The sequence below is a fragment of the Chryseobacterium sp. PvR013 genome, from assembly GCF_017833095.1.
GTDB classification, from domain to species: Bacteria; Bacteroidota; Bacteroidia; order Flavobacteriales; family Weeksellaceae; genus Chryseobacterium; species Chryseobacterium culicis_A.
The window spans coordinates 5,123,078-5,238,420 of sequence record NZ_JAFIBT010000001.1 but is presented as its reverse complement, the minus strand read 5'-3'; the positions used below and the strand labels follow the sequence as shown (position 1 = coordinate 5,238,420).

100 protein-coding genes, 2 tRNA genes and 1 riboswitch (2 of these 103 running past the window's edge) are annotated in these 115,343 nt (G+C 36.0%); of the genes, 44 read left to right on the top strand and 58 right to left on the bottom strand.

Annotated elements, in window-relative coordinates:
- The 6 genes from JOE44_RS23825 to JOE44_RS23800 form a co-directional block, all read right to left on the bottom strand.
- On the bottom strand, positions 1–153 hold the start of the coding sequence (locus JOE44_RS23825) for an MvdC family ATP-grasp ribosomal peptide maturase (RefSeq protein ID WP_209788402.1). Its footprint begins 804 nt before the window's first position; the window shows 153 of its 957 coding nt (coding positions 1–153); the start codon lies at positions 151–153; its stop codon lies off the left edge, out of view.
- Between the two features lie 74 nt (positions 154–227).
- The gene (locus JOE44_RS23820; protein WP_105681010.1) at positions 228–452 is read right to left on the bottom strand and encodes a microviridin/marinostatin family tricyclic proteinase inhibitor; all 225 of its coding nucleotides are present in this window, start codon (positions 450–452) and stop codon (positions 228–230) included.
- A gap of 53 nt (positions 453–505) precedes the next feature.
- Positions 506–742, bottom strand: coding sequence for a microviridin/marinostatin family tricyclic proteinase inhibitor (locus JOE44_RS23815; protein WP_209788400.1), 237 nt, complete (start codon positions 740–742; stop codon positions 506–508).
- Between the two features lie 114 nt (positions 743–856).
- Entirely contained in the window at positions 857–1,636 is a 780-nt protein-coding gene (locus JOE44_RS23810; protein WP_209788397.1) for an alpha/beta fold hydrolase, read from the bottom strand.
- A 140-nt stretch (positions 1,637–1,776) separates the two neighbouring features.
- On the bottom strand, positions 1,777–2,496 hold the full coding sequence (locus JOE44_RS23805) for a pyridoxine 5'-phosphate synthase (RefSeq protein ID WP_105681013.1): 720 nt from the start codon (positions 2,494–2,496) through the stop codon (positions 1,777–1,779).
- 176 nt (positions 2,497–2,672) lie between these two features.
- Positions 2,673–3,941 (bottom strand): mechanosensitive ion channel domain-containing protein, encoded by a 1,269-nt coding sequence (locus JOE44_RS23800; protein WP_209788395.1) that lies wholly within the window; start codon positions 3,939–3,941, stop codon positions 2,673–2,675.
- A 257-nt stretch (positions 3,942–4,198) separates the two neighbouring features.
- Between JOE44_RS23800 and JOE44_RS23795 the strand changes: the two genes are divergently transcribed.
- The 3 genes from JOE44_RS23795 to JOE44_RS23785 all read left to right on the top strand — a co-directional run bounded on the left by JOE44_RS23795 (position 4,199) and on the right by JOE44_RS23785 (position 6,481).
- The gene (locus JOE44_RS23795; protein WP_245169851.1) at positions 4,199–5,383 is read left to right on the top strand and encodes a carboxypeptidase-like regulatory domain-containing protein; all 1,185 of its coding nucleotides are present in this window, start codon (positions 4,199–4,201) and stop codon (positions 5,381–5,383) included.
- A gap of 80 nt (positions 5,384–5,463) precedes the next feature.
- Positions 5,464–5,955 (top strand): DUF456 domain-containing protein, encoded by a 492-nt coding sequence (locus JOE44_RS23790; RefSeq protein WP_105681015.1) that lies wholly within the window; start codon positions 5,464–5,466, stop codon positions 5,953–5,955.
- A 16-nt stretch (positions 5,956–5,971) separates the two neighbouring features.
- Complete coding sequence (locus tag JOE44_RS23785) at positions 5,972–6,481, top strand: hypothetical protein (protein ID WP_209788393.1); 510 nt, start codon at positions 5,972–5,974, stop codon at positions 6,479–6,481.
- Here JOE44_RS23785 and JOE44_RS23780 read toward each other — a convergent pair.
- From JOE44_RS23780 to JOE44_RS23770, 3 genes are read right to left on the bottom strand one after another with little or no spacing between them, the layout of a single operon-like run.
- Entirely contained in the window at positions 6,468–7,109 is a 642-nt protein-coding gene (locus JOE44_RS23780; RefSeq protein WP_209788390.1) for a uracil-DNA glycosylase, read from the bottom strand. The genes JOE44_RS23785 and JOE44_RS23780 overlap by 14 nt on opposite strands.
- A gap of 36 nt (positions 7,110–7,145) precedes the next feature.
- The gene (locus JOE44_RS23775; protein WP_209788388.1) at positions 7,146–8,150 is read right to left on the bottom strand and encodes an acyltransferase; all 1,005 of its coding nucleotides are present in this window, start codon (positions 8,148–8,150) and stop codon (positions 7,146–7,148) included.
- 39 nt (positions 8,151–8,189) lie between these two features.
- Positions 8,190–8,717, bottom strand: a complete 528-nt coding sequence (locus tag JOE44_RS23770; protein WP_209788385.1) for a GNAT family N-acetyltransferase — start codon at positions 8,715–8,717, stop codon at positions 8,190–8,192.
- 152 nt (positions 8,718–8,869) lie between these two features.
- Here JOE44_RS23770 and JOE44_RS23765 point away from each other — a divergent pair, with 152 nt between their 5' ends.
- Positions 8,870–11,017, top strand: coding sequence for a DNA mismatch repair protein MutS (locus JOE44_RS23765; protein WP_105681020.1), 2,148 nt, complete (start codon positions 8,870–8,872; stop codon positions 11,015–11,017).
- Between the two features lie 67 nt (positions 11,018–11,084).
- Here JOE44_RS23765 and JOE44_RS23760 read toward each other — a convergent pair whose 3' ends face one another.
- On the bottom strand, positions 11,085–12,173 hold the full coding sequence (locus tag JOE44_RS23760; RefSeq protein WP_209788382.1) for a GEVED domain-containing protein: 1,089 nt from the start codon (positions 12,171–12,173) through the stop codon (positions 11,085–11,087).
- A gap of 423 nt (positions 12,174–12,596) precedes the next feature.
- On the opposite strand from JOE44_RS23760, the gene JOE44_RS23755 reads away from it, so the two are divergent.
- From JOE44_RS23755 to JOE44_RS23745, 3 genes are all read left to right on the top strand, one after another.
- The gene (locus JOE44_RS23755) at positions 12,597–13,259 is read left to right on the top strand and encodes an ATP-binding cassette domain-containing protein (protein WP_209788378.1); all 663 of its coding nucleotides are present in this window, start codon (positions 12,597–12,599) and stop codon (positions 13,257–13,259) included.
- 30 nt (positions 13,260–13,289) lie between these two features.
- Complete coding sequence (locus tag JOE44_RS23750; protein WP_209788375.1) at positions 13,290–14,090, top strand: hypothetical protein; 801 nt, start codon at positions 13,290–13,292, stop codon at positions 14,088–14,090.
- A 34-nt stretch (positions 14,091–14,124) separates the two neighbouring features.
- A riboswitch (cobalamin riboswitch) is annotated at positions 14,125–14,305 on the top strand.
- 114 nt (positions 14,306–14,419) lie between these two features.
- A complete protein-coding gene (locus tag JOE44_RS23745) occupies positions 14,420–14,803 on the top strand; it encodes an acyl-CoA thioesterase (RefSeq protein ID WP_002977578.1) in 384 nt (127 codons plus the stop codon).
- A gap of 52 nt (positions 14,804–14,855) precedes the next feature.
- Here JOE44_RS23745 and JOE44_RS23740 read toward each other — a convergent pair whose 3' ends face one another.
- Positions 14,856–15,446 carry an HD domain-containing protein gene (locus JOE44_RS23740; protein ID WP_209788373.1) on the bottom strand — a complete coding sequence of 197 codons (591 nt, stop codon included), beginning with the start codon at positions 15,444–15,446 and terminating at the stop codon, positions 14,856–14,858.
- 100 nt (positions 15,447–15,546) lie between these two features.
- Complete coding sequence (locus tag JOE44_RS23735; RefSeq protein ID WP_209788372.1) at positions 15,547–16,149, bottom strand: hypothetical protein; 603 nt, start codon at positions 16,147–16,149, stop codon at positions 15,547–15,549.
- A 561-nt stretch (positions 16,150–16,710) separates the two neighbouring features.
- On the opposite strand from JOE44_RS23735, the gene JOE44_RS23730 reads away from it, so the two are divergent.
- From JOE44_RS23730 to JOE44_RS23710, 5 genes are all read left to right on the top strand, one after another.
- Entirely contained in the window at positions 16,711–17,040 is a 330-nt protein-coding gene (locus JOE44_RS23730) for a PadR family transcriptional regulator (protein WP_103234940.1), read from the top strand.
- Between the two features lie 11 nt (positions 17,041–17,051).
- The gene (locus JOE44_RS23725) at positions 17,052–18,773 is read left to right on the top strand and encodes a PspC domain-containing protein (RefSeq protein ID WP_209788369.1); all 1,722 of its coding nucleotides are present in this window, start codon (positions 17,052–17,054) and stop codon (positions 18,771–18,773) included.
- Positions 18,774–19,088: 315 nt separating this feature from the next.
- Positions 19,089–19,676, top strand: a complete 588-nt coding sequence (locus JOE44_RS23720) for a 1-acyl-sn-glycerol-3-phosphate acyltransferase (RefSeq protein WP_209788367.1) — start codon at positions 19,089–19,091, stop codon at positions 19,674–19,676.
- Positions 19,677–19,710: 34 nt separating this feature from the next.
- A complete protein-coding gene (locus tag JOE44_RS23715) occupies positions 19,711–20,139 on the top strand; it encodes a hotdog fold thioesterase (protein ID WP_209788365.1) in 429 nt (142 codons plus the stop codon).
- A 158-nt stretch (positions 20,140–20,297) separates the two neighbouring features.
- Complete coding sequence (locus JOE44_RS23710; RefSeq protein WP_209788362.1) at positions 20,298–21,266, top strand: chorismate-binding protein; 969 nt, start codon at positions 20,298–20,300, stop codon at positions 21,264–21,266.
- 602 nt (positions 21,267–21,868) lie between these two features.
- Here the strand turns inward: JOE44_RS23710 and JOE44_RS23705 are convergent.
- The 11 genes from JOE44_RS23705 to JOE44_RS23655 form a co-directional block, all read right to left on the bottom strand.
- Complete coding sequence (locus JOE44_RS23705; protein ID WP_047434073.1) at positions 21,869–22,069, bottom strand: hypothetical protein; 201 nt, start codon at positions 22,067–22,069, stop codon at positions 21,869–21,871.
- 5 nt (positions 22,070–22,074) lie between these two features.
- Entirely contained in the window at positions 22,075–22,677 is a 603-nt protein-coding gene (locus tag JOE44_RS23700; protein WP_209788359.1) for a MarC family protein, read from the bottom strand.
- A 44-nt stretch (positions 22,678–22,721) separates the two neighbouring features.
- The gene (locus tag JOE44_RS23695; RefSeq protein ID WP_245169850.1) at positions 22,722–24,437 is read right to left on the bottom strand and encodes a BatD family protein; all 1,716 of its coding nucleotides are present in this window, start codon (positions 24,435–24,437) and stop codon (positions 22,722–22,724) included.
- Positions 24,438–24,460: 23 nt separating this feature from the next.
- Entirely contained in the window at positions 24,461–25,204 is a 744-nt protein-coding gene (locus JOE44_RS23690) for a tetratricopeptide repeat protein (protein ID WP_209788353.1), read from the bottom strand.
- A gap of 99 nt (positions 25,205–25,303) precedes the next feature.
- Positions 25,304–26,311 carry a VWA domain-containing protein gene (locus JOE44_RS23685; RefSeq protein ID WP_209788350.1) on the bottom strand — a complete coding sequence of 336 codons (1,008 nt, stop codon included), beginning with the start codon at positions 26,309–26,311 and terminating at the stop codon, positions 25,304–25,306.
- Positions 26,311–27,303, bottom strand: coding sequence for a VWA domain-containing protein (locus JOE44_RS23680; protein WP_209788345.1), 993 nt, complete (start codon positions 27,301–27,303; stop codon positions 26,311–26,313). Before JOE44_RS23680 ends, JOE44_RS23685 begins: the two co-directional genes overlap by 1 nt.
- Positions 27,296–28,192 carry a BatD family protein gene (locus JOE44_RS23675; protein WP_105681794.1) on the bottom strand — a complete coding sequence of 299 codons (897 nt, stop codon included), beginning with the start codon at positions 28,190–28,192 and terminating at the stop codon, positions 27,296–27,298. Before JOE44_RS23675 ends, JOE44_RS23680 begins: the two co-directional genes overlap by 8 nt.
- Positions 28,193–28,249: 57 nt before the next feature.
- Positions 28,250–29,113 (bottom strand): DUF58 domain-containing protein, encoded by an 864-nt coding sequence (locus JOE44_RS23670; protein ID WP_209788343.1) that lies wholly within the window; start codon positions 29,111–29,113, stop codon positions 28,250–28,252.
- A gap of 60 nt (positions 29,114–29,173) precedes the next feature.
- Entirely contained in the window at positions 29,174–29,632 is a 459-nt protein-coding gene (locus JOE44_RS23665; protein WP_209788339.1) for a GNAT family N-acetyltransferase, read from the bottom strand.
- Positions 29,632–30,636 (bottom strand): MoxR family ATPase, encoded by a 1,005-nt coding sequence (locus tag JOE44_RS23660; protein WP_209788338.1) that lies wholly within the window; start codon positions 30,634–30,636, stop codon positions 29,632–29,634. Before JOE44_RS23660 ends, JOE44_RS23665 begins: the two co-directional genes overlap by 1 nt.
- A gap of 276 nt (positions 30,637–30,912) precedes the next feature.
- On the bottom strand, positions 30,913–32,220 hold the full coding sequence (locus JOE44_RS23655) for a hypothetical protein (protein ID WP_209788336.1): 1,308 nt from the start codon (positions 32,218–32,220) through the stop codon (positions 30,913–30,915).
- Between the two features lie 236 nt (positions 32,221–32,456).
- Here JOE44_RS23655 and JOE44_RS23650 point away from each other — a divergent pair, with 236 nt between their 5' ends.
- From JOE44_RS23650 to JOE44_RS23605, 10 genes are all read left to right on the top strand, one after another.
- Entirely contained in the window at positions 32,457–33,791 is a 1,335-nt protein-coding gene (locus JOE44_RS23650; RefSeq protein ID WP_209788334.1) for a peptide-N-glycosidase F-related protein, read from the top strand.
- Between the two features lie 247 nt (positions 33,792–34,038).
- Positions 34,039–34,509 carry a DinB family protein gene (locus JOE44_RS23645; protein ID WP_002977558.1) on the top strand — a complete coding sequence of 157 codons (471 nt, stop codon included), beginning with the start codon at positions 34,039–34,041 and terminating at the stop codon, positions 34,507–34,509.
- Between the two features lie 30 nt (positions 34,510–34,539).
- On the top strand, positions 34,540–34,932 hold the full coding sequence (locus JOE44_RS23640) for a four helix bundle protein (protein WP_209788331.1): 393 nt from the start codon (positions 34,540–34,542) through the stop codon (positions 34,930–34,932).
- 78 nt (positions 34,933–35,010) lie between these two features.
- Positions 35,011–35,760 (top strand): 23S rRNA (guanosine(2251)-2'-O)-methyltransferase RlmB, encoded by a 750-nt coding sequence (rlmB, locus tag JOE44_RS23635; RefSeq protein WP_105681037.1) that lies wholly within the window; start codon positions 35,011–35,013, stop codon positions 35,758–35,760.
- Positions 35,761–35,763: 3 nt separating this feature from the next.
- On the top strand, positions 35,764–36,885 hold the full coding sequence (locus JOE44_RS23630) for a serine hydrolase domain-containing protein (protein WP_209788329.1): 1,122 nt from the start codon (positions 35,764–35,766) through the stop codon (positions 36,883–36,885).
- A gap of 14 nt (positions 36,886–36,899) precedes the next feature.
- Positions 36,900–37,949: a DUF6263 family protein gene (locus JOE44_RS23625; protein WP_209788327.1), complete on the top strand. Its 1,050-nt coding sequence runs from the start codon at positions 36,900–36,902 to the stop codon at positions 37,947–37,949.
- Positions 37,950–38,010: 61 nt separating this feature from the next.
- Positions 38,011–38,241 carry a hypothetical protein gene (locus tag JOE44_RS23620; RefSeq protein ID WP_105681040.1) on the top strand — a complete coding sequence of 77 codons (231 nt, stop codon included), beginning with the start codon at positions 38,011–38,013 and terminating at the stop codon, positions 38,239–38,241.
- A 31-nt stretch (positions 38,242–38,272) separates the two neighbouring features.
- Complete coding sequence (locus JOE44_RS23615; protein ID WP_209788324.1) at positions 38,273–40,813, top strand: YfhO family protein; 2,541 nt, start codon at positions 38,273–38,275, stop codon at positions 40,811–40,813.
- Positions 40,814–40,888: 75 nt separating this feature from the next.
- Positions 40,889–41,197 (top strand): GIY-YIG nuclease family protein, encoded by a 309-nt coding sequence (locus tag JOE44_RS23610; protein ID WP_209788321.1) that lies wholly within the window; start codon positions 40,889–40,891, stop codon positions 41,195–41,197.
- Between the two features lie 52 nt (positions 41,198–41,249).
- On the top strand, positions 41,250–42,539 hold the full coding sequence (locus tag JOE44_RS23605; RefSeq protein WP_209788318.1) for a glycosyl transferase family 1: 1,290 nt from the start codon (positions 41,250–41,252) through the stop codon (positions 42,537–42,539).
- Between the two features lie 91 nt (positions 42,540–42,630).
- Here the strand turns inward: JOE44_RS23605 and JOE44_RS23600 are convergent, their stop codons facing one another.
- On the bottom strand, positions 42,631–43,272 hold the full coding sequence (locus JOE44_RS23600) for a hypothetical protein (RefSeq protein ID WP_209788315.1): 642 nt from the start codon (positions 43,270–43,272) through the stop codon (positions 42,631–42,633).
- A gap of 121 nt (positions 43,273–43,393) precedes the next feature.
- On the opposite strand from JOE44_RS23600, the gene JOE44_RS23595 reads away from it, so the two are divergent.
- The gene (locus JOE44_RS23595; protein ID WP_209788313.1) at positions 43,394–44,359 is read left to right on the top strand and encodes a YpdA family putative bacillithiol disulfide reductase; all 966 of its coding nucleotides are present in this window, start codon (positions 43,394–43,396) and stop codon (positions 44,357–44,359) included.
- A 95-nt stretch (positions 44,360–44,454) separates the two neighbouring features.
- On the opposite strand, the gene JOE44_RS23590 is transcribed toward JOE44_RS23595, so the two are convergent.
- Positions 44,455–45,636: an MFS transporter gene (locus JOE44_RS23590; protein ID WP_209789304.1), complete on the bottom strand. Its 1,182-nt coding sequence runs from the start codon at positions 45,634–45,636 to the stop codon at positions 44,455–44,457.
- Between the two features lie 305 nt (positions 45,637–45,941).
- On the opposite strand from JOE44_RS23590, the gene JOE44_RS23585 reads away from it, so the two are divergent.
- The 3 genes from JOE44_RS23585 to JOE44_RS23575 all read left to right on the top strand — a co-directional run bounded on the left by JOE44_RS23585 (position 45,942) and on the right by JOE44_RS23575 (position 49,880).
- Positions 45,942–46,820: an AraC family transcriptional regulator gene (locus tag JOE44_RS23585; protein ID WP_209788310.1), complete on the top strand. Its 879-nt coding sequence runs from the start codon at positions 45,942–45,944 to the stop codon at positions 46,818–46,820.
- Positions 46,821–46,909: 89 nt separating this feature from the next.
- A complete protein-coding gene (locus JOE44_RS23580; protein ID WP_209788308.1) occupies positions 46,910–48,838 on the top strand; it encodes an oleate hydratase in 1,929 nt (642 codons plus the stop codon).
- A 145-nt stretch (positions 48,839–48,983) separates the two neighbouring features.
- Positions 48,984–49,880 carry a 3-hydroxyacyl-CoA dehydrogenase gene (locus tag JOE44_RS23575; protein WP_209788307.1) on the top strand — a complete coding sequence of 299 codons (897 nt, stop codon included), beginning with the start codon at positions 48,984–48,986 and terminating at the stop codon, positions 49,878–49,880.
- 337 nt (positions 49,881–50,217) lie between these two features.
- Here JOE44_RS23575 and JOE44_RS23570 read toward each other — a convergent pair whose 3' ends face one another.
- Positions 50,218–51,891 carry a glutamine--tRNA ligase/YqeY domain fusion protein gene (locus tag JOE44_RS23570; RefSeq protein ID WP_209788305.1) on the bottom strand — a complete coding sequence of 558 codons (1,674 nt, stop codon included), beginning with the start codon at positions 51,889–51,891 and terminating at the stop codon, positions 50,218–50,220.
- 153 nt (positions 51,892–52,044) lie between these two features.
- On the opposite strand from JOE44_RS23570, the gene JOE44_RS23565 reads away from it, so the two are divergent.
- Entirely contained in the window at positions 52,045–53,175 is a 1,131-nt protein-coding gene (locus tag JOE44_RS23565) for an alpha/beta hydrolase (protein WP_209788302.1), read from the top strand.
- 449 nt (positions 53,176–53,624) lie between these two features.
- Positions 53,625–53,792, top strand: coding sequence for a hypothetical protein (locus JOE44_RS23560; protein WP_156121559.1), 168 nt, complete (start codon positions 53,625–53,627; stop codon positions 53,790–53,792).
- A gap of 14 nt (positions 53,793–53,806) precedes the next feature.
- Here JOE44_RS23560 and JOE44_RS23555 read toward each other — a convergent pair whose 3' ends face one another.
- Positions 53,807–54,811: an o-succinylbenzoate synthase gene (locus JOE44_RS23555; protein ID WP_209788301.1), complete on the bottom strand. Its 1,005-nt coding sequence runs from the start codon at positions 54,809–54,811 to the stop codon at positions 53,807–53,809.
- Positions 54,812–55,828 carry a class 1 fructose-bisphosphatase gene (gene fbp / locus JOE44_RS23550; protein WP_034695188.1) on the bottom strand — a complete coding sequence of 339 codons (1,017 nt, stop codon included), beginning with the start codon at positions 55,826–55,828 and terminating at the stop codon, positions 54,812–54,814. It abuts the gene before it with no gap.
- Positions 55,829–56,152: 324 nt separating this feature from the next.
- Here fbp and JOE44_RS23545 point away from each other — a divergent pair, with 324 nt between their 5' ends.
- The 4 genes from JOE44_RS23545 to JOE44_RS23530 all read left to right on the top strand — a co-directional run bounded on the left by JOE44_RS23545 (position 56,153) and on the right by JOE44_RS23530 (position 60,982).
- Positions 56,153–57,391, top strand: a complete 1,239-nt coding sequence (locus JOE44_RS23545) for an aspartate kinase (protein WP_209788299.1) — start codon at positions 56,153–56,155, stop codon at positions 57,389–57,391.
- 22 nt (positions 57,392–57,413) lie between these two features.
- A complete protein-coding gene (locus JOE44_RS23540) occupies positions 57,414–59,255 on the top strand; it encodes a lysophospholipid acyltransferase family protein (protein ID WP_209788296.1) in 1,842 nt (613 codons plus the stop codon).
- Between the two features lie 109 nt (positions 59,256–59,364).
- Positions 59,365–59,437: transfer RNA gene (locus JOE44_RS23535), tRNA-Phe, on the top strand.
- Positions 59,438–59,650: 213 nt separating this feature from the next.
- Positions 59,651–60,982 (top strand): DUF3472 domain-containing protein, encoded by a 1,332-nt coding sequence (locus tag JOE44_RS23530; RefSeq protein ID WP_209788293.1) that lies wholly within the window; start codon positions 59,651–59,653, stop codon positions 60,980–60,982.
- Between the two features lie 130 nt (positions 60,983–61,112).
- On the opposite strand, the gene JOE44_RS25210 is transcribed toward JOE44_RS23530, so the two are convergent.
- From JOE44_RS25210 to JOE44_RS23500, 6 genes are all read right to left on the bottom strand, one after another.
- Positions 61,113–62,408: a hypothetical protein gene (locus JOE44_RS25210; protein ID WP_245169849.1), complete on the bottom strand. Its 1,296-nt coding sequence runs from the start codon at positions 62,406–62,408 to the stop codon at positions 61,113–61,115.
- A 64-nt stretch (positions 62,409–62,472) separates the two neighbouring features.
- A complete protein-coding gene (locus JOE44_RS23520; protein ID WP_209788290.1) occupies positions 62,473–63,690 on the bottom strand; it encodes a hypothetical protein in 1,218 nt (405 codons plus the stop codon).
- 13 nt (positions 63,691–63,703) lie between these two features.
- Positions 63,704–67,930 (bottom strand): hypothetical protein, encoded by a 4,227-nt coding sequence (locus JOE44_RS23515; RefSeq protein WP_209788287.1) that lies wholly within the window; start codon positions 67,928–67,930, stop codon positions 63,704–63,706.
- An 18-nt stretch (positions 67,931–67,948) separates the two neighbouring features.
- Complete coding sequence (locus tag JOE44_RS23510; RefSeq protein ID WP_209788284.1) at positions 67,949–68,743, bottom strand: hypothetical protein; 795 nt, start codon at positions 68,741–68,743, stop codon at positions 67,949–67,951.
- Between the two features lie 18 nt (positions 68,744–68,761).
- Complete coding sequence (locus JOE44_RS23505) at positions 68,762–69,004, bottom strand: hypothetical protein (RefSeq protein ID WP_209788281.1); 243 nt, start codon at positions 69,002–69,004, stop codon at positions 68,762–68,764.
- A 329-nt stretch (positions 69,005–69,333) separates the two neighbouring features.
- Positions 69,334–69,654 (bottom strand): hypothetical protein, encoded by a 321-nt coding sequence (locus JOE44_RS23500; RefSeq protein WP_209788278.1) that lies wholly within the window; start codon positions 69,652–69,654, stop codon positions 69,334–69,336.
- A gap of 127 nt (positions 69,655–69,781) precedes the next feature.
- On the opposite strand from JOE44_RS23500, the gene JOE44_RS23495 reads away from it, so the two are divergent.
- Entirely contained in the window at positions 69,782–69,985 is a 204-nt protein-coding gene (locus JOE44_RS23495) for a hypothetical protein (protein ID WP_209788276.1), read from the top strand.
- Between the two features lie 73 nt (positions 69,986–70,058).
- On the opposite strand, the gene JOE44_RS23490 is transcribed toward JOE44_RS23495, so the two are convergent.
- The 3 genes from JOE44_RS23490 to tssD all read right to left on the bottom strand — a co-directional run bounded on the left by JOE44_RS23490 (position 70,059) and on the right by tssD (position 73,751).
- Positions 70,059–71,336 (bottom strand): hypothetical protein, encoded by a 1,278-nt coding sequence (locus JOE44_RS23490; RefSeq protein WP_209788274.1) that lies wholly within the window; start codon positions 71,334–71,336, stop codon positions 70,059–70,061.
- 1 nt (position 71,337) lies between these two features.
- Positions 71,338–73,218 (bottom strand): phage baseplate assembly protein V, encoded by a 1,881-nt coding sequence (locus JOE44_RS23485; RefSeq protein WP_209788271.1) that lies wholly within the window; start codon positions 73,216–73,218, stop codon positions 71,338–71,340.
- Positions 73,219–73,346: 128 nt separating this feature from the next.
- On the bottom strand, positions 73,347–73,751 hold the full coding sequence (gene tssD, locus JOE44_RS23480) for a type VI secretion system tube protein TssD (protein WP_105681061.1): 405 nt from the start codon (positions 73,749–73,751) through the stop codon (positions 73,347–73,349).
- A 505-nt stretch (positions 73,752–74,256) separates the two neighbouring features.
- On the opposite strand from tssD, the gene JOE44_RS23475 reads away from it, so the two are divergent.
- Positions 74,257–74,329 (top strand) — tRNA-Phe (locus tag JOE44_RS23475).
- Between the two features lie 227 nt (positions 74,330–74,556).
- On the top strand, positions 74,557–77,610 hold the full coding sequence (locus JOE44_RS23470; RefSeq protein WP_209788268.1) for an amino acid adenylation domain-containing protein: 3,054 nt from the start codon (positions 74,557–74,559) through the stop codon (positions 77,608–77,610).
- A 54-nt stretch (positions 77,611–77,664) separates the two neighbouring features.
- Here JOE44_RS23470 and JOE44_RS23465 read toward each other — a convergent pair whose 3' ends face one another.
- The 7 genes from JOE44_RS23465 to JOE44_RS23435 all read right to left on the bottom strand — a co-directional run bounded on the left by JOE44_RS23465 (position 77,665) and on the right by JOE44_RS23435 (position 85,915).
- Entirely contained in the window at positions 77,665–79,866 is a 2,202-nt protein-coding gene (locus JOE44_RS23465; protein WP_209788265.1) for a peptidase domain-containing ABC transporter, read from the bottom strand.
- A 12-nt stretch (positions 79,867–79,878) separates the two neighbouring features.
- Positions 79,879–80,535, bottom strand: a complete 657-nt coding sequence (locus JOE44_RS23460) for a DUF2807 domain-containing protein (RefSeq protein ID WP_209788262.1) — start codon at positions 80,533–80,535, stop codon at positions 79,879–79,881.
- Positions 80,536–80,567: 32 nt separating this feature from the next.
- Entirely contained in the window at positions 80,568–81,440 is an 873-nt protein-coding gene (locus JOE44_RS23455; protein ID WP_209788259.1) for a hypothetical protein, read from the bottom strand.
- A gap of 22 nt (positions 81,441–81,462) precedes the next feature.
- Entirely contained in the window at positions 81,463–82,812 is a 1,350-nt protein-coding gene (locus JOE44_RS23450; protein WP_209788257.1) for a radical SAM protein, read from the bottom strand.
- A 73-nt stretch (positions 82,813–82,885) separates the two neighbouring features.
- A complete protein-coding gene (locus JOE44_RS23445; RefSeq protein ID WP_165791601.1) occupies positions 82,886–83,050 on the bottom strand; it encodes a hypothetical protein in 165 nt (54 codons plus the stop codon).
- A 143-nt stretch (positions 83,051–83,193) separates the two neighbouring features.
- On the bottom strand, positions 83,194–85,539 hold the full coding sequence (locus tag JOE44_RS23440; protein WP_245169848.1) for a TonB-dependent receptor: 2,346 nt from the start codon (positions 85,537–85,539) through the stop codon (positions 83,194–83,196).
- A gap of 145 nt (positions 85,540–85,684) precedes the next feature.
- Entirely contained in the window at positions 85,685–85,915 is a 231-nt protein-coding gene (locus JOE44_RS23435; RefSeq protein WP_209788254.1) for a hypothetical protein, read from the bottom strand.
- Positions 85,916–86,251: 336 nt separating this feature from the next.
- Here JOE44_RS23435 and JOE44_RS23430 point away from each other — a divergent pair, with 336 nt between their 5' ends.
- Positions 86,252–87,868, top strand: a complete 1,617-nt coding sequence (locus JOE44_RS23430) for a helix-turn-helix domain-containing protein (RefSeq protein WP_209788252.1) — start codon at positions 86,252–86,254, stop codon at positions 87,866–87,868.
- Positions 87,869–87,923: 55 nt separating this feature from the next.
- Here JOE44_RS23430 and JOE44_RS23425 read toward each other — a convergent pair whose 3' ends face one another.
- The 5 genes from JOE44_RS23425 to JOE44_RS23405 form a co-directional block, all read right to left on the bottom strand.
- Positions 87,924–88,685: a LytTR family DNA-binding domain-containing protein gene (locus JOE44_RS23425; protein ID WP_209788249.1), complete on the bottom strand. Its 762-nt coding sequence runs from the start codon at positions 88,683–88,685 to the stop codon at positions 87,924–87,926.
- A 79-nt stretch (positions 88,686–88,764) separates the two neighbouring features.
- Positions 88,765–90,084 (bottom strand): RagB/SusD family nutrient uptake outer membrane protein, encoded by a 1,320-nt coding sequence (locus JOE44_RS23420; RefSeq protein WP_209788246.1) that lies wholly within the window; start codon positions 90,082–90,084, stop codon positions 88,765–88,767.
- A gap of 11 nt (positions 90,085–90,095) precedes the next feature.
- Positions 90,096–93,428 carry a SusC/RagA family TonB-linked outer membrane protein gene (locus JOE44_RS23415; protein ID WP_209788244.1) on the bottom strand — a complete coding sequence of 1,111 codons (3,333 nt, stop codon included), beginning with the start codon at positions 93,426–93,428 and terminating at the stop codon, positions 90,096–90,098.
- A gap of 6 nt (positions 93,429–93,434) precedes the next feature.
- Positions 93,435–96,008 carry a zinc-dependent metalloprotease gene (locus JOE44_RS23410; protein ID WP_245169909.1) on the bottom strand — a complete coding sequence of 858 codons (2,574 nt, stop codon included), beginning with the start codon at positions 96,006–96,008 and terminating at the stop codon, positions 93,435–93,437.
- A 130-nt stretch (positions 96,009–96,138) separates the two neighbouring features.
- Positions 96,139–97,722: a histidine kinase gene (locus JOE44_RS23405; RefSeq protein WP_209788229.1), complete on the bottom strand. Its 1,584-nt coding sequence runs from the start codon at positions 97,720–97,722 to the stop codon at positions 96,139–96,141.
- A gap of 296 nt (positions 97,723–98,018) precedes the next feature.
- Here JOE44_RS23405 and JOE44_RS23400 point away from each other — a divergent pair, with 296 nt between their 5' ends.
- The 3 genes from JOE44_RS23400 to JOE44_RS23390 are packed head-to-tail and all read left to right on the top strand — an operon-like array spanning position 98,019 to position 100,051.
- The gene (locus JOE44_RS23400; RefSeq protein ID WP_209788225.1) at positions 98,019–99,194 is read left to right on the top strand and encodes a thioredoxin fold domain-containing protein; all 1,176 of its coding nucleotides are present in this window, start codon (positions 98,019–98,021) and stop codon (positions 99,192–99,194) included.
- A gap of 13 nt (positions 99,195–99,207) precedes the next feature.
- The gene (locus JOE44_RS23395; RefSeq protein WP_209788222.1) at positions 99,208–99,840 is read left to right on the top strand and encodes a DUF3575 domain-containing protein; all 633 of its coding nucleotides are present in this window, start codon (positions 99,208–99,210) and stop codon (positions 99,838–99,840) included.
- 4 nt (positions 99,841–99,844) lie between these two features.
- Complete coding sequence (locus JOE44_RS23390) at positions 99,845–100,051, top strand: hypothetical protein (RefSeq protein ID WP_209788219.1); 207 nt, start codon at positions 99,845–99,847, stop codon at positions 100,049–100,051.
- On the opposite strand, the gene JOE44_RS23385 is transcribed toward JOE44_RS23390, so the two are convergent.
- Positions 100,052–101,248: a DUF1343 domain-containing protein gene (locus JOE44_RS23385; protein WP_209788216.1), complete on the bottom strand. Its 1,197-nt coding sequence runs from the start codon at positions 101,246–101,248 to the stop codon at positions 100,052–100,054.
- A 4-nt stretch (positions 101,249–101,252) separates the two neighbouring features.
- On the opposite strand from JOE44_RS23385, the gene JOE44_RS23380 reads away from it, so the two are divergent.
- Both JOE44_RS23380 and JOE44_RS23375 read left to right on the top strand, forming a co-directional pair.
- Positions 101,253–102,482, top strand: a complete 1,230-nt coding sequence (locus JOE44_RS23380; RefSeq protein ID WP_209788213.1) for an FtsX-like permease family protein — start codon at positions 101,253–101,255, stop codon at positions 102,480–102,482.
- A gap of 167 nt (positions 102,483–102,649) precedes the next feature.
- Entirely contained in the window at positions 102,650–103,648 is a 999-nt protein-coding gene (locus JOE44_RS23375) for a pyridoxal-phosphate dependent enzyme (protein ID WP_209788211.1), read from the top strand.
- 56 nt (positions 103,649–103,704) lie between these two features.
- Here JOE44_RS23375 and JOE44_RS23370 read toward each other — a convergent pair whose 3' ends face one another.
- Genes JOE44_RS23370 through JOE44_RS23360 form a run of 3 tightly spaced genes read right to left on the bottom strand, consistent with a single transcriptional unit; the run spans position 103,705 to position 105,491 of the window.
- Positions 103,705–104,232: a hypothetical protein gene (locus JOE44_RS23370; RefSeq protein WP_209788209.1), complete on the bottom strand. Its 528-nt coding sequence runs from the start codon at positions 104,230–104,232 to the stop codon at positions 103,705–103,707.
- A gap of 38 nt (positions 104,233–104,270) precedes the next feature.
- A complete protein-coding gene (locus JOE44_RS23365; RefSeq protein WP_209788206.1) occupies positions 104,271–104,573 on the bottom strand; it encodes a chaperone modulator CbpM in 303 nt (100 codons plus the stop codon).
- 3 nt (positions 104,574–104,576) lie between these two features.
- Positions 104,577–105,491 (bottom strand): J domain-containing protein, encoded by a 915-nt coding sequence (locus tag JOE44_RS23360; RefSeq protein WP_209788204.1) that lies wholly within the window; start codon positions 105,489–105,491, stop codon positions 104,577–104,579.
- A gap of 93 nt (positions 105,492–105,584) precedes the next feature.
- Between JOE44_RS23360 and JOE44_RS23355 the strand changes: the two genes are divergently transcribed.
- Positions 105,585–106,784, top strand: a complete 1,200-nt coding sequence (locus JOE44_RS23355) for a dicarboxylate/amino acid:cation symporter (protein WP_209788202.1) — start codon at positions 105,585–105,587, stop codon at positions 106,782–106,784.
- Between the two features lie 28 nt (positions 106,785–106,812).
- Positions 106,813–107,325 (top strand): hypothetical protein, encoded by a 513-nt coding sequence (locus JOE44_RS23350; protein ID WP_209788199.1) that lies wholly within the window; start codon positions 106,813–106,815, stop codon positions 107,323–107,325.
- A gap of 9 nt (positions 107,326–107,334) precedes the next feature.
- Here JOE44_RS23350 and JOE44_RS23345 read toward each other — a convergent pair whose 3' ends face one another.
- The 3 genes from JOE44_RS23345 to JOE44_RS23335 all read right to left on the bottom strand — a co-directional run bounded on the left by JOE44_RS23345 (position 107,335) and on the right by JOE44_RS23335 (position 110,579).
- Entirely contained in the window at positions 107,335–107,718 is a 384-nt protein-coding gene (locus JOE44_RS23345; protein ID WP_105681083.1) for a DUF779 domain-containing protein, read from the bottom strand.
- A gap of 89 nt (positions 107,719–107,807) precedes the next feature.
- Positions 107,808–108,842: an alcohol dehydrogenase AdhP gene (gene adhP, locus JOE44_RS23340; protein ID WP_209788196.1), complete on the bottom strand. Its 1,035-nt coding sequence runs from the start codon at positions 108,840–108,842 to the stop codon at positions 107,808–107,810.
- Positions 108,843–109,049: 207 nt separating this feature from the next.
- Positions 109,050–110,579: an aldehyde dehydrogenase family protein gene (locus JOE44_RS23335; RefSeq protein ID WP_105681085.1), complete on the bottom strand. Its 1,530-nt coding sequence runs from the start codon at positions 110,577–110,579 to the stop codon at positions 109,050–109,052.
- Positions 110,580–110,761: 182 nt separating this feature from the next.
- Between JOE44_RS23335 and JOE44_RS23330 the strand changes: the two genes are divergently transcribed.
- Complete coding sequence (locus JOE44_RS23330; protein WP_209788182.1) at positions 110,762–111,685, top strand: AraC family transcriptional regulator; 924 nt, start codon at positions 110,762–110,764, stop codon at positions 111,683–111,685.
- Between the two features lie 77 nt (positions 111,686–111,762).
- Here the strand turns inward: JOE44_RS23330 and JOE44_RS23325 are convergent, their stop codons facing one another.
- Positions 111,763–113,229 (bottom strand): RagB/SusD family nutrient uptake outer membrane protein, encoded by a 1,467-nt coding sequence (locus JOE44_RS23325; RefSeq protein ID WP_209788179.1) that lies wholly within the window; start codon positions 113,227–113,229, stop codon positions 111,763–111,765.
- 14 nt (positions 113,230–113,243) lie between these two features.
- Positions 113,244–115,343: the 3' portion of a SusC/RagA family TonB-linked outer membrane protein gene (locus JOE44_RS23320; protein WP_209788176.1), read on the bottom strand. The gene runs 690 nt beyond the window's last position; only the last 2,100 of its 2,790 coding nucleotides appear in the window; the start codon falls outside the window, past its right edge; its stop codon occupies positions 113,244–113,246.

Here is a 115,343-nt window from a genome sequence, read left to right as displayed (position 1 = left end):
GAGCTCAAATGAATTTTCATGGATGCTGATTTTCTGAAGATGGTTCAGACGGTCAGAATTGAGTCTGAAATAGGGAATATTTTGAGACGTCAGGTATTCAAAAAAGATGTCGATATTATAAAAATCCTGTGAATGGGTGATGCAGAGAATCATTTGCCGGTTTTATTAAAAAGGGAAACTTACTATTTAAGTTTCCCCTACTATTTTATTTAATGTTCTGTCTGATCTTACAGTGGAATAAAGATGGTATCATCATCACCGTCCGATGGATATTTCAGCGTGTGCATCATATCATCTTTTGGAGAAGTTACTGTATCTATGGCAGGTTTTGTGATCAAATCCCTTTCAGCAAGGGTTACGTCAGTTCCTCCTTTTACCGTTTCAGGGTCTTTCACCTGCTTTTCTAAGAATGATGCGAAAAATGGCTTCTTCTTTGAGTTTTGGTTTTTCATAATGTTTTAGTTTTGGTTTGATATATAATTAGCTTAAGCTGTATGTATATTTTTTATACTTCTAAAACATCATCATCTCCGTCAGATGGATATTTCATTGTTACATTGTCATTATCAGGCTTGGTAACATTATCCTTAAGAGGAGTCGTGATCTGATCTTGTAGGGATGTAGTAATTTGGTCTACAAGTACGGAAGTAATACCTCCTCCTTTTACTGTTTCAGGATCTTTAACCTGTTTTTCTAAGAATGACGCAAAAAACGGCTTCTTTTTTGAATTTTTGTTTTCCATAAGTTAATATTTTTATTGTTTTGAAAATCCAAAGTACAAAAAATTCAAATCATGGAGAAACAATATTGCGTTTTAATAAAATTTTAACACAATATCAAAAATCAAAGTATAAAATTAATTTAAACCAAGAAACTCCTTAACAACATTTGCAAAATCAACGGGATTTTCGGCCTGCACCCAATGTCCTGCATTTTGTACGGTTACTATTTTAGCTTTAGGAAATTGCTGCTTGATACCAAATTCGTCCTGTGGCAGGATATAATTAGATTTTGCTCCTGCAATAAACAATGTATCTCCTTCAAAAACACCGAATTTAATGGCGTTGGATACAAATTCATTATATTTTTCAGATAATGTTTTAAGATTGAATCTCCAGCCCAGTTTTTTATTGTCATCCCAATACAGGTTTTTCGTTAAAAACTGCACGGTAGATCTTTCCGGAATATACTGGTTCAGAACGGCTTCCACTTCATTTCTTGAGGATACGGTATCAAAGTCAACCGTTTCCAGTGCTTTGATAATTCCCTGATGATGTGGCGGATATGCTTTAGGCGAAATATCGACAACGATAAGTTTTTCAACACGTTCAGGATATTTTATGGCAAACTGCATTACTGCTTTTCCCCCCAGTGAATGTCCCAGAACATGAGCTTTCTGAATTCCGTAATGATCCATATAGCGTGCAATATCGTCTGCCAGATCATCATGGGACATACTTTCTGAATGAAAGCTTCGTCCATGGTTTCTAAGATCGATCAGGTGCACAGGAAGATATTCTCCCAGATCCTTTCCGAAACTTCCCCAGTTGTCAAGCATTCCGAATAATCCGTGAAATACAAGAAGCGGCGTATTGGTTACATTTTCGCCGAATATTTTTGAGTTTAAAATTTCCATTTTTATAGAAGTTAGAAATTAGAAGTTAGAGGTTAGAGGTTAGAAGTTAGAAGTTAGAAGTTAGAAGTTAGATAATATAAGAGATCAGAAACAAAGTTGTACTAACTTCTAGTATCTAGCTTCTAACTTCTCTTAATTAATTACCATTTTGCCAGTCTCTTCAAATAAGCCTGTACTGTATTTTCCAATCCCATATAAAGTGCTTCAGAAACCAAAGCATGCCCGATAGATACTTCCAGCAGATTGGGAATAGTATCTGAAAAGTACTTCAGATTTTCTAAACTCAGATCATGTCCGGCATTGATTCCCAATCCTAATTTGCTGGCTTCAACAGCGGTATCGTAATAAGGTTTTATGGCCTGTTCTTTATTGATAAGATAATTTTTTGCGTAAGCTTCGGTATACAGTTCAATTCTGTCTGCTCCTGTTTTAGCTGCATATTCTACCAGTTCCGGTAAAGGGTCAAGGAAAACAGAAGTACGGATTCCTGCTTTTTTAAATTCAGCAATGATCTCTGTAAGGTAATCAAGATGTTTTTTGGTATCCCAACCTGCATTGGATGTAATAGCATCATCAGCATCCGGTACCAGAGTCACCTGTTCAGGCTTCACTTCCAATACCATGTCAATAAAATCCTGATGAGGGTTTCCTTCAATATTAAACTCAGTCGTAACCAATGGCTTCAGATCATAGACATCTTTTCTTGTGATATGTCTTTCATCAGGTCTTGGATGGATGGTAATCCCCTGTCCTCCGAATTCCTGAATTTTTACAGCAGCTTCTGTAACACTTGGGGTTTCACCTCCTCTTGCATTTCTTAACGTCGCAATTTTATTAATGTTTACGCTTAGTTTTGTCATTTTTTATTTTAGATGTTAGATATGAGAAGTTAGAAGTCAGAAGCCTGAAGCTGGAAGTAAACCAGACTTTGTACTTCTATTTGTCTTTCTAAATTCATTATCATTTAAAAGTTTAATTAAAATATGTTTTAAAGTGGATAAAACTTCCAGCTTCCTTCTTCTGTCTTCCAGCTTTTCTACACTTTCACGCTTACCTGCATCACCTGAAGTTCAAATTCTTTTGAAGCCACCAATAAATGGTCAAAAATATCGGCCTGAATCTGCTCAAAACGCTCCCATTTGGAATCATTGGCAAAACAATATATTTCAAGAGGCAGCCCTTGTGGCGTAATCTCCAGCTGGCGAACCATTCGGGTTCCGTTTTTATCAACATCCGGATCATTTTCAATATATTTCTGGGCGTAATATCTGAAAACACCGATATTGGTAAGCTGCCTTCCATTCACGATTTTATCTTTATGTTCAAGGCTTTCTTTTTCTTTTTTAATCTCTGAGGCTCTTTCTTCCAGATAATCTGAAATCAGGTTAATCTCCTTTAAACGCTCCACATCTTCGTCCGTTAGAAATTTAAAAGAATTGATGTTAAAGTAGATTGATTTTTTTATTCTTCGGGTATTGGATTCAGACATCACCTGCATATTCTTGATCTCTGTGGTCATCAGATCATAAGTAGGAATGGTAGAAACGGTTTTATCAAAATTGGTGATTTTGGTAGTCAAAAGATTAATTTCCGTAATATTTCCTTCAATACTGTATTTGGGAATACTTACCCAGTCTCCAACTTTCAGGTTTTTAGAAGTCGCTACGTGAAGCCCTGTTACAAATCCTAAGATTGTATCTCTGAAAACCAATACCAGCACCGCTGTAATGGCCCCAAGACTTCCTACAATAGTGGTTCCTTTGATGCCAAAAATCACACAGAGCCCGACTACTGTAAAGATGAAAAGTCCTAAAATTTTCACAGTTTCAGAAATAGCATTAAGTGCCATAATCTTATAGAAATCCTGTTTGATGCTGAAATAATTTCTGAAAGCAGTCAATGATCTGTACAGCATTCCTGCCAGCATTAGTACCAATCCCAGATTAATACATCGTATAATAAAAATGGTTGTTTTTGGCAATGCATTTTCAGGAAATATGGATCCCTGTATACCGGCAACAGCAATCAAAGCTGCAAAATGTGCTACGGAGTTGGTGATTTTAGCCTGATAAATAGATTTTAAGATGGGAAACTTCTGTTCATTATGAAATAACCTGAAGACAGAATTAATGATGAATTTAAAAATAAAATCAGTAATAAAAAACAGGACAAGAAGTAAGCTCAATTTTACAATAATATGGAAAACCCAGTCCAGCCCGGAAGGTGATATCTGGGTAATATAAATGTAAAGCTGTTCGCTCAGCTCTTGTATAAAGTTTTTAGTTTCTTGTAACTGGTCATTCATTACAGCAAATTTATGAAATTAAGAATCATCATTTTACTATTCATAATCAATTTTCATCCCAAAAAGTAGTAAACGAAAAATATTGCGGATCAATTTTCAAAACATCAAATCTTCCACAACCCTTAATTATAAATGAAAAATCAACTACAAATAATCAATTTTAGTAAAAAATATTAAAATAAATTACAATTTTAATGTTTTAATATTAAAAAATTATTAAATTTGGTTAAAACTAAACCCATCAAAATCAATTAAATATGAAACAAAATTACTTGTTCATCATGCTATGCAGCCTTGTGTTGTTAGTAAACTGTAAAGGCGGCGATGACCCAATCAATCCCGAAGATTCCAAAACAATACCTACCGGAACAATAGAAGGTAAAGTATTTGCTAAAAACGGAACAAAACCTATTGGCGGGGCTATTGTATTCACTATTGACAGTAAAAATCAGGTGTACCATACCTATTCCAATGCTGACGGAACATTCAGCCTAACGGCACCTGAAGGAAACTCTACCCTTCACATTCAGACAGGGAATGGTTTAAATTTCAGAACAGAAGTTCCTGTTACCGTTAAAAAAAATGAAACAACCAGTGTGGCCGACAAAGATTCAAAACTGAATCAGATTGCAAAAATAGCTTATGTAGAAGGCAGTTATGACGAGATAGAAAGTATAATTACAAGTCTTGGTTATACAGCAACAGAAATTAGCTATCAGGATTTAAAAAATTTCAACACCATTTCTCAGTACGATATTATTTTTCTGAACTGCGGTTCCCGTAACTTCAATTATTCAGGCACCAACACACCGAGTAACGACCTTTCTATTTACAGTAATCTCTCTACTTTTATCACGAATGGCGGAAGCATTTATACTTCAGACTGGGCTGCTGCCTATCTGGTAGGTGGAGATAAAAATGCTCCGTACTGTGGTGTTTATGGAGGTTTTCTGGATCTTACAAAGATATGCTTTAATACCAATGGTAATAGTGCAATGTATAACAACTGCAGCGTTTCCAATGCTGCTATGGCTTCAGCAATAGGATTTAGCACATTAGATATTCAGTATGATCAGCCTTTATGGCAAAAAATCCAGCATTATGATCCGTCGTTCTGGGAAGTATTGGTACAGAAAGATAATGAGCCATTGATGATAAGAACCAATAAGTACGTCGATACAACAGCTCCTAAAACACCTGTGGGGACATCGTTAAACAATAACCAGATGACCATCTGCCACCATACCGCAAATGGTAACAATATTACCATTACCATTAATCAGAATGCATGGAACGCTCACCAGGCGCATGGTGATTATGTAGGATCATGCTCAGCCACTACCAGCAGCGGAAATATCTACTATACCACATTCCATAACCACGCCAGTGGAAATATCGGTAAATCAGGACCGATTCTGGAATACGTAATCTTAAATTTGTAATAAAATTTTATAACTCAGTTCTCAAAGTGGTCTTTTATAAGGCCACTTTTTTTATATTGCATGTATATTTTTTAAAAAGAATGGATACAACGATTATTAATATTTTCTGCCTTATTCTGTTATTTATCGGGATACTGGGAACATTTCTTCCGGTATTACCCGGGCTTTTGCTGAGTATCTGCGGACTTCTGATCTATAAATTCGGGACAGATGCAGACCTTCCGATGATCTATATCTGGGCATTCGGAATTCTCACCGCAGCTTCAGTAGTATTAAGCTATGTGATTCCGGCAAAAACCAATAGAAAATATGGAGGTACACGTTGGGGAAGTATCGGTTCTGTAATAGGAACCATTGTGGGGATATTTCTTCCGATTCCCTTAGGTTTTCTGATAGGAATGTTTGCAGGGGTATTTATTGGTGAATTACTTCACGACAGCAAGGATATGAATAAAGCTTTACAGTCAACCAAAGGAGCACTGATTGGATTCATTTATGGAACCGGATTCAGTTTTGTGGTAGGAGTGGCAATGTTTTTGGTAGTATTACTTAATATGTTCAACGTCATTTAATTAAATATAAGAAACTATGTTCCATAAAATTGTCATACTCAGCCTGGGAATATTTGCATTAACAGGATGCGATGCCCAAAAGAAAGCCAAGACTAACCCAAAAGCTACTGAAATGCCTGCAGGTACAAAAACAACAAGCACTAACAATCAGAAAGATGGTGTTATATATCTGAGTGAAGGAGAAAATAAGTTTTTAAGGGAATACCAGATGAATGTTACATTCAAAGGGGTTTCTGAGGACAGCCGTTGCCCTGAAGGAGCTAATTGTATCTGGGCCGGAGTTGCTCTTGCTCAGGTAGAAGTAATGGGAACTTCTACCCGACCAATGATTCTGAACCTTGCCAGTGCGGATTATCCGGGAAGAAATTATTACCAATCAACAGAATTCAACGGATATACCATTACATTGCAAGATGTTGCTCCATCCCCAAAATCACAGGATGGTACAAAAGCATTAGCCGGAAAATATAAAATCGGAATTACGATAAAAAAAACAGACCCATCTGCTAATCCTACCAGGAAATAGGCTTCTTCCCCTTGGAAATAAGATACTCATTAATTTTTGAGAAAGGCTTACTTCCAAAAAAACCTCTGTACACAGAAAAAGGTGAAGGGTGTGCCGATTTAATAATAAAATGTTTAGCCGGATCTATGAGTTCGGCTTTTTTTTGTGCAAAAGCGCCCCATAAAACAAATACCACATTTTCTTTTTTCTCTGAAATTTCCTTAATAATGAAGTTGGTGAATTTTTCCCAACCAAGATCTTTATGAGAATTGGGTGTATGGGCACGAACCGTTAACGTAGCATTTAACAATAAAACGCCCTGTTTTCCCCAGTCATCAAGCTCTTTAGAGGTTCTTACCACTCCCAGATCATCTTTTAACTCAATAAAAATATTCTTAAGTGACGGTGGTGCTGCCACCTGCTCAGATACAGAAAAACATAATCCGTTCGCCTGATAATCATTATGGTAAGGATCCTGACCAATAATCACAACTTCCACATCATCAAAAGCCGTAAGCTCCAATGCTCTGAAAATCTGATTTTTTGGTGGAAAAACTTTGGTTGTTGCATATTCATTCTTCACTTTCTCCCAAAGGGTGGTAAAGTATTCCGTACTTTTTATCGGGGCTAAAATTTCTGTCCAGGTCATAGTGCAAAAATAATAATATTAAAATAAGAGCCTCAGTTATACCTTAAATATCTTCACTTTTCTTTCTATCAGCATATATGAAAAATAGGACAGCAACAATGAAAGGGATATTAATAACAGGTTATTAAGATGATAAGAATGTACAATAACGAAATCCTGTTTCTTCACCATATAATGGATAATATATAGTGAGTAAGAGATATTTCCTAAAAAATAAACAACTTTGGTTTCTAAAAAAGTCTTCAGGTAATTGGGCTTCCCTTCATACAGATATTTGATCATAAATGCTGATAATAAAGGAATAAATAACAGCCCTTTTTCCACAAACAACATGGATATGAACAATATGAGAATGATATAAATAATCAGGTTTTGTTTCTTCATTTTAAATGCTGGTAAAAGGGCAACTCCGATCCCAAGAAAATAGGAAGAAATTGTTCTCAGAAGAGAAACCAGCCCATAAGGAAGATCAAGATATCTTGGTGATTCTCCTATCTCCAGAGGAATTTCAGAACCAATATACAAATGGCCGGGAAGATAAGGAAGTACAAACCTCAACGCCAAACTGGCAATAATTAAAATTTCACTGCGCACTTTATAATGCAGAACAAACCATAACATAAAAGGGAATAGTAAGTAACAAACCCATTCTGTACTTAGCGACCAATAGACTACATTCAGCAGATAATCAGGATCAAAAAAACATTGTAATAATGCAGCATTAATCAGAAATCCTGCTATAGAAGTCTTCACCAAAAACAATGCAATAAAAATAACCGATACAATGTATACAGGATAAATTCTATTGATTCTTTTTTTATAAAAAACCTCTATTGTTTTATAATTCAGATTTTTAAGCTTCCCGGAATAAGAAACCGTAAGCAAAAAAGCACTTAATACAAAAAAAATATCAACTGCTACATACCCCTTTCCTACTACATCCTGAATGAATTCATTCCTGAAAAAACTAAAATGAAAAAACGCTACCCATAATGCAACAATCCCTCTAAGTCCCGTTAAAGATTTTATTTCATTTTTCATATGTAATTTCAATCGGCGATAAAGATAGAGAAAAACCTATTAGATTTCATAGGAACCGCCAGAGACTCTTTCTAGGCGAAAAATAATATGATCCGGAAAACCTTCATCCTGCTTCCCTTCATCCAAAATAAAATGATGTTTTAAAAGAAGCCCTTTCGAATTTTCATTGAACTTATGGGTAATTGCCAGAATTTCCTCTACCTTCAATTCATTAAATCCAAAATCTAAAACAGCTTTCAAAGCTTCAGACATAATGCCCTGCCTGTGATATTCGGGTAACAGTTCATAACCAACTTCTGCTGTTTTCCGGTCTTCAGAAAAATTCCAAAGGCAGATCGTTCCGATAAGATTCGGCTGATCTTTTAAAGAAATTCCCAAATAGACAGTTTGGTTGTTGCGAGTTCTTTCTTTAATGGTTAAAATAAACTGAAGGGCATCATAATTATTTTTGGGTGAGTTTCTTAGGACGAACTGATTGATCACTTCATTGCTTCGAATCCGTAAAATATCCTCAACGTGGCTTTCGTTGATATCTCTCAATAATAATCTTTGGGTTTCCAGTTTCACATTTCAAATGTAATAAAAGAATATCATCTTATTTTTAACATTCCCATCTTTTTCAGAAAAAAGTAACATCATAAATTTCAAATTCAAAGGTAATTTATTCTGTAAATCTCTCAGATATACGGAATAATCAAAATTCTCACTAAATTTGCATTGTGTATATAGATAAAGAAGATTTAGACGAATTAGAGTTTCCGCAATTGCTCGCGGAAATCTCCCCATTTGCGTATTCTCCGAAAACAAGAGAAAAAATTCTTCAACTTCGTCCAATGGAAATAGACGAGGCAGAACTTTCATTAAAAAAAACTTCGGAATATCTTTCGAGTTTTGAAAGTTCAAATGCGATTCCGTTTGATGAATATGAAGATATCGAAAGTGAGCTGAAATTGATGCTGATTGAGAATTACCGTCTTGAAAATGCTGCTTTCATCAAAATTAAAACCATCACGGAACAGATCGGAAAACTGCAGAAATTTTTCCCTACCATGCCGGAAACCTTCCCTACTTTATTAGAAGAAGTTTCTGTACTGGAATTCAGAAAAGAGATCATTGAGAAGGTAGATAAGGTTTTTAACCGTTTTGGTGAGGTAAAAAATGAAGCTTCTCCAGCTTTGAAAGGCATAAGAACTGAAATTCAGCTTGCTAAAAAAGCGATTCAGGAAAATTTCAACCGTGCTCTTACCACGTATGGACAGAGTGACTTTTTGGATGATATTCGGGAAACAATTATTGATGACCAAAGGGTTCTGGCAGTAAAATCAGGATTCAAAAAAAGGGTTGCCGGAAGAACGTTAGGAATTTCCAAGACAGGTTCCATTACTTACATTCAGCCGGATAGTGTTGTGAAGCACTATTTCAAACTCCGTGAAAATGAAGAGGAAGAGAAAAAAGAAATTGACAAAGTTCTCCGTAAACTGACTGCAGAACTGGCAGAATTTCAACCTCAGCTGTGGAGATATCAGATTTATATTTTTGACCTTGACCTTATTAGAGCCAAAGCAAAGTTTGGTGAATTGATCAACGGAGTTCTTCCGAAAATCAACCATCATAAAACGCTGAGATTAAGAGAGGCTTATCATCCTCTGTTATGGCTTAGAAATAAAGTAGAGAACAAAATAATTCATCCCCAGAGCCTTACCTTAACAGATCACAACAGGATTATCTGTATTTCCGGTCCGAATGCCGGAGGAAAATCAATTACTCTGAAAACGGTAGGACTATTGCAGCTGATGATTCAGAGTGGTATTCTGGTTCCGGTTCACCCGAAGTCTGAAATGTTTTTCTTTGAGAAAATCATGACGGATATTGGAGACAACCAGTCCATTGAAAACCATTTATCAACCTACTCATCAAGATTGAAGAAAATGTCCGGAATCATCCGTGAGGCTGATGCCAATACTCTTTTATTGATTGATGAATTCGGTACGGGTTCTGATCCTGAGCTTGGAGGTGCGCTGGCAGAAAGTTTCATGGAGTTTTTCTATGACAAAAAGAGTTTTGCCATTATTACAACTCACTATACCAATATTAAACTGGTAATAGAACAGCTTCCCAATGCCCAGAATGCAGCCATGCTCTTCAATGAAGAAACATTGGAACCGATGTATAAACTGGAAGTAGGACAGGCAGGAAGTTCATTTACGTTTGAAGTTGCAGAAAAGAATAAGATTCCAAGATTCATTATCCATTCTGCCAAGAAAAAGGTAGAGCATGATATTGTCAATCTCGATAAAACGATTGTAAAACTGCAGCAGGAAAAGTTTGAGGTTGAAAAACTGAAATCTGATCTTGCAGAAAGAAAAGAATCTGTAGAAGATAAACGTGACAACCTTCAGAAACTGAATGATCAGCTTCAGCAGAAGCTTTTCAATTTCCAGAAGCTGTATGAAGAGGAACATCGTAAGCTTCAGTTCGGGAATAAGATTGAAACATTCATTGACAGCTATACTAAGGGAAAATCCAGAAAAGATGTTGTAAAAGATTTTGTGAAGCTTCTTGAACAGGAGAAATTCAGAAAACTGGGGAATGACAAAGATGAATCAAAACGTCTGCAGGTGGTTAAGAGAAAAATTACCCAACAGCTGAAAAAAGAAGACGTTATTGAAAAAATTGCAGAAACCAATGAAAGACTGGAGGAACAGCGTAAAACCGACCGTGCAGTGTGGATGAAAATCGGGCAGCGTGTTCGTATTACGGGAAGCACCAGTGTAGGAACCATTGAAAAAATTTCACGCAATAAAGTGATTGTCAATTACGGAACTTTCAAAACAACAATTAATGCGGATGAACTTGAGAGAATTTAATTCATCTGAAATTAATGTAATGCAAATAGTAAGAGAGAGCACCTTCTGGTGCTCTCTTTTTTGATCTTTATTTCTTAATGAATTTTAATCGGATTGTATTGTCTTTATCTTTCAGCTGGATAAAATAAATTCCTTTGGGCAAATTACTAAGGTTTACTTTATGGTCAGAAACTTTTCCTTCTCCCGTTTTCTGTCCCACAGCATTATAAATTTCATAATCAGTTACGTCTGAAATTCCTGAGATATTTAAAACATCGGATGCAGGGTTAGGATAAATTTCAGGTTTTGCAGATTTCCTTGATTCTTCAACTCCAAGGGTGAGATTGAGTAAATCTACTCCATAATCTTCAACTTCTCCATAGGTAAATGTACTACAGCCATCTGCTGGCATTGTTTGACTGGAAACAATCCTCATGGTTACACCACACAATGTCACTGCTGCCAAACTTGGAATTGTAAAAACAGACACTGCCGGAGCAGCCTGAGTGATATTATTCGCCACCATAACTCTTTCGCTGGATTCAAAAATTCCGTTGGCATTAAGATCAATCCATGCCGTTACAGTGGTTGTCCCCGGAGTTCCCGTCCACGTATTGGTCACTGAAAGTGTATTTCCTGTACTTCCTATAAAAAACTTGACCTTACGGCTTACATCACTTCTGTAATCTGTATAATTGGAAGGCCCGGAATTGCTGACCATTGGAGTGGTAATTCCGGCAGAATTTACGGTCACATTGGAAATATGCATCAGGCTGGTATCTGTAGATGCACTTGCACAATAATTAAGCGTTGTTGTAAAAAATACAGGATTAGACCATGTTCCCTGTACAGTACACAATTTTACCACCTGCACTTCATAAGTTGTACAAGGCTGCAGATTAGTAATAGTATAGGAATTTTGCCCAGCTACAGGAGTAGCCACCATCCAGATAGTGGATCCAGGTATTCTATATCTGATAAAATTATTCGGAGTATTGGGATCAGCAGTCCAGGTAATAGTTCCTGAGGTAAGAGTTGTAGCAGACACCTGCACGCCAGTAGGAGCATTGGTATCACAGTAAAATAAGGGTTGGAATTCTTCTTCTACTTTGTTGTTTGCCTGAAAGCTGGAAACTCCCAAAATAAAAGAGAATACATACAGTAGTTTTTTTGTCATGTTTATTAGTTTTAAAATTCCCTTGAAAAATAAGAGATTTTTTGGAATATCTCCCAAACGACCCTATATTATTATGCTTTTTTTTATACTTTTGAAATTAATGCTGTAAAAAATACACTCTCATAGATATTCCATTTTTATTTTTACCATGAACAAAAGTTTTTCTATTCTCTGGATTTTTTATAAAAAAATAATGTTTCCAACTTTGGGATTTTCTTTATTGATTTCTTTTTTATCATCATTCAGTATTAAAAATTTTGGACTGAATTTCCTTTTAATCCTTCCCGTTCTTCACTATTTCATTTATGAATTAAGGTTTAAAAACGAATATTACTTTTATGCCAATGTAGGGTTTTCAAGAATTTCTCTTTGGGCAGGAACGATATTATCGGGGATTATTGTAAAAATTATAACATTGTTTTTATGAGCAAACTGCATGTTGATAGTCTGACAAAGTCCTTCAATGAAAGGAAAATTTTGCAGGATGTTTATATAGGATGCGAAACCGGACAGATTACAGGGCTGCTGGGCAGAAATGGAAGTGGAAAATCAACTTTATTAAAAATTATTTTCGGGGTTATCAGCGGTGATACCCAGTTTATAAAATGTGATAACAAGGTTTTAAAAAGTACTTCAGACAGAAAAAACAGAATCTCCTATTTACCCCAAGACCTTTTCTTGCCTAAATATGAAACCGTTAAAAACCTGATTCCTCTCTTTTGTAATAAAGAAAACACCAATTTGCTGTTTGCCCTGGAATTCATACAACCCCTTCTCCATGAAAAGATTAAAAATCTTTCTAAAGGCGAACAGAGAATTATTGAAACCCTGATGATCATTTACTCTGAAACAGATTTTGTTTTACTGGACGAACCATTCCACAGCCTTTCTCCAAAAGTTTGTGAAGAATTAAAGAAAATCATTCTTCAGCAGTCAAAGTATAAAGGTTTTATTATTTCTGATCACAATTACCAGGATGTTCTGGATATTTCAGACCATATATATCTGCTTTCTGACGGCCATCTAAAACAAATACAAGATTTTAAAGAACTGCAGCGGTATAATTATCTCCCGAAAAGTATTTAATTTATATATTTGGGGATCAAAAAAAATTTCATGATGACTTTTATAAATAAAGCATTCTATTTATCCGCATTCAGTATTTTATCTATAGTTTTTGTAAAAGGGCAGACAAAAGTTCCTTTTGGAGTGGTAAAAGCTGAAGAAGGATATGCCAACGTACGCGTACATAAAGATGACTACCGAAAAATTGTAGACAAGATCCGTATGCGTAAAGGAGATGTTTTTGTTTATGTAAAACCGGCTCCGGGAGAAACAGAGTGGATCTGGATCAAATATCCGGAGAAACAGGATGATGACAAGCCTTTTGTACGTTATGAAACTCTTGATAAAGAAGGAATGGTGAATAAAGGACGTATTGCCTATGTAGATCAGCTTCCCGCCTATACTCCTTCTAAATCTAAAAACGGAAGATCAATTATTTTCACAGACAATTCCGATCCTAAAATCCCTACCGCACAAAGAAGCAAAGTAGTGATTGATGTCTATCCTTCCAATGCAGGATACCGTAAAAAGGAAAAAGATGCTGAAGGAAAAATTCTTACCATTGATAAAGTAAAACCATGGGGAATAGGAAATGATCTTCCTGAAGGAATGACTGAAATCAAATCCATCAGAGTACAACAGCCCGGAAGAGGTTCTGTTTTTGTAAGAGAAGCCATCAAAAATATGTTCCAGCCTACCATGGATTTTGAGAACATTGGAGTAACTTCCCTTGACAACGATAATATTTTCCTTTATATGATCAATGGTTCAGGAGAAAACAGATATACAACTCTTTGGACAATCAAAAAAGGAAGAGTAATCAGCCAGATTATTTATCATAATCCGGAATAAATTCATTATTTTTGCACCCGAAAAAGTTTTACGCTTATTCATCATAGAAATTGGTTCTGCATCACTGCAGATTAAAAGGGAACCGTGTGAAAATCACGGACTGTCGCGCAACTGTAAGTAACTGAAATCTTTATCAAAGATCCACTGTGCGAGGCATGGGAAGGAGATAAAAGATGTTACAAGTCAGGAGACCTGCCTTTTTCTTAAACAAGTAACTTTCGCGATTTGAAGTTGTATTGATCTGATGAATTGTTTCAGGAATTTCCGAATTTCCTGTTATTATTCTGTTGTTTGATATTATTTCATTTCGCTTTAATTAATAATGAAATATGACTACAGAAGAAAGAATTGAAGCCTCCGAAACCAGAATTTTTAAAGCGGTTTTCCCAAACACAACCAATCATTATGATACCCTTTTTGGTGGTACGGCTATGCAGCTGATGGACGAAGTAGCTTTTATTACCGCTACCCGTTTTGCCAGAAAAAGAGTGGTAACGGTAAGCAGCGACAAAATAGATTTCAAAAAACCGATTCCTGCCGGAACGATTGTTGAACTGATCGGGAAAGTTTCATACGTGGGGAAAACCAGTATGAAAGTGAACGTTGAAATTTACACAGAGCAGATGTATTCGTATGAAAGAGAGAAAGCCATCGTAGGTGATTTTACTTTTGTAGCGATTGACGAATTCAAGAAACCAATCCAGATACTATAAATAAAGAATCGGGCGGCCAGAGGCCGCCCGATTCTTTTTATTTTCATTAAGGTTATTTCAACACTTTTTCTGTTTCCAGACTTCTGTTCAGTAAAAGTTCAAAAGCCTCTCCCATTTCATCCGATGCTCTACTGATGGCATTTTCAAGCATATTCCGGATTTGTTTTTCGGTAACTCCGGCTTCCGTCCAGCTTTTTCCTGTGGTATGGGAATTTAAAATAAACGGCATGATTCTGTCGATTCCACAGGCAAAAATAGCATCAGGTGTTTTCTCATCTTCAAATTCCAGCCATAGATTAAAGAATTCTGAACGCAAAGGTTCATCCAGAATTCCAAAGATCTTTTGAGCAGATGCTTTCTCTCTTTCAAACTTACCTACCATTGCTTTTTCATCAAAAATAAAAGTATCTCCGGCTTCTATCTCCACCAGATCATGAATGGAAAGCATTCTTATCACTCTCAATAGATCAATATCCGCACGGTTTTTAGCATACGGATAAAGGATCTGAGCCAGAATAATAATCTGCCAGGAATGTTCCGCCGTATTCTCTCTTCGGGAATCGTCTGCATTATAATTTCTTCGCTGTACATTTTTAAGCGCATCTACAGCCAGGATAAAATCTATCTCTTTCTGAATTTTCATCTTACTTCTTATTTCTGTTATATTGATCTGAAGGATATACCTTTATTTTGGTAATCCATTTATTATTAAGCTTTTCTTTAGTGGTTACTTTCACGCGCCCTTAAACGGTCATATCTTCCTCTTTTTCAAAGACCTTATCAAGTCCCTTATTCGGAATTACAGCATATTCTGTCGTAAAAAGATCACAGCATCCTGATTTCCCAAAAGTAATAAGGCGTTTACGTTTAGCATCAACCTCGAAAATATCAAAGGAATTGGAAGCAAGCTCCGTAAGCTCCTTACTCTTCACAAAAGCCATTCTTGTACTGTTGAATACGTATACATCATAAGAGGCAGAACTGTAATTTCCCATATTCCCATTCCTTACTGCTATATCCTCTGTTCCATCAAAATTAAAATCATCAATGATCACAGGGCTTTGTTCATTCTTTAACGGAAGCATTTTTCCCGGTATTAGCTTTTCGCCCTGATTCAGATTCAGCACAAGATGATCAGATATAAAAGTCTGTACCTTTGTATTTTTATGATTGTACAATTCTACAGTTCCTTTTCCGCTGCATTGTCCATCATAGCAATTCTCCACCTGGATGATTGCATCATAACTCTTCGATGCATTTTTAACTTCAAACTGATACTGTCCAAAACAGGCAGGTCCTAGTAAAACAAAAGTCGGTAAATGCTTATACTTATTGAATAAATTCATGGTAATAGTAAATGATTTAGGTGTTTTTTTCCTAACAAAAATACGAATCTTAAGGCCGATCTCAAAATTCAGAAGTCATTATCTCCCCGAGTTTGAAACAACTAAATCCTTTGAAATAGAAGTTTATTTATTTCTGAGAAGCTGTTTCCCGCTATCCGTTCATACTCCTCGCTTCTCTACGATGCCTTTGCTGCTGCGGGGTAACCACTGCTATCGGGGCTATGATATGAGTAATGAGTGATAAATGATAAGTGATAAGTGATAAGTGATAAGTGATAAGTGATAAAAGATCATTTTTTCTCTCCAATTTTCAAAATTCTATTTAAAAATTTAAATATTTTCAGACATTTTCTTGTAAAATTCGTTTTACTCAAAATTGACGACAAAAATTATTATATTGATTTTCAATACTTTAAATGATTTATTTTAAAAATTACACTACTTTGTATTGCATAATACCATTTTATTTACATATCTTTGTAATGTAAAATCGAAATAGGTACAACTAGCTAGGTTCCGAACTTCGAAAATTATATAACTAATTAACAAAACTTATCAAAGATGAATACCGAAAATACCAAAGCGCAAATGCGAAAAGGAATTCTGGAATTCTGTATTCTAAGTCTCATCAATAACCGCGAAATGTATGTTTCCGATCTTATTGACGAACTGAAAAAAGGAAAACTGGATGTAGTGGAAGGAACCCTCTACCCTCTTCTTACAAGACTTAAAAACGGAGAGTTTCTCTCTTACAGATGGGAAGAATCTACAGGAGGACCACCCAGAAAATATTATCAGATCACAGAAAAAGGAAAACTTTTCCTGGATGAACTTCAAAATACATGGAATGAGCTGACAGCCTCAGTAAACCAAATCACCCAACAAAATTAAAAAACAAAGCTATGAACAAGACACTCTCAATAGGACTCGCAGGTTTTTCTTTTACCATAGAAGAACACGCATATATAAAGCTCAGCGATTACCTGAATGCACTGAGAAGCTCACTTGAAGCTTCAGAAGCAGATGAGGTAATGCATGACATAGAAATAAGAATGGTGGAGATTTTCAAAGATTCTTTAGGAAAACGTGAAGTGATTAACGATACCGATGTAGAAAAGGTAATCGCACAAATCGGAAGCCCTGAAAAAATCGAAGAACAGGAAGAGGCTTATTTTTCTGAAAAAACATCTACCAGAAAAAATAATTCAGGAACCGGTTATACAGATAAAAAACAACTGTTCCGTGATCCGGAAAAACAAAAAGTAGCAGGGGTTTGTGCAGGTTTAGCTCAATATGTAGGAATGGATATTACTACCATGAGAGCAATCTGGCTGGGAATCTTCGTATTAGGAATTTTTACCGCAGCAATTTCCTCTTCATTAATAGGTCTTTTATATGTAATCCTTTGGATCGTACTTCCAAAAGCTGAAACCGCAGCAGATTTCCTGAAAATGCAGGGAAAGCCTATGAACTTCGACAATCTTAAGAATGAGTCTAATAAATTGGTACAATTTGCCAATGAATCTACTCAGAGGGTCGGAGAAATCTATACAGAAAACAAACCTTATATCAACAATGCAAGCAGCGGAATCTGGAATGTATTCAAGTATATCGTAGGAGGATTCTTTGTATTAATGGCTGTAGGAAGTATTATTGGAGTATTTGTATTATTCGGACTTTTCGGAATGGATACAGATTTCCCCGGAGCTAATGAAATCAGATTCTACATGGATGACCAGGGACTTGATAAAGTACTGGCTGCGATGATGGTGATCGGAAGCTTAATTCCGGCAATCCTTTTCAGCTTATTAAGCATCAAGATCTTCTCTCCGAAAACAAAACTGAGAAATATCGGATGGGTTGTAGGTGGTTTATTCCTTCTTTTGATCGGACTTGGAACTTATTTCGGAATCAGCATGGCTAAAAAAGACATGATTTACAAAGGAAACAAGGAAGATGTAGAAAACGTAGCCATCAACACTACTTCAGATACAGTGTATGTAGATGTAAAACAAATCAACATTCCTCAGAACTTTAAAGCCTATAACAATGATATTTATTCTGATAAAAGATCTGTTTACGAAGAAGACTATGTGTCTGTAGATGTAACAAGAAAACCAGATATCAAAACACCATATCTGATCATTAAAAAAGAAGGAAAAGGCTATAATTTCCCAATCCAGCTGACTGTTCCTGTAGAAGTGGTAAACAATAAAGTTCTTCTTCCAAACTATATAAAGTATCCTTATGAGCACAGATTCAGAGATTACAGACTGGATTATGAACTTGTAGTTCCGCAAAAAACAGTGGTTATATCCATGAAAAAAGACCATATTAACATGTATGGAGATTTAGACGGAGACGGTATCAATGATGAAGATCAGGACCAGGATGAAGACAACAACAATGTAAGAATTGAAAAAAATAAAATCACAGTAAACGGTTCCAGTATTGAGTACAACTCTGATGATAAGGACAGTATCATCGTAAATGGAAAAAAGGTTCCGAACAACCAGGCAAAGAAAGTTATTGATTCTGCAGTATCCAATATCAAAAAATCAAATAAAGATATGGACATCAAAATCAAAGACGGAAAAAACGAAATTTCCATACAAACTAAATAATTAACTTCAGAGAGTGGTAGAAGGTGTGAGTGGATGGCAACCGTTTGAAATTCACACCCTTCTTCTCTCAGAAAAGTGAAAATAAAACGCTATTTAGTTTCTTATGTGAAAAAAAAGGTTTAATTTCGTAAAGCTAAAATTTAATAACCAATCAACCAAAAACACAGCTTCATCATGATACAATTTGCAATGGAATTCGTAATGAAAATCGTAGATTTAATTAGCGGTTTGTTTTAAGAGCAATAATATTTCAATATATTTGTAAAGTATAACCAAAGTTTGGTTATACTTTTTTGTTTTTAATTCAAGAAATCTATGAAAAAGCTGTTAGGCAAAGCAATGTTAAAAGTATTAGGTTGGAAAGTCGTTCTACAGGGCGATGTCAACAATCTCAACAGGTGTATCCTTGTGGTAGCACCACATACTCATAATATGGAATACATTTTAGGAAATTTCGCCTATTGGTCTTTGGAAAAACCTCTGAAAATTATCATTAAAGATGGACACACCAAGGCCTGGTATGGAAGTATCGTAAAAGGACTTGGAGGTATTGGTATAGACAGAAGCCAGAAAAACGATCTTGTAAACTTCGTAGCCAACCAGTTTTCCAAAGAAGATTTCAGCCTTGTTATCACTCCGGAAGGAACCAGAAGCTGGGTTCCGAAATGGAGAAAAGGATTCTATCATATGGCCTTGGCTGCAAAAGTTCCTATTGTGCTGGCAGCAGGTGATTTTAAAAGAAACATTGTTTACCTGGGCTATACAATCCCTTACGAAAGGATAGCATCAGTACCTTTTTCAGAAATTATGCAGGAAATTCAGGACTATTACGTGAAAAACGATATCGTTCCTAAAGTTCCGGAAAACTGGAATCCCAATATTATGGGAACCGAACAGAGTTAGAGGCAAGAGGCAAAATTAATTATCAATTATAAAAATGAAAGGTCAGACAAAAGAAGAAATATTAGCATTCATCAATAACTGGGGAGATGTAACTCTTGCCAAGACACTTGAAATAAAATTCATCGATATTGATCTCGAAAATGAAACCCTTACCGCAACAATGCCTGTTCTTCCAAGAACCCACCAGCCGTTTGGAATCATGCATGGAGGGGCGAGCTGTGTTTTAGCTGAGACTTTGGGTTCAAGCCTGTCTAATATTTTTATCGATGGCGAAAAATATTACGGAGTGGGAACCAATATCAATTCTAACCATTTAAGAAGCAAAAAAGAGGGTATTGTAACGGCTACAGCACGTTTTATCAGAAAAGGCAAAACAATGCATGTTTCTGAAATTGAAATCCGTGATGAAAAGGGTGTTTTGATCAACCATACAACCATGACAAATAATATTATTCACAGATAAGTTGTAACAGCATATAAAAAATAAAGAGCTTAAAATAAATTTAAGTTCTTTTTATTTTGACATCTTTGAGACTAATAATACCTTTGCAGAAAGGAAAATCAACCTGGGAATTTCCTGTATTATTTCCCGCTGATGATTTTCAAAATCCTTCATAACTCATGATTTATTTCAAACTTCCTTTCGATGAAAGACTTCTGTCTGCTGATGAAAAAAACTCAAAGAATGCAGTCAGCTTTTTTTCCTATAATGGCTTAGATCAAATTAGCTTCAGCGGAGATATTTTTGAAATTAATTCTGTAGAATTTTCCCATACTTCAATTACAAATGAAGACCTAACCAATGATTCTACAAATTCTCCTGCCAAAACTAAAGAAGAATACTGCAAAACACTACAGGAAGTGATTGAGGTGATTAAAGATCATAATCTTCCAAAGCTTGTTTACTCCAGAAGAAAGATCTTTACAGACTTTACACTCATCAATTATAAAGAGAGCTTTAAAAATCTATGTGAATCCTATCCCAATGCTTTCAGGTACTTGTTTAATGACGGACAAAATGCCTGGATGGGTGCTTTCTCTGAAGTATTAGGAAAGTTTAATAAAAGGACTCACGAGTTTGAAACCATGGCTCTTGCCGGAACTCTTCCTGTATCTGAGGAATGGTCTGAAAAAGAAATTGAAGAACAGAAGCCGGTTACGACTTACATTCAGGATATCCTTAAAAACTATTCAGACACGGTACAACAATCGGAAACCTATGACCATATTTCCGGTAATATCAAACATTTACGAACCGATTTTAAAACCAGCATAAAACCTGAAGATCTGGACAGCATTATTCAGGATCTGCACCCTACTCCCGCTGTCTGTGGGATTCCAAAAGATTTTTGCAACGAAAATATCCGTAAATACGAAAAATTTCCCCGCGAATTCTATGCCGGTTATATAAAAGTTGAAACAGAAGATAGTATTTTATACTTTGTCAATCTGCGCTGTGCCAGACTTTATAAAGATGCTGTACATGTTTTTGTAGGAGGAGGAATAACAGCTCAAAGTGACCCGGAAAAGGAATGGAGAGAAACAGAACTGAAGTCTGAAGCCATATTGAAAAACCTGGTTATTTCTTAAAAGATTTTTTTTTATATGTGAGAATTTCCCAACACATTTCACAGATTTTCAGAAGTGTTTACGCTCATTTTTCTTTGCTCAGTGGCAACGCCTTTGCGAACCGGTTTTTAAAGCCATTTATCATCTTTCTGCAAGCTTTGCTCAATAATGTAGGTTTTGGCTAAAGCCTATTGAATTTTATACTCTATTTAAACGGGCTAAAGCCCGTTCCTACTGAATTAATCAGATCAATTATTTATGTAATATATGGATTGATGCTGTTAGACTTACACAAATAGTTGTATCTATTTTCTTTGCTCAGTGGCAAAGCTTTTGCGAACGATTTTAAAGCTATGAATAAAACCTTTGTGAGCTTTGCGTTGTATTCATAAGTTTTGGCTAAAACCAATTGATCTCTTATCTTTTTTTGAACGGGCTAAAGCCCGCTCGTATTGAATAGGAAAAGTAGATATGTATATTGATAGCAAATCTATTCCCTAATTCCTATTCCCTGCTACCTAACACCTCTTACCTAACACCTCTTACCTAACACCTCTTACCTAACAAAAAACAAAAACCTCCTTCAAAAAGAAAGAGGCTATATCTATAATGAAATATTCAATTTATTTCTTTACACCGATTCTGCTCCAAGTATCCATAACAAAAAGCAGGATAAGGCCTATTGCTGCAGCTCCGGCTGAGAATGCGAACCTAATGTTATCTTCATCTCCTAGAATATCAGTTGCCTGCCAGTTGATAGCATAAAGATTGATGGTGATGAATACAATAAACAGTACTAAAAATACTTTATAAAACTTCTTCATGACTCTTAAAAATTAATATAATTCTGCACCAGTTGAGCAAAATTTGCGGTGAATAATTTAATTGAAATTGCCAAAAGGATAATTCCGAAAACTTTCTGAAGGATCATCAAAGTAGCATCCCCAATTTTCTTCTCCAGCCATTTCGCTGATTTCAGCACCAAATATACGAAAATTGTATTAAGAATAATTCCGCAAATAATATTAATATCATGAAATTCAGCTCTAAGAGACAGGGCAGTTGTTAAGGTTCCAGCTCCGGCAACCAGTGGAAATGCGATGGGTACAATAGATGCAGCCTTTGCCTCGGTGGTTTTATTGATTTCAATTCCCAAAATCATTTCCAGGGCTATGACAAAAATCACAAAAGCTCCGGCAATGGCGAAGGAATTTACATCAACACCAATAAGTTTAAGGATCTTATTTCCTACGAACAGGAAAACAATCATAATAGCTCCCGCAGTAACGGCTGCCTTTCCAGCTTCAATCTGTCCAAACTTCTGCTGAAGGCTTACTATAATAGGAACTGAGCCGATGATATCGATAACGGCAAAAAGAACCATAAAGCTGGTAACGATCTCTTTAAAAGAGAAACCATCAAAAATTTCCATCTCTTTGTAATTAATAATTTCGCAAAAATATGAAAATAAACTGATTATTTGCTAATTTGTGAATATAAATTAACAATTGTTTTCAAAAGTTCTTCAAGAGCTTCAGCAGATTTCACAGGATGGTATTTTTCAATCTGAACTTTCTGCTGCAGTTTGCTGTATTCTTCTGCAACTGAAGAACCTTTGTGCTTTTCAAGAAAAGTCTTAAACTCGGAAGCAGAGCCTTGGAAATACTGACTTCTTACTTCTTCATCCAATTCTTCCAGCGTTACAAAGAACTTTTCATACTCACCATTATCTTTAAGGTTTTCCAGATATCCGAAATAATCATTCACATCCGTTTTCATCAATTCTCTGATCTCTTTTTCTGTTTCAGCCACTGAACCTAAAGGTTTTGACGGTACAGTTTCCCTAACTAATGTACGTTTTTTTTGCCAATTTTTAAATAGCATATACGCCACAAATAAGCTTATCAGAATAGCAATATTGATGAGAAGAATATTCCAGTGGAATTTACTTTTTTCTTTTACTTTAAATGAAGTTGTTTTTAACACCGGAGTATTTACGGTCTCCAGAAGGTTATTGGTGTATTCATTTACCTTTTCTACAGTAGAACGGGCCTCCATAATCTGATCGTGAGAGAAGGCATTCAGATCCAAGGTCTTCTGTCCAAGATCTACATATTCTTTACTGGCAGGATCAAAGAAAGCGAATTGTTCTGTTTTAATGGAAATGGCACCTGATTTTTTAGGGATAATCACATAATTAGCCAGAATCTCCCCTTTCATTCCTGCAGTTCCCGGAGCAACGTTAGAGATAATCTTCGGAGCAAAAATTTCATAATCCGGAGAAGCGGCAATTTTAGGAAGTTCCATATCCGACAAGTTACCTTCTCCTGAAACTTTTACTACCACATTCAGAGGCTTTTTAGCTTCCGGTTTTTCTTTGGAAGCGTTATATACGTTGACATTAAAGTTTCCAACAGCGTTTTTAAAGCATTCAGGAGCTCCCTCAGGAAGTTTTCTTACGTTAATTTTTACTTTATTGGAAACAATTTTAGTTTTATTGGAATAAGTACTTACAGAAGCCGATACTCCGGGAACTTCCACATAGCCTGCTTCATTCGGAAATACCATAAACATGGCCAGTACCTGTGAAGGCATGTTTGCATATCCGGACGGATCAATCTCAGACTTATCAAAATTGATAGGATGCACATTGATATTATCCTGCTGCGGAAGATGGATATTTTTCACCTTTCTCAGGTTATCCATATTTCTAGAATACACTCTCAGAACAGCTACTGTGGGCTGATCCTGATACACATCCCTGTCCTCAATCTCCATGTTCAGAAAAACATCATTGGAGGTATTGGCAGCCAGTGATCTTTTGTCAACAATATCGCGGATGCTGACATCAAAAGGTTCTGTTTTGTAAATTCTGTTGTTTACGGTAACCAGAACAGATCCGATTTTTATTTTCCCTTTTTTCTTAGGCTCAAGGGCAATTCTGGAAACTTTTTGGGTAATTAAAGTATTGGTAGCTGGATCAATAACAGTATTGGTAACGGATCCGCTTCCTATGATATTAAATTTTGAAAGATCCGGAAGCTGAAAACCTGTCTGCTGTACGAGATCACTTCCGTTAAGTTCAAGAACAATGGTCAGATTGATAATATCCTTACCGGCATATTCAGATTTATCTGCATCCATAGAAAGATTTACCTGTCCGTAAGTAATTACGGATGCTAGAGTAAGCAATATGTAAATCAATTTTTGCTGCATCACCAATCTTTCTCGTTGCTTTCAGGCATCGAATAAGAATTTTTGTTTAAAATTCTTCTGGCGGTTTCTTTTTCTTTTTCGTTGATTTTATCTAAGATCGCATTTTCAAGATTCTTTGGCATTCTGCCTTCATTATTTTGATTCTGCTTAGGATTGTCACCCTGGTCACTTTTACCTTCGTTTTGTGGGCCGTTACCCTGATCCTGTTTTTTGTCTTTATCGCCTTTCTGATCATCACCTTTGTTCTGATCATCTCCGCCGCCGCCTTTTCCTGAATTATTTTGTTCTTTTTTTTGCTGTTGTTTTTCTTTCTCTTTCAGTTTGGCAATCTCATAGTTCTTTCTGGTTACCTCACTGTAAGGATCCTGTTTCAGGGCTTTTTTATAATAATCAGCAGCTTTTTCCGGCTGGTTCATCTGCATATAAGCATTCCCTAAATTATGAAGGGCTGCAGCCTTATCAGGAAGTGTTTGTGAAAGTTTTTCCGCTTTTTCAAATTCGGCCTTTGCATCTTCGTATTTTTTACTTTTATACAATGCATTCCCCATATTATAGTGAGCGGTAAAATCTTTATCATTGGATTTCATCGCTTCCATGTATTTTGAGGAGGCTCCGTCATAATCTTTACCGTCAAATTTCTGATTGCCTTCATACACTAAATTCTTATAGCTTTCCTGCCCAAACAGGAAGCCTGAGAACGAGATAGCAACAATAAACGATAAAAATATGATTTTAGTATTCATCACTTGCAAAATTATTCCTTTATATGTTAAGAAACAGAGTTTTATTTGTTAAAATTCGGTTAAAGTACTTGTAGAATTTCTTCTATAAATAAGGGAAATCTACACATTAAAATCTTTTTTAGGATTAAAAATATAAATTAAAAAGAAAAACAGAATAGATACCGCAAGGAAATATTGATAATAATGATTGGCATTCTGTGATTTCACCAAGGTTTCAGCCCCTGCAGACTTTTTATTGACAGCATCTACAATTCTGTCCGGAGCTTCATTGATATTATTACCATCAATATAAGTTCCGTCCGTAGATCCGGCCATTTTCTTTAAAGCTTCCGTCTGTCTCTTTGAGATCACTGTTCCTCCGTTTACATCAGTCTTGTAGCCCATAAGCTGTCCAAAAACATACTCCGGAACCGGAGCGCCTTCATCCGTACCTACTCCTACAGAAGTAATGCTTATTCCTTCTTTATTAGCTAATCTGATGGCAGCATTATCATTTCCTTCATTATCTTCTCCATCACTCAGAAGAATTACTTTTCTGGATCCTTTGCTTACATTTTTAAATTTTTCAGCAGCAACCTGCATTGCTTTCAGAAAATCCGTTCCCTGAATCTGCATAGAGCTTGTTTCAATACCGCTGATATAGGTTTCTGCAGAATTATAATCCGTTGTCAGAGGCATGATAGACATTGCATTTCCGGCAAAAATAACAATCCCAACCTTGTCATTATTCATTTTCTTCATGGTAGCCAGCATCAGATTCTTGGCTTCTGTAAGACGGCTTGGATCTATATCTTCGGCATTCATAGAATTGGATACATCCAGCATAAAGATCACATTATTCAGTTTCTGGGTGCTCTTCACCTCTTCTGAACCGTTCAGCAGGTCGATGATAGAGAATATCAGAAATAAGGTTCCCAATAAATATAGTGCAGGGAAAAACTTTGTAAATCCTGATCTTTTTTCGAATAAGTTTTCGTGAAACTGGCTGGCAGCAAAAATTTCTCTTTTCTGGCTTCTCCATTTTAAAAAACGGATCAAAAAAGAAGCTAACAGCGGCAGAAGCAACAGTAAAAATAAATACCAATAATTTCCTAAAGACCAACTCATCAGCTTAAAATTTTATAAAACACCCATCTCAACAGTGCGTCCAACAACAACATTCCTAAAGCAATCCACAGAAATATCTTAAAATATTCTTCATAATTGTACAGCTTGGAAACTTTCACATCAGACTTTTCCAGTTGATTAATCTCATCATATACTTCTTCAAGACTGCTGTTTGAGGTAGCTCTGAAATACTTTCCTCCCGTAGTCTGTGCAATTTCTCTTAAGGTATTTTCATCGATAGCAACCTCTGTTTCAGTAAAGATAAGGTCTCCAAAGATGTCCTGTGATGTTGGCATCAGAGCATAACCATTGGTTCCTATTCCGATTGAATATACCTTTATATTATTATTTTTTGCCAATTCTGCGGCTAACTGTGGAGGAATTGCATTCTGAATATTGCTCACTCCATCCGTCATCAGGATCACTACTTTACTTTTGGCTTTACTTTTAATCAAATGATTCACTGCAACGGAAAGTCCTTCCCCGATTGCTGTTCCCGGTTCAAGACCTGCAGAATTAAGGTTTTTAATTTCATCTATAACAACCTGATGGTCTGAAGTAACCGGAACTTTAGTAAAGGCTTCTGCTGCATATGCTACTACACCTATCCTGTCATTAGGACGTTTCTGGACAAATTTTACAGCAATATCTTTCAACGCTGTAATTCTGTCCGGACTAAGATCCTTCGCGAGCATACTTAAAGAAACATCAATAGATAACATTATATCCACTCCCTTTGTATCATCTCTGTCCTGTGAAACCGTGAATGTTCTCGGTCTGGCCATAGCAATGATCAAAGCCGAAAGAATGATATACTTTGAAATTTTCAGTAAAAAAAGTACCCCCTGAATCCCTCCGCTGTGATCCATATTTTTTATGGTAGGAACTTTTATACCTTTTCTTTTGCCTCTCCCTGCATCTTTAATGAAAAGTGGGATAAACAATAGAAAAAGCAATAAGAACCACGGACTGTAAAACTCAAAATTAAACATCCTTTCTTAAATTTTCGAATTCTAAATCTTTGGATGATCTTTTCACAAAATCCCTGATATTGGCAAAATCTCTTTCCATTGTTTCCTGATCAGGGAATGTTTTGGCAAATTTTACCAGATCACCTCTAAGGAATACATCCTCTACTATTTTTTCGTTATCCTGCGAGATGGTATTATTTTTTTTCATAACATCAATAAGATCATCAGTAAGAAGTACATCTGCCGGAAGGTGGTATTGTTTCGTAATGAAGGTTCTGGAAATATCGATCAGTTCCACATAAAACGAGCGGAAATTTCCTCCTTCAATATATTTTTTCTTTTTAAGAGAGTCCAGTTCTTTCAACGTCTGATTGGTTGCTACTACTGGAGAATTCTTTGATTTTCTACCCCATTTTACGAACATAATAATAGCAATAACCAGTGCAATACCGGCCAATGCTGCAAGGATATAAAACTTATAAAGTTCCCAATAATCTTTCGCTTCAAGTTTCACCTGCTTATTATTCATGATATCATTAATCTGATCTGCTTTTTGAGCTGTATTAATGACATCTATTTCGTAAGGAATTGTTTTAAGGATTTTATCTCCCACTTTGAATTCCAGTTCCGGAATGGTAAATTTTCCTTCCTCAAAAACTGCAAATTCTATCTTTCTCTCATAGGTATTGGCATTCTGCCCTATACTGTCTTTAGTTTCTTCAAAATGAAACGGGAGAAGCTCATTTTTGGGTGCCGAAGTTACCTGCTGTTCATTAAGATTATCAATCTTTATGGTAATATGATTGGTTTCTCCCAGAGCAAGGGTTTTCTTTTCTACGTTAGAGGATAATATCTGTGAAAAAGCATTTGCACAGATCAGAAAAGATAATATTAAAAGTATTTTTCTCAATGTTAAAATAATAAAGGCAAAACGCCTCATGTTTTTTAGTACGAGCAAAGCCCGGTGTTATTTTTTCTGAAAGTAATTATACAATAATTTTGAATAATCTGAGCCGGTATTAATATTCATAAAACTGGCAGAGCTGTTGGTAAAGTCTTCTTCCAGCGTTCTCAACTTTTGTTTTTGCGCTTCCGCAAAGGTATACCGCCATCTTGTGCTGGAAGTATTGGCCCATATTTCTTTTCCGGTTTCCACATCAAGCAGACGGGCATATCCTACGTCAGGAATTTCATTATCCTTTTCATCATAAATCCTCATTCCCAGCAGTTGATGTTTCTTTGAAGCTACTCTCAACATTTTAGAATCATATTCATCTTCAAAATCTGAGAACAGAAAAACCAGCGATTTTCTTTTAAAAATACCCATCATATATTCCATAGCCTTATCTATTTTAGACTCTGCGGGAACATAATCTGCAGTCAGAATATTACTGATAATGGATAGAATGTGTTTTCTTCCTTTTTGAGGAGGGATTACCTTGTATACTTTATCTGCAAACAGGATCAATCCTACTTTATCATTATTTCCGGCTGCCGAAAATCCTAAACTTGCTGCAATTTCAGCTACATATTCTCTTTTCAACTGGACCTTCGTACCATAATCCATGGAAGCGGAAATATCAACGAGAATCATCATCGTCAATTCTCTTTCTTCTTCCATTACTTTTACAAACGGCTCACGGAAACGGGCGGTTTTATTCCAGTCTATTCTTCTGATCTCATCTCCAAACTGATAGGGGCGTACTTCCGAAAAAGTCATTCCCTGCCCTTTGAAGGCACTGTGATATTGCCCCATTAAAGCAGCTTCCGTCTTTTTTCTGGTACGGATTTCAATCTGCTTTACTTTTTTTACAATATCTTTTATCTGCATAAACGAGTTCAAGGTTTAAAATTCAAAGTTTAATGTTTAATGTGAAATATGGTTTTTGGGTTAATCTTTTAACTCAATAGAAACATTCGACCACTCATTATCAAACTTTGTATTGTATTTTTTATAAAAATTGATGGCTGGCTCATTCCAGTTCAATACCTGAAATACCATTCCACTATAGTTATTTGATTTTCCATGCTCCAATGTGGCATCAAATAATTTCTTTCCGATCTGCTTTCCTCTCAACCTTTCCGTTACTACAAGATCTTCAAGATACAGCCTTCTTCCTTTCCATGTCGAATATCTGTCGTAATACAACGATATTCCAACAATCTCAGCATTATATTCCGCAACAAAAGCTCCCCAAACAGGAGAAGAACCAAAACCATCCTGAATAAATTCATCCAGCGTCACTGTTACTTCATGCAACGCTTTTTCATATTCTGCCAGTTCTTTGATTAGGTTCAGCATGGAAGCACAATCCTCCACAACTGCTTTTCTTATGATCACATCACTCATTATGGCGCCTGTATTTTTGCTAAAATTCTATTGATAATTTCTTCTGTTGAAATCTCTTCTGCTTCTGCTTCAAATGTTAAGCCCATTCTGTGTCTTAATACATCTTTTGCCAGTGCTTTTACATCTTCCGGAATGACAAATGCTCTTCCTTTTAAGAACGCATATGCTCTTGAAGCAATAGCAAGGTTAATGGATGCTCTTGGGGAAGCTCCGAAACTAATATAATTTTTAAGTTCAGAGAGACCGTAGTTTTCCGGATAACGGGTTGCAAACACCATATCCAGGATATATTTTTCAATTTTTTCATCCAGATAAATCTGGTTGATCAATTCTTTAGCGTCTACAATGTCCTGAAGGGAAATCACTGGATTCACTGTTGGCTGATGTGACGTTGAAACCATTCTCATCACCTGTCTTTCGTCTTCAAAAGAAGGATAGTCTATGGTACACTTCAGCATAAAACGATCGCTCTGTGCTTCAGGCAACAGATAAGTTCCTTCCTGATCAATCGGGTTTTGTGTTGCCAATACAAGGAATGGTTTTGGAAGCTTCATGGTTTCATCACCAATCGTCACCTGTTTTTCCTGCATTACTTCCAGAAGGGCTGACTGCACTTTTGCCGGCGCACGGTTGATCTCATCCGCCAATACAAAGTTGGCAAATACAGGTCCTTTTTTTATAGAAAAGTCGTTGTCTTTGATATTATAGATCATAGTTCCCACTACGTCTGCAGGAAGTAAATCCGGTGTAAACTGAATCCTTGAAAACTCTCCATGCACAGCATCTGCAAGTGTTTTTATCGCTAAGGTTTTAGCCAGCCCGGGCACCCCTTCCAAAAGAACGTGACCGTTTCCCAAAAGTCCTATCAAAAGACGGTCTATCATGTATTCCTGTCCAATAATAACCTTGTTGATTTCCTGTCTCAGAAGAGAAAATAAGTAGTTTTTTTCCTTTACTTTTTCCGTCAATTGGCGGATATCTTCAGCTTGATATATCTCTGACATAGCTTCATTTAAAATAAGTGGTAAATTTCTGATAAATACTTGCATTAATCAACATAATAAATGCCATTTTTGAGTTAAAGTTTGTTAAAAATCCGGTGTTGACGAGATATTTAAAGCTATAACGCTGAATTTCTTAGGTATAAACAAATTCAGAATTCAAATTATATCAAGGTATATCTTTATTTTATTACAATTCATAAAAAATGTCACAAAATCACTTTTGCAACATTTTAATTTATCTTCTTAATATTTAATCTGAAACTATATTATCTAATTTTAAAGCTTGGTTATTGTAATGGTAAATATATTTTCGGGAGCATCAGTAGTATCTTCATACGCTCCGACATTTATAAAATATTCTGTTCCTGATACCGTGGTAATAGTAAGCGTTTCCGCAGTACCTCCACCACCATCATCTACAGTTCCGGTACATGACAGATTACTGCAGCTGCCACTATAAACGCCTATCTGCGGATCATAGCTGCTGCCAGAAGGCATGGTCACTTTAATGGTAAACTGACTGCCATCTCCTGTGAATCTGAACCAGGTACCATCATTCATTCCTGTATCTCCAGTACTTGTACATACGCTTATATTTCCTGTATTATTTGTTGTAGATACAGCATCATCCTGAGTATAGGTGTAAGGAAATACTGATGCCTGCAATGCTCCAGTACACGCATCATTTGCAGGTATTGGAGGAACAGTTTTAAAAACAATTTCTGAACACCCGGAAGATTCAGTACTTCCTGAAACGGATGTTACTTTTAAATAATAAGTGGTTCCGGCTGTAAGCACTGTGGAAGGGGTAAAGCTATTTCCTGAAACTGTTTGCTGATTAATAATATCAGCACTTCCTGAACTTGTTCCCAACGAAACTTTGTAGGATGTAGCCCCTGAAGCCGGAAGCCAGCTGAAATTGGGAGTTAAAGAAATATTCTGAGTATTATTTACCGGATAAACAACAAAAGGACATGCCGGCCCGGCGCTTGGTGTAAGACCTGAAATGGTAACTGCCGATTTATAATCCGCTCTGATTCCTCCTGGAGGAGATGCAATATCTACGACTCCACGGTCACCTTTATAATACAAGGTTGAGTAGGGAATATGAGGATAGACATGAAAAGCTTCATCAAAAGTATTGATATCCATATTCGGAGAATTCTCTTTTGCGGCAATAACCAGATTATCTACATTATTATAAGCAAATGGTGCTGTAAAAATAATTTCAACCTTATTATTGTTTTTGGTAACAGTTCCTGCGAATACCTGCGTAAGTTGTGCGGCAGGAATCCAGTCTGTACCGGAAGAGAAAGCCGTTTTTGAGGTATGACCGAGATATACTGTCCAGTTAGAAGATTCAGTAATCGTTGATGAAGAATCCACGTAAAATGTGAGTCCTGTGATACTTCCTGCTGCATTGGCATTTACTTCCTGTTTAGGATAGATTTGCTGTACATAGGAATAGGAAAAAAAACTGCTTATAGGAGCGACACCTACATTTGAACTTCCAATATTGATATTGATCTGGGCGCTCACCGCCGTCACTACAAAAAATAAAGCCAAAAGTAAAATTCTTTTCATTATTAATAACATTTATTTATAATACCATGCTAATTTAATAATAAATACTTTCATAATAGCAAAAAAAACATATTTCATTATATATTTAAACACCAAGAAATTATTTAAACAAAAAATACATTCAAAATTAAAAACAACAAACATTTAACAATAAACACACTCAATACCATAAAAATAAAATAAATTAAAGCCATTTTTAATACATATTTCATACATTTACACTAAACATCAATAATATGTATAAAAAGCTATTCTTTTTCAGTTTTTTCATTGCCCATCTCGTTTTCGCCCAAACGACCATGACCAATATAATTTCAGATGCAGTATACTATGATGGCTATGCTGCCACGGTATCCAACCCTGTACCTGCGGGTTTAACCAGACTGAATAATGCCAGATATACAAGAAAACTTACTGATGCAGAGTTAGACGCTTTCAAGGCTAAGATCGCTATGCGGGTAACCATCGCAGCATTGTGTGATAATTATGACCGTCTTGGGGAAGTCTTTTTAGCAATGGTTCCTAAAAACCAATCTACCTACACCATCAATGACCCTAATGTCAAAAGAATTGAAGTGGGCAGATATATTACTCCTTTCATGAATAAAAACAGAACTCCTTCAGAAGTTCCTTACACTTATGATGTCAGCAATTTATACAGTATATTTCATGATACAGCATTACGAAATGCTTATGATCTGTATATGGAACTTGATGTTTTTGGAGTTCCCTATGCAGCTCAAACCCAGGTTTCAGGCTGTTCAGGCAGAATTGATGTTTTTTCGGGAACTCTTACCTTTTTCTCAACGGATACAGGAGCCACTCCTACCGATAGCAACACTATCGTACCCATATTAAGTTATAGCACCCTTAATAACTATAACAATACTGATGTTACAGGAGAAACTGTTAGAATTGTTACTTTTAATCTACCTAATCCTGTTACCGATGCCCGTTTCTTTGTAATTTCTACTCCTCATGGCGCCAACAGTGGTGGTGAAGAATATATCAGAAGACAAAACTACACCTACATAGATGACGTACAGGTACTCACCTATACTCCCGGAGGTATTTCATGTGAACCATACCGTGTATACAATACTCAAGGAAACGGAATCTATGGAGCCACACCTAAAACTTTCGCAGACTGGACTTCATGGAATAACTGGTGTCCCGGAAATGCTGTTCCCATCAGAGAATTTACATTACCCAACTTAACTGCAGGCAATCATACTTTGAAACACACAATTCCAACGGCAGTTTTCAACCAACAGCAGGGATATGTCATGTTATCAGTTTATATGCAGGGAAAAAGCAATATAACGTTGAATGTAAAAGATATCAGAACGGTTGATGTGAATATTTACCCCAATCCTACTTCTGATTTTGTGAATATAAAATCAAAAGTAGAAGTTAATTCTATCAGTATTTTCAACGCAGAAGGAAGAAAACTTGCAGAAACATACAAAGAGAACAGGATAGATCTTTCCTCATACAGCACAGGAATTTATTTTTTAAGTATTGTTTTAAAAGACGGAACCTCCTTTAAACACAAAATCATCAAAAAATAATAAACTGTAGATCTTTTGAACACAATAATAAAACCCTCTTCAAATCTTTTTTGGGGAGGGTTTTTGTATAGGTTACCTTTTCAATATAAGCGTAAAAACATCCTTATATCAATAAAAACAGTTTAAAAAATAATCTTAATCCATCCGTTTTCCCAGTAGTTAAAAAACTTTAACTTTAATCCTCTACCCAAAAAAATTGTCATTTCCAGTTTATTAAACTATTTTTGGTGATTAAAAATTTTGCAAAATGAATTATCATTTTCAAGCACACAGACAGGTAAGAAAGAACCTTTTAGATATCCTTCAGAATACATCTCATGAAGATTTAATTCTGATTCCGGATGGTTTCAACAACAATATTTACTGGAATATTGCACATACCGTTGCCACACAGCAACTGCTGCACTATTACCTGAGCGGAAATCCTTTCCGTATTGACAAATATTGGATTGAAACCTATAAAAAAGGAACTTTACCCAACTTAAATGTTCAGAAATCAGAAGTAGAAGATTTAGAGTTTTTACTTACAGAAACTTCAAAGATTTTAATGAAGGATTATGACAGTGATTTCTTCTCAGATTATACACCCTACACAACAAGTTTCGGGATGGATCTGAAAAGCATCCAGGATGCCATCATCTTCAACAATATGCATGAAAGCCTTCACTATGGATACGTGATGGCTCAGAAAAGAGCAATTTTAGGAGAGAAATATTAGTTCAAAGTTTAAGATTTAAAGTTTAAGGTTATGGGAACAGTTAATAAATTTGAGGATTTAGAGATCTGGAAGCTATCCCGACAACTTTGTCATGAGATTTATGATATTATTGAATCTACCAACCTTAAAAATAATTTTAAACTTTGTAATCAAATCGATGGCTCTTCAGGATCAGTAATGGATAATATTGCTGAAGGATTTGAAAGAAACGGCAATAGAGAATTTATACAGTTTCTTTCTATTGCGAAAGCTTCCTGTGGAGAAACCAGATCACAATTGTATCGGGTTTTCGACAGAAGTTTTATTTCTCAGGAAAAATTTGAAACATTAATGGAGCAGACAGAAACGTTAAGTAAAAAGATCAGCTCTTTTATAAAATATTTAAATACAACAGATTTAAAGGGAACAAAGTACAAAAATTGAATTTCAAAACTTTAAACATTAAACTTTGAATTTTAAACATTGAACATTGAACCTTAAACATAAAATTTTAACAACTCAATGAAAGACGATTTTATTTTCGGGCTGCGTCCCGTGATTGAAGCAATTGAAGCGGGAAAAACGATTGACAAGGTCTTTGTGCAAAATGCACTTCAAGGTCCTATTTATGCTGAATTAAAAGCCATTTTAGCGAAAAATAAAATCCGTCCCAATTATGTGCCGGTTGAAAAACTGAACCGCTTTACAAGAAAAAACCACCAGGGTGTGGTTGCCTTTATTTCGGATGTACCGTTTCATAAAGTGGAGGATATTGTTCCACAATTATTTGAACAGGGAAAAACTCCTTTTCTTCTGATTCTGGACAGACTTACGGATGTAAGAAATTTTGGAGCGATCTGCAGAACAGCAGAATGTGTAGGTGTGGATGCTATAATCATTCCGGAAAAGGGTGCTGCTCCTATTAATTCTGATGCTATAAAAACCTCTGCAGGTGCTATTTACAATATTAAAATATGTAAAGAAAACAATCTTGCTCATGCTGTGGATTTCCTTCAGCAAAGCGGAATTTCTGTATATGCTGCCAGTGAAAAAGCTCAGAAATTGATCTATGATGTTAATATGACAGAGCCATGTGCTATTGTGATGGGAAATGAAGAAACCGGAATTTCTAAAGAAGTATTGCATCATGCTGATGAAAAAATAAAACTTCCTATTGAAGGAAAAACTCAATCTCTGAATGTTTCTGTAGCATGTGGAGCGATTTTGTATGAGGCGGTAAGACAGAAAATGACTGTGATACCCAACCCATAAAACATGAAAATACAATCACTTTTACCCTTATTTTTTGCCCCATTTATTTTTAATGCGCAGGCAAAAAAAATAGCAACAGACAATCACCTTACCACTGAGCTTGATAAGATGGTTCAGAAAGAAGCGCTCGCTTATATGCAGGATCCTGCACGGGTAGGACTTTCAATAGGTGTTTTTAAAGATGGTAAAAGTTATTTTTATAATTATGGAACTACAGAAATAGGAAAAGCAGAGCTTCCAACCTCTAAAAGTTTATACGAAATTGCGTCCATTACCAAGACTTTTACCGGAACACTTCTGGCTCATGCTTTAGCAGATGGTAAAATCAAAATGAATGATGATATCCGTAAGTATTTAGATGGGAATTATGCCAATCTTGAATTTGAAGGACACCCGATAACGATTGGGAATCTTACCAATCATTCATCAGGATTGCCACAGTTTCTGCCGGATCAGTCTCAGACCTTTAAAAAACCGATGGATTCTGTAGCGATGGCCCTGTCGGATTTTTATAAAAACTATTCAAAGAAGAAGTTTTATGAGGATCTTCATCAGGCTAAAGTGGATTTTGTACCGGGAACAGACTATAAATATTCCAATGTAGGAACACAGATTTCAGGAGATATCCTTGAAAAAATCTATCATAAAAGCTATGGAGACCTGCTTGCAAAGTATATTACAACGCCACTGAAAATGAATCAGACCATTATTGGTACGAATTCTGCACAGCTATTGACTTGTTATAGCGAAAAAGGAAAAGTAATGCCCAGAAATTTCAGTACCATCTTTGCTCCTGCAGGCGGAATTATATCCACCACGGAGGATCTGGTGAAATATATGCGTTATCATCTGGATGAAAACAATAAGTATGTGAAGATATCTCATACTCCTCTTGTGAAAAGTGAAGGAGATGCTATTGGGCTATACTGGAGATTGCACGCCTATGAAGACGGCACCCAAGCGGTGTATCATACCGGAGGTACATTTGGTTTTTCAAGCGTACTTCAGATTTATCCGTCAAAAAAAATGGGTATAGTAATATTGTCCAATGAATCGGATGCGGAATCTCAGGGGAAGCTGCATGACATTGCAGATCATTTATTAAGAAATAGTAGTAAAAAATAAAGTTAAAAAATCAAATGAAGAACATTGCAGCGCTTGCGCTTATATCATCAATAGCTCTTGTATCTTGTAAAAAAGAGACAGCAAAAATAACGAAAGTAGACCCTAAAACCGGAAAAACAGTAACTGTAGAAGTTCCTGCCGATTCAGTGGCAAAAGTTACAGAAAACCCGGCAATCAAAGATTCTGCCGGAGTTATTACACAGACTTTCAAGCTTGAAAAAGGGAAAACATATCCTCTTACCACGTATCAGAGAGATGTAAAAACAATGACAGATCCTCAGGGAAAATCAATTACTGCAACCAGTGAATCTACAGACGAAATGAATTTTGTAGTGGATGATATTAAAGGAAATGTATATGAAATGACCCTTAATCTTGTAGCTAAGAGAAGTTCTCAGTCTGCCCAGGGAAAAACGGTGGTGGTAGATACCAAACTTCCTCTTCCTAAAGAAGATGATCTTAAAATGATCTGGAATGTCAACAAAGCACTTACCGGAAACAAGCTTCAGATGAAAATGGATACAAAAGGGAATGTAATTTCTATTACAGGATTTGATGCTGTTTACACAAAAGTAGGAAATGCTGTAGGTACACTGATCAAAGATGCTAATGAAAAAGCTAGCGTAGTAGCAAGCCTTAAACAATCATTCAATGAAAAAGTACTGAAAGATCAGTTCCATAAAAACCTGATGATTATTCCTAAAAAAGGAGTGAAAATTGGAGAAAAGTGGTCAACTTCTGAAAATGCCGACCCAAGCGGAAGTGTAAAAGTAACTTCAAATTATGTAGTAAAAAGCTTAGGAAACGGAGCGGCTGAAATTGCAGTAACAGGAGGTATCCCTAAGAAAACGGAGAAGAAAGCTCAGGGACCTATTACCCATAGCCTGAGTAGTGAACTGGTTCAGAGCGGAACCATTAAGTTTGACGAAAACACAGGATGGATTACCAACCAGAATATCAACGTAAAGACTACTCAGATAGAAACCATTTCCGATGGAAAACAATCTCAGTCTATGAAGAGTGTTTCCAACTCTTCAGTAATGGTAAACCCCTCTGCTAAATAACTTGATAAATATTCAGGGTTTAAAGATTACTCTTTAAACCCTGAACTTTAAACAAAAAATTATGAAGTACATTCTTGAGTTAGTACTCACTGCTATTATTATTTTCTTTGTCTGGAACATTCTGAAAAGAATTTTCTTTAAGACCTTTTACAGCTATCGTTTCAACAATAACAATCAGAATAATAAACAGCAGGACATACACGACTCGAATAAGAATAACAAACAGAACCTTAACTGGGATGCAGAAACTGTAGACTATGAAGAGGTGAAAGAGAGTAATGACAAAAGGTAAACATTCCAAGAAATAAAAGATAATAACCAGTATGGCAAAAAATAAAAACTTAATTTATATTGCAATTTCAGTAGTAGTATTTATAGTTTTAGCATTTTTATATTCTACCCCTGTATTTTCAGGAAAACAACTTTTCCAGCATGATATTGTGCAATACAGAGGAGGAGCAAAAGAACTGCTTGACTATAGAGCCAATACCGGAAATGAAACCTATTGGAGTGACTCCATGTTTGGGGGAATGCCGACTTATCAGATGGGAAGCCAGTTTAAGGGTGATATCATCAAGAAAATCGACAGCAATCTGAATTTCCTGCCAAGGCCGGTCAATTATCTCTTCCTGCTATTTGCAGGTTTTTTCCTTTTGGGAATGGTAGTGGTCAGAAACTGGAAGTATGCTCTTCTGGGAGCCACTTTCTTCGGGCTTTCAACCTATTTTTATATTATTATTGCAGCCGGACACAATGGTAAGGTAAATACCATTGAATACTTTGCCCCGCTGTTAGCCGGAATTTTACTGGTTTATATCAGGAAACAATACATCTGGGGATTCATCGTCACCACCCTTTTTATGGGGCTTCAAATTGCGGCAAACCACCCACAGATGACCTATTATCTGTTCCTTGCTTTAGGATTTTTATTCCTTTCTGAGCTGATCAGAGCGATACAGAAAAAAACACCGATGAAGCATTTCCTTATTTCATCAGGAATTATTGCTGCATCATGCATGATCGGGGTTGGAATGAATTCACAAAGAATCATGGCTAATTCAGAATATGTAAAAGAAACTGTTCGTGGAAAACAGATTTTAACAAACGACAGCCATACTTCAGGAAAATCCGGAATGGATAAAGAGAGCATGCTGATGTGGAGCTACGGACAACTGGAAACTTTAAACCTTTTCATCCCAAGATTAATGGGTGGTGGAAGCCAGGAACCTGAAGGAAAAGAAATCATGAACAGGGTTCAGGAACTGGTGCAGGAAAATGTAGGCTCACAATCTGAAATGGATAGAATTTCCAAAGGTTTCAGCGGAGTAACCTATTGGGGTGATCAGCCGGGAACCTCCGGACCTGCATACCAGGGAGCTATTGTATGTTTCCTTGCATTGTTAGGCTTCTTCTTTGCCTCGAAGAAATACCGTTACTGGATTCTGGGAGCTTCCATCCTGACGATCTTACTAGCCTGGGGAAGTAACTTTATGCCGTTATCTGATTTCTTTATCGATTATGTACCGTTCTATAATAAATTCAGAGCACCTTCATCCATTTTAGTTGTTGTGGAATTATTATTCCCATTAATTGCCATCCTGGGATTATACAGATTCTTCACAGATGAAAAACTGACTGAAGAGTACAAACAAAAAATACTTATGTATGTAGGAGGTGGGACTCTGGGATTCTTATTGATTCTTTTAATATTTGGAAAATCATTACTAGGGTTTGCTACAGAAAATGAAAAAACATATTTTCCTCCTTTCCTACTGGATTATCTGGTAGATGAGCGATATAAATTGTTCAGAATAGATGCGATAAAAGCATTCATTTATGTGGCGATTACCGCTGCTGCGTTATTCTTAACTTTAAAGAAAAAGCTTAACCAGAATATTGCTCTGGTAGTCATTGGACTTGTAAGTTTATTTGATCTTTGGACGGTAAACAAACGTTATTTAAATGACGAAAACTACGTAGATAAAATCTTTGCTGAAAACCCTTTCCAGACAGAAAGCTCAGACCTGTTGGCTGAAAAAGTTCAGGGAAATCCGAATCTGGAATCTATTTTATCCAATGTCAACATCAACAAAACATTGGAAACAATTGCTGAAAAGGACAAAACACACTACAGAATTTACAACCAGACGCTGGGAGTAACCAGTGAAACCAATACGTCTTATTTCAAGGCTTCCATTGGAGGTTATCACGCTGTAAAATTAAGAAGATATGATGATGTACTGAATGAATATATCAATAGTATTGACAGTGTAAAAACACCTAACGTATTAAATTTACTGAATGCAAAATATATGGTTTTCGGAGGACCCGAGCAGCCACAGGTTGTTCCTAATCCAAAAGCCAACGGAAATGCATGGTTTGTAAGCGATTTAAAATTTGTAGAGACTCCTAACCAGGAAATTAAATCTATCGGAACGATTGACAATAAGAAAACAGCCGTTATTGCATCATCTGATAAAGCCTATTTTGACAACAAGCCCGTTCAGGCAGATTCTGCAGCATTTATCAATCTTACGAAATACCAGCCTAATGAACTTGAATTTAAATCTCAGTCGAAAACGCCTCAATTGGCAGTATTCTCTGAAGTTTATTATCCTCACGGATGGAAGATGTTTGTAGACGAAAAAGAAGTTCCTTATATCAAAGCAGATTACTTGCTTCGTGCAGTACATGTTCCGGCAGGAAATCACCATATCAGAATGGTATTTGAACCTGAAGTGATTGAAAAAGGAAAATGGCTTTCTCTACTGTCATTCGGTTTATTTATTCTTTTGTCTGCATTTGGAATTTTCTGGATGAATAAAAACAAGAAAAAAGAAATTGTAGCTGAACAGAAAGCTTAAATAATATAATAAGGTTTTTAAATAATATTACGAATGTCATTCTGAATGAAGCGTAGCGTAATGAAGAATCTCAAAATGAAAACACTAGGAACTCATAATTACTATGTCTATATATTAACTAATAAAATAAAGACAGTAATATACACAGGAGTTACTAATGATTTAAAGAATAGATTATATTGGCATAAAAACCCAGAAGCTATTGAAAAAAGTTTCACATCAAAATATAAATGTTTTTATTTAATATATTTTGAACATTTTGATGACATTGAAATAGCAATAACAAGGGAAAAGCAAATAAAAGGCTGGACCAGACAAAAGAAAGAAAACTTAATTAAAGAATTCAATCCAGATTGGAAATTTCTCAATGAAGAGATAGAGTGAGATTCTTCACTACGCTTCTGCTTCATTCAGAATGACATAGGAATCAATTAAAATGGAACAGAAGAAAATATTGATTATCACCTATTACTGGCCTCCTGCGGGAGGTCCTGGTGTTCAAAGATGGCTGAAGTTTGCAAAATATCTGCCGGATTTCGGATGGAAACCAGTCATCTATACTCCGGAAAATCCGAGCTATCCTTTATTGGATGAAACCCTGATGAAAGATGTTCCTGAAAATATTGAAATGGTAAGAACCAAAATCTGGGAACCTTATCAATTAGCAGAAAAGCTGAATAAAAGCAATAAAAAATTTAAGGCAGGACAATTTGATGTAGGTAAAAACCAAAGCTGGAAATCCAAACTTTCCATCTGGGTGAGAGGTAATTTTTTCATCCCTGATGCCAGAGTTTTTTGGGTGAAGCCTTCCATAACATTTTTGGAAAAATACCTGAGAGAACATCAAATAGATACGATTGTAACTTCCGGTCCGCCCCACTCTCTCCACCTGATTGGTTTAGGACTTAAAGATAAAATGCCGGATCTGAAATGGATTGCCGATTTCCGTGATCCATGGACAGAAATTTCCTATTACAAGCATTTGAAATTAACCAAAAGTTCGGATAAAAAACACCGTCAGCTGGAAAGTGCTGTATTTAAAAATGCAGACATTACACTGGCAACAAGCTATACCGATGCAGAAAACTTCAGGAAAGCGGGTGCGAATGCTGTGTGTATTACGAATGGATTTGATGAAAGTGATTCAGAGGGAAAAGTAAAAGGACAGAATCATCAGGATCAATTCACTTTAAGTTATATCGGGGTTTTGGAGCAGCTTAGAAATCCTGAAAACCTATGGAAGGCACTCGATGAACTGATCAAGGAAAACACTGATTTTGCAGCTGATTTTAAATTAAAATTTGCAGGAAGAATCGATGATAAAATCCTATACGCTATTGAAAATTCAAGTCTGAAAAACCATATTCTGAATCTTGGATATCTTTCTCATGGTAAAGCGGTAGAGGAAATGCAAAATTCAAGTCTACTTCTTATTACCAATTTCCCGAATGAAGCCTCAAAGGGAATCATCCCCGGAAAAATATTTGAATATCTGGCTTCAGGAAAACAGATCCTATCATTTGGACCCGATCAGGCGGATGTGGCAAAAATTCTGAACGAAACGCAGTCAGGAAAGCATTTCAATTATCAGGATACAGAAACAGTGAAGCAGTTTATCCTTGAAAAATTCAACCTTTGGAAAGAAGGAAGTCTTCATGAAAACACTCAGCATATTGAACAGTTTTCAAGAAAAAATCTAACCCGTCAGCTGACTGAAATCTTATAATAAAGAAAGGAAGTTAGAAGCTGGAAGCTGGAGGTCTTACTCTACAAATTCCATTTGTGGCTTCTAACTTCTAACTTCTAACTTCTAACTTCTAAATCGTCCACTGATCATTTACAACAGCGATCAGATAGTATTTACCCTGAAATTCTTCAAATACAAAACGAACTGTTTTCCAATCCATTTCGCCATATTTTTCAGTTCCTTTGATATAATTTTCTGTGAAATCATCTTTAGGATAAATCTCTTGTAAGTTATTCAGGGAATTTCCTCCTCCGATAAATTTATTCAATGAATATTGTGATGCCGTAAAATCTTTGGAAAACACCCATTTACCAAGATACTCATTGATCGTGGCTTTATAAGGATCCCCGGAACCATCATGTGCTCCCCAGGTAAACAAGGTTTTGGTAGGTTGATATTTTTCAAAATCTTCTTTAGAAAAATGTTTATCTCCTTTCGTATCAACAAAAGCATACATTGAAAAACGAATTCCTTTTTCGGGATGAATCAAGGAGGCAAAAGTGGTATAATCTTTAGCTTTCAGTGCTTTCAAAACCTCATCATTGGTCTGCTTTAAAACCACCTCTTTATTAGCATTATTCTTAATGATGTCTGCACTATCTGTTTTGGTTTGTGCTATGGAATCTATCTCATTGGGAACAGGTTTCCCAACTTCTTTCTTACAGGCTACTATCATACTCAGGACGAATACTGCCATTAATATTTTTTTCATATTTTACATTTTGAAATTGCTAAAAAACACCAAAACTGATGCCAAGCAGCAGATGAGGCAAAGAATCATGAATTCGTCATTCATCATTGATAATTTATAATTTCAGTCGTACCTTTGTTAGATGGAAATGTTGGATATTCTCATTATCGGGGCCGGACCAATTGGTTTAAACTGTGCTCTTGAAGCTCAAAAAAATAACCTTAGTCATGTCATCATAGAAAAAGGAACTATTGTCAACTCACTGTACAATTATCCTTTATATATGCGTTTTTTCTCTACTGCAGAAAAACTGGAAATTGATGAAGTTCCTTTTATTTCTACGGCTCCAAAACCGGGAAGACAGGAAGCTCTGGAATATTATCAGGGAATTGCAAGGCAGAAAAAGCTGAACATTAATCTGTATGAAAAAGTTCTGAATGTCTCAAAAAATGATGAAATATTTGAGATCGAAACTACAAAAGCAACCTATCATGCTAAAAATGTAGTGATTGCCACCGGATTCTATGATATTCCCAATCTCATGAATATTCCCGGCGAAAATCTTCCAAAGGTTAAACATTATTACACCGAGCCTTATCCTTATGCAAAACAGAAAATAGTGGTGGTAGGATCAAGCAATTCTGCTGTAGATGCAGCGCTTGAAACTTATAGAAAAGGAGCTGAAGTCACTATGATCGTTCGTCATTCTGAGATTTCCAAAAGTGTAAAATATTGGGTTAAACCGGATATTGAAAACAGAATTGCAGAAGGAAACATAAAAGCTCATTTTAATGCAGAAATGGTCGAAATTAAAAGTAATACCGTTATTTTTAAAGACGAGAAAGGAGCAATTCATGAAATTGATAATGATTTTGTACTGGCTATGACGGGTTATCTTCCCGATTTTGATTTCCTGAGAAATTCAGGTATTGAACTTAATGGAGACTGTCTGAATCCGTTTTATAATCTTGAAACCATGGAAACCAATGTTTCCAATCTTTATCTTGCAGGAGTAGTATGTGGTGGAAAAGATACCCATCTTTGGTTCATTGAGAACTCAAGGGTTCATGCGAACATGATCATCAACACGATTCTTTCCAGATCTTAATCGTAAACGATTAGTATAATACAACTTCGGGCAATTTCTACGAAATTGCCCGAAGTTGTATTTTTGAATCCATGAAGCAAAAATATTATATCATCTTACATTAAATCTTCTTCAATCTTTTTTCTATCCTTAAGCATCCAGGGAACAATAAAGTAAAAACCAACAGCAATAGCCACAGCCAGCACTCCTGTTCCGATCCATAGGATATTGAACCCTAATTTTTCTGCGATTAGTGTTCCTATATAGGGTGTAATAATGAATGTAATGGAAAATGATATCCCATTCAATCCCATATAAGCTCCTTTATTATTCTCTCCTGATCGTAATGCGGTAATGGTTGACATAAAAGGAAGTGTCCATATTTCTCCCACGCAAAGGAGTGTCATAGACAGAACAAGGGTAATCATACTGTAATCAAATGCCAGCATGGCATAGGAAACTCCACATAGGAAAGTTCCGATCAACATGGTAAAGGCTAAACTGAAATACTTCTCTGCTACCTGTACCAGTCCCATTTCCAACAAAACAATCAGAAAACCACTGTAACCAAGGATATATCCAATATTTTGCTGGCTCAGATGTGCGGTGTCCTTATAAAATATCGTCAGCGTACTGAAAAGCTGGAAGAAACATATCGAAAACAGCATACAGAATGCGCAATAAATCAAAAATTTACGATCGCGGTACGGAGAACTTTCTTTTTTAATAACAATGGCTTCCTTTACCTTTTTCGCTTTTTGTTTCGCTAATCTTGTACGATCTTTAAAGAACCAGATATACATCAATCCAGCCAGCAAAGCAGCCAGCGCATTACTGAAAAACAGAAATTCATAGGAAATAGCCGACAAAATACCACCCAACGCCGGACCGATAGAAAACCCAAGATTTACAGCCATACGGTTTAGTGAGAACGCACGGGTAATATTTTCAGGTTTTGCATATTTGGTAATTGCCACGGAGTTTGCCGGACGGAAAGTTTCGCTTACAATACTTTGGACTAAAATAATTCCTGCCAGACCAGCTTCCGTTGTAAAAAGCGGAATTAAACAAAATAAAGGAACACTGAGCAATAAACTCAGACTCTGTACCCTGTATTCCCCTATTTTATCCATAATCATTCCTCCCAGCCAGGATCCGATAACGGAACCTATCCCGAAAAAGCTCAGTACAATTCCTGAATTTTCAATACTGAAATGTAAATGATTAGTCATATAAACTCCCAAAAACGGAAGCACCATAGAACCGGCCCTGTTGATGAGCATTACCAACGCCAGCATCCAACTCTCTTGCGAGAGTCCTTTAAAAGAACTCGTATATACGTTAATTAGTTTCACAATAATATTTTGGAGGGGAAATTAGAAAGTGCAAAATTAGATAAAAATAACCCAAAAACCCTTGTTTAAACCCTGTTTTTATAAATAAAGTCTATAAAAACAGACCATCATCTGTATCCTTAAAAAAACATTTTTTTAACTATATAAAACCCTAAGACCTTTATAAAAATCGTAAATTGCAGTAACAACAGGCGTTTTGAGCTAAAAAAGACTCTAAAACATAATAAAAACTTAACCAATACGTAAGAATGATAACCTACGAAAATTTACATGATACCCTATCTTTTTACAGTATTGACTGCCGCCAATCCTATTATATTTCTTCCGGAAAACCCATTTTTGAATTTCCCAAAGCGCCTTTCAGAATGGATTATTATGCACTCTGTATTTGTACCGCAGGAGAAATCAATATTGAGATAGACCGTCAGAAATATAAAGTAGATGTTCACAGTTTTTTGATGGCAGCTCCTTCCACCATTGTAAAGTTTGGAAAGACCAGCGATGATTTTACGATGAAACTGTTGTTCTTTGACAAGAATTTTTTAATTAAAAACATTTCCAATCCTTTTATCATTGAGAAGATGAATCTTTTCTCTAAAGGTTCTTACAGCATTGTAAAAACTACAGTGAAAAATTCTTCATTACTGCAGAATCTTCTGGATGATCTTGAAAAAAAATCCAAGAAGGAAGGAAAGTTTACTGAGGAAATTATCCGTACTATTATTTTCCATCTGCTGCTTGAAACGGCTGAGATTATGGAACATCAAAACACAGCAAATCCGGCAAAAGAAGAAGGAAAAAAAGACCTTTATCTGAAATTCAGCCAACTCATCAGAGAAAATATTAACAGGGAACGAACGGTTCAGTTTTATGCAGATCAGCTGCACGTTTCCAATAAATACCTCATAGAGATTATTAAAAAGGCAAGTGGAAAAACACCTCATGAAGTGATTGATGAAGCCCTATTGAAAGAAGCCTTTGTCATGCTCGGAAATCCTGATATAACGATTTCGGAAGTTGCATTTGAACTGCAGTTCAATTCCGCTTCGGCATTCGGTCGTTTTTTCAAAAAACATACGGCTCTTTCCCCTTCAGAATACAGAATGAAGGAAAATATTCAGTCCTGAGAATTTGGGGATAATAATTCTGAACTTGAGGATATATATCGCTTTATGAATCAAAGTACCTTTATACTGTTAATTAAAAACAATAAAAGATGAGTACGATCAATTCAAAATTCGACAAAGTTTTAAATGCCTCTGAGCAGTTTGGAAAAGTGAACCACGAACCGGATTCAAGTAAAGAAGTTCAGATTAACACTCCTGAAAAAACGATGCCTTTCTCCGACCAGATCGGAAACTATCAGCGTAATAAAGGAATTCCTTTACAGTCTTACGAAAACAGTAAAATCTATATTGTAGGAAGCGGAATTGCAGGGATGTCTGCCGCTTATTATTTCATTCGTGACGGCCGTGTTCCCGGCAAAAACATTATTTTCCTCGATCAGCTGAATATTGAAGGCGGATCTCTGGATGGAGCCGGTAACGCAAAAGATGGCTACATCATCCGTGGAGGAAGAGAAATGGATATGACCTACGAAAATTTATGGGATATGTTCCAGGATATTCCCGCTTTGGAACTACCAGCACCGTACAGCGTATTGGATGAATACCGTCTTATCAATGACAATGACCCGAATTATTCTAAAGCAAGACTGATCCATAATCAGGGACAAATCAAAGATTTCAGTAAATTCGGTTTGGAGAAAAAAGATCAGCTGGCGATTGTAAAACTTTTATTAAAGAAAAAAGAAGAGCTGGACGATCTTACCATTGAAGATTATTTTTCTGAATCATTCCTCAACAGTAATTTCTGGTTCTTCTGGCGTTCTATGTTTGCCTTCGAAAACTGGCACAGCTTACTGGAGCTGAAATTATATATGCACAGATTCCTTCATGCTATTGACGGAATGAAAGACTTTTCATGTCTGGTTTTCCCAAAATACAACCAATATGATACCTATGTAACACCACTCAAAAACTTCCTGGTAGAAAAAGGGGTACAGATCCAGTTTAATACGTTGGTTAAAGATCTTGATATTCATATCAATACAGAAGGAAAAACAGTAGAAGGTATTATTACAGAACAGAACGGAGAGGAAGTAAGGATTCCAGTCGGTAAAGAAGATTACGTTATTGTAACTACCGGATCGATGACTGAAAGTACTTTCTACGGAGACAACAATACCGTTCCTGAAGTGACAATAGATAACAGCAATGCCGGACAAAGTGCAGGATGGAAGTTATGGAAAAACCTGGCTGCAAAATCTGAAGTATTCGGGAAACCTGAAAAATTCTGTAGCCATATTGAAAAATCTTCTTGGGAATCTGCAACTTTAACATGCCGACCTTCTGCATTCACAGAAAAATTAAAAGAATTGTGTGTGAATGATCCTTATTCAGGAAGAACTGCTACCGGAGGTATTATTACCATTACAGACTCTAACTGGGTGATGAGTTTTACCTGCAACAGACAGCCGCACTTCCCTACCCAGCCGGATGATATCCTTGTTGTTTGGGTATATGCTTTACTGATGGACAAAGAAGGTAATTATATTAAAAAAACAATGCCTCAATGTACCGGAAATGAGATTCTTGCCGAGTTATGCCATCACCTTGGAATGACAGATCAACTGGATAATGTTATAGAAAATACGATTGTTCGTACTTCATTTATGCCTTACATCACCTCTATGTTTATGCCGAGAGCACAGGGAGACCGTCCGAGAGTTGTTCCTGAAGGATGTACCAATTTAGGTCTTGTAGGACAATTCGTAGAAACCAATAATGATGTGGTATTCACCATGGAAAGTTCTGTGAGAACAGCAAGAATTGCCGTTTACAATCTTCTTAACCTCAACAAACAGGTTCCGGACATCAATCCGTTACAGTATGATATCCGACATTTATTAAAAGCTACCCAGGCTCTTAATGATTACAAACCTTTCTTAGGAGAAGGAATTTTAAGAAAAATATTAAAAGGAACTTATTTTGAACATATTTTAGTCAACCGTCCGGAAGAAAAAGAAGAGCATGAATCTTTCTTAACCAGATTCCAGGATTGGGTAAAAGGAGTAAAAGACTAAAAATATCGCTTACAAAAAGTAGTTTTAAAGTAGTATAGTAAAGGTTTATAAAAACATATCCTTATTTTAAGAGAGCAAAGACAGAACATTATTTTCAAACGGAGATTATCTACTTTAAAAACATGTTTAATTAAAAATAAATCTCATGGATTTTAAAAATATAACGATAGCAGGAAGTGGTGTATTAGGATATCAGATCGCCTTCCAGACTGCCTATCATGGTTTCAATGTTACCGTATATGATATCAATGATGAAGTATTGGAAAAAGCCAGGGGTAAATTCACCGTTTTAAGTGAAGCTTACCAACAAGATCTGAGAGCAACACAAAAACAATTGGATGCAACCTTTAAAAATATCAGCTACTCATCTGATCTTGCCGAAGCAGTAAAAGATGCCGATCTGCTGATAGAGGCAGTTCCTGAAGAACCCGCAATTAAAATAGAATTTTATCACAAACTCGCACAGGTAGCTCCTGAAAAAACAGTATTTGCAACGAATTCTTCCACTCTGCTTCCAAGCCAGTTTGCTGAAGATACAGGAAGACCGGAGAAATTTGTAGCGCTCCATTTTGCCAATGAAATCTGGAAACACAATACCGGAGAGGTTATGCGCCATCCGGGAACTTCTCAGGAGGTATTTGATTCTGTAATCAAATTTGCCAAAGATATTGGAATGGTCGCCTTACCGATCCAGAAGGAGCAACCTGGATATATTGTCAACTCATTATTGGTTCCGTTGCTTGGAGCCGCAGTTAATCTCTGGATTGATGAAGTATCAGATATTGAAACAATCGACAAAACATGGATGGTAGCCACCGGAGCTCCTGTAGGACCATTCGGTATTCTGGATGTTGTGGGAATTACAACGGCATATAATATCAATAAAATGGAAGCTGAAGAAACTCAGGATCCATTAAAGATCAAAGCCGTAGAAAAATTAAAAGAAGATTATATTGACAAAGGAAAGCTGGGAGTACTGACCGGGGAAGGATTTTATAAATATCCTAATCCTTCATATCGCGACAAAGATTTTCTGAAATAGAATCTTATACTTCAGATTTTAAACTATTAAGAAAGCAGGCCTTATTATAGGTTCTGCTTTTTGTTTTTGTTGGAAAACGCGAAGGCGCAAAATAATTTTTCCGAAACGTTTTAAGACGCAAGGATTTTATCTCCGATAAAATTGAACACTGTTGATTTCTAAAGTTAAAAATATTGATTGATTAGATTGTATTACACCTGCTGGAAATCTTAGGTTTCTTTGCTCCCTAAATATTCACCATGTATAAAATTCTTAGCGCCCTTTGTGTTTTCCAACAAAAACAAAAAAGCAGAACTTCCAATGAATTCCTGCTTTATGTATTATATATTTCCGAAAATTATTCCGGTTTAAAAGAATCTTTTAACGTTACTGTACGGTTAAATACCAATACATCGTCTGTAGAATCCTGATCTTTTGTAAAATACCCGATTCTTTGGAACTGTAATGGCTCTCCAACAGCAACATCTTTCAGGCTTGGCTCAGCAAACCCTTTTACCGTTGCTACAGAATCAGGATTGATGAAGTTTAAGAAGTCTACATCTTTTTCAGCATCAGGCTGCTCCACAGTAAACAAATGATTATATGTTCTCACTTCCACAGGAACAGCATGTTTTGCAGATACCCAGTGTAAAGTTCCTTTTACTTTTCTTAAACTTTCCTCAGTTCCGCTTCCTGATCTACTCTTCTCATCATACGTAGCGTAGATGGTAGTAATCTCACCATTTTCATCCTTCTCTACTCTTTCAGCTTTAATGATGTAAGCAGATTTCAAACGAACTTCACCCCCTAATTTAAGTCTGAAGAATTTATTGTTAGCTTCCTCTTTGAAGTCTTCACGTTCAATATATAATTCTCTCGAGAATGGTATTTCTCTTGTTCCTGCATTTTCCTGCTCAGGATTATTTTCAGTTTCTAACCATTCTTCTTTGTCTTCAGGGTAGTTTTCGATCACTAATTTCACAGGATCTACCACTGCCATTACACGCTTAGCAACCTTATTCAGATCTTCACGTACACAGAAGTCAAGCAACTGAATTTCGATAAGGTTTTCTCTTTTCGCTACCCCTACTTTCTCAATAAAGTTTCTGATAGAAGTTGGAGTATATCCTTTTCTTCTCATCCCTGAAATGGTAGGCATTCTAGGATCGTCCCATCCGGTTACGACTCCTTCAGCCACTAATCTTTGAAGCTTTCTTTTAGAAGTAATCATATAGGAAACATTCATCCTTGCAAATTCTCTCTGCTTGTTTTTAACCCTTCCTTCTTCGTAAACCTGATCCAAATACCAGTTGTACAAAGGTCTGTGATTTTCAAACTCCAGAGAACACAGTGAATGCGACACTTGTTCGATATAATCAGATTCACCATGAGCCCAGTCGTACATTGGATAAATTTTCCACGCTGTACCTGTTCTGTGGTGAGGTTTATTCAAAATTCTGTACATAACAGGGTCACGCATATTCATGTTAGGCGAAACCATATCAATTTTTGCACGAAGAGACATTGAACCACTTTCAAATTCCCCGTTTTTCATTCTTTCGAATAAATCTAAAGATTCTTCAACAGGACGGTTTCTGTATGGAGATTCAATTCCCGGTTCTGCAGGATTTTTTCTTTGCTCAGTAATCACTTCAGAAGGCTGCTCATCTACATAAGCTTTTCCTTCTTTGATTAATTGTACTGCCCAATCGTAAAGCTGCTGGAAGTAATCGGATGCATACAAAACTTTATCCCATTTGAAACCTAGCCATTCAACATCTTTCATGATAGAATCTACGAATTCCTGTTCTTCTTTTTCAGGATTCGTATCGTCAAAACGAAGGTTTACGGGAGCATTGTATTTTTCGCCCAGTCCAAAGTTGATGCAGATGGCTTTTGTATGCCCTACATGCAGATAACCATTGGGTTCAGGCGGAAAACGGAAACGGATCTGATCTCTTTTCAGTCCGTTTGCCAGATCATCTTCTATAATTTGCTCAATAAAATTGAGTGATTTTTTTTCTTCTTCCATTAAAGTAGCTTTTATTTTTTAGCAAAAAAAGTTTCACAAAGTTACGGAAAAATAAGCTTTGGTAAAAGTGATAATTTAAAAGCCTTATCTATTGTTATTCAATATTTTTCACTAATTTCGGGAAGCTAGTACCATTTTAACCAATTATCCGTCATGGCAATTTATATCTTAAGCAACCGGAAAATTATCAGACATAAAGGCGAAAGAGTAGACTCTTTTTCCAATGAAGAATATTCAATTCCTAATTTCAGGATTGCTAAATGCGATTTTGATAATTATAAGGAACCAACCGCTCAGGCGAAAAAGAAAAAAGATTACACCAACAGAAATATCTTAAATTACAAACTTCTTTCCGAACCAGAAAAACAAGGATATGAAGAAGTTTTAGATGTTTTATTGAGTGAAAAAGGAATTAAAAACTCCCCTCTTACAGCCAATAATCTCGGTGGAACCCAAAGAATGTTTTACGAACTGTACAAAAATATGTCTTCCACAAAAGACAGGAGTGATGTACTGATATTCATCCATGGTTATTTGTATGATTTTGATGATGAGTTAAAGGCTATCCTTGATCTTAAGAAAATATTCATTGATAATCCGGCATCACCTGTAGAACATATTTTATTTGTGAGCTGGCCCGCTTCCGGCAGTATAATCCCATTGAGTTATTTTGATGATAAGGCCTCCAGCATCAATTCCGGAACATCTCTGGTGAGATTGTTTTATTTCTACACTCAATTTTTAAAAGATATATTTTCCAACCGGGATCTTGCTCCCTGCAATCAAAGAATCCATCTTATGGCTCACTCTCTTGGAAACAGAGTGCTTCAAAGCATGTTATACAGCCTTAAAAGAGAAAATATACTGCGTGTTATTGACCAGGTTCTCCTGTTGAACGCTGATGTAAGCTATAAAGTATTCGAAGATTCAGAAGACTCATTTAATAAGCTGCCATTATTAGCCAACAGAATTTCCATTTACTTGAACCGACAGGATATTATTCTGGGAGCTTCTCAGTTTACGAAAAACATCCTGACTCCAAGGCTTGGTAAAAACGGACCAAGCGATATTGCTCACTATAAAGATATTGTATCTGTTATCGACTGTACATTCGTAAAAGATGATTTGCTTGACAGCTTTAAATATGAAGTGGGAAATCATTGGGGATACCTCTCAAGCTCGCAGGTACAGGAAGATATCTTTCAAAATTTATACGGAATTGACAGAAATCTTATCACCAACAGATCTAAAGATAATGAAAACATTTTCACAATTATTTCTTAACAAATAATTAAAATAATCCCTGAAAAATGAATTATAAGTTAAAAATTAACTAAAATTCATCAGTATGGCACAATGATTGCTAATTCAAAGATTAGGGAATTACAATTTTTAATTATGGGACAGATTAAAAAAAGGTTTTCTGATATATTAGATTATATAAAGAAAGCTATTTTCGTAAAAGATGTGATTTAATTGTGTAACAACCTCTAAATTCACAAAATATCCGATCAAAAACTGCCAGGTCTTTCCTACAGACCGGAATAAAAACATTCAAACGTTCTGTACAGGAAGGGATTGTCAGGTAAAAAAAACTGAGACCACTAAACTCATATTCGATACAATTTAAATATTACAGAGGAATTGTTAAATATTATTAAATAATTCCCCACTTGTTGTATAATTCAAAAAAGTTATCGACATTTACTTACCAATCAAATAAAATCAATAACATGAAAAATCTAAAAAAAATCAAAAGAGGAGAATTAAAAACAATCAAAGGAGGAAGACCACCTCTTGGATGTAACAGCTGGAATCCAGTGGCTATGTGCTGCAGATCATGGGCTCCTGACTATTGTGGGCAAACTACATGTCCGGATTCACCTCCACCATTGTGCTAATTAACTTTTGACAGTTATATTTTGAACCATAGCAACTCATTTCTGAGTTCAAGATCGGATTCAAAATTATTTACAAATAAAGCTCCAGTGCCTAAACCTTGAGGCATTGGATTTTTTTTGTTAAATGTATACTGGGCAATAGCATTCAAGCCTATATTACTCTCCAACGCTGAAGTAATCCACCAACTGATATTCTGTTTTTCGGCAAGGGAAATCCATTCATCTGAACCGGAAAAACCTCCTACCAAAGCAGGCTTTAGAATAATATACTGTGGTTGTATTTTTTCTAACAGCTTTTTCTTTTCTTCGGGATCAATAATTCCGATAAGCTCTTCATCCAATGCAATCGGCGTAGGTGTTTTGGCGCATAATTCTGCCATATCATCCCAGTTTCCTGCTTTTATAGGTTGCTCAATAGAGTGAATATGAAGATCGGCAAGCTGCTGCAACACAATAATCGCCTCTTCTTTACTAAATCCTCCATTCGCATCTACACGAAGTTCCAACTGGTCTTTGGAAAACTTTTCTCTTAATTTCTGGAGAATAACATGTTCAGATTTCCAGTCAACACCAATTTTTAACTTAATGCAATGAAATCCTTTTTCCAGTTTCTCCTGAATCTGTTCTTCCATATACCCTGCATCTCCCATCCATATCAGACCGTTGATGGTAATGGCAGATTTTCCTTCCGTAAACTCACTTGGAAAATAAAGACTGTCTCCATATTTCAAATTCTGAACTGCCTGTTCATAGCCAAACCAAATGGAAGGAAACTCTTTCAGTTCTTCTTTTAAAAAAGCCGTATCCTGATTGATATTTTCACAAAGCCACTTCAGCTTTTCTTCATAATCAGGTCGGTCATCAAAACTCAGTCCTCTGAAAATAGCACATTCCCCTACTCCCTTTTTTTCGTTTTCCGAAATTGTAAGAATATAGGTTTCTTTATCAAGCAAAACGCCGCGAGATGTTCCACTCGGGCGTTTAAATTGTAATAAATATTGTAAGTAAGTTGCTTCCATTTATTTTACGCTGTCGATACGCATAAATTCTTCTGCTTTCTCCACCATTTCAATACTTCCGCAGAAGAAAGGAATTCTCTGGTGAAGTTCTGTAGGTTCTATTTCCAGAATTCTTCTGAATCCGTCTGTTGCTTTTGCTCCGGCTTGTTCAGCAAGGAAAGCCATTGGATTACATTCGTATAATAATCTTAGTTTACCATTTGGAGCCTGCGAATAGGAAGGATAAATATAAATTCCTCCTTTCAGCATATTTCTATGGAAATCTGCAACTAATGAACCGATATATCTTGAAGTATAAGGACGGTCACCTTCTTCCATCTGGCAATATTTAAGGTAATTTTTTACTCCCTGAGGGAATTTAATATAGTTTCCTTCGTTGATGGAATAAATTTTACCCGTTTTTGGGAAAGTCATATTGGGATGAGAAAGATAATAGGTACCTAAAGATGGATCTAGTGTAAATCCGTTTACCCCATTTCCTGTTGTATAAACAATCATTGTAGAAGAACCGTAAATAACGTATCCTGCTGCAATCTGATTGATTCCTTTCTGTAAAAAGTCTTCCAGCTGTACTGGAGTTCCGGGTTCTGTAACTCTTCTGTAGATAGAGAAAATAGTTCCTACGGAAACATTTACATCAATATTGGAAGATCCGTCTAAGGGATCGATCAGTACAACATATTTACTTAAATGACCATTTTCACCGCATTTGATATCAATAAAATCATCATTTTCCTCAGAAGCAATACCACAAACAACCTCTCTTTGAGACAAAGCCGTAATAAAAATTTCATTAGCGATTACATCCAGTTTTTGCTGCTCTTCTCCCTGAACGTTTTGGTTTCCCGCAGCTCCTGTAATATCTACAATTCCGGCTTTATTTACTTCTCTGTTTACCACTTTCGAAGCCAATCTTATTGCACTTAGAAGACGAGAAAATTCACCTGTAGAATACTGAAAATCGTCCTGCTTATCTATAAGAAATTCTCCTAAAGTCTGTAATGGTTGATTTGACATATTTTTCTTTTTACGTTTTGCCCAAATTTCGGAAAATTTATCGCATTAAGAAAATTTAATTAAAAAAGAGATTACTCACTGTATATCAATTAAATACAAACAAAACATAACATAATACCTGGTCTTTATTAAAAATTGGGACTCCTAATTTGTTACATCAGACTCGTGAAAAATTAAAATTATTTCATTATTTGTTGATTTTAAGGAAATCTTAATTCCATCTCCGCGTCAGACTATTTCATATCTCGTTGTAAATTTATAATTTTGACGTCCGTAAAAAACTCATGTAATTTTTTATCTAACAATTTTATTTTTAACAATTTAATGAAAATTTTCAAGTTTGGTGGAGCATCGGTAAAAGATGCTGACAGTGTAAAAAACGTGTCCATGGTTCTAAAAAGCCAAGGATTTGCCAAATGTTTGCTGGTAATTTCAGCAATGGGCAAGACGACAAATGAGTTGGAAAAAGTTGTAGAACTTTATTTCAAAAAAGATAACTATCAAACTGAGATTGAAAAGATAAAACGAAAACACATGGAAATTGCGGAAGGATTATTTCCTGAAAATCATGCGGTTTTTGCTGAAATCAATCTCTTTTTTGATGATATTGATTCTTTTTTACGAAGAAATAAATCTCCTAATTACAACTTTGTGTATGATCAGGTGGTAAGCTGCGGAGAAATGATTTCTACTAAAATCGTGAGTGAATATCTGAATGAAATCCAGTTTACTAATCAATGGCTGGATGCCAGAGATTATGTAAAAACGGATAATTCATACAGAGAAGGTACGGTAGACTGGACAAGAACGGAAGAATTTATTTCCAATCTCAATCCTGAAATCTGCTATGTAACTCAGGGATTTATCGGTTCTGACGACAATAATTTTACGGTGACGTTAGGAAGAGAAGGTTCTGACTACTCTGCTGCTATTTTTGCTTACTGCTTAAATGCTGAAGCAATGACTATCTGGAAAGATGTACCGGGAGTAATGACCGGAGATCCGAGAAAGTTCAGTGATGTAAATCTTCTTTCCAACATTTCTTATGAGGAAGCTATTGAGATGGCTTATTATGGTGCAAGTGTTATTCACCCAAAAACATTACAGCCACTCCAGCAAAAGAACATTCCTTTTTATGTAAAATCTTTCGTAGATCCTACCAAAGAAGGAACAAAAGTAGGTGCTTCCGAAAAAAACCAACAAGAAGAATCTTATATTCTAAAAGAAAACCAGGATCTTTTGAAAATCTCTACAAGAGACTTCTCTTTTATTGCAGAAGATCATATGAGCCTGATTTTCGGATTTTTATCTAAATATAAGATCAAAGTTTCCCTAATGCAGAATTCTGCGATCTCTCTGGCATTGTGCCTTGAGGATAAATTTAACCATCTTGATGAGCTCAACGAAGAGCTTCAAAAAATTTTTAAAACCGAAGCAATTAAAAATGTATCTTTATTCACAGTAAGAAATGCGAAGAAAGATCACATTGATAAATTTTACCATGAAAAAAATGTATTATTGGAACAGATTTCCAAGAACACTCTTCAAATGGTAACACAATAATATTAATTGCGACTAAACACACATGAGTTTAATTTCGAAAAACGATCTGATCCAAGCTTCCGGCTTAAATAAAATTGGGTTTCTCAAGAACCCAATAGCATCTGCTGTGATGAGCATTGCTAAAATTAACGAAGTAAATAAATTATACGATAAATTAAAAGACAAGGAAGGCAAAGACTTTTTCGACTCATTTGTGAGAGAAAGAAACCTAAGCTACGTAGCTTTTGAAGAGGATCTGGCAAAGATTCCGAAAACGGGACCGTTTATTCTGGTTTCCAATCACCCGCTGGGTGCTATTGACGGGATTTTAATGTGCAAGGTCTTATCAGAGGTTCGTCCGGATTTTAAGGTAATGGGAAATTTCCTTTTGGAAAAGATCAAACCTATGGAACCGTATGTAATCGCTGTAAATCCTTTTGAAAACAGAAAAGAAGCTTACAGCAGTTCTTCAGGAATGCGTGAAACACTCAAGCATTTACAAAACGGAGGCTGCGTAGGTATTTTTCCGGCAGGAGAAGTTTCCAACAAGAACAATCCTTACGGAGAAATTTTAGATAAGGAATGGGAAAAAACGGCACTTAAGCTTATCAGAATGGCTAAAGTGCCGGTAGTTCCTATGTATTTCCACGCTAAGAACAGCCGACTTTTTTATCAGGTGGCTAAACTTCACCCGAATTTGCAGACTTTGATGCTTCCTTCAGAAATGATGAATGACAGGGAAAAACCTATCAGAATCAGAATCGGGCGTCCTATTACTGTAAAGGCGATGGACGATATGGAAACAATTGAGGAATTGGGAGAGTTTCTGAAACGTAAGGTTTATATGATGAAATCTTACTATGAAAAGAGAAAATCCCTTGCTCAAAGCATCAATCTTCAGAACTTATCGGTGAAGTTTCCTTTATTGAAGGAAGAAAACATTGTTCAGAATATCATTGATGAAACACCTCTGGAAGACATCATTAAAGATGTTGATAAATTGAGAGGAACGGATAAAATGCTGTTCAGTAACGGAAATTATGAGATCTATTTTACGACTTATGAGGAAATTCCTTCTATTATGAGGGAAATCGGACGTCAGAGAGAGCTTACTTTCCGTGCGGTAGGTGAAGGAAGTAATCTTCCGTTTGACCTGGATGAATATGATAAACATTACCACCATCTTTTCCTTTGGGATAATGGGGAGAAAAAACTGGCTGGAGCTTACAGAATGGCACTGGGTAGAGAGGTAATGAAGAAATATGGTATTAAAGGCTTTTATACAAGCTCTTTATTTGAGTTTGAGCAGGACATTCATCCTTTCTTTAAAAAGGTAATTGAAATGGGACGTGCCTATATCTGCCAGGAATATCAGCAGAAACCACTTCCGCTTTTCCTTTTATGGAGAGGAATTGTACATGTATGCCTGAGAAATCCTGATCATAAATTCCTTATGGGTGGTGTGAGTATTTCCAACAAATTCTCAGAATTTTCAAAATCACTGATGATCGAATTTATGCGTTCAAATTATTTTGATTCTGCGGTGGCTCAGTACATCACTCCAAGGAATGAATACAAAGTAAAGCTTCGTGACAGGGATAAAAACATTTTCTTTGAAGAGATGGAATCTGACCTTAACAAGCTGGACAAGATTATTGATGACCTTGAGCCTGAATTGAGACTTCCTGTTCTGATCAAAAAATACATCAAACAAAATGCTAAAGTAATTGCTTTCAATGTTGATCCCAACTTTAATGATGCGATTGACGGATTGATGTATATCAGAATCAGTGATCTTCCGGAAAACACGATCAAACCGGTATTGGAAGAGATGAGTGAACAGATCAGAAAAGAGCAGGAAAATAATCCGGCTGATAATCAGTAAGTTTTTAACTTTATTCAAAAAAAGTACGATGAATACTTGCTTTGTATACTAAAACTTACTACTTTTGCATCACTTTAAAACAACGAAGTAAGTCAAACAAAAATATAATGGTTTCTTAGCTCAGTTGGTAGAGCAATGGATTGAAAATCCATGTGTCCCTGGTTCGATTCCTGGAGAAACCACTTTAAAACCTCTAATTCATTTTAGAGGTTTTTTTGTTTTTTTATCTGTTCCTATTTTCTTACGCCTGCCCTATTACTGCCCTATTAAAATATAAACTCCCTTCCTATTTGTTCAAAAAAATAAGAAATTAATCAAAATTATGGGAATTATTTCTTTCTTGTTTAATGAGTAAAGCTTAATTTAGTAGGTGAAACCTAATTACAAATACAATTATGAGAGTAAAATTATTAGCCAATACTTTTCTGGGTATTGCCACTCTGCTTATTTTTCAATCATGCGCAGAAACCCCTATGGCAACAGAGGACACCATTGCAGCACAAAAAAATACCTCATCCTTCAGCGTTCCGGTTGCAGGAAATTCTTTTTTAACGGTAAAACCTTCGGGAGCCAGCGAGGTGATCACCTCCACTAACTTAGGAAACTGGACCAACTCTAATACTGTTATCAGTACTTATTTCAGAGTGAGTAATACAGGAACATTAAACCTTGGATTAAAAGCTTCTGTCCCATCAGGAACAAGTGTTGTAAAAATAACGGTAGGAAATATATCAAAAAATGTGACTCTAACAGGATCTTCGAATAAAGAGTATACTGTTGGAGATTTTACCGTTTCTACTCCAGGTTATGTGAAAGTTGACCTTCAGGGAGTTTCAAAAACCGGAGGATATTTTGCAGATGTTACAGATATCACTTTCAGTGGAGCGGCTTCTACAGGAACCAATATTTACAGTAATGATCCGTCATACTATTATTGGGCACGCAGAGGACCTTCCTGCCATCTGAACTATGTAGTTCCAACAACCGATAATGTTAGCTATTATTACAACGAAGTAACAGTTCCTGCAGGAGAAGACAAAATCGGTTCTTATTTTATGGCTAATGGCTTCAGTGCGGGCTATTTTGGGATGCAGGTGAACTCTGCTACAGAAAGAAGGATTTTATTCTCTGTATGGAGCCCATTTGATACTGACGATCCCAATAATATTCCTCCTGACCACAAAATTATCCTCAACAGAGCGGGTACCGGAGTAACCATCGGAGAATTTGGCAATGAAGGTTCGGGTGGACAAAGCTATTATAAATACAACTGGAGTGCCGGGCAAACCTATAAATTCTTATTAAAAGGGGAACCGGATGGCACCGGAAAAACAGACTTCACCGCCTGGTTTTTATCTCCGGATACCACCACATGGAAGCTGATCGCCAGCTGGAAGAGACCCCAAACCAGCACTTATCTGAAAAGCTTCTATAGTTTTGTTGAAAATTTCAATCCCGAAAATGGATATCAGGGCAGAAAAGCAGAATTTAAAAATCAATGGATAAGAACTTCCTCTGGTAACTGGGTTGCCATTTCAGGAGCAAAGTTTAGCGTAGATAATACCTACAACGCACAGCAAAGAATAGATGCAATGGGAGGAACAAGCGGGAATGCTTTCTTTTTACAAAATGGAGGATTCTTTAACACAACTGTTGCACCTGGCTCACAGTTTTCTGTTACTGCACCTACACAAGCTCCTAATATCAATTTTTCAACCCTTCCTTAACATTTTATCCTAAAATTATCAGCCAGTTACTTTATTAAGAACTGGCTTTTTTATTTATTTTCGATTTGTAAAGCGTTGATAGCTCCTATCTAAAAAAACACAGCCAAAAAAATGACTATACTCTCAATATTTATTCCTTAGGATGTTGTTTTCTCCATTCTGTCATATTCATAGGTCGGTTATCCGGACCACATGTTCCGTTGTACTCACATTCTTCAACAAAATAGTCATCATAGTCAGCGTTGTCCCACCATTCTTTAAATTTTGGAAGGTTGAAATAATTATTTTTCTGTAAAATATTTACTTCCTCCTGATCTAAAAAGAATCTTAACCTTCCCATCATTTTAGAGTTATCTCCATATCCCGAAACAAATCTTTTGTCATACTTATATTGTTCAGCAAAATAAACAATATTTGCAAGTATTTTCACTTTATCTTCCTTTGAAATGCCAGTTTCTTTGTTATTAAAATCAGCAAAATATTCAAGATAGTTTTTGATATAATCCAAGATAAATCTATTTTCTGACGGATCATTAGGAAGATATAGTTTTTGAAGAACTTTGAAAGTATTGGCATGGAGCTTTAAACTTCCGTCACATTGTTTAGTCCAAAACAACTTTCCATAATCTTGTGGATGGTTTTTATTAAACTTTGTTCTTTCAATAACCCATTTTAGGAGTTCAGTATTTGCTGTATATCCAAATGTTTTTACCAAGGCTGCCATGAAATTCTGATCATTTAAAATAAGCCATTTGTATTGAGTTTTATTATCATTGAACAGAAACATATTCCTTGCTACAATTGTTTGGACATTCTTTTTCCGAATTTCATTTAAGCTAGCAATATCTCTCCAGTGTGGAATTTTAATATCCGAATCATTTATGCTTGATTTTCTTGTTACATCGAAATTCTCAATGCCATTTAATTTGGGATATATTTTTTTATACTCGATAAGTTCCGGTATATAATAAAAATCTGTAAATATTTTTCTCTGTTTATCGACAAACAATCCTTCATAATCAACCCCGTTATTATGGTACATAACAAACTGTTTATCACATTTATCAAAAAAATTGATATATAAAAAAATTGATTGAGAATTTGGGTCGATAATTCTTCCAAAAATATTTTTGATTTTTTCATTAAATTCATCAGTGCCCAAAGTATTAAAACCATTTGATTTTAATAATTCATCAGCTGTTATTGCTACAGCTTCCAATTCTTTAGTTTCAAATTGAATTTTTTTTAAGCCTGCACCCGCCTCATCTATTGTAAAAGTTGACCCTTGTTTAAGTTGTTTGATTAAAGCTGTTTTGATAAAATCATCACCCGGATTTTTAATATCTGCAATAGATTTCTTTTCTTGTCCTTTATTATTACCACCTATGAATAGTAGAATAACTGTTAAACCTTTTAAGATTTTCATCGTATTAAATTTGTGTTTTAGAAGTAAAAAAGCATATCATGAGATATGCTTTAGTTTTATTAATTTAATCTGGTGCACCAACACTATCAAATAAATCTGCATATTCGATCATTGATTTTAAATTGGGTAAGTTATAATAATTGTTTACTTTATATTCATTCTTAACTTTAGTCCAATCTTCTTCACCTATAAAATCTCTGTAATCAGCTAATATTGTCATTTCACCCCAATTTTGACCATCATGATGAGACTTTTTAAATATTGGATCATAAATATTTGCCAGAGAAGCTAAAATCTTCATTTTTTCTTTATCACTAAAATTATTTTTAGGCTCGTTGTTGATAAGCTTAGAGCTTAGATATTTTAATATCAATATATCATTTAAATTCTTTGAGTTATTATAAAAAGATTCATACGAATTAAGAAATGAAGTTCTTATATCTAACCCACCATCACAATTTTTGGAAGCAATATAACCCAAAAGTTCCTGGTTATTATTGAGTGAATTTAAATTCAAATGATTAATAACAAATTCATTAAATTTTGGTTCTTTATCATATCCAAAAAACTTGATAAGATTTTTAACGAAAACTTGATCATTCTGTACCAGCCATGTCGTGTATGATTTATTATTATTGAATAAATACATATTTCTAGCAACAATTGTTTTAATATTTTGCTTCCTTATATTTTTTAAATCAGCTATATCTTTCCAATAATATATCTTGACATCTGTTATATGATTATTATTCTCAGCATCTTTTTCATATTGCAATAATTCAGGATCTTTAGTATAATCCAGTATTTCAGGAATGCTGTATAAATCTGAAATGAAAAGTCCGTTTTTAAAAACATATGTACTGTATGGATTAACATCAATACTATTTGAGTTTTTAAAAAGATTAAAGTCTTTTGAGCATTTATCTTCAAAATTAATATGCAAATACTTTGATTCCGATCTCGGATCAATTATTCTATTGAATACTTTATTGACCGTATTAGCAAAGTCTTCTTTACCTGGCTTTTTGTATCCATTATCTTCTAATTCTTTTGATATGATAGATTCTGTAGCTTCTAAATCTTTTAATGTAAATTGATACGTAGGATAATCTGTTTCATTTTTCTCTCCACTTGCACCAGCTGATAACTGCGATTTTAATACAGGAATATAAGAACCTGATTCTTGCTTTACGTAATGTGTATTTGACATATTATTAGTTGGTTTCTGAGAGTTACATTTATTCATCATTAATACAATCCCTATTAATAAAATATTCTTCATAATATATTAATATTTAATTACTTCTTGTGTTTGACTGAGAATCAACATCTGCTTCGCTAGTCATTACTTTCAAATTATATTCATCTTCTGTTGGAGTATAAGCTGGAGGAATCACAAACCAATCAATATCATCAGCTGAATATTTTGATATTTTTACAGTTCTAGCTCCTTTTACTCCTCCCTGATTTCCACCTAAACAATAATAATGCTTTCCATCCTCTGTCTTTCCTATTACAAAAGTTATATGCCCATCTCCTCCTACATTTTTTCCATCGGCACTCGCCAATCCATTATCACCCCAATCAATTACAGCTGCAGCACCATAAATAGGTTTATTCTTGTCTAATTGTTTCCAGAACTGCCACATAGCTGCCCTACAAGATAAAGGTGGTGGTGAATATCCTGCCTGCGCAAAAACCCAGCTTACAAAAGCTCCACACCAGTTGGTTCCTTCGTTAAGACCTTTTCCATTAGAAGACTCATTAAAGTATTCGCTAATTCTAGGATTGTTTTCCGAACCAGCAATTGCTTTTTGGCCAACTTCCGGAAAAGCAAAAGGCATCCATGGAGCCTTCCCTGCAAGAGCCATTCCTGTATCTTTTGTCTTACCACATTGATCTACTTTAAAGATAGCTTTTGTTCCCGTATCGTAGTTTCCTTCCTTCTTTTTATAAATATACTTACCTCCTTGGTAAGAAGCCCTTCTTTTATCTCGCGAACTTGTTTTACTATTAATAACATCTACAAGATCATTAATAGTTTTTAATTCGTCAGTTCCATTACTTACAATTTCATTAAGCCCCTTCGTAATCCAGAAACTAATTCCAGATAAAACAGCATATTGTTCCTCTGCTAATTTTTCAGGATGTTCACCTGTAAAATCATTGTCTAATGTTACAAATTTTATTTCAGATAATCCGAGACTTGCTCTATGGGTGTTATAAAACCGTTGAAATCCCTTATAATTATCTCTTCCTGTTACCATTATAAAACCCCTTCCTCTTAAATCAAAACCATCATCTGTTCCTGCTCTATTTCCTAATCTACTTCCGTATGCGTTAATTCCTATTGATTTGTCATTTAAAGCATCTTGTTTACACCGTTCAGCATTACCTTTATAATATGCTAAATCACTATTAAATAACGTATTATAGCTATAACGTAAATCTTCTGTTAAATTTACTAAATCTGTCTCTGTTCTTACTTGAGAGAAGAAATGGGCCTTACGTCTACAAGTATTTATATTAAATTTTTCAAAATAAGTATTAATAAAAGGCAAACACTTTTCTATTAAAGTTTTATTTCCATTGAAAAAAACCTGTTTCAATTCATCTAAGGTAATCTTTGCCTTACAACGAGGGCACTCACCTCCCTCTTTCTTCACTTCCGCCATTTCCACCACCACCGGCATCACATCATTCTCAATAGCTTCAGGAGTTTCTTTCTGAGATACTTTAAGGCAGCCACTTTCATAAAAAATAAACTGTTTTCTAAGTTCCAGCATTTCTTCTTTCGTAAAGGGAGTTCCATCTTTTTTGTAGGCTTTGATTCCAAGTTTTTCCATATCCTCCGTTCGAACCAGATCAGCAGGAAGTGTATTGTTGATGGTAAACTGGCTTTTTTCTATTTTCCAGACTTTCTTTTTGGAATCTGCGGGATCCTGCACCTGACGGGAAACCTGTGCTATATAGTAATCAAAATTTTTCGGTGGATTTTTCCATTCTTCTTTTGCTGTGAAGGAAACTTCCAGTAAGCCGTCTTTTCCTGTTTTTTCTTCGTTGTAGCTTTGTTTGCTTTCGTGGGTATAAGTGATGTGATCTGTTTCGTTTAAACCTTCTTTAGGGATTTCCTTCAGAACGTCAATCTTCAGAGTTTCTTCGGTCATATTGACGGTGTGCACCCAAAGTTTGTGGGTTTTACCATAGAAAGTCTGCATCCGCTGAATATCTTTACCATCTTCAGTAGAGAACATGATGGAAATAATTTTCTGTTCAGAAGTAATGACAAGTTCTTCATTTGAATCCAGAACTTCCAGATAAGTTGTTGCAGCATCTACCACTACAGGGCGTGTTCCCAGAATGGTAATATTACCCGGAAGCACAATATCCGCAGATGAACTCGCCTGAAGCTCTACCGTAAATACCAAACGGTAAGAAGGATTGGGATTTTCTGTTGTTTTGGGGATAGCTGCCAGCAATTTTTTCTTGTAATCATCATTCGTTGTGATAAGGAAAGACGCTTTGCCTTCATTATTAAGGGTAACCGTTTTTTCCTCCAGCATATATTTATCTTTCTCTTTATAGAAATCATCGCCTTCTCCTTTTACCCAAACTTTTACTTTTAAGGTTTGGTTCTGAAGTCCATCCAGTTCAAGAAATCCATAGGTTTCTTCTCCAAATCCTGTTTCAGTACGTTTTACTCCTGTTCCATACGCCCAAAGTGCTCTTTTTACCGTAGGTTCTGAAACTTTTACTTTTGCTTCTATTTTCTTCCCATCGGTATAATCTCCTGTTAAATAAGCGGAAATCGTGTATTCTCCAAGATCATTAAATGTAATGGTTCCGTCTCCGTTATTAGTTACTTTATCAGGGACTTCTATTTTTATGGCCTCATTTCCGGACAACGTAGCAATTCTTGCTGTTGCTGTATATTTTATTTTTGTTCCTTTTGGAATATTGGCTGCCGGAAAAGTAAATTTATCTATTACATTTTGAATCACCTCAAAATTAAAACAGTCTGAACCTGAGAATCCGGGCTGTTTTCCTGCTCCTATAGGATTAGCATAGGCTTCAAGTATATATTTCCCGAAATACTGATTACTGGCCAGTTTTGCGTCGTTATACAGTAATTCTGCCACTCTTTTATTGATTGTACCTGTTCTGAAGGAAGGCGAACTTTCAAATAGAGCGACTCTTCCCACTCCTTCTTTTTTAAGATACCAATATACAGATGTGCCGGAAGGCATATAATTAACATTGAACCTGGAAGCCTGTACTTTAATCGTATCACTGAATCTCACCAAACCAGGTTCTCCTTTGACTCCCATTACACCCAGACTATTCTCGATTTTCACTTCTACAGACTGGGGTTTTGGATCTGTGGGATCTGTAAATGCCTCTATGGTATATTTACCTGCATTTTTAAAGGTAAGAATAACCCGATCACCAGCTCCTGTAACGGAAACAAGGTGTGAAGAGGAGGCTCCGGAAGAACTGTTATACAGCACTGCTGTTCCCTGCTTCACAGTCCATTGAACCGTATTTACAGGCATAAAGAATCCCTTATTAAGTATTTTTGCCTGATCGGTAGTACTGTTAAGTTTACGTTCAATAGATAAAGGTAAAGGAATATTAATCAGCGTTGAGGATCCGGGACTGACAATTTTCTTAACAAAATCCTGTATCACTTCTACATTGATAGAGCATTTGGCATCACCTGCTTTTTTGCCATAGGCTTCCAGTCTGTATTTTCCTTCTGCAAGTCCATCAAATATTTTACTCATGGATTGGCTGAAATTGCTCCCTAACCCGATAAATGTTTTTACTTTATCTTTGGTTCCTTCTCCTTTGAAAAGAGCCCAGATAATCTTTTTCTCATCTCCTTTGAACTGAGCTTTTAAATCCAGATTATCACCGCCGAAAGGGTTTGTGATAGGAAACAAAGGACCATTCATTCCTTTGATATAGTAGTAATTTCCGGTAGGCTTATCCGCTGGTACAGGTCTTATCATCGAAATTGATGTCACTGCTATACTTGCTTCAGACGTGGATGATGAAGGCCATTGTGGGGAAGTATTGGCTACAGAAAATTCATCAGCTTCCTTTACCTCTATTTGGGAAACATTATTAGCCTGTCCTGTAGTAGCAAAAGCAATAGTTCCGGGAACACCATATCCCGGACAATTTCCTGTAGAAGCATCCAACAGTATTTTCATACTCTTGTTGAATTCTACGTTTTCGTAATAGTCTTTATATTTTATGTTGCATTTACCTTTACATGGATAGGTTTTCCCGTCTGAGCCTTTACAGTTTCCAAACCCGTTGCCTCCTCCGAAGCTGTCGGCTTTGTCATCAAGATAGGTGGCAACAGGCTTGTTCTGTGCAAAATACTTATTTTTGCCCAGCTTTTTTTTCTGGCTTTTCACTTCCATCGGAACGGCGGTCCCATTGGAGTTATTGGTTACAGAACTGCTGCAGTACGCAGTAGCTCCTTCTATAATGATGTATCCTTTATCCGCCATGTCATTTGTTCATAAAGTTTAAGTCATTGTGATCGTTTCCCGGTATACTGTTTTTTCTCCGTCTGACAATATAAAGTCAGCTTTCTTTTTGGAATACTGTTTTTTACGGGAGTTGTATTCCATTTCTATATTTAATTTTACCTGATACTGTCCCGGCTGATACAGGTATTTTTTTTCCAATTCTTCTTTTATGATAGCAGGAACTTTAATTTCGGAAATAAAAGAAGATTCAAATCCGTACTCTCTCTGTTCGGCACTGATAATTCCGTGACATTCTATATCTCCGATTCCTTTGATATTCCATACAACAGATTCCTCACTTTTTCCTCCGTTATCTACATAATAAGGAGCAAACAAAAGAAGATTCCAGAAGGGTTCTTTCTGTTTATTTTTATAAAAGCCCGCTTCATCTTCAAGAGCTGACAAATATTGGTTTCTGAAAACATCTACATTCTGATACTTTTCCTGAAGCCCAGCTGTTTTGAGTTTCCAGCTTTCTATATTTTTCTGATGGTCTACTGCTCCCAGAAAGCTTCCTTTTTCATCCACTTTTATTTCCAGCGGATAAGAGCTCTGTTCCAGGATATGCAGGATTTCCATAAATTTATTTTCGGAGGGAAAAGAGGAATCTTCCACTTTTTCTATCAGCCAGTTTTTGGTGTGGTCTTCATTTATCTTTTCCTGAACAGTAATTTTAAAGGATGAATAAAATCCTTTTTCTTCCCCGAACTGTATTTCAAGAGCATTTTCCACCTGATAATCATGGATTCCTGATGTATATTTTTGAAATGGTTTTACTCTTGTTTCTACCATACTGATTGGTTGTATTATTTAAAAGTCGTTCCACTCCCGGCGCAACTCACTGATTTTATTAATCATTACACTTATTATCCATCCGGAGGCCGCACCAATCGACAGATATATCAATGTTTTCAAACTAAAGGCCGAATGGAAAATAAATCCAATCTTTAAATGGTCACTCAATGATGCTGAATCAGCATTGTCTACCATTGAATCCCATGCCGAGAATAATATTCCTATAAATCCTCCTGCTGTTATTATTCTTTTCTTCATATTTTTTTGGAATAAAATGTTTTGTTAATTATATCACCTTCTAAAAAGCTTTATTGGTTCTTTTATGACCTACTCATTGTAAAAACAAAGAAACTTATCAATGTATTAATTATTAAAAAAATCAAAATAACTTTCCCAAAAAGCCGCGCAATTTCTTCATTGTTTAAGCAATCTGAATATCTGTATTTGATGTAAAACATCCCAAAAGCAAATAAGATATACAACCCCCTACCACCCTAAAAAGCAAAAAAAGATTACTTTCTTATAAAAGAGTAAACATATTCTTTACCATCAGTGCATTCATAAAATATCTGGTATTTATAATAATTCTAATGTAAACTAATATCATCCAACCTCTTTTTTATTGAGGAAGCATTATTTTTTAACATTAATGTATCAGATGTACAGGGTATTTTATTGACAATGATTTTATAAACTGTTGTATCCTTAGGTTGATCAATATTATATTTAGGTTCCCTCCATACCTCTTTCGCATGATTTTCTGTTTTGATTTTCTCTAAAAGGTTTTTTTCAGATGAGCTTAAAGTTCCTTCTTTAGGTGTTGTAAGCCAAAATACAATGAGAAAACCATATCTATAAATGATAAGACCCAGTATTGCAATAATTCCTATTATTAAATATTTCTTCATTAATTTTCAGTATAATATTTTTTGTTATAATCTGAATTGTATTACATACCATTATTTATTACTTCCCTTATTTTTCTATTTATCCAAAGTCTCCTTATTCTTTTCTGATCTACTCATTGTAAAAACAATGAAACTTATCAATGTATTAATTATTAAAAAAATCAAAATAACTTTCCCAAAAAGCAGCGCAATTTCTTCATTGCTTAAGCAATCTGAATTGTTATCTGTATTTGATGTAAAACATCCTAAAAACAAAGCAGATAGACAAACCCCTATAACCCCAAAAATCAAAAAAAGAAAACATAAGATTGAACAAATATTTATTATTTGAGCAGTTACCCTATTTGTCAACTTCCGATCATTAAATTCAAACATTAATAATCTAAATTGTTTATTTTTAAAATTTACTCCCAAAGTATATCTTCTTTTTTAAATGTTGTACTTTTTTTTGCGTTCGGTCTTTTAATAACCTGTATAAATAATTCGGCATTATACTGCTTTCTATAATTATTAATTGTATTTACAGCTTGATACCATTCTTTATCAGACATAGAATCATCATAATCATCATCTTCGTGTGACTTCTTCGCTAATGCAATAGTAGATTTAACATCTACACTTTCTACAAAGCCAAAACACCCTAAAGACCCTCCTAACCAATCTATTCCAACTTTAACACCTCCAGGTTGAGCCATATATACTGTTCCACCCCTCAAATAATGACCTCCGATATGAATCATTACATCTTTCGCAATATTTATATCATCCCGATCATCATGAATCGGAGTTTTACCGTCCAATTCGGTATTTCTTTCCAATGGTTCCGCCGGCAGACTTACACTTTTATTTCTTGAAAGTTTAAATGCCGGGAATTGAATCCAACCTTTTATCTGATTAGGATAAACATAGTCCATGGCATTATATATATTATCATTTGCATCTTTCGGTTCAAATGCTCTATTGAGAAAATAGTATGTATCCTTATCAACCTCACCTATTTTTTGCCATCCATCTCTGGTAACCGCAAATGAAAATATTTTTTTTTGTTCATTAGCATTCATCAAAAACAGCTCTGCATTATAAACACTTACTATACAAGCCGGATTAATGTTTCCTATACCTCTATTGGCTATATTAAATATCCGAAGAATTGAATATCCAATGGTTTTATCCGTAATTACCAATCTTAAATGTTGTAAAAATACTTCTGTATTCACTTTCTCAGAATCTTTAAAAAAGGCATATACTCTTAGTTTAGCAATATTTCTATCTTTTGGCACAGCATAAGAAATCTTTTCTTCACCTGTTACCTGGGGGGCATTAGCTAAATTCGTATCATCATACTGTATTGCCCATTTAAGACTCTTCAATTCTAATTTTGTTGGCGTTCTGTTGTATTGAATCGCCTTAAAAAAATAGCTTTTCCCATTTTCTATAATTTTAACCTCTTTTGTACATGCAAAGTCTTCATAGCATTTTACCGCTTTTACCTGTAGTTGTTTTGTTTGCTCTTTCGCCTGATACTCATCAAATTTCTTTCCTCCTTTTTTCCCATAAAAGGTGTTTTCCTGAGGAGATTTAAAATCCAAAGTTCCCTTGGAAGCATCTTTCATAATATGTTCTGCTTCCTTGTAGGATTTTCCAAAGACATTTCTTACGATATTTCCGCCTTCGCCTGCCATATTACTGCATTTTTACCTGTTTACCACTATTGATAAGCACTTCTTTGGCGCTTTCTACATTAATCGCATCTTTTGTACTGATGTAAGAGCCAGCTTCCATATTTTCTGTAATATTTTTCGCCCTTGAGCTTCTTCCTACTTCTGCAGTTTCGATAATATTACTTGCTGTAAGATTGTAATCATCATTAGCAGTTTCCGTGATATCTTCTCCTGCCATAATATTTACATTTCTCTGGGCAGAGGCAATGATATTTTTACCGGCATTGATCTGCACATTTTCTCCGGCTGTGAAGGTTATATTTTTGGGAGCATTCACAATGATATTCCCTTTTCCATCCATTAAATAAGTATTTCCACTTGGATCTTCAATGAAAATACTTCCTTCCTGATCGTTAAAAATGACTTTATTACCACTTCTCGTTTGAATAGACTTAAGGTGGTTATTGATACTTCCTCCCAATGCCACCTGTCCATGGAACATTCCTCCCATAGCAAACGGAAAATCCGGATGATGATATTCAAAACCTACCATTACCTGATCGCCTACTTCAGGTACCGCAACAAAACCTCTGTTTTGAGTGATCATGTCTGTTCCTCCAGCATCAGGGCTCATCATTCTGATAAAATGGGTAGTATCAGGGTTTTTCTGCCAGTCGAATCTCACCTGTATTCTCCCCTGATTAAGAGGATCGGTATTGGAAATGACTGTGGCAACCTGCGGCTCGGCTTTAGGCTGTATGAATTCAGGTTTTGGCATAAATCCTGTTCCTTCAGCAATGGCTTCAAAACTGCCGTTATAATATCCTCTGGCATTGACTTCATGAGTCACTTCAGTAACCGTGATTTTTGTAAAGTAAGAAGTCTGGCTGGTATCCGGCTTCCGCATTTCAATATCGGCAAGGCAGCCCGGATACAGAAAGGGAACCGTAGTATTTCCCGAAACAGTAAATACTTCTACAGCAGCACTTCCGGCAGCACTTTTCTGAGAGTCACTTACATCCACAAACATATTGGCATTGATAGGAGCCGGAGAAAGTGAACGGGTTTTAAAGATATTGTTGTTAAGTTCATAAGCTTTCGAAGGAATTTCTCCCAGATGTCTGATATTATTTTCAGAACCTTCCATTTTTGTATGGCTGCTGCTGTTATATCCAAAAAACTCAGGATTGGTGTGTACAGCATTCAGTTCTACCTGAACATCTGTTGCATTGCTTCCATAGACAAGCCGGATAGGTTTTTCAGAAGGGGGAAGTTTTCCAAAATGAAGAACTTCTCCATCGTAGTAAAACTGTTCTCCATATGCTTCTGCAGTTCGTGCAAGATAGTTATAGTGGGTTTCGTTATATTGTGAACTATAATTGATATAGCTTTTGTTCTGTGTATCTACTCTGAAATCAAATTTCTCTGATCCCAGTGCTTCTTTAAGTATTTTATTGGCAATAATTCCTGTATTGACAGCCTGATCTCCTCCAAAACTTTGAGTATGAGGAGCGGCATCCATAAGAATAGTAGGACTTTGACCTCGCAATACTATATTCCCCAGGCTCATTTTTTCCTGGCTGAATGCAGCTTTGGTGATTACCCCTACAAAGGTTCTTTCCGGGCTCTCGCTTTCATAATCTTTATATTTGAAAACAATGGTAATCCTTTTTCCCAAAAACTGGCGGGCTTGTTCCAGGGTGTGGTTTTGAGCTTCCCCAAGAGAATCATGGGCGAGAATAAGTTCAAAATTGTGATGACGTCTTGCACTTTGCTGCAGGCGAAAATGCTTGAAGTGTTTGATAATCTTGCCTTCAATCACAATATCCAGTTTCACCACACGGTTGATTCCGGGAATATGATTCTCTGAAATCTTATCGGAATTCGAGGCATTTTTATTCATAGTGATTAGGTGTGTTTTTTCTGAACTTCATTTTAAATAAACAGGAGTTCTATAAGGTTAAAAAAGGCAGAACAGCATCCCATAAACCGGGTGTACTATCCTGCCTGATATTTAAATTCTGAATAAGCTTAAGAAGGCCATGCTCCGAAGTAAGAAGAATTCCCCAGATCTATCTGTTCTGCACTGATCACAAAACTGATATACATACTGTTGTCATCTACAGCATCGAAATCTACTTCATGCTGAATAACATAACCGTTGTTCCACTTCAGGGTTGTTAATGTTCCTTCTTCGTGAGATTTATTGAAAGTAATCTCACCTACGGTAGGCTTATATTTTCCGTTCAGTAAACTTTCCAGAATGTCTGATTTTTCAGTAGCTTCCACCGTGATTTTGATAAGAGCGTTGGAAGGGTCTGATGCTACACGTCCTGATACGTCTGTAGATCTTGATACGCTGTAGTTAAGCTTTAATAACTTTTGCCCTTCACCGTTGTTGAATTTTAAAATTCCTCTTGAATTTCTTTCTGCCATGATTTGTAAATTTTAATGGTTAATATGTTGTGATTGTTTGCTTTCTATATCACCAAATATAGATGTATTTACAAAAAGCAAATAGAATTTATGATTAAATTTTAAAAAGTGTCGTAATAGTACGACTAACAACCGTTAGGCTAATTAATCACTATAAATCAAGTGTTTGCCATTTTTCCACCTGAAAACTTGATTATTTTATTGGCTGTTTAATATTGTTCAAATAAAAACAATCTTCTGATTGCTCCCTGATAGAAAAAAAGTTTTAAGCAGACCACAAATTTTCGGAATCATGCGACTATTTATTAAGATACTTTTTAAAACAATAAAAAAACAGAAAAAAATAAGACCTATCAAAATACTGATGAACAGCACATTGAATAGAATAACGGGCGATACCAGAATATTTATTCAAAAAAACAAGACAAAATACTTGCGCGGTATTATAAAATGTTATACTTTTGCATCACTTTAAAACAACGAAGTAATAAACGAAAACATAAATGGTTTCTTAGCTCAGTTGGTAGAGCAATGGATTGAAAATCCATGTGTCCCTGGTTCGATTCCTGGAGAAACCACTTTAAAACCTCTAATTTATTTTAGAGGTTTTTTTGTTTTATACTACGAGCCGATCCTACGCTCCCTTTCATGATTTCTTTCTATCCGTCAAAAACTGATGGCATTTTAATCAATTCCAGAATACCAATCAAATTTAATCACACAAAAAGGAATTATTAACAAAATTGCATTATATTTAAACATAAACAATTATTAACAAATATAATAACCAACACCAATCAAAATCATGGAACACCAAACCATTCAAGAAGATGTTAATAATGAATTTAACATTCAACAAAGTCAGTTTAAGAATGTTCTTTCTATTTTTAAAGAAGTAAGCAGGTGTTTACCTCAAAAAACGGCCATTATTTCTGAGACCACAACCCTTTCTTATGAAGAACTGGATTATAAATCAGATCAACTGGCAGCTCATCTTCTTACTTTACCCTTAAAAAAAGGATCTGCTATTGCAGTTTGTATGTCTCAATCTGCAGAACGTATCATCGCTTTTCTAGCCGTACTCAAGATAGGATCTGCTTATATTCCTATTGATGGACAGTTACCGGAGAACAGGATTAAAATGATTATAGAAGACTCGGAAACTGAACTTATCATTACTGAGGATTCTTATAGTAATAAATTCATTGGTACAGAAACCCCGCTGATGAATATGAGCCATAGGTGCTACGATTCTGTTAAACACCCAGAGATCAATCCTGACGACATTGATATGATGCAGACAGCTTATATTATTTATACTTCCGGAAGTACAGGAGTTCCTAAGGGAGTAGAAATTCATCATGAAGCTTTTCATGCTTTTATAGTGTCTTTTACAAGTCTCTGGGGATATTCGGCAAAGGACAGAACACTTCAATTCAGCTCAGCCGGATTTGACGTTTCTATTATTGATATATGGGTGCCTTTATTCACAGGGGCAACTGTTGTGCTGTATCCGGATAACAAGATCATAGGAAAACCTTTGCTGGACTTTATCGTAGAACATAAGATAGAAATTGTTCCATTTCTTCCACCAGCTGTGTTGAGTACATTACCTACAGATATTCCTATCGGGAATCTTCATACATTGTCAATTGCAGGCGAAGTACCTTCTGAGCAAACCATAAAAAACTGGTATCACAGAGTTCGTCTCATTAATGTATACGGACCTACCGAAACTACAGTAGGTGTTGTTACACATCATTTCCAGATTGATACCAATCCTCATATTATCGGAAGACCTTTAGAAGGCACTCATATTCACATTCTCAATCAGGAGCTGGAAAATGTGAGTGAAGGAATTACCGGCGAAATTTATATAGGAGGCAAACAGGTAGCGAAAGGATACATCAATAAGCCGGCAGAAACATCAGAAGTATTTATTGATGCTCCTGAATGGATGCAGTCTCACCACGGGATCAATTACAGATTATACAAATCCGGTGACCGTGGATTCTGGAGAAAAGACGGCAATATTGAATTTGTAGGACGACTGGATGAACAGGTGAAATTAAGAGGATACAGAATTGAATTAAAAGAAATTGAACATCATATAGGACAACTTGCCCAGGTAGCCAATGTAGCTGTAAAAGTACATCGTCCGGAACAGGGACAGCCCGTTCTTGTTGCATTCCTCGAACTTTATGAAACGGATAAAAAGCATATCACGCTGGAAGATATCAGAACACGATTGAAACAAAGCCTTCCCACCTATATGCTTCCTGAAAAAATCATTTTGCAGGACAAACTTCCTTTGACAATTACCGGAAAGATTGATAAGAGCAAACTTCATATTCCTTTACAGCAAACTATCAAAAAGGCAAAAGAGAAAGTGGATACATCAGATCTCAAACAGGAAATCACTGAAATCTGGATGGACTTACTGAATCTGGATGAAATAAATGAAAATGATAACTTCTTTGAATTGGGCGGACATTCTTTAATGCTGGGACAAATGCATGCCCGTTTACCTCTAAATATTCAGAAAAGAATATCCCTTCCCGAACTGTATCAGTTTTCAACCATATCTCTTTTCGTAAAAGAAGCAGAAACCCGTCTGGCGCAGACTCAAATGAGTCAGCAACAAAAGGCTCTTCTTGTGCAGGAACAGCTTATAAAAGATGCAGAACTTCCATTTGATTTTGAAATTACCGAACAACCGGATCCAAAACTTCTGTCCAATCCTTCTACTATTTTCCTTACAGGAGTTACGGGATTTGTCGGCTCACATCTGCTGGAGGAAATCATTCCCCGAAATCCCAATGCTACGATCTACTGTCTTATAAGAGCCGAGAATGAAACGCTGGGATTAGAACGTATCAAGAGTACTTTTTTAAAATTCAAACTGGTGTGGAAAAGTGAGTATGAAGACAGAATAAGAATTGTTTTAGGTGATCTCACCCAACCGAAATTAGGAATTGACGAAAAATTATATGAAGAACTTCTGAAAAATATAGAGGTTATTTATCATATGGGAAGTGATGTAAGCTATGTAAAACCTTATGAACACATCAAAAAACCTAACGTTGACGGTATGGCTCATATATTACATCTGGCAGTACACGAAAAAACCAAATTTCTGATTATTTCATCTTCAATGGGCGTCTACAGCTGGGGAAGAAGCTTTACCGGAAAAACATGGATGAACGAAGATGATCCTATTGAACAAAATTTACCTGCAGTGTGCCGTGATATGGGATACATCCGAAGCAAATGGGTTATGGAAAGCATGGCCGCAAAAGCCCGTGACAAAGGCCTTCCATTAATAAATTTCCGTTTAGGTTTTGTAGTCTGTCATGGAGAAACCGGAGCCACTCCATTGAATCAGTGGTGGAGTTCGCTGATGCGTTCCTGTATTGAGCTAAAAGCCTTTCCGCTGGTCATGGGACTGAAAGATGAGGTGATTACTGTAGATTATTTATGCAAATCCATTGCCCATATTAGTCAGAATCCCGATGCAGTAGGCTTAAATTTCAATTTAAACCCTTTACCGGAACACGACCTTTCTCTTACAGATTTCTGTGTACGTATCACTGATTATTGTGGATTAGAAATGAAAAGTATGGATTTTGGAATCTGGTTTGAACAATGGAAACGGAATCACGATACTCCTGTGTATGCACTACTTTATATATTCTCCGATGATATTCATGAAGGAAAATCTCTTGTTGAAGCCTATGAAAATACCTATTATTTTAAAAGTAATAATACAGAACGTTTCTTAAAAGATACAAATATAAAACCGGCTATATTTAATAAACCGGTTATAGAAGCCTATCTCAGATATATGAAGATGATTTGATGTTATAAAAATTATATTACCATAAAAAGGCCTCTATTTTTAGAGGTTTTTTTGTTAATCTCCAAGTTCCAACTGGTTCTTTACGAGATGATAATAATCGGATTTCTTAGAAACAAGTTCTTTATGACTTCCCTGCTCAACAATTTTTCCCTGTTTTAATACAATAATCTGATCCGCATTTCTTACTGTGGAAAGTCTGTGTGCTACAATAACAGCTGTTTTGCCCTGAAAAAAAGATTGAAGATTATCATGTATCACTTTTTCGTTATCGGCATCAAGAGCAGAAGTAGCTTCATCAAAGAAAATAAATTTTGGATCTTTATAGACTGCTCTTGCTATAAGTATTCTTTGTTTTTGTCCCCCAGAAATCCCATTTCCGGAAGCTCCGATTTTGGTCTTAAGTCCTAATGGAAGTTCTTCAACAAATGATTTTATATTAGCTGTTGTTAAGGCTTTTTCAAGTTTATCATAATCGATATTTTCATCCCCTGCAGCAATATTTCTTTCTATGGTATCCGAAAATATAAAGCCATCCTGCATAACGGTTCCGCAGTTTTTCCGTAAATCTTTCGGAGAAATGTCTTTACTATTTAAGTGATTGAAATAAATTTCTCCATTTACAGGTTCATAAAATTTTAAAAACATTTTCATTAAAGTACTCTTCCCGCTCCCACTCGCTCCCACAATTGCAGTTACTTTACCTTCGGGAATAAAGAGATCAATATCTTTTAAGACATAAGGAGATCTGGGCCCTTCATACTGGAAAGAAACATTTTTGAAATAAACTCCTCTCTGTATTCCATTCTGCTCGGTATATTTTTTACTAAGTAAAGGAACATGATTTTCTTTTTCTTCTTCAGGGTGATCCTGAACCTCATTTAAACGGGATAAACTTAATTTGGCATCCTGTAAAGAACGAAAGAACTGAATCAGCTCATTTACCGGAGAATTCATCTGCCCTATAATGTAAGAAACACTTAATAACTCTCCTAAAGTCATGCTTCCTTTGACCACAAAAGATGCTGCCAGAAAAGTGACAATAATATTTTTTAACTGATTGATAAATTCAAACCCTGAAAGCTGTACCTGATCCAGCTTTAGTATTCTTATATTTGTTTTAAACAGTTTCTGCTGTATTTCTTCCCATTTTTCACGCTTATAGTTTTCAAACTGATTCAGTTTCATTTCAGATACTCCATTGATAATTTCATAGATGGATTCCTGATTTTCACTTCTTTGCTGAAAACGGAAATAATCCAGGATTTTTCTTTTTTTCATCCAGAATAAAGACCAGATTACTGATACAAGTGTTAAGATGATGTATACCACCAAAATGGTAACATCATAATACCAGAGTACGGCAAAAAAAACTGAAAAGGTAATGGCAGAAAACAAGGTAATCAGACTTTGTGAAGTCAGGAAAGTTTCTATTCGTTCATGATCCTGTATTCTCTGATTAAAATCTCCCATGAGTTTAGTATCAAAAAACTTTATGGGCAGCTTCAGCAATTTTTTCAGAAAATCAGAAATAATACGGATGTTAATATTGGTTCCTACAATCAGCATGATCCAGTTCCGGAATATATTAAAAATGATATTTCCAAAGAAAAAGGCTAATTGGGCAATCAATATATAGGAGATAACCGAAAGGTTCTTCTTACTCACCCCTTCATCCATTAATTTCTGAGTAAGAATAGGAAATACCAGAGTAGTAACGGTGCCGAAGAGCAAAAGCAGTAACATCTGAAGCATTTGTTTTTTATAGGGCTTCAGATGGTTTAACAGAAATTTTATTGATAATTTTTTTTCTTTTGGCGGATTCTGCTGGTATAAATCTTCTGTGGGTTCCAGGAAAAGAACGACTCCTTTATCCTCATCAAAAATCCAGTTTTTTTCAAACTTTTCTTCTGATAAGGCAATATAACCGTGTCCCGGATCTGCAATTTTAAAAACAGGTTTTCCGGTCAATACATTTTTTGAAATTTTATATAAAATAACAAAATGATTTTGGTTCCAATGAAGGATACAAGGCAAAAGAGAATTATTCAAATTCTTTATCTGTGATTTTGCAGCCACCGTTTTGAATCCTATTTTCTCAGCTGCTTCACTAATTCCTAATAATGAAACGCCTTCGCGGGTAATAAAACTTTTGTCCCTCAGATACTGTAATGTAAAATCCACCCCATAATGAGAAGCTATCATAGCTAAACATGCAGGGCCACAATCCATTTGGTCATGTTGAGGAACAAAATTCATAAATAAATAGAATTATTTAAAAGTTACTGTTGAAAGAGCATCCAGTTGCTTTTTTATTTTTACAGGATTCCCTGTAATATTGACATTAAATGAATTATTACTTCTCATACTCAAGGTATTTTCTACATTAAAATCAGCATTAACCAAAGAGTCTGTTTTCAGATTTAAATACTGAACTGATAGTTTTTCTGCATTAAAATCAGTTGCCGATTTCAATGACAGATTCAATTTTTCAGCTTTTCCTTTTATTGTACTATTGGACACAGAATTTCCGGTATAAACTAATTTATCAGAAATGATCCCCAGGTTAGTAGTTCCCACCACATTAAAATTGAGCTGTAAAGAATTTATGATAAGGTCTGCTCCGGTAGAAACAGTTCCGGTCTGAAAGGCATTTACAGCAATTTCTTCTGTAGTATATGGAATTGTTATATACACGTTACAGGTTTTCATTTCTTCAGTCTGTTCATGGGTATAAATCAATATATGATCACCATCCCTGTAAATTTTAATATTCTGCTGCTGTTCTTTATCAGCTTCTATGACCAAAGAGAAACTTTCTCCCTGCGACAGGTATAGATTGGCAATTCTCTCCGTTTTTATTTCTTTTACAGGAATATCTTTCAATCTTTCTTCTTTTGTAGCCTGTGTTGTCATTAAACTTGTCATAAAAATAGAATTAAAGTGTTAATATATCATATTTACATCAGCTGTGGCTTCTCTTTTCCTGCATCTTCAAGCAATGAATCTATGGGTATTGAAGAAGTAAAATCTGCAGAACTTCTTATGAAATTTTTGATAAGATCTTTATTCCATTCTTCCTGATTAATACTATTCCACTTGAGTTTTACCCAATATACAAAGCTCATCAATTCATCATCTACAGCGGTTTGATTATTAAGTACTTCACTAAAAGTTTGGTATAAGATTTCAGCTCTGTTATCAAGACGATCCAGAAAAGGAATATATTCATTGGTAACCTGAGCCAGCATCAGTTTTCTTAATTTTTTCAGAGATTCGGAACTGTCCTGATAGGAAAATTTAATATCCAGATAATGTACTTCTTCTGAAAGCAATAAACTTCTGTATAATAAATTAAAAATCCCGACTGCATTTTCATTATTATTCTCCTTCATTTCAACTCTTGAAATATTATGCAATTGCTGAATTTTATGGTAAAACATTGAAGGATTGTATTGCTCAAGCTTCTCATCAAACAACATGGTTTCATGAGTCTGCTGTTTAGCCAATGTATAATTGGACCTTTTATAACTTAAGAAAGCATGGATAGGTAAGCTGATTAACCCATACAAATCTTTTTCTTTTGCTTGCAATGAATCAAAATCAATATATTTTTTAGCACGTACAATCAGCATTTCTGCTTTTTGTATATTTCCGGCCCTTCCTTCTTTTAAAGCTTCATGATAATTGAGACTGTAAAAATTGAAAGCTTCCTTATCCTCACATACGATATTGATAAGTTTTTCCATTTCACTTTCAAAAATGAAATCATCCTTATAATGCTTTAAATTGGTAGATATGAGGTCTTTATGCTGCTGTAAAAGTTCTATCATATATATATTATTTTCCATAGTGTCAACTGATTAAATATTCTGTGCCTTTTTCCTGAATAATATAATTAATGGCAAGTTTATCCTGAATATTGAATTTATTGGCAGGACAGGCTACTATTCCTTCTTCCCAAGATTTTGGACATCCGCCTCCACAAACCGGAAACATCTTACAGGTATAACAAGGATATCCTTCCTGATTGGTAAGAACGATATCATTCCAGTCCTGTAAATGAAGTGTACTGAACTTCTGGTTCACTTCAATATCTTTTATATTTCCAAGTTTATGAGCTGTCTCTTCATAGGAAGGAACATAGGAAACCTCCGTACAGTTGTAAATATTTCCATACGCATCTATTAATTCTGCATCAGGATTGGTAATCATGCATACTTCATGGTTTCTTTGGGGCAGAATGGAAGGTGAAAAACCGTATCTATATTGTTCTATAATCCATTCTACTTCTTTTTCAGAAAACACTTCTTTTTCCAGGGATACAAGATGTGCTTCATTTCCCCAGGAATGGATGGGAGCCACATAAAAATGGGAAATCTTATCCTGAAAACCATGTTCACTCATCAGTTGTAATAAAGGAACTACAGACTGATAATTGCTTTTATCTACATTACATCTTATGGAAATTTTAACTCCAAGTTCTTTATAATTTTCAATACTGAAAATATCAACCAGGTTTTTAAAAATAAGATCGAATGAGTTTTCTCCAGACTTCACAAAACGTCTTTTATCATGAAATTCAGCGGTACCATCCAATGTTATTTCTATTGCCCCGACATGGTGTTGATTAACCAATTCCAAAAATATATTCTTTTTAAGCGCTAACCCATTAGTTGTCATTTTAGCACCATAACCGATTCCTAAATCAGAAGTTATTTCTTTTAATTTTTCTGACACTTTTCTCAACGTATGCAAACTCATCAGAGGCTCACCTCCAAACCAGCCGATGAACAGTGCCTTGTAATCTTTTAAAGAAAGCTTATGTTTTAATCGTTCAATAAGTTTTTCATAATCTTTAGCCTGCAGATCGTTTTTGGTATGCTGCTGTCCGCAGTAATCACAACCTAGCTGGCAGTTTGAAGAAGGCTGAATAACCTGATACAACACATCGTTGCTTGAAATCATCATTTTATTTTCTTCAACAATTTCCATTAATTCATCTTCGAAAGAAGGCACTAAAATAAGAGCAGTAATAAGTTGGTTTTTTATATCTGCATCAATTTTATCAAAATCTCCCTCTATCAGAAAATCGAAATTCTCTTTCTGTAGAAGAAGTACTTTACAGCTTCTCGTTGAAAAGATGGTGTATTTATCTTCCGAAACTTGCGTAGAGACTGTATAATGAGATAATTTATAGTTCATTAGTTCACTTTTAGAATTAAAAGAAAAAGTGTTCATAGTTTTCTGACATTAAACACATTCGGTCATTTTGGAATTATAGAGTCTTTACGTTTGGCTTTACTGTACAACCAGTATTTCCACAGCCTGTATTATTTGCTGCCGCGTTTCCTCCTTTGATTGAAGATAATTCTCCTTCTTTTAGTGTAGTCACATCTGCTGAAATTTTAGTCAACAGGTTTTGTAATTTTGAATTTTTCATTTTAATTAATTTTAAGAATTAGATGTAGAATCATAGTTTTTGAAGTGTATAATTCTTTAGACTTTTTCACACTTTCCTTGCAAGGGGTATTTATAAATGTTTCATTTGTATAGTACTCTACAAATTACTTCATCTGATAAATCTTAATTTGATCTGTTTTTTTCATCCTGATTACCTGTTTCTCTTTCTTCCATAGATAATTTAGTACTTCCAAATTTGTAGGTTAGTGAAACTCTAAACTGTCTGGTGTCATAATATTGTAAAAAGGTTTGATTAATGTCCTGAGATCTGTTGCTATACAGGGTGAGATTTTTTCTGAAAATATCATCAAAATTCAGCCCTACCGTTAATTTCTTATTAAAGAGCAAAGACCTAAACCCGATATTTAACGTTGACGAAGAGGAACTGTTTATAATCCCTTGTACCGCCGGATAATTATATTCATAATAAAGGGTTGCTAAAAATGTTTTTTTCTTATTCAGAGAAAAGGTATTGGTAGATGTTGTATATCCTCCCCAGCCTGAATAAAAGTTTGAAAATAAATCGATCTTCGGATTCAGCTCATTATAATAGGCCGATACTTCCGTTGCGGTATTCCACCAGCTGAAAAGATCATAATTGAATGTCAAAGATCCTCCTAAAGAGCTCGAATCAAAATAATTCAATCTTTTAAAAGCCTGGGAATCATTCATGATATCATGTACCGTTACCTGCCCATAGCCATCACGTTTATTACTATTATACAGACTTAGATTCAGTAAGCTCTTATAGGAATAATTAAATTCTATATTATAGCTATATGCCGGCTGCAGAAAGGGATTTCCTTCTGTATATGACTTGGGACTAATATACCATTTTGCCGGATTCATTTCCCAAAATCCCGGTCTCTGAATTCTCCTTCCGAAATTCAGTGACAGCACATGATCTTCATTGGGTTTAAAAGAAACATAAGCCGTAGGAAAAATCTTAAAATAATTTCTCTTTATTTCCTGATTTACAGAAAAAGAATTGGCATTGGTTTGTGTATTCTCACCGCGAAGTCCTGCTTTTACATCCCATTTTTCACCAAAATGCTTTAATACACTTATATAAATCATCTGCATATTTTCCTTATACAGGAAATGATCTGCCTGTGATGAAAGTAGGCTCTCATCAATCTTGTTATAAAATTTTGAGTCTACCTTATTATCTGTCGTAGTAGAAGTGGCTTTTACTCCGAAGGCAAAATCTGCCCAGCTGCCCGGAAGCTCAACATCTGCTTTCAAGGAATAATTTTTAATATCCTGATGAGAATTATTAATAGCCAACTGATTTTCACTGGAATTCCCCACAAAATCCTGTAAAAGGGAGCTGAAATTATTATCTTTCGGGGATACTCCATTAAAATAATCGGCATCTACTGAAAACTTTTTCCCTTTATCATCAAGATCCAGTGTATAATTGACATTCAAAGAAACGTTTTTGGGTTTTCCGGATGACATTCCTTCTGTCTTATAGTTTTTAATCACCGCACCATCTGTATAATTTCTGCTGAAATTATTATTGAACTCATCAGACGTATTATTTGAGAACGAGCTGATAAGCTGTGTTCCAATGCTACTTCTTTTGGTAAGGTTGTACTTTAAGTTCATTACTATTCCCAAATTTTTCTGATGATTCCGGTTATAAATATTATTATTCCAATGTTCGTTAGGGTAATAATAATTAATATCGTTGGTATACATATTTTTCCCATACTGATAGTTGAGATCAACTAAAGCAGAAAATTTATCTTTTTTATAGGTTAATCCTACTGCATGTAAAAAAGTAGCATAAGTTGCCTGCTGATACACTGATCGTAGGGTTACTTTCCAGTTATCCTGCGTCGCTTCTTTCAATTGAATATTGATAAGTCCGCTATTTCCTTCCGCATCATATTGTGCCGGTGGATTTGTAATGACTTCAATTTTCCGGATGTTTGCCACAGGAATTGATTTCAAATAATTATAAAGATCATCACCGGATAATTGTATAATTCTGTCATTAACCATTACTTTGACGGAACTTTTCCCTGACAGTTTTATTTCGTCACCCTGAATCCTGACTCCGGGAGTCAGTTTCAAAGCATCCATTGCATCTCCTCCCTGTGCTGAAACAGAATTTTCCACATTAAAAACCAGGCGGTCAATTTTTCTTTCTACTAATCTTTTTTTCGCGGTTAGTTTTACTTCCTTGATATCTGTTTCTTTTGCGGCCTGTACAATCAAATCTGAATGTATGTTTCCATCTACAATGCTAATTTTACTGTAAACTACTGTTTCATTTTGAAGAACTTCCAGTAAATATTTACCATTTTCAGGAAGGCTTACCATAAATTCTCCATTTTCATCACTCATCGCCATTCGTTTTATCCCGTCCTTTCCTGCTGTAATTTCAGCATATGGAATGGCTTTTTGATCCTTATCCAATAGTTTCCCGGATATACTTTGTGCATATGAGAAAGCCGACATGAAAAAAAAGGGAAAGAAATAAAATGAAGAATGGAATTTTAACATATTATTATTCAGTAAAATAATTGCAATACTCTCGTGTAGGGATATTCAGTCCTCCATCCTTTTACAACATCAAGTATTGTTAAAGGCAGAAGAGTACATTCTATTTTTTCGGAGGTGTATTTTTAGGGTCTTCTTCGTCTATGTTGTTAGGAACGGATATTGTATCACTCTTAATGATCTTATATAATTCAGGTGAGTTTTTACTTCCTTTTAGTATTTCTTTAGAATTCATCTTTGCGGGCTCCATAGTATCTAATTCATTTTCATCCCTACATGAGCTTAATAAAAATAAAAGTAAGATCAGAGCTAAATAGTAATTCATCTTTTCCATAATAATCAGTTTTTGTGGTGGAAATATATAGAGGTAAAATAGAATTTGCAAAATTTACAATTATCTAAAGCATTAATAGCGTAAAAAAAGAGCGTTTATACTTAAAAAAAGACAATAAAATCATAAAAAAAATTTATATTTTCATAAAAACCATAAATACAAAAATTTGATTTTCAATCAATTGTAATTTAATACCTGATTTAATAAAAAATTACTTATTTTTATCTTGTTTTATAAATACAAATGAATCATTTAAGGTATATTTTTCTCATTTTTTTTCTTTTTGGAATGTTTTTTTTCCTCCCCGCTCAACACAATCAAAAAGAATTTGGTAATATGAATTACCCTGAGCTGGAATTGGCCATCAAAAAAATAGAAAATAATCCAGAGGAACAATGGAAATATATTACCCGATTTATTCAAAAAGCACGGAAAGAAAATAACCTTGAGAAGATAAGAAGGGGGTATGTTTTGGCTACTTTTAATAAAAGAGGAGAAGAGCAGATTAAATATGGAGACAGCATATTAATGATCGCAAAAAAAATAAATAACATTGACATTATTGGAGACAGTTATTTATCCCTGGGGATGTCTTACATCAGCAATGAGAACTATCCCAAAGCACTCGATGCATTTCTTAAAGGCTATGATTATATCAAAAAGAATAAAGACCCTTATCTGATTCATAATACGGAATATCAGATTGCACAAACCAAATCTTATCTGGGACTCTATCAGGATGCTAATAAACTGCTGATGAATTGTGTGGCATTCTTCAGAAATAATAATGAGAAAATCGGGGATACTAATTATAAATATTACTATCTCTATTCTTTAATTGCTCTTATAGAAACCAATACGTATTTATCTAATTTTGAAATCAATCAGTCCCTGATCCGGGAAGGAAAAGACTTTATAGAAACCCATCCGGGCTTTCAGGAATACAATGCCTATTTTACATCATCACAGGGAACCGATTTTTATTACCAAGGAAAATATGATCAGGCCGCTGCAAAACTTCAGGAAGCAATAGAGTCCTACAATGACTCATGGAAACACCTTACTGATAAATATTATCTGGGAATGTCTTTCTGGAAAATGAATAAAAAAGAAGAAGCTTTACCTTATTTTTTATTGCTGGACCAAGAGTATAATGAAACTAAAAAATTAGATCCAAGATTCAGACCTGCTTTTGAAATGCTTATCAATTATTATTCAGAAAATAATGACAGCAGGAAACAGCTGGAGTACATTAACAAATTGATTCTTCTGGATCGTGCGTATGAGAAAGATTATAAATACCTTAACTCCACTTTAAACAAAGAATACGACACAAAAAAGCTGTTTGATGAGAAAGAAATGCTGGAGAATAGAATGAAATGGGAAAGACTTATTTATATTATCCTCATCGGCGTTGGGCTTATACTGATTACAGTTTTAACGGTATTGCTGATTAAATACTATCAAAAGAAAAGACATTTCAAGATCCTTTATGAAAAATTTATGGAAAATAAGGATGAAGAAACTCCGGTTCATGAAGAAGTTCTGATGGCAGAAAGTAAAGAAAATATTCTTGATGATCAACTGGGAATAAACCCTTTAAAGGTTGAAAATGTTCTGAAGGTATTGTCAGACTTTGAAAAGGACAAGCAATTTCTTAAAAAGAATATCTCACTTGCCAGCATGTCTAAATTGTGTGGTACCAATACGGTTTATCTATCCAGGATTATCAATTTTTATAAGAAAAAAAGCTTTAATGAGTATCTGAATGAATTACGATTGGATTATATTGTTTCTGAATGGAAAAACAAACCCAAAACAAGGTATATCAGCATTCAGGAAACCGCTGAAAATGCAGGCTATAATACAACCCAAACGTTCACCAAAAATTTTCAGGAAAAATATCAGATTCCACCTACCTATTTCCTTAGTCGTCTCAATAAGGAAAATTAGAAAACAGTACGGCTTCTGTAATCTGTAAGGAAGTTATTTATAAGAGCGTTTAGCATTACCTGTTCAGCCAGTTCAAGCATTCGGCAATTTGCATTTTGCTGATGAAAACTTCGCTATTCACTTCCGGTTCAGGAGAAAGTCTAAGTTCTACTTTTTGGCTGGAATGCTTGATAATTTCGGAAACCGCTTCTTTATTAATGATAAATTTACGGTTTATTTTAAAGAAGATCTCAGGATTCAATTTCTGAATAATATCCTTGATGGTATCATCAAAAATATAGGTTTGATGGTCTTTTGTGGTAAGGAAAAGGTATTTCCCCGAAGCAAAAAAATAGGCCGTGTTATGCTCGTCTATTGATTTCAGTTTATTTCCTTCTCTTACCATAAAACGTTTCATCACCTCATCATCAGCCTGTCGTAATGAAGAAATGGATTTCAATACCGGCTCAGGGTCAAAATTGTTTCTTATGGAGATAAATTTCTGTAAAGCTTTATGCAAATCTTCTTCTTCAAAAGGCTTCAGAAGATAATCAATAGTAAAATGCCTGAAGACTCTCATGGCATATTCATCAAATGCGGTAATGAAAATAATTGGGGTAAAAAGTTCTACCTGTTCGAAAATCTCCAGGCTCATCCCGTCCCCAAGATGAATATCCATAAAGATGAGATCCGCCGAATCTTTTTCAAAGAAATCAATTGCCTGTTTTTTGGAACGAAGAATAACAGTCTCTGTAACAGGGACTATGCGCTGTGTATCTAAAAGATTTTTCAGATAATTCACAGCCAACAGCTCATCTTCTATAATGGCAATTTTCATAACGGTGCAAAAGTACAAAAAAACCGCTAGAACAATTAAGCTCAAGCGGTTTCATCTGTATTGAATTTGATATGAAGTTTTATAAATTAGGATTATTCTTCTTCGCGCTCATTGGATATTCAATGGTATATCGCGGGTCATTCTGCTGAAGAATATATTCTTTACCACTAATAGTGTGGCTTATTTTTTTCTGATTTGCTCTTCTTAAATCGAACCATCTCTGGCCTTCCAAAGCAAATTCTCTAAATCTTTCATCCAGGATAAAGTTCATAAATGCTGTAGAATCCATTGAAGACACGGCATTTTGTACTGAAGTATATCCTTCCGGAGTATATCTGTTCTTCATTACTTTAAGAAGGGTTTCTTTAGCCTCAGTCAGTTTATTCAGCTTTAATAATGCTTCAGATTTTATAAAGTATTGCTCTGCTGTTCTGAAAGATACCTTGAATTCTAAACTTCCTCCTTTGGTGACTTTATACTTACTACCATTTTTCTCAAAATACATGCCAAACCTTTTATCTGAGATCATATTATAGGAAGAAATAAGTTCCGGAGAGGCAAAAGACAGGTTCTTTATAGAGTTATCCCATGTATTATCAAGAGCCATAATAGATTCCGGGGAAGCATAATGGTTGGGAGGTGTATTTACTGTATTTAAATTGCTCAAATCTCCTTTTACCGCCAGTACCTGATCTGCATAGTTTAAGGCTTTGTTCCAGTCTCCTTCGTATAGAGCTGTTCTTGCTTCAAAAGCCAGCAATGCCGTTTTTGAGAATCTGTAATTTGCTCCCAATGCCTGGTTCTGCTCTACCATCAAACCTTCTGCCTTTTTAAGATCAGAATGAACCTGACTGTATACTTCCTGTACTGAAGATGGCTTCAATACCTGTTCAAGATCAATTTCAAGATTAATAGGAACACCTCTGTCTGTAGAAGCCGTAGCACTGTTGTATGGCTTTCCATATAAATTCACCAAATCAAAATACAGGTAAGCACGCAAAGCATAAGCTTCTGCTAAAATCTGATTTTTCTCAGGAGAATCCTGCATGGTTTTACTTCCTTCATTGATGATCTGATTCAGATAGAAGTTTACGTTATAAAAACTTAACCAAGGAAGTTCCGCAGAGGTAGAGTCATAGTTAGAATCTTTCCACATCGCAATTTCACGATAAGAAATAAAATCTACTCCATTATCATCAATACTTGTCTCGTCAGTACGAAGGGCTACCAACGATTTGTGAACAGGGTATTTTGAATAGGCTGACGTAAGTACTTTTCGGTAGTCTTCAGCTGTAACAGGAATGACTTTACCTTCAGGCTGAATATCTAAAAACCTGTCGCATCCGATATTGATAAGGCTGATTGCTGTAAGCGCTATGATTGTTGTAATTTTTCTCATTTTTTCAAGTTTTAAAAAGAAACATTAAATCCTACTGTTACCGACTTGGTGATAGGCTGTGCATAAATATTACCATACGTTTCCGGATCAAAATATCCTTTATATCCATTACTGAATACAAACAGGTTACGCCCTTCTACACTTAGCCTCAAACTACTGATTCCCATAGGATTGGTAAATTCTTTCGGAAGCGTATAGCCTAAACGGATGCTGCTGATTCTGATATAGCTGATTTCTTTTGCCCATATATCAAGCAGATTGTATGCGCTTGAGCGGTTTCCGGCAAACCATTTATTCGCCATCCATCCGTCCGGGTTAGCATCCATATCAGGACTTGTAATTCCAGGAAGTGAACCTCCTGCTTCATAGATATCTCTTGTATAGTTTCTTCCTCTGTCCAGATCCATACCTCGGTAAGAAGGCGTTCTCATTACCGTCTGCTTCAGATTGAATGTTGCAGAGATAGTAAGATCAAAATTACTTACCTTAAATGTGTTGATAATACCTCCGGTAAACTTCGGATCTCTGTCTCCAACGTACGTAAACAGACTTCTCAGCTCAGCGTTTGAAAGTTTGGTATCCACAAGCTGTCCAGGAAGGAAATCTGCATATACATCATATAATTTAAAGAATTCTACTGCAGAAATCTTTTGATCTCCTTTCCAGAACAATGGGTTTCCGTGTTCATCCATTCCTGCGGTTTTCAAAGCAAAAACAGCATTTACAGGCAGACCTTCTCTTGAAGGAAGGAAAGCATTATCACGGGGCTGCTCACTCAATACTCTACTCTTGTTGTGTGCAAAGTTGATGGTAGTCGTCCATTTGAAATTATCATGATTGATATTTCTGGTAGATATTGCCAATTCAAAACCTTTGTTAGTCAAGCTTCCCCAGTTCATCATTGTATATTCAAACCCTGTTTCAAGAGGAGTTTCTTTCATACTGATCATATCCGTACCTTTTCTGCTGTAAACATCAGCGGTAAGGCTTACACGGTTATTGAACAATCCTAAATCAAGACCAACGTTAGTATTGGTAGTTTTTTCCCATCTCAATTTATCATTCGGTGGGCTGATAACATTGATGACTCCTTCTTTTACTCCCGGAAGAATCGTCGCATCATTATATTCCCCAATAAAGAATGGCGATGTATTTCTGTCGATATTCCCCTGAAGACCGTAAGAAGCTCTCAATCTAAGGTTAGATACTGCAGAAATATTTTTCATGAAGTCTTCCTTCGTCACCAGCCATGATCCTGAAAGTGCCCATATTGGAAGATATTTATATTTTTTATTCACCCCGAACAGGTTGGTCCCGTCATATCTTACACTTCCGAAGAATGTATATTTCTGATCGTACGTATAAGATGCTGTGGCAAACATAGAAGCATAAGCATTCTCTATAGGAGCGGCTTCACGGTACGTTTCATATCTTTTATCTGCTGCAAAACCTGAATTCGGGAAAACAATTGCCGTAGCTCTTCTGGTTTTTGGATCATATCCGAAAGCTCTCGTAATCGTTGTATTATCCTCCGTTTTACGGATTTCCGTACCGGCCATCAAATCAATTTCATGTTTTGAATTGATCTTTGTGCTGTACGCAGCCTGCAATTTCCAGTTGTACTGGAAGAAATCATTATCCCAATTTTGTTTTACGGCACCCGCTGGCAGAAAGTAATTGTATTTACCGTCTTTGTAATAACGGGTATTTTCTTTCATTTTTCTGGTGAAATAGGTATTCTCTGCTGCAAACTTTTCTGTTTTATTAGCATCGTACTGAAGACCTAACTGTGAGGTAAATCTTAAATTTTTTGAAGCTTTATATTCTAAATCTAAAATCGCTTTCAGCGAGTTATTTTTCAGTGAATAGTTTGTATTCTCTCTTTCTTCAAGGAAATTGAAAGGAATATAGCGGTCTTCAAAACCATCCATATCTTTATCATAATTGTAGCTTCCGTCTGCATTGAAAGGTTTCAGATAAGGATTGGCATTTCTTGAATAATTAACCGGGTTGATTGAAGCATCAGCATCCGTTACAAAAGATGTACGTTCACTCTGAGTTCCGAAAATAGAGATTCCTGCATTTAACTTATCGCTTAATTTATAATTGTTTTTTAAAGTCAGGTTATAACGTTTAAACCCTGTACCGATAGTTGTTCCTTCTTCATCATAGTATCCCAGGGAGAAATAGTAATCTGCTCTGTCACTTCCTCCGGAAACACTTAATCCATATTGTTTGTTGATGGCATTTCTGTATAACAGTTTGCCCCAGTCTGTGTTGTTATTTCTTAGACCGTTAATTTGCTGTCGTGTGAATGAATTCAGTGCATCAAAACCTCCGTTTCTGAAAGCCTCAAGCTGGCTGTTCTGAGTCAGAATTCTCATTACTTCTCCTTTATCGGCACGGTAGGTAAGATCGGCACGCTTGGCAAGCATTAGTTCAAGATCTACTTTTTCGGAAGCATTTAGAAGGTTCAGTTTATCAAAATCAGGACGAGATGTTACGAAAGTATCTGCTGAAAAGTTCAGCTTCAGACTTCCTTTTTTTCCTTTTTTGGTTGTAATGGAGATCACTCCGTTTGCTGCTCTTGCTCCGTAAATTGCAGTTGCAGCCGCATCTTTAAGAATCGTAATATCTTCAATATCATTAGGGTTTAATCCTGCAATAGAGAAGTTCTGAAGCTGGTCAATATTATCTTTATCCGTAAAGTTCGGAACATCATTTCCTTCCAATGGAAGGCCATCAATTACCCATAGTGGATCCTGAGGACCGGAAAGAGAAGCTGTACCTCTGATTCTGATCTTCGCAGGACTTCCGGGCGCTCCTGTTTCAGGAGTTACAGCCACACCGGCAATCTGCCCTGCCAGCATCTGGTCTACACTGGCAACACCAGCCTGGCTGATGTTGTCCATTTTCACTGTAGAAACCGCTGAGGTCTGTTTACGTTTTTCAATTTTCTGATATCCGGTTATGATTACTTCCTGGATCTTATTTTTGTCTGAAATCTCAGAAGTTAATCTTATGGTATAGTTCGTTTGTCCTTCATTAAGCTGAATCACTCGGGATTCATAACCTGGGTAACTTACCAATACGGTTTTTGTATCAGCAGGGATTTCCAGGATAAATTTTCCGTCCTTATCGGTCACTGTACCTACTGATACACTTTCAATAATTCCTTCTAATTCTGTTTTTGTAGAGACGGACTGTGTCTCAATTTTTATAGATGCACCGGTAATAATATGTGAAGTATTGGAATCTTCTATTTTCCCGGTGATGGTTTTCTTTTGCTGGGCCATTGCTATATTAGCAGCCAAAAGAGGTAAAAGTATTAGAGTTTTTTTCATTTCCGTTTATTTGTTTAAAGCCTCTTGAATACGAATGATTAAATCTGTGTAATGCGCTCTGGAAGCATCATCACCTCTGTATCTTGTTCTGTTCAATAAGTCCAGAACCTTCTGAAGTTCCGCCCTCTTATAGGTAGTGACTTCAGATACTCTTTTCATGGATGAATAATTGATATTCCTAAGACCATGATCATCTTCATGGAAATTACAGATGGTTGGGATATTCAAAGTATTATCTGTTTTCAATCCTTTCACTGCTGTTTTTTCAAATAATTTGTTCACAGAAACGATCAGGGCATCCACATAATTTTTCTGAGTCATCTTTTCAAGCATCGTCAGGCTTCCTTTTTTACTGAAAATAGCTGTTCTTACCTGATCAAATAAATTCTCTACCGTGTAGATTTCTTCTTTTGAACCGGACATCTGATGTTTCAATTCATTTTCAAGCAACCTCAGCAATCTGTCATCCATAAATAAAGAATAGATATTCGCATACTGCATTCCTCTAGCTGTGGTATAGGGAGTCTGTTCGAATGGTCCCATAGGTGAGTCTTTAACCGGATATGTTTTTTCGGTAATCGGATTAAAGAATAACCATTCCGGAAGGTTGATCGCATTTTTAACAAGGTAATCAACAGCTCTTCTCTGAATGTCTGCAGGAACAGCTTCATACGCCTTTTTCTTGTTGCCAAAAACAGTATGATTCAGGTAAATTCCTCCCACATTCGCCATCACATGACCTGTATACAGATCCCATTGCCCGATAACTCCCAGATACAGTTTTCCGGCATCTGTATATTCTTTACCGTCTTCATAGCTCCATTTCAAGAGATTATTAATAACCACTTTCAGATTTTTCATTCCATACTCGCTGGCTTTCATCGCATCATCCCCTAAATCTTCAGACTGCGAACGCGGATCGATGGTCTCCAGGTAGCTCTGCTGCTCACCATAGAAATACATCGGGTCATCTTCGTGTTTTTCAATTAAGTTTTTCAGCGCTTTTTTCTCGACAAATTCATCCGGATACCAACGGTAACCCCAGTCTATGGCATATTTATCGTAAAGACCAATTTTCGGAGTGATAGCTGAAACACCATCTTCCGGCTGAGCTACGTAATTGTAACGTGCATAATCCATAATGGAAGGTGCCGTACCGCCCATTTTGTCAGTAAATTCTTTTGAACGAAGCGATTCTACCGGAAATGCAAATGAAGCCCCCATGTTGTGCTTCAGTCCGAAAGTATGTCCTACTTCATGAGATGAAACAAAACGGATCGCTTCACCCATATGTTCATCACTGAATTTATTACCTCTTGCTTTCGGATCGATAGGTCCTGTCTGAATTCTCATCCAGTCATGAAGAGAAGTCATTACATTATGCCACCAGATGATATCTGCTTCGATAATTTCCCCACTTCTCGGATCTACCACTGATGGACCCATTGCATTTGACTTTGGCGAAGCGGCGTAAGTAATCACAGAATATCTTACATCATCAATATCAAAATCTTCATCTTTCTCATCCGGCATTTTCGCAATCACTGCATTTTTGAATCCTGCCTGCTCAAACGCCGCCTGCCAGTCATGTACTCCGGCAATGATTTTTTCACGCCATTGTTTTGGGGTTGCCGGGTCTATATAATAAACAATAGGCTTCTTAGGCTCTACCAGCTCTCCTCTTAAATATTTTTCTTTATCTTCATCTTTGGGTTCAAGATTCCATTTGGTAATGAAAAATTTTTCATCCATTTTCTGCTGATTGTCATTAAACGACCAGTGTTTTTCGGAGAAAAATCCTACTCTTGAATCCGCTACTCTTGGTCTCATCGGTATTTTAGAAAGCAGAACAAGATTGGTAGTAACCCCTAATGTTACCGGCAGATCTACTCCACCTTCATTTACAGAAGTAGATAATTGAGACTTCACCACAAGGTTCTTAGGAAATGTCTTCACTCCTTCTATATAAGAAAGGCTTGATTTCACAGATCCTCCCAATCCTACATTGGCAAGAACATCGTTAAAGCTCTTCTGATTTCCATCAAAAACTTTGTTGACTTTAATTGCCACAGCTGTAGAATCACTGTTTTGTGCCTCAATATCAAAGACCTCAATTACAGATTCTGAAAAATTGTCTTTCACAGATTTTGTAATGGCATCATTTTTTGGGGATGACACTTTAGGAACCACAGTTTTCACCCATACTTTTTTAGCTACAGGATCACGGTGAAAGGAGATGACCTTATTTTCATAATTCATTCCTTTGTTCAAACCAGCTTCATTCACCTGCATAGGTACCTGAGAAAGTTTGTTAACCACCAAAAACTGACGTCCCATCAAACTGTCCGGGATCTCAAAATAAATATCCGTTTTTACCTGAATGGTATTAAAAAGTCCCTTTTTATAGGTTCCTTTTTTAAGCAGGTCTTCAATTTTTTTTGTTTTCTTTGATGAGGATGTCTCTGTCTTATCCGTTTTTTCTTTGTTGACCTTTACTGTATCTTTATCTTTTTTCTGTGCTATTGCCATTGGTGAAGCCATAGCAAGGCCAAGATACAGTGCGAGTCTGTAATTCTTCATTAAAATAGTCCGATTCATTCCAAATAGTAAATATCTTAGTTTCAGCTCGCAAAGCTATAGGTAACGTGAATCATATATATAATATTAGGGAGTGAACGGTGATAATTTGGGAGTGAATGGATTTTTATTTTTACTCCATTAAAGGCAAAAAACATACGAAATATTCACCATCTACAGAAATATGAAGAAGATTATTCTTAAAATATCCATAAACCTGGTTCAAATAATCAATTCCAAATTTCTCTCCCTGCACCGGTTCGGTTTTAGGCTGCCAGGTATTCTTTACCGTGATTCCGTCTTTATCTACAATAATGATAATTTCCAGGGGCTGGTCTATCGTTGCAATATTGTGTTTGGTAGCATTTTCCGTGACAATCTGAAGGGATAAATACGGAATTCTTTTTTCCAGGCTTTCAGGAGCATTAATAATCAGTTCAAACCTCATCTCTTCATCAAATCTGCTTTTCAGAAGTTCCATATACTGCTGTATAAATTTTATCTCCTGTGAAACCTGAACAATATTTTCTTTCGGAGGTACTATAAGATACCGGTAAATCTTTGATAGATTCATGGTAAACTTCTGTGCATTGTCTTTATTAATCCCGATAAGCATATAAAGGGAGTTCAGTGAATTGAACAGAAAATGAGGGTTAATATTATTTTTAAGCTGCTGCAGCTGATTGATCACTTCTGCCTTGTGCATCTTTTCGTTTTCTATCAGCAATAAATTTTTCTCAGACTGTATTTTCTCTTTTTCCTGGTAAGCCAGACCGGTTGCCCTCTGAAACAATATAAAGACCGTTACAATAAGGAACAATGCTGCCAGAAAAATATAAACAGTATACGTTTTTATCTTACTGATATTTTCATCAATAATAAAATTCACATGATTCACTACAGTATATCCCTCAAAATTATCAGTCTTTAAAGGTTTTATGAAACGTGTTACTTCAACTCCCAGATATTCTGAAACCGCTGTTCCTTTGGTATATCCCACATCAGTTTTGCTGGCCAAAGTATCATTAGGTTTAATATCTGTAAAATCAAAAATATTCTTGCCAATGTATTTCTTTTCAGGATGGGTAATACAAATTCCTTCTTTGGTAAAGACATAAGCGTAGGTATTGGAGCTCTTGTCTACATTGATAAAATATTGATGGAGATCATCCAGGCTAACCGTAGAACCATAATACAGCTTGTTTTTATCAGGCAGTACCAAAGAATCATAGCTCACCCAGTACATACTGTCTTTTTTGGTAATTAAAAGGTCTTTGAAATGTCCCGTTCCATTATTTCTTATCACAATGGGCTTTGCGGTGTGGTCTGTATTCTTGAAAATATCAGATAAGGGATTGTTACTCTCAGACTTTCCTGAATGCCTGTTTTCATAATAATACCAGCTGTAAGGCAGCAGATTTCTTTTTTTGTTTAAATCATTCAAAACCAAAGAATAATCCTTATAGTTTTTCAGACCGTCTTTCTGGATTAGTGCACGAAGCAGATACTGATAATCTTCAATATTTCTGAATTCATGTTCTATGGATTCATATTTCCTGAAGAATGTTTTCTTGGCGAAATCATCGGTATTTTTCCGGCTGTCCTCTGTGATCAAAAGACTAAGAACAGCAAATGCTGCCACAGCAATCAGGCAGGCAGACAAAGCGGTAATATAAATGGACTTTTTGGATAAAGCGTGCTTAAAATTAATAATCAAATTCTCTAAATTGTGGGTTCCTCTACCTATAAATTATTAGTTTGCAAAGATATAACAAAGATTTCAGGACTGAAAAGTGAATTAAATTTAGATTATAATTTTTTAAACCCCGATGCAGCATATTGAAAATAAAACCTTTGATAAAAGCGTATTGAATCTTTCATTTTTTAAATTGAAAAAACAAAAAACTATACAAGCTTAAGTCTTAAAGTTAGTTAATATCGTCATTCAGACTACCGATTCAACACGCTATATTTTGAAAATTAATTATCTTCGCCTACAAATCTTATTTGAAAATGAAGAAGATCATCTCCGGGATATCTATTTTTTGTGCCATCGCTATCTCTGCTCAGGAATCCATCAAGTTTCAGGAGCTGCCGTTCAAAGATATTATTGCAAAAGCCAAAAAAGAAAAGAAATTGGTTTTTATTGATGCATATGCTTCCTGGTGTGGACCATGCAAAATGATGGAAAAAAATGTTTTCACTCAGAAAGCGGTCAGCGATTATTACAATACCAACTTCATTAATGCAAGATTTGACATGGAAAAAGGAGAAGGCAGAGATATTGCTTCTCAATTCGGGGTACGTTCCTATCCTACTTATCTTTTCCTGAATGGTGAAGGAGAGCTTGTTTCCAGAAATACAGGATATATGGAAGAAAGCATGTTTGTGGCAATGGCTCAGGATATCAATTCACCCGGAAATAAAAAGGGATCTCTTAAAGACCGTTTTGCCAGTGGTGAAAAAGACCCGGAATTTCTTATCAATATCATGAAGCTGAACGCTAATACAGATTATGAATTTGCAAAAAAAGCGTCAGAAAGATATTTCCAGAATAAAAAGAAAACTGAAGAATTGACAAAAGATGAAATTGGTTTTCTTCTCTATTTCGTAAAATCATCGGAAGATACCAATTACAGTGTTTTTGCCTCCAGAAAGGCGGAGATTGTTAAGTTCCTTCCTGAAGAAACATACACCGAATTTGATGCTCAGCTCAAATTGGGAAAAATAGTAGAACAGTCTATTGATGATAAAAATAAAAAAATCAACGATGACTATTTCATGAAAGCTGCCGAACCATTGGTAGGAAAAGAAGCTGCTGTAAAAAAACTGAATCAGACTAAGCTCAGCTATTATGAACAAAATACCAATTTTCCTGAGTACGAAAAAGCGGCTTTAGATTATTATAAAAATTCTGACACCTTTGATCCTAATGAGCTTCTAAGAGCTGCATGGATATTTGCAGATCATGTAAAAACACCCTCTTCATTAAAGAAAGCGACTGAATGGGCAGAAAAATCTGTCATGAGAAGCGAAACGTCAGAAAACACTTATATTCTTGCCAAACTCTACAATCTTACAGGAAATAAAGAGATGGCAAAAAACTACGCTGAAATGTCTAAAAATATGGCAGTTCAGGGCAATAAGGATTCTCAATTGGCAGATGAACTATTAAAGCAAATAAAATAAACATTACTACCGGATGAAATATAAATTATTAGCAGCAGGCATTTTAGCTTTCCTGTCTACAAGTACATTGAGCGCTCAGGAACAGGAACAAGGAGGACAGGATAAAAGTTTATACATAAAAGGAAATGCTTTATTTGCTCCACTAGGTATTTTAAACCTTGGAATAGAAAAACAGATTAGTCCAAAATATACGCTTCAGGGAGACGTTTTCATTTCACCATGGAAATCTTTCGGTGGGCATAAACTACAATTTTATTCTGTTTCTGCAGAAGGAAGATATTACTTTACGGAAGCTTTCAAACATTGGTATATTGGGGCCAACGTATCTGTGGCGGCTTACAATGCCACAAAATGGAGTTATTGGAATGACAGCACCTTTGAAAACTGGAATGGAGAAATTCTTAAAAATTCCAATCTGTACCAAAAAGGATTTTCTGTGATGCTGGGTGTTACAGCTGGATATCAGTTCCAGTTATCTGAACGATGGAATCTTGACATTTACGGAACGATTGGAACATCACAAGGGTTTTATAAAGGGTATGACAAATCCACGGGAAAACGTTATGACTCTGCTGAGAATTTCAATAAAAGCGGTGAAATCATCCCCTACAGAGGAGGTGTAATGATTTCTTACAAATTAAAATAATACCATGAAGCTATTCGGAAGAAATCATATCATTATTTTAGTGATCACTTTTGTGATCCTTTTTTTAATGAATTATATCGGAAATGATCTGCCTGATAAATTACAAAGGGCATTAATGACTGCTTTTGCAGGAGTTGTCGGACTGACAATCGGATTATTTATATTAAATAAGGGCAGAAATGATAAAAATCCGCCCCAGAATTTTGATTAATTAATCTTCGTACACCACATATCGGGTTCTGATCTTTTCGAAACTTTCAAGATCCTTTTTCCATGAATCTTTAATTTCCGGAATTGATTTTCCGGCGATGATCTGTTTTCTTAATTCATCAGTTCCTGATAAGGTATCGAACCACAGGTTTTTCAGGAAGAAATCCTGCTGAGGATTTTTATAATTCTGATAGGCTTTGATAACCCATTCAAGATTTAATTCTCTTAAATCATTAGGATAACCGGAGAGATTTTCACCATAACATAACTTCCCGTTCAGGAAGGGATCTTTAGCACCATAGCCTGGTTTTGGCGTAAACTGATACGGCAGGCTTTCCGTCCATGGAGAACCATAAATCTGGAAAGGAAGATCTGTTCCTCTTCCTACAGAAACCTGAGTTCCTTCAAAAAAGCACAAACTCGGGTATAAATTGATTGCTTTATCATTGGGTAAATTAGGAGAAGGCTTATCAAGCATTGGATAACGCTGCTTTTTATGATAGTTCTTCATTGGAATAAGCGTGTATTTAGCCTGAACTCCATTTTTCAGCCATTTTTCTCCGTTTACCATCTTTCCATACTCTCCTATGGTAAGTCCATAAACAACAGGAACTTCGTGCAGCCCTACAAAACTTGTCCATTTTTTCTTCAATACAGGGCCATCGGTATATCCATCATGTGGATTGGGACGGTCCAGTACCATGATCTCCACATTATTTTCAGCTCCTGCTTCCATCAGATAAGACAACGTGGAAATATAAGTATAGAATCTTACTCCAACATCCTGGATATCAAAAATGACAATATCAATTCCGGCAAGCTGTTCCGGCTTTGGTTTTTTATTATTGCCATACAGAGAAACAATAGGAATTCCAGTTTTTACATCTACCCCGTTTTTCACTTTTGCACCTGCATCAGCATCTCCTCTGAAACCATGTTCGGGAGCAAAAATCGACTTGATCTTAATCCCATTTTTTACCAGAAAGTCTACCAAATGAGTTCTGTCATTCATCAAGCCTGTCTGATTGGTAACAATTCCTATCGTTTTATCTTTTAGCAGGGGTAAATATATTTCAGGCTGGTCTGCTCCGGTTTTAAAATCCGGTTGAACTTGAGTCTGAGAATAATATTGGTTGAATACTCCTAAAAAAATTAGGCAAATCAGAAGTAAATTTTTAATTTTGAAATCTAAATTCATAAGCTTGAAATTTCCTTTATATTTCTCTAGAAAAATAGCATTTTCCAAAGATAACAAAAATAACCTTTCAAGGGTTATCATCTTCATTGGCAGGCTTTCCGTAGCATTGGGGATTATTGTTTCCTTAATTACCGTGGCCACCGGTTTTGGTTCCAAAAAAGCTATCAAAGAGAGGCTGGCAGATTTCAGCGGGCATATCACGGTAAGATCCACGCGTTCGAATTCTTCATACAATACTTCTGTTCTCGATAACCAGGGCTTAAATATTCCAAAAATAAAGGAGCTTCCCGATGTGGAAAGTACCCAAAAATATGTGATGGTTACTGGAATCATGCGTAATGAGCACAATTTTGCCGGAATCATTTTTAAAGGAATCGGAAAAGATTTTGACAGTTTGAGGTTTAAGAAATTCCTTATCGCCGGAACAACTCCAAAAGTAACGGAAAAAGGCTTCAACAATGATGTTGCTATTTCACAAAAAGTAGCCAATGATCTTCATCTCAAATTAAATGATAGCATTGTAACTGTATTTTTAAAAGCAGATCAGAAACCGCTTTACCGTAAATTCAGAGTTATTGGAATTTACAGAACTGACATCAAACTAATTGATGAACAGTTTGTTATCGGAGGAATTAACCATGCCAGAAAAATTCAGGATATGAAACCTGATGAAATCGGCGGAATAGATATCTTCCTGAAAAATGTAAATGACATCGACAAAGATTTTCCAGACATTGAAAAGCTGATCGGCTATAAAAACTATGCTGAAAAAGCTACTGAGAAATTCCCTCAGATTACAGACTGGATCAGTATTTTTGACACCAACATTGCATTAATTATCATTATTATGCTGATTGTAGTGGTGATTAATATTATTATGGTTCTTCTGATCCTTATTATTGAAAGAACAAATTCTATTGGTCTTCTTAAAACATTAGGAGCAAGCAATTCCCAGATAAGAGCCACCTTCATTAATTATACCCTGATTATTATGATTCCTGGACTTTTGTATGGTAATGCCATCGGATTGGGACTGATTTTAATACAGAAATTCTTTGGGATCATTAAACTTAATCCTGAAAACTATTATGTAAGTACCGTTCCGGTAGATCTTAATCCAATTGCAATTATATCTATCTCAGTGGGAATTCTTTTCATCTCCGGATTGGCTTTGATTATTCCAAGCTACCTGATCAGTAAGATTTCTCCGGTGAAGGCGATTAAGTACAACTAACAGGATGATTGATAATTGATGATTGATAATTGATAATTGATAATTGATAATTGAAAGATATTTGTTGTTAATCAGTTGATTTCAGTGTTATCCACAACTTATCCACATGTTATCCACAGCGCAGATAATTTTAAAAGCCTTATCTTTGCGCCGCTTATAAAACATTTATGAAATACGCAAAAAATATCCTTGAAACGATAGGTAACACACCGCTGGTAAAGCTTAACAAAGTATTAGGTGAAGATTTTCCGGCATTAGTATTAGCAAAAGTTGAGACCTTCAATCCCGGAAACTCCGTAAAGGACAGAATGGCTCTTAAAATGATAGAAGATGCCGAAAAAGACGGCAGATTAAAACCTGGAGGAACTATTATCGAAGGTACTTCCGGAAATACAGGAATGGGACTGGCATTAGCTGCCATCATCAAAGGTTACAAATGTATTTTTGTAACGAATTCCAAGCAGTCTAAAGAAAAATGTGATATTCTTCGTGCTGTGGGTGCTGAAGTAATCGTTTGTCCTACAGACGTAAAACCTACTGATCCGCGTTCTTATTATTCAGTATCTAAAAGACTGGCAAAAGAGACAGAAAACGGATGGTACGTAAACCAATATGATAACTTATCCAACAGAGCGGCTCATTATGAATCTACAGCTCCTGAGATCTGGGAACAGACGGAAGGAAAGCTGACTCACTTTGTGGCAGGAGCAGGAACAGGAGGAACGATCACGGGATGCGGAACTTTCTTCAAAGAAAAAAATGAGAACATTAAAGTAATCGGAGTGGATACTTACGGTTCTATTTTGAAAGAATTCCACGAGACAGGAGAACTGCATTACGATCATGCTTATACTTATATTACAGAAGGTATCGGAGAAGATATCATTCCTGAAAACTATGATATGTCTGTGATTGATCACTTTGAAAAGGTAACGGATAAAGACGGTGCCATCTATGCCAGAAAACTGGCGAAAGAAGAAGGTATTTTCTGTGGATATTCTGCGGGTAGCGCCATTGCTTCTTTGATTCAGATGAAAGATCAGTTTACTAAAGATGATGTCATTGTAGTTTTACTTCATGACCACGGTTCAAGATATGTAGGAAAAATCTACAATGACGAATGGATGAAAGAAATGGGTTGGCTGGAAGAAAACAAAGAAGGTTAATAAACCTCTTTAAAGATCATAAAAAAACGGAGCAAAATTTTGCTCCGTTTTTACTTTTATTGCTTGATATTTTCTTTTAATTTAGATTTAAGAAAACTGTATTCTTTCTCGCTCATTGCTTTCCTGGGAAACATATAACTGTATTTTCCTTCAAGGGAAATAAATTCATTATTGCTGTCAAAGTATTCAAAATCTTTCCATTCACTGGTTTCCTTTTCACCATCAATATTCACCGTGAAAAAATTCTGATCAAACCTGATTTCATAGACTTTACACTTTTCCAGTACATTTAAGTAGTGATTCACCTGTTTTTTCCATCTTGAAACTTTATTAACGCTGACAGACAAAAAAATGGCACACAGCAAAAATATAAAACTCAAAAAGTATAAAATCCCCACACTTTCTTTACTCAGAAGATCTTTCAAAAGAAAAACAATGAAAACAATCACTGCTGCTCCAATGGTAGCAATGGTTTTACCTTTCGTTGTAGGAGAAAAAAGCAGACTTCCCTGATTACCGCTAAAATAAATATCTTCAAAAATCTTTCTATCTGTTTTTAGGGTAATCACCTTTTCTTCATTCATAAATTATAGAGTTTGCTTTAAAAAGCTACAAAACTAAACTAAATATCTTCATATTGATTACTTATTGCAGAAAGTTTACTCATTAGTTCTCTGTTTCTGCGGTTCAGAGCATCCAGTTTTTTCAGCATATTATGAATTACTTCAAGGCCGGGCAGATTAATTTCAAGATCATAATGCCAGTTGGCAAATTTCTCCAGATCAGGCAGGTCTTCATACATCAGGTAATGAATATTATTTTCAATATGAATATTCAGCAGCCCATAATCTACAAGCTCATCAAAAAAAGTAATTTCTATATTATAGATTTTTACGAGTTCTTCCCGCGATATTCTTTCACTCATGGCTTAGGAATTTTTTAGTTGTTCAAAAAGTTCTTTCTGCTTTTCGGTAAGGTTGGTGGGCAGTTTCACTTCATAGGTTACAAAAAGATCTCCATGTTCTCCTTCTTTCTTATAGACAGGAAAGCCCTTTCCTTTCAGTCTTACCGTCATTCCGGTTTGGGTTTCAGGCTTTACTTTAAGGTTTACACTGCCTTCAAGGGTATTTACTTTCACTTCCCCTCCTAAAACAGCTGTATACAGATCAATCGCTACTTTGGTTTTCAGATCATCACCGATTCTTTCAAAATCCGGATCAACCGGAATATTGAAGGTAATGTATAAATCTCCGTTTGGTCCTCCGTTTACTCCTGGATTTCCGTGTCCTTTCAGCTTGATCTGCTGCCCGTCATATACTCCTGCAGGAATAGTAATTCTGACTTTTTTCCCATTAATTTCAAAGGTTTGCGGATGGGTTTTTGCAGCATCTCTTAAGTTCAGGCTCAGTTCAGCTTTTACATCCTGACCTTTGAATTTACCGGAAGCCCTTCCTCTTGAACTTTTACCGAATCCGCTACCAGATCCACCGAACATATTCTGGAAGAAATCTGAGAAATCTTCTCCTTCACCAAAGTCAGCTCCGGAATATCCTCCGTTATAACTTTGCTGCTGATATTGTCTTTGCTGTTGCTGCTGGGCTTTTTCGTATTCTTCGCCATGCTTCCAGTTTTCTCCGTACTTATCATATTTTGATCTGTTTTCAGGATTGCTGAGCACTTCATTGGCTTCATTCAGCTCTTTGAATTTCTTTTCTGCTTCTTTATCTCCAGGATTAAGGTCTGGATGATGTTTTCTTGCCTGCTTACGGTAGGCCTTTTTAATATCATCCTGTGTTGCGCTTTTATCTACGCCTAGAATTTTATAGTAATCTATATAAGCCATAGAAATGAGGTTTACCCAAATTTATGAATTTTAGGTCTGAAAATTGTATAACGAAATGTTAAAAATAAACTTATCTTTGATAAAAAGCCCTACATGAAAGAGGTACTGAAAAACTACTCCGGAATCATATTTTTACTTTTAGGAATCACCATTGGAAGCATCATTGGAATTGTTGCTCCTGGTTTTGTGGAATATATTAAACCTTTGGGAGATATATTTCTTAATCTTCTTTTTGTGAGTGTAGTGCCTTTGGTATTTTTTGCGGTATCCAATTCTATTTCTTCTCTGGAACAGCAGTCTAAATTTGGAAAGATCATCCTTGTGATGTCTCTTACCTTTTTATTCTTTATTCTCACAGCAGCTGTTTTTACAATCTGTGCTGTCTATCTTTTCCCGGTCTCGGGTGTCTCAGGAAGCTCTGAGATGATTACAGAAGCTGCCAATGAGGATACTTGGGGTAACAGAATTGTAAGTTTCTTTACTGTGGGAGAATTCACTGAACTTTTCTCAAGAAGGAATATGCTGGCTCTTCTGGTATTTGCATTTCTGACAGGATTTGCAGCCAGGAAAACAGGAGAAAAAGGACAGCCTTTCAGGGTTTTTATTGCTTCCGGATATGAAGTGATGAAAGAATTGCTATTATTGGTTATGAAGCTTGCTCCTATTGGTTTGGGTGCATATTTTGCGTATCAGGTGGCCACTTTAGGACCACAGCTTTTTGGATTTTATGCAAAGCCGTTGGGGCTTTATTATATTGCAGGAATTATTTATTTTCTGGTGTTCTTTTCTATTTATGCTTTTATGGCGAATGGGCAGAAAGGAGTCAAAAGTTTCTGGACGAATGCCATCTACCCTACCTTAACGGCAATAAGTACCTGCAGCAGTTTTGCAACGATGCCAGCTAATTTGCAGGCAGCCTCAAAAATCGGAATTCCGAATTCTATTGCCAATCTTGTGATTCCTATTGGGACTACATTGCATAAAAACGGATCTTCCATGTCTTCTATTATTAAAATTTATGTAGCATTCTTAATTATTGGAAGAGACTTTTTTGATCCTGCCAACCTACTTTTAGCGTTAGGAATTACAGTCTTCGTAAGTATTGTAGCCGGAGGAATTCCCAATGGTGGATATATCGGGGAAATGCTGATGATTTCTGTTTATAAATTACCTCAGGAAGCCATTCCTGCGGTGATGATTATCGGGACTTTGGTAGATCCTTTGGCTACTGTTCTGAATGCTGTAGGAGATATCGTCGCCGCCATGTTTGTCAACCGGTTTGTAAAAGTCTGATTGTTGTTGAATTATTTTCTTTTAACAGATGAACTCATTTTTCAAAAGCATTGGCTTATACAACAGCCTGAATATTGATCTCAATATCAATAGTGCAGAACTCATACAGAGATTATGGAAAGTAACCTATAAAACCAATACTACCTTCATATCTCTGGAAAAAGATTCTTCAATTCCCACGCGGTTTGAATATCGGGGAATGATTGATGCAAACAGCTTTACTATTAAAAGAAGAGCCAGGTTATTTGATATGAATCGGAGTAATCCTTTATTTCAGGGGACTATTTCTGATAAAAATGGTCAATCTTCTGTCTTTGTAGAATTTTTTCCTTCGGGGTTTCAGATATTTAACTGGATGATGATTCTGTGTTTTTGCTTCGTGGCAATTTTTGTCAATATATTGGGTGATCAAAAAAACTTTATGTTTGCAGGAGTCGCTTTAGTAATTGCTGTCACTCAATATTTCATTCTGAAAAGAGGAATTTCAAAAGGGAAGTATGAGTTTGAAAGAGAGCTTATCTATATTGCTCAAAAACCTTAATCCTTTGCTTTACTCACTACGTTTTACCGGTTCCAGATTTTGATATTCATCGGGAGTAAAAAGTCTGTAATGAACTTTAAAAGTTTTTCCTAAAGGAGTTTCCAGTGAAAAGCCACCTGGCCCGAAACCGTCTGTAACATCGAGTGTAAAGTGGGAATATTGCCAGTATTCAAAAAGATCACGGTCTATCCAGAACTCATATCCACTAATGGTACCAATCATGGCATCATTCATTCTGGGAAAAAACCCTCCTTTCTCGAAACATTGCGGCTGTGTACCTTCACAGCATCCTCCTGCCTGATAAAACATCAGGGGACCATATTGGTCTTCCAGCTTATGGATGACTTCAAGAGCCTGCTCCGTTGCAGATAGTCTTGATATTTTTGTTTCCATTGTTCTTATTTTAGCTTAAAAACAAAATGTATCGTAATAAAAAATCCCGGTAAAATATATTCTAACCGGGATTCACAACACATCATCAATTAATTTGAGCCGGCAATATCCAAAACGATTCTGCCGTCAATCTGACCTTTTTTCATTTTATCAAAAACATCATTAATATCTTCCAGTTTTGCGGCAGTGACCGTAGCTTTTACCAATCCTTCATTGGCAAAATCCAGTGCTTCCTGCATATCTTTTCTTGTTCCTACAATGGAACCTCGGACTGTGATTCTTTTTAAAACGGTTTCAAAAATAGGGAGTTCAAAAGAGCCCGGAGGAAGACCGTTCAGAGCAATGGTTCCTTTTCTTCTCAACACATCTATTCCCTGTTTAAATGCAATGGGTGAAACCGCTGTAATCAATGCACCGTGCATTCCGCCAACTTCTTTATGTAAATATTCTCCGGGATCTGTATTTTTTGCATTAACGACAAGATCCGCACCTAATTTTTTTGCCAGTTCAAGTTTATCATCTGCCACATCAATGGCTGCAACATGCATTCCCATTGCTTTTGCATACTGAACAGCTACGTGTCCCAGACCTCCGATTCCTGAGATAGCCACCCATTCTCCGGGTTTTGTTTCTGTTTCTTTCAATCCTTTATAAACCGTTACTCCAGCGCATAAAATAGGAGCAATCTCCAGAAAGTTGACATCTGATTTCAAATGTCCTACATATCTTGAATCCGCAATGACATATTCTGCAAATCCGCCATCTACACTATACCCTCCGTTTTTCTGTGCTTCACAAAGGGTTTCCCAGCCAGTGATACAGTAATCACAGCATCCGCATGCACTGTACAGCCATGGAACTCCTACTGCATCTCCTTCTTTTACAAAAGCTTCCGGTCCACAGGCCACCACAATACCTACTCCTTCATGTCCTGGAATAAGAGGCATTTTGGGTTTTGCAGGCCAATCGCCATCCACAGCATGTAAGTCTGTATGGCAAACCCCACAGGCGATTACTTTGACAAGGACTTCATATCTTCCGGGTTCTCTTACAGGTACTTCTTCTATTTTCAGTGGCTGGCCGTAGCCTTGAACTACTGCTGCTTTCATTGTTTTTGGAATCATATCTTATTTTTTGGATTGAGTTATTTGGGTTATTTGTTTTTATATCCACTTCTGAACAGATAAGTTCTTTGCGTGAGGGATAGTAAGGGCGGCGAGGAACGAGCCGGTGCGAAATGCAATGAAGCACCGAAACGAAGTGCAGCCCTGGATAGCCCGACCGTTTTGCCCTGGAAAAAGCCAAGGCAATCGGGCACGTCCTAAATAATATTAAAAGAAACCTAGCTTATTCTTGTTGTAAGAAATCAGCATGTTTTTGGTTTGACGGTAATGGTCGAGCATCATTTTATGGTTTTCTCTTCCGATTCCAGATTGTTTGTAACCTCCGAAAGGCGCTCCTGCAGGATATGAATGATATTGGTTTACCCAAACTCTTCCTGCTTCAATCTGACGCGGAATATTGTACAGCTGATGAGCATCTCTGGTCCAAACTCCTGCTCCAAGTCCGTAGATGGTATCATTGGCAATTTTTATCGCTTCTTCTTCATCTTTGAAAGTGGTAAACGCCAGCACCGGACCGAAAATCTCTTCCTGGAAAATTCTCATTCTGTTATTTCCTTTGAAAATTGTAGGCTGAATGTAGTATCCGTCTTCCAAATCTTCTCCAAGGTTATTGACATCTCCTCCTACCAGAACTTCTGCTCCTTCTTCTTTTCCAAGCTGAATGTAAGAAAGGATTTTATCTTTCTGAATCTGTGAAGCCTGTGCTCCCATCATCACGGTTTTATCCAAAGGATTTCCCACTTTGATAGCTTTTACTCTTTCAATCACTCTTTCAATAAAGGCATCTGCGATACCTTCCTGAACCAGCAGCCTTGAAGGACACGTACAGATCTCACCCTGATTAAGAGCAAAAAGTACGGCTCCTTCTATCGCTTTATCTAAAAATTCATCATCGGCATCCATTACTGAATTGAAGAATACATTGGGTGATTTCCCTCCTAATTCCAGGGTAACAGGAATGATATTTTCTGTGGCATACTGCATTACCATACGTCCTGTAGCAGTAGATCCGGTGAATGCTGCTTTGGCAACTTTCGGATTGGTCACTAAAGCTCTTCCAAGTTCAGCTCCAAATCCGTTAACAATATTGATGACACCAGCAGGCAAAAGGTCTCCGATCAATTCCATTAAAACCATGATTGAAACGGGGGTACTTTCTGCAGGTTTCAACACCACACAGTTTCCAGCTGCCAATGCCGGAGCGAGTTTCCAGACAGCCATAAGTATCGGGAAATTCCATGGGATGATCTGTGCGATGACTCCAAGAGGTTCATGAACAATCAGAGATACCGTGTCTTTATCCAGTTCATTATGAGATCCTTCATCTGCACGAATTACAGACGCGAAATATCTGAAATGGTCAATGGCTAAAGGTAAATCTGCAGCCAGTGTTTCTCTTACGGCCTTCCCGTTGTCTATTGTTTCTACTGTAGCAAGATATTCTAAATTCTGTTCTATCCTGTCTGCAATCTTATTCAGAATAATGCTTCTTTCTGTAGAGGAAGTGTTTTTCCAGGTACGGAAAGCTTTATCCGCAGCATCTACAGCCAATTCCAAATCTTCTTTAGAGGAATGGGCTACCTGGGTAAATTTTTTCCCGTCTACCGGAGAGACTACGTCAAAATACTGTCCTTTAACAGGCGGTGTGAACTTACCATCAATATAGTTATCATATCTGTTTTTGAACTCCGGACGCTGTAAAAGGGTCGTTGATCTTGGTTCTGTAATAGTGCTCATATTAGTATTGTTTTTATTTTTCGATAAAGCCAAATTACACTGAGATGCCCAAAAGAGTATAGCACAATCGTATAAAAAAAGTGTAAAATAGTGCAAGGGCTTCAATTTTAGTATTTTATTAACAGCAACGTACGGTCAAATTTTCTATATTTGAGTTACCTCCTTTTCAAAAAATTTTAGAAATGAATAACAATAGTAAGATTTTATTAAATACTCCTGAATTACGTAAGGAGAACCAGCTATTGAGTCTTGTTGAACACCAGACGAAATTCAATCTAAACAATTGTGAGTTCAGTATTTATGAAACTCATGAGGCTGCTTTTGATGTAAAACTTCATTTTGAAAATATTGCGTTTACAGCTATGCTGAGAGGTAAAAAGCATATGAAACTGGATAATAAAACCAGTTATTTCGATTATTATCCGGGAGAAAGTATTCTGGTAGCACCGGGCGAAACGATGGTGATTGATTTTCCTGAAGCGGATGAGACTCCTACGCAATGCATTTCATTAAGTCTTAATCCAGATTTTATTGAGGATTCCCTTAATTATCTCAATTACCACCTTCCCAAAGTAGATGAAACCTCACAATGGAATATTCAGCTGGATGAGTATTTTCTGTTTAATAATAAAGCCCTTGCTTCAGCTACCAATAATATTATGAGAATTGCCATGGATGATAATTCTCAAAAGGATATCATGGCTGATTTTGCTCTGAAAGAACTTCTGATCAGACTGATGCAGACCCAGGCAAGGAGTATGGTAGAGAAGAATATTGTAAAGAATAAATCCAGAATAGGTTTTGTGGTGGATTATATTAAACGAAATCTGCACCAGAAATTATCCATTGACAGTATCGCTAAACTGGCTTATGTAAGCAAATCGAATTTCTTTAAAATGTTCAAAGATGAGCTGGGAACTTCCCCTAATGATTTTATTCTGCAGGAGAGAATTAACAGGGCAAAAGAATTGCTAGCCAGCCAGACCAGTATCAAAGAAACTGCTTTTCAGACGGGATTTTCAGATACCAATTACTTCACTAGGGTATTTAAACAACTGGAAGGAGCAACTCCGAAAAGTTATCAGGATAGGATGATTACGAGATAGCTAATTGACAATATACCAATAAAAAAGGGCTCCAATTAATGGAGCCCTTCTTATGTAAAAAAACAATAATTACAAAATTAGTAACCTTTATTTTGTTCAATTTTTGGATTAGCCTGAATTGCCGTAATAGGAATTGGCCACTGCCATTTGAAGTTTCCAGCCTCAAGAGTCTGTGCTACCGCTGGTGCACCTGTACCGTCAAAAAGGTCTCCTTTCCCTGATCTCTGAACAGCAAGGTTTAATCTCTTCAATGTGTACCATCTGTCATTTTCAAATGCAAGTTCCAATCTTCTTTCTTTCAGAATAGCATCTAAAAGAGGCTGTCCTGTTTCAGTACCTGGAGTAAATGAAGAATGTCTTTCTGCTCTTAGTTTGTTCAATAAAACAAGAGCCTGTGCACCATTACCTGTTCTGTAATAAGCTTCAGCAACATTCAATAATACTTCAGCAGATCTAAGATATTTAACCGGTACGATGTTAGCAGGGCCACCATTACCAGCATATTTTGTAACGTGGTTGTACTTTTGTCCGCTATATGTACTGGTTGTGAAATAAGCTGCTTTTCTGATATCGTCAGCTGCATAAGCTGTGTATAGATCATAATCTACAACAAACTCAGACCTTAGAGCTGGAACTGACTGGTTATAAGCTGCACCAACAGTATTATTTGGCTCTGCCGCAGCGTTCGATACCTGGAATAATACTCCGTCAGTAATTCTGGATAAACCTTCATTTTCTTTCCAGATTCTTGTAAAGTTATCCAGTGTTGTGATGCTTGGAGAAAGTCCTAATGCTAGTTCACCATATTTAATTGTATTGGTATAATCTCCTTTATAAAGATTTACTCTTGATAACAATCCGTATACAGCTGCTTTGCTTAATCTTCCTTTATCAGCATCATTTTGTGTAATATTATCAACGGCAAATAAAAGATCAGCGATAATTTTATCATATACCTGCTCAACAGTCAGGTTTCGAGATGATGTTGTATTAGAAGGATTATAATTTTCAGCATAATAGATTCCAACAGAGTTTTTAGCACCTGCAGACTGAGTTGGGATTTGAGAATATGCTCTTACAATATCAAAATGAGCGGCTGCTCTTAATGCTCTTGCCTCAGCTTCTATATTTGTTTTCTGCGCTCCTGATAATACTCCGTTATTGATGTAAGACAATACAAAGTTTGCTCTGCTGATTACAAGGTAAGCTGCACTGTATAATCCTGTCGTCTGTGAGTTATCAGAAGAAAATTCAAAGTTTGACGCTGCAAAGTTGGTATTTCTTCCTGAAGCTGTACGGATTAGGTTGTCTGTAGTAAGGTCACCCATAATAAGCTGACTTCCTGTATCACCACTGTAATATCCAGCTCCTTTAAGAACTGTATAGGCACCGTCCATAGCCTGTCTGAATGATTCAGGTCTGGTCATTGCCTGGCTTTGATCTTCATTGATTGAAGAGATCTGATCTAAATTTCTGTCGCAAGACGTTAACGAAACAAAAATGGTTAACGCAGCTAAACTTATTTTTATTATATTCTTTTTCATAAAGCTATTCAATATTAAAATTCTAATTGCAATCCTACCAAGATTGTTTTTACAGCTGGATAAGTATAAAGGTTATATGCTCCAGGAACGAACAATGCTGTAGATTCACCAGATCCTACTGAAACTTCAGGTTCTCCGTGGAATTTAGTTACTGTAAATAAGTTTTGTCCCTGTACATATGCTCTAAGCTTATTGATAGGAGATCCTTCTCCAAGGAACGCTTTATCAAATGTATATCCTAATGTAAGTGATCTTAATCTTAAGTAATCAGATTTTTCAATCCACTGATCAGAATCACGCATACCGTTTGAGTCAACTTTTTGGAATACTCCTGTATCTCCTGGATTTTGCCAAACCTGAGCAGCAGACTGCGCCATGTTTCTACCTGCAACAGCCAATGTTGGGTCAACAGCAGCAGCATACATGTTGTTATACGTATATCCACCTAACTTGAATGCAAAGTCTGCACTGAAATCAAGTCCTTTGTACTGAACTGTAGTTCCGAATCCACCAAAGCTTTTTGGGAATGGAGATTTATCAGTAAGAGGAACAGCATTAGAAGCACTGTAAACATTAGTAATATTTCCAGCTTTATCATAATATAATGCATTTCCATTACTTGGATCTACTCCTGCAAATCTAACATTATAGAATACATAAGGAGTTTCACCTACTTTAAGATAAGTATCTCCCAAGTTTCTTTCTGTCTGACCGTCTGCTAACTTATCAAGAACTGATTTCTGGAAAGACATGTTAGCATGTAAGTTCCACTGGAAATCTTTCTGCTTGATTACATCTACGCTAAGCTCAACTTCAAGACCTTTCTGAGACATATCTCCCGCATTGATATACTGGTAGTATCCTCCTTCTTGTTTATCCAAAGGTACAAGCTGTACGAAATCTTTTCTCTTATTTTTGTAAACTTCAACGGATCCACGGATTCTTCTGTTCCACATTGTGAAATCAACTCCTAAGTTGGTGATCGCGTTAGATTCCCATTTAAGATTACTATTACCGATGATAAAGCTGCTGGATGTACCAGGATATAATGCTCCGTTAGCACCATATAAACCATAGCTGACATTGGTTACGTTGTAGTAATCCGGCAGTGTTCCGTCATTACCTGTCGTACCATATGATCCTCTAAGTTTTAAATCATTGATAAAACCACCTTTCATGAATTCTTCCTTCGCGATATTCCAGGCAGCACTTGCAGACCAGAAAATACCACTTTGGTTATTGGCACCAAATCTTGATGAAGCATCTCTTCTCAATGATCCTGTTACCAAATATCTACCTTCATAGTCATAGTTTAACATACCTGCTAAACTGAACAGGGTATTTCTTACTTTAACCCCGGTAAATGTATTTCTGTCAGACGGTGTCGTAATAGATGGAACATTTAATGCTGGAGACTTCAATCCGTAAGCTCCACCGTTCATTGTTTCGTTGTAGTTATCGTTATATTCGATAAATCCTAAGAAATCGAAGTTGTGGCTTCCGTATGATTTTTTATAGTTAATGGAGTTATTCCAAGTATAGTTAAATGTATAGAATGAATTTTTGTTCAATGAACCTGTAGGAACTTTGTTCACTGTGATATCCAGGTTTGAACCTTTCTTCAGCCACTGAGTTCCCATGTACCAATCGAAAAGTCCGTTAAAGTTTGTTTTAAACTTCAGACCATCGATAATTTTATATTCAGCGAATAACGTTACCGGAATTCTCAGTCTCTGATCATCTAATCTGTAATTACGGATCTGCTCAACAACGTTAGAACCCGCTCTCATTGTCTGATTATAGCTTCCGTCCGGGTTGTAAACAGGCTCGTAAGGAGCATATTTATACATTGCTCCAAATGGGTTCTGTGTATTGTTTCTGTCTCTGAAATTTTGTGTTTCCTGATACTGAACACCAAGGTTGATTCCTACGTTCAGTTTTTCACTTAGCTTATTCGTAAATCCGAAGTTACCTGTATATCTCTTAAGACCGTCGATATCTCTGATAATCCCGTTGTCAGAATCATACCCTAAAGAGTAGTAGAAAGTACTTTCTCTGGATCCACCCTGAGCACTGAACAAGTAAGACTGGATGCTTGAAGGCTTCAACAGGTC

Bases quoted from the DNA above. Each gene is read 5' to 3' on its own strand.
- JOE44_RS23820 (WP_105681010.1), bottom strand. From the start codon at position 452: ATGAAAAACCAAAACTCAAAGAAGAAGCCATTTTTCGCATCATTCTTA.
- JOE44_RS23815 (WP_209788400.1), bottom strand. From the start codon at position 742: ATGGAAAACAAAAATTCAAAAAAGAAGCCGTTTTTTGCGTCATTCTTA.
- JOE44_RS23810 (WP_209788397.1), bottom strand. From the start codon at position 1,636: ATGGAAATTTTAAACTCAAAAATATTCGGCGAAAATGTAACCAATACG.
- JOE44_RS23805 (WP_105681013.1), bottom strand. From the start codon at position 2,496: ATGACAAAACTAAGCGTAAACATTAATAAAATTGCGACGTTAAGAAAT.
- JOE44_RS23800 (WP_209788395.1), bottom strand. From the start codon at position 3,941: ATGAATGACCAGTTACAAGAAACTAAAAACTTTATACAAGAGCTGAGC.
- JOE44_RS23795 (WP_245169851.1), top strand. From the start codon at position 4,199: ATGAAACAAAATTACTTGTTCATCATGCTATGCAGCCTTGTGTTGTTA.
- JOE44_RS23790 (WP_105681015.1), top strand. From the start codon at position 5,464: ATGGATACAACGATTATTAATATTTTCTGCCTTATTCTGTTATTTATC.
- JOE44_RS23785 (WP_209788393.1), top strand. From the start codon at position 5,972: ATGTTCCATAAAATTGTCATACTCAGCCTGGGAATATTTGCATTAACA.
- JOE44_RS23780 (WP_209788390.1), bottom strand. From the start codon at position 7,109: ATGACCTGGACAGAAATTTTAGCCCCGATAAAAAGTACGGAATACTTT.
- JOE44_RS23775 (WP_209788388.1), bottom strand. From the start codon at position 8,150: ATGAAAAATGAAATAAAATCTTTAACGGGACTTAGAGGGATTGTTGCA.
- JOE44_RS23760 (WP_209788382.1), bottom strand. From the start codon at position 12,173: ATGACAAAAAAACTACTGTATGTATTCTCTTTTATTTTGGGAGTTTCC.
- JOE44_RS23755 (WP_209788378.1), top strand. From the start codon at position 12,597: ATGAGCAAACTGCATGTTGATAGTCTGACAAAGTCCTTCAATGAAAGG.
- JOE44_RS23750 (WP_209788375.1), top strand. From the start codon at position 13,290: ATGATGACTTTTATAAATAAAGCATTCTATTTATCCGCATTCAGTATT.
- JOE44_RS23745 (WP_002977578.1), top strand. From the start codon at position 14,420: ATGACTACAGAAGAAAGAATTGAAGCCTCCGAAACCAGAATTTTTAAA.
- JOE44_RS23740 (WP_209788373.1), bottom strand. From the start codon at position 15,446: ATGAAAATTCAGAAAGAGATAGATTTTATCCTGGCTGTAGATGCGCTT.
- JOE44_RS23735 (WP_209788372.1), bottom strand. From the start codon at position 16,149: ATGAATTTATTCAATAAGTATAAGCATTTACCGACTTTTGTTTTACTA.
- JOE44_RS23730 (WP_103234940.1), top strand. From the start codon at position 16,711: ATGAATACCGAAAATACCAAAGCGCAAATGCGAAAAGGAATTCTGGAA.
- JOE44_RS23725 (WP_209788369.1), top strand. From the start codon at position 17,052: ATGAACAAGACACTCTCAATAGGACTCGCAGGTTTTTCTTTTACCATA.
- JOE44_RS23720 (WP_209788367.1), top strand. From the start codon at position 19,089: ATGAAAAAGCTGTTAGGCAAAGCAATGTTAAAAGTATTAGGTTGGAAA.
- JOE44_RS23715 (WP_209788365.1), top strand. From the start codon at position 19,711: ATGAAAGGTCAGACAAAAGAAGAAATATTAGCATTCATCAATAACTGG.
- JOE44_RS23710 (WP_209788362.1), top strand. From the start codon at position 20,298: ATGATTTATTTCAAACTTCCTTTCGATGAAAGACTTCTGTCTGCTGAT.
- JOE44_RS23705 (WP_047434073.1), bottom strand. From the start codon at position 22,069: ATGAAGAAGTTTTATAAAGTATTTTTAGTACTGTTTATTGTATTCATC.
- JOE44_RS23700 (WP_209788359.1), bottom strand. From the start codon at position 22,677: ATGGAAATTTTTGATGGTTTCTCTTTTAAAGAGATCGTTACCAGCTTT.
- JOE44_RS23690 (WP_209788353.1), bottom strand. From the start codon at position 25,204: ATGAATACTAAAATCATATTTTTATCGTTTATTGTTGCTATCTCGTTC.
- JOE44_RS23685 (WP_209788350.1), bottom strand. From the start codon at position 26,311: ATGAGTTGGTCTTTAGGAAATTATTGGTATTTATTTTTACTGTTGCTT.
- JOE44_RS23680 (WP_209788345.1), bottom strand. From the start codon at position 27,303: ATGTTTAATTTTGAGTTTTACAGTCCGTGGTTCTTATTGCTTTTTCTA.
- JOE44_RS23670 (WP_209788343.1), bottom strand. From the start codon at position 29,113: ATGCAGATAAAAGATATTGTAAAAAAAGTAAAGCAGATTGAAATCCGT.
- JOE44_RS23665 (WP_209788339.1), bottom strand. From the start codon at position 29,632: ATGAGTGATGTGATCATAAGAAAAGCAGTTGTGGAGGATTGTGCTTCC.
- JOE44_RS23660 (WP_209788338.1), bottom strand. From the start codon at position 30,636: ATGTCAGAGATATATCAAGCTGAAGATATCCGCCAATTGACGGAAAAA.
- JOE44_RS23655 (WP_209788336.1), bottom strand. From the start codon at position 32,220: ATGAAAAGAATTTTACTTTTGGCTTTATTTTTTGTAGTGACGGCGGTG.
- JOE44_RS23650 (WP_209788334.1), top strand. From the start codon at position 32,457: ATGTATAAAAAGCTATTCTTTTTCAGTTTTTTCATTGCCCATCTCGTT.
- JOE44_RS23645 (WP_002977558.1), top strand. From the start codon at position 34,039: ATGAATTATCATTTTCAAGCACACAGACAGGTAAGAAAGAACCTTTTA.
- JOE44_RS23640 (WP_209788331.1), top strand. From the start codon at position 34,540: ATGGGAACAGTTAATAAATTTGAGGATTTAGAGATCTGGAAGCTATCC.
- rlmB (WP_105681037.1), top strand. From the start codon at position 35,011: ATGAAAGACGATTTTATTTTCGGGCTGCGTCCCGTGATTGAAGCAATT.
- JOE44_RS23630 (WP_209788329.1), top strand. From the start codon at position 35,764: ATGAAAATACAATCACTTTTACCCTTATTTTTTGCCCCATTTATTTTT.
- JOE44_RS23625 (WP_209788327.1), top strand. From the start codon at position 36,900: ATGAAGAACATTGCAGCGCTTGCGCTTATATCATCAATAGCTCTTGTA.
- JOE44_RS23620 (WP_105681040.1), top strand. From the start codon at position 38,011: ATGAAGTACATTCTTGAGTTAGTACTCACTGCTATTATTATTTTCTTT.
- JOE44_RS23615 (WP_209788324.1), top strand. From the start codon at position 38,273: ATGGCAAAAAATAAAAACTTAATTTATATTGCAATTTCAGTAGTAGTA.
- JOE44_RS23610 (WP_209788321.1), top strand. From the start codon at position 40,889: ATGAAAACACTAGGAACTCATAATTACTATGTCTATATATTAACTAAT.
- JOE44_RS23605 (WP_209788318.1), top strand. From the start codon at position 41,250: ATGGAACAGAAGAAAATATTGATTATCACCTATTACTGGCCTCCTGCG.
- JOE44_RS23600 (WP_209788315.1), bottom strand. From the start codon at position 43,272: ATGAAAAAAATATTAATGGCAGTATTCGTCCTGAGTATGATAGTAGCC.
- JOE44_RS23595 (WP_209788313.1), top strand. From the start codon at position 43,394: ATGGAAATGTTGGATATTCTCATTATCGGGGCCGGACCAATTGGTTTA.
- JOE44_RS23590 (WP_209789304.1), bottom strand. From the start codon at position 45,636: ATGCTGGCGTTGGTAATGCTCATCAACAGGGCCGGTTCTATGGTGCTT.
- JOE44_RS23585 (WP_209788310.1), top strand. From the start codon at position 45,942: ATGATAACCTACGAAAATTTACATGATACCCTATCTTTTTACAGTATT.
- JOE44_RS23580 (WP_209788308.1), top strand. From the start codon at position 46,910: ATGAGTACGATCAATTCAAAATTCGACAAAGTTTTAAATGCCTCTGAG.
- JOE44_RS23575 (WP_209788307.1), top strand. From the start codon at position 48,984: ATGGATTTTAAAAATATAACGATAGCAGGAAGTGGTGTATTAGGATAT.
- JOE44_RS23570 (WP_209788305.1), bottom strand. From the start codon at position 51,891: ATGGAAGAAGAAAAAAAATCACTCAATTTTATTGAGCAAATTATAGAA.
- JOE44_RS23565 (WP_209788302.1), top strand. From the start codon at position 52,045: ATGGCAATTTATATCTTAAGCAACCGGAAAATTATCAGACATAAAGGC.
- JOE44_RS23560 (WP_156121559.1), top strand. From the start codon at position 53,625: ATGAAAAATCTAAAAAAAATCAAAAGAGGAGAATTAAAAACAATCAAA.
- JOE44_RS23555 (WP_209788301.1), bottom strand. From the start codon at position 54,811: ATGGAAGCAACTTACTTACAATATTTATTACAATTTAAACGCCCGAGT.
- fbp (WP_034695188.1), bottom strand. From the start codon at position 55,828: ATGTCAAATCAACCATTACAGACTTTAGGAGAATTTCTTATAGATAAG.
- JOE44_RS23545 (WP_209788299.1), top strand. From the start codon at position 56,153: ATGAAAATTTTCAAGTTTGGTGGAGCATCGGTAAAAGATGCTGACAGT.
- JOE44_RS23540 (WP_209788296.1), top strand. From the start codon at position 57,414: ATGAGTTTAATTTCGAAAAACGATCTGATCCAAGCTTCCGGCTTAAAT.
- JOE44_RS23530 (WP_209788293.1), top strand. From the start codon at position 59,651: ATGAGAGTAAAATTATTAGCCAATACTTTTCTGGGTATTGCCACTCTG.
- JOE44_RS25210 (WP_245169849.1), bottom strand. From the start codon at position 62,408: ATGAAAATCTTAAAAGGTTTAACAGTTATTCTACTATTCATAGGTGGT.
- JOE44_RS23520 (WP_209788290.1), bottom strand. From the start codon at position 63,690: ATGAAGAATATTTTATTAATAGGGATTGTATTAATGATGAATAAATGT.
- JOE44_RS23515 (WP_209788287.1), bottom strand. From the start codon at position 67,930: ATGGCGGATAAAGGATACATCATTATAGAAGGAGCTACTGCGTACTGC.
- JOE44_RS23510 (WP_209788284.1), bottom strand. From the start codon at position 68,743: ATGGTAGAAACAAGAGTAAAACCATTTCAAAAATATACATCAGGAATC.
- JOE44_RS23505 (WP_209788281.1), bottom strand. From the start codon at position 69,004: ATGAAGAAAAGAATAATAACAGCAGGAGGATTTATAGGAATATTATTC.
- JOE44_RS23500 (WP_209788278.1), bottom strand. From the start codon at position 69,654: ATGAAGAAATATTTAATAATAGGAATTATTGCAATACTGGGTCTTATC.
- JOE44_RS23495 (WP_209788276.1), top strand. From the start codon at position 69,782: ATGAAACTTATCAATGTATTAATTATTAAAAAAATCAAAATAACTTTC.
- JOE44_RS23490 (WP_209788274.1), bottom strand. From the start codon at position 71,336: ATGGCAGGCGAAGGCGGAAATATCGTAAGAAATGTCTTTGGAAAATCC.
- JOE44_RS23485 (WP_209788271.1), bottom strand. From the start codon at position 73,218: ATGAATAAAAATGCCTCGAATTCCGATAAGATTTCAGAGAATCATATT.
- tssD (WP_105681061.1), bottom strand. From the start codon at position 73,751: ATGGCAGAAAGAAATTCAAGAGGAATTTTAAAATTCAACAACGGTGAA.
- JOE44_RS23470 (WP_209788268.1), top strand. From the start codon at position 74,557: ATGGAACACCAAACCATTCAAGAAGATGTTAATAATGAATTTAACATT.
- JOE44_RS23465 (WP_209788265.1), bottom strand. From the start codon at position 79,866: ATGAATTTTGTTCCTCAACATGACCAAATGGATTGTGGCCCTGCATGT.
- JOE44_RS23460 (WP_209788262.1), bottom strand. From the start codon at position 80,535: ATGACAAGTTTAATGACAACACAGGCTACAAAAGAAGAAAGATTGAAA.
- JOE44_RS23455 (WP_209788259.1), bottom strand. From the start codon at position 81,440: ATGATAGAACTTTTACAGCAGCATAAAGACCTCATATCTACCAATTTA.
- JOE44_RS23450 (WP_209788257.1), bottom strand. From the start codon at position 82,812: ATGAACTATAAATTATCTCATTATACAGTCTCTACGCAAGTTTCGGAA.
- JOE44_RS23445 (WP_165791601.1), bottom strand. From the start codon at position 83,050: ATGAAAAATTCAAAATTACAAAACCTGTTGACTAAAATTTCAGCAGAT.
- JOE44_RS23440 (WP_245169848.1), bottom strand. From the start codon at position 85,539: ATGTCGGCTTTCTCATATGCACAAAGTATATCCGGGAAACTATTGGAT.
- JOE44_RS23435 (WP_209788254.1), bottom strand. From the start codon at position 85,915: ATGGAAAAGATGAATTACTATTTAGCTCTGATCTTACTTTTATTTTTA.
- JOE44_RS23430 (WP_209788252.1), top strand. From the start codon at position 86,252: ATGAATTACCCTGAGCTGGAATTGGCCATCAAAAAAATAGAAAATAAT.
- JOE44_RS23425 (WP_209788249.1), bottom strand. From the start codon at position 88,685: ATGAAAATTGCCATTATAGAAGATGAGCTGTTGGCTGTGAATTATCTG.
- JOE44_RS23420 (WP_209788246.1), bottom strand. From the start codon at position 90,084: ATGAGAAAAATTACAACAATCATAGCGCTTACAGCAATCAGCCTTATC.
- JOE44_RS23415 (WP_209788244.1), bottom strand. From the start codon at position 93,428: ATGAAAAAAACTCTAATACTTTTACCTCTTTTGGCTGCTAATATAGCA.
- JOE44_RS23410 (WP_245169909.1), bottom strand. From the start codon at position 96,008: ATGAAGAATTACAGACTCGCACTGTATCTTGGCCTTGCTATGGCTTCA.
- JOE44_RS23400 (WP_209788225.1), top strand. From the start codon at position 98,019: ATGAAGAAGATCATCTCCGGGATATCTATTTTTTGTGCCATCGCTATC.
- JOE44_RS23395 (WP_209788222.1), top strand. From the start codon at position 99,208: ATGAAATATAAATTATTAGCAGCAGGCATTTTAGCTTTCCTGTCTACA.
- JOE44_RS23390 (WP_209788219.1), top strand. From the start codon at position 99,845: ATGAAGCTATTCGGAAGAAATCATATCATTATTTTAGTGATCACTTTT.
- JOE44_RS23385 (WP_209788216.1), bottom strand. From the start codon at position 101,248: ATGAATTTAGATTTCAAAATTAAAAATTTACTTCTGATTTGCCTAATT.
- JOE44_RS23375 (WP_209788211.1), top strand. From the start codon at position 102,650: ATGAAATACGCAAAAAATATCCTTGAAACGATAGGTAACACACCGCTG.
- JOE44_RS23370 (WP_209788209.1), bottom strand. From the start codon at position 104,232: ATGAATGAAGAAAAGGTGATTACCCTAAAAACAGATAGAAAGATTTTT.
- JOE44_RS23365 (WP_209788206.1), bottom strand. From the start codon at position 104,573: ATGAGTGAAAGAATATCGCGGGAAGAACTCGTAAAAATCTATAATATA.
- JOE44_RS23360 (WP_209788204.1), bottom strand. From the start codon at position 105,491: ATGGCTTATATAGATTACTATAAAATTCTAGGCGTAGATAAAAGCGCA.
- JOE44_RS23355 (WP_209788202.1), top strand. From the start codon at position 105,585: ATGAAAGAGGTACTGAAAAACTACTCCGGAATCATATTTTTACTTTTA.
- JOE44_RS23350 (WP_209788199.1), top strand. From the start codon at position 106,813: ATGAACTCATTTTTCAAAAGCATTGGCTTATACAACAGCCTGAATATT.
- JOE44_RS23345 (WP_105681083.1), bottom strand. From the start codon at position 107,718: ATGGAAACAAAAATATCAAGACTATCTGCAACGGAGCAGGCTCTTGAA.
- adhP (WP_209788196.1), bottom strand. From the start codon at position 108,842: ATGATTCCAAAAACAATGAAAGCAGCAGTAGTTCAAGGCTACGGCCAG.
- JOE44_RS23335 (WP_105681085.1), bottom strand. From the start codon at position 110,579: ATGAGCACTATTACAGAACCAAGATCAACGACCCTTTTACAGCGTCCG.
- JOE44_RS23330 (WP_209788182.1), top strand. From the start codon at position 110,762: ATGAATAACAATAGTAAGATTTTATTAAATACTCCTGAATTACGTAAG.
- JOE44_RS23325 (WP_209788179.1), bottom strand. From the start codon at position 113,229: ATGAAAAAGAATATAATAAAAATAAGTTTAGCTGCGTTAACCATTTTT.